This window comes from Methylobacterium sp. 092160098-2 (assembly GCF_028920805.1).
Classification (GTDB): domain Bacteria; phylum Pseudomonadota; class Alphaproteobacteria; order Rhizobiales; family Beijerinckiaceae; genus Methylobacterium; species Methylobacterium fujisawaense.
The window spans coordinates 4,764,638-4,875,797 of the sequence record NZ_JAQPZJ010000001.1; the positions used below are offsets into that span (position 1 = coordinate 4,764,638).

110 protein-coding genes, 2 tRNA genes and 1 pseudogene (1 of these 113 only partly in view) are annotated in these 111,160 nt (G+C 68.0%); 43 read left to right on the plus strand and 70 right to left on the minus strand.

Annotation, left to right across the window (positions count from 1 at the left end):
• The 15 genes from PQI07_RS22500 to PQI07_RS22570 all read left to right on the plus strand — a co-directional run.
• Positions 1–185: the end of a hypothetical protein gene (locus PQI07_RS22500; RefSeq protein ID WP_274927426.1), read on the plus strand. It extends 892 nt beyond the left edge of the window; 185 of the gene's 1,077 nt are visible here — the last part of the coding sequence; the start codon falls outside the window, past its left edge; the stop codon is at positions 183–185.
• Between the two features lie 69 nt (positions 186–254).
• Positions 255–1,232, plus strand: a complete 978-nt coding sequence (locus tag PQI07_RS22505) for a phage major capsid protein (protein WP_274927427.1) — start codon at positions 255–257, stop codon at positions 1,230–1,232.
• A 67-nt stretch (positions 1,233–1,299) separates the two neighbouring features.
• A complete protein-coding gene (locus PQI07_RS22510; RefSeq protein ID WP_274927428.1) occupies positions 1,300–1,647 on the plus strand; it encodes a hypothetical protein in 348 nt (115 codons plus the stop codon).
• On the plus strand, positions 1,644–2,564 hold the full coding sequence (locus PQI07_RS22515) for a hypothetical protein (RefSeq protein WP_274927429.1): 921 nt from the start codon (positions 1,644–1,646) through the stop codon (positions 2,562–2,564). The genes PQI07_RS22510 and PQI07_RS22515 overlap by 4 nt, the downstream gene beginning before the upstream one ends.
• Positions 2,561–3,346, plus strand: coding sequence for a hypothetical protein (locus PQI07_RS22520; protein WP_274927430.1), 786 nt, complete (start codon positions 2,561–2,563; stop codon positions 3,344–3,346). The genes PQI07_RS22515 and PQI07_RS22520 overlap by 4 nt, the downstream gene beginning before the upstream one ends.
• Before the next feature lie 11 nt (positions 3,347–3,357).
• Positions 3,358–4,107: a lysozyme family protein gene (locus PQI07_RS22525; RefSeq protein WP_274927431.1), complete on the plus strand. Its 750-nt coding sequence runs from the start codon at positions 3,358–3,360 to the stop codon at positions 4,105–4,107.
• Between the two features lies 1 nt (position 4,108).
• Entirely contained in the window at positions 4,109–4,648 is a 540-nt protein-coding gene (locus PQI07_RS22530; protein WP_274927432.1) for a 3TM-type holin, read from the plus strand.
• Between the two features lie 27 nt (positions 4,649–4,675).
• The gene (locus PQI07_RS22535; protein ID WP_274927433.1) at positions 4,676–5,173 is read left to right on the plus strand and encodes a hypothetical protein; all 498 of its coding nucleotides are present in this window, start codon (positions 4,676–4,678) and stop codon (positions 5,171–5,173) included.
• 1 nt (position 5,174) lies between these two features.
• Complete coding sequence (locus PQI07_RS22540; protein ID WP_274927434.1) at positions 5,175–5,975, plus strand: hypothetical protein; 801 nt, start codon at positions 5,175–5,177, stop codon at positions 5,973–5,975.
• 38 nt (positions 5,976–6,013) lie between these two features.
• Positions 6,014–7,738 carry a hypothetical protein gene (locus tag PQI07_RS22545; protein WP_274927435.1) on the plus strand — a complete coding sequence of 575 codons (1,725 nt, stop codon included), beginning with the start codon at positions 6,014–6,016 and terminating at the stop codon, positions 7,736–7,738.
• Entirely contained in the window at positions 7,738–8,673 is a 936-nt protein-coding gene (locus tag PQI07_RS22550) for a hypothetical protein (RefSeq protein WP_274927436.1), read from the plus strand. Before PQI07_RS22545 ends, PQI07_RS22550 begins: the two co-directional genes overlap by 1 nt.
• Positions 8,670–9,161 (plus strand): GNAT family protein, encoded by a 492-nt coding sequence (locus PQI07_RS22555; RefSeq protein WP_274927437.1) that lies wholly within the window; start codon positions 8,670–8,672, stop codon positions 9,159–9,161. Before PQI07_RS22550 ends, PQI07_RS22555 begins: the two co-directional genes overlap by 4 nt.
• Entirely contained in the window at positions 9,130–10,272 is a 1,143-nt protein-coding gene (locus PQI07_RS22560; protein ID WP_274927438.1) for a hypothetical protein, read from the plus strand. The genes PQI07_RS22555 and PQI07_RS22560 overlap by 32 nt, the downstream gene beginning before the upstream one ends.
• A gap of 5 nt (positions 10,273–10,277) precedes the next feature.
• Positions 10,278–13,190 carry a hypothetical protein gene (locus tag PQI07_RS22565; protein WP_274927439.1) on the plus strand — a complete coding sequence of 971 codons (2,913 nt, stop codon included), beginning with the start codon at positions 10,278–10,280 and terminating at the stop codon, positions 13,188–13,190.
• Positions 13,191–13,197: 7 nt separating this feature from the next.
• Complete coding sequence (locus PQI07_RS22570; RefSeq protein ID WP_274927440.1) at positions 13,198–16,854, plus strand: hypothetical protein; 3,657 nt, start codon at positions 13,198–13,200, stop codon at positions 16,852–16,854.
• A gap of 41 nt (positions 16,855–16,895) precedes the next feature.
• On the opposite strand, the gene PQI07_RS22575 is transcribed toward PQI07_RS22570, so the two are convergent.
• Complete coding sequence (locus tag PQI07_RS22575; protein WP_274926133.1) at positions 16,896–18,239, minus strand: IS1380 family transposase; 1,344 nt, start codon at positions 18,237–18,239, stop codon at positions 16,896–16,898.
• Positions 18,240–18,478: 239 nt separating this feature from the next.
• Here PQI07_RS22575 and PQI07_RS22580 point away from each other — a divergent pair, with 239 nt between their 5' ends.
• From PQI07_RS22580 to PQI07_RS22590, 3 genes are read left to right on the plus strand one after another with little or no spacing between them, the layout of a single operon-like run.
• Positions 18,479–22,027, plus strand: a complete 3,549-nt coding sequence (locus PQI07_RS22580) for a PLxRFG domain-containing protein (RefSeq protein ID WP_274927441.1) — start codon at positions 18,479–18,481, stop codon at positions 22,025–22,027.
• On the plus strand, positions 22,027–22,278 hold the full coding sequence (locus PQI07_RS22585; protein ID WP_274927442.1) for an Acb2/Tad1 domain-containing protein: 252 nt from the start codon (positions 22,027–22,029) through the stop codon (positions 22,276–22,278). Before PQI07_RS22580 ends, PQI07_RS22585 begins: the two co-directional genes overlap by 1 nt.
• 52 nt (positions 22,279–22,330) lie before the next feature.
• Positions 22,331–22,570: an HNH endonuclease gene (locus PQI07_RS22590; RefSeq protein ID WP_274927443.1), complete on the plus strand. Its 240-nt coding sequence runs from the start codon at positions 22,331–22,333 to the stop codon at positions 22,568–22,570.
• Between the two features lie 79 nt (positions 22,571–22,649).
• Here the strand turns inward: PQI07_RS22590 and PQI07_RS22595 are convergent, their stop codons facing one another.
• From PQI07_RS22595 to PQI07_RS22780, 38 genes are all read right to left on the minus strand, one after another.
• Positions 22,650–22,862, minus strand: coding sequence for a hypothetical protein (locus PQI07_RS22595; RefSeq protein WP_274927444.1), 213 nt, complete (start codon positions 22,860–22,862; stop codon positions 22,650–22,652).
• 158 nt (positions 22,863–23,020) lie between these two features.
• Positions 23,021–23,296 carry a hypothetical protein gene (locus PQI07_RS22600; protein ID WP_274927445.1) on the minus strand — a complete coding sequence of 92 codons (276 nt, stop codon included), beginning with the start codon at positions 23,294–23,296 and terminating at the stop codon, positions 23,021–23,023.
• A 19-nt stretch (positions 23,297–23,315) separates the two neighbouring features.
• Positions 23,316–23,777, minus strand: coding sequence for a dCTP deaminase (locus tag PQI07_RS22605; RefSeq protein ID WP_274927446.1), 462 nt, complete (start codon positions 23,775–23,777; stop codon positions 23,316–23,318).
• Between the two features lies 1 nt (position 23,778).
• Complete coding sequence (locus PQI07_RS22610; protein WP_274927447.1) at positions 23,779–23,955, minus strand: hypothetical protein; 177 nt, start codon at positions 23,953–23,955, stop codon at positions 23,779–23,781.
• Positions 23,952–24,287, minus strand: a complete 336-nt coding sequence (locus tag PQI07_RS22615; protein ID WP_274927448.1) for a DUF6378 domain-containing protein — start codon at positions 24,285–24,287, stop codon at positions 23,952–23,954. Before PQI07_RS22615 ends, PQI07_RS22610 begins: the two co-directional genes overlap by 4 nt.
• Before the next feature lie 4 nt (positions 24,288–24,291).
• Complete coding sequence (locus PQI07_RS22620; protein WP_274927449.1) at positions 24,292–24,792, minus strand: DUF1643 domain-containing protein; 501 nt, start codon at positions 24,790–24,792, stop codon at positions 24,292–24,294.
• A gap of 24 nt (positions 24,793–24,816) precedes the next feature.
• Positions 24,817–27,849: a DUF927 domain-containing protein gene (locus tag PQI07_RS22625; protein WP_274927450.1), complete on the minus strand. Its 3,033-nt coding sequence runs from the start codon at positions 27,847–27,849 to the stop codon at positions 24,817–24,819.
• 59 nt (positions 27,850–27,908) lie between these two features.
• Positions 27,909–29,093, minus strand: coding sequence for a hypothetical protein (locus tag PQI07_RS22630; RefSeq protein WP_274927451.1), 1,185 nt, complete (start codon positions 29,091–29,093; stop codon positions 27,909–27,911).
• A gap of 44 nt (positions 29,094–29,137) precedes the next feature.
• Positions 29,138–29,575, minus strand: a complete 438-nt coding sequence (locus PQI07_RS22635; RefSeq protein WP_274927452.1) for a hypothetical protein — start codon at positions 29,573–29,575, stop codon at positions 29,138–29,140.
• Between the two features lie 23 nt (positions 29,576–29,598).
• Positions 29,599–31,164 (minus strand): SNF2-related protein, encoded by a 1,566-nt coding sequence (locus tag PQI07_RS22640; protein ID WP_274927453.1) that lies wholly within the window; start codon positions 31,162–31,164, stop codon positions 29,599–29,601.
• Positions 31,161–31,634 (minus strand): HNH endonuclease, encoded by a 474-nt coding sequence (locus PQI07_RS22645; RefSeq protein ID WP_274927454.1) that lies wholly within the window; start codon positions 31,632–31,634, stop codon positions 31,161–31,163. Before PQI07_RS22645 ends, PQI07_RS22640 begins: the two co-directional genes overlap by 4 nt.
• Positions 31,631–31,969 (minus strand): hypothetical protein, encoded by a 339-nt coding sequence (locus PQI07_RS22650; protein WP_274927455.1) that lies wholly within the window; start codon positions 31,967–31,969, stop codon positions 31,631–31,633. The genes PQI07_RS22645 and PQI07_RS22650 overlap by 4 nt, the downstream gene beginning before the upstream one ends.
• Positions 31,970–32,080: 111 nt before the next feature.
• Positions 32,081–32,383 carry a hypothetical protein gene (locus tag PQI07_RS22655; protein ID WP_274927456.1) on the minus strand — a complete coding sequence of 101 codons (303 nt, stop codon included), beginning with the start codon at positions 32,381–32,383 and terminating at the stop codon, positions 32,081–32,083.
• Between the two features lie 2 nt (positions 32,384–32,385).
• Positions 32,386–33,135 carry a PD-(D/E)XK nuclease family protein gene (locus PQI07_RS22660; RefSeq protein ID WP_274927457.1) on the minus strand — a complete coding sequence of 250 codons (750 nt, stop codon included), beginning with the start codon at positions 33,133–33,135 and terminating at the stop codon, positions 32,386–32,388.
• Complete coding sequence (locus PQI07_RS22665) at positions 33,135–33,317, minus strand: hypothetical protein (protein WP_274927458.1); 183 nt, start codon at positions 33,315–33,317, stop codon at positions 33,135–33,137. Before PQI07_RS22665 ends, PQI07_RS22660 begins: the two co-directional genes overlap by 1 nt.
• 191 nt (positions 33,318–33,508) lie before the next feature.
• Entirely contained in the window at positions 33,509–33,973 is a 465-nt protein-coding gene (locus PQI07_RS22670; protein WP_274927459.1) for an HNH endonuclease signature motif containing protein, read from the minus strand.
• A complete protein-coding gene (locus PQI07_RS22675) occupies positions 33,973–35,958 on the minus strand; it encodes a DNA polymerase (protein WP_274927460.1) in 1,986 nt (661 codons plus the stop codon). Before PQI07_RS22675 ends, PQI07_RS22670 begins: the two co-directional genes overlap by 1 nt.
• A gap of 89 nt (positions 35,959–36,047) precedes the next feature.
• Positions 36,048–36,275, minus strand: coding sequence for a hypothetical protein (locus PQI07_RS22680; protein ID WP_274927461.1), 228 nt, complete (start codon positions 36,273–36,275; stop codon positions 36,048–36,050).
• Positions 36,276–36,533: 258 nt separating this feature from the next.
• Positions 36,534–37,835: a vWA domain-containing protein gene (locus tag PQI07_RS22685; protein ID WP_274927462.1), complete on the minus strand. Its 1,302-nt coding sequence runs from the start codon at positions 37,833–37,835 to the stop codon at positions 36,534–36,536.
• A gap of 234 nt (positions 37,836–38,069) precedes the next feature.
• Positions 38,070–38,318 carry a hypothetical protein gene (locus PQI07_RS22690; protein WP_274927463.1) on the minus strand — a complete coding sequence of 83 codons (249 nt, stop codon included), beginning with the start codon at positions 38,316–38,318 and terminating at the stop codon, positions 38,070–38,072.
• A 238-nt stretch (positions 38,319–38,556) separates the two neighbouring features.
• The gene (locus PQI07_RS22695) at positions 38,557–39,639 is read right to left on the minus strand and encodes a hypothetical protein (protein WP_274927464.1); all 1,083 of its coding nucleotides are present in this window, start codon (positions 39,637–39,639) and stop codon (positions 38,557–38,559) included.
• A 22-nt stretch (positions 39,640–39,661) separates the two neighbouring features.
• Positions 39,662–39,946, minus strand: a complete 285-nt coding sequence (locus PQI07_RS22700; RefSeq protein ID WP_274927465.1) for a hypothetical protein — start codon at positions 39,944–39,946, stop codon at positions 39,662–39,664.
• Positions 39,943–40,719: a hypothetical protein gene (locus PQI07_RS22705; protein ID WP_274927466.1), complete on the minus strand. Its 777-nt coding sequence runs from the start codon at positions 40,717–40,719 to the stop codon at positions 39,943–39,945. Before PQI07_RS22705 ends, PQI07_RS22700 begins: the two co-directional genes overlap by 4 nt.
• Position 40,720: 1 nt before the next feature.
• Positions 40,721–40,975 carry a hypothetical protein gene (locus tag PQI07_RS22710; RefSeq protein WP_274927467.1) on the minus strand — a complete coding sequence of 85 codons (255 nt, stop codon included), beginning with the start codon at positions 40,973–40,975 and terminating at the stop codon, positions 40,721–40,723.
• 45 nt (positions 40,976–41,020) lie between these two features.
• Complete coding sequence (locus PQI07_RS22715) at positions 41,021–41,401, minus strand: hypothetical protein (protein WP_274927468.1); 381 nt, start codon at positions 41,399–41,401, stop codon at positions 41,021–41,023.
• Positions 41,401–41,937, minus strand: a complete 537-nt coding sequence (locus PQI07_RS22720) for a hypothetical protein (RefSeq protein WP_274927469.1) — start codon at positions 41,935–41,937, stop codon at positions 41,401–41,403. Before PQI07_RS22720 ends, PQI07_RS22715 begins: the two co-directional genes overlap by 1 nt.
• Positions 41,934–42,236: a hypothetical protein gene (locus PQI07_RS22725; protein ID WP_274927470.1), complete on the minus strand. Its 303-nt coding sequence runs from the start codon at positions 42,234–42,236 to the stop codon at positions 41,934–41,936. Before PQI07_RS22725 ends, PQI07_RS22720 begins: the two co-directional genes overlap by 4 nt.
• A gap of 88 nt (positions 42,237–42,324) precedes the next feature.
• Complete coding sequence (locus PQI07_RS22730) at positions 42,325–43,359, minus strand: hypothetical protein (protein ID WP_274927471.1); 1,035 nt, start codon at positions 43,357–43,359, stop codon at positions 42,325–42,327.
• A 95-nt stretch (positions 43,360–43,454) separates the two neighbouring features.
• On the minus strand, positions 43,455–43,634 hold the full coding sequence (locus tag PQI07_RS22735) for a hypothetical protein (protein ID WP_274927472.1): 180 nt from the start codon (positions 43,632–43,634) through the stop codon (positions 43,455–43,457).
• Positions 43,631–43,945 carry a hypothetical protein gene (locus tag PQI07_RS22740; protein WP_274927473.1) on the minus strand — a complete coding sequence of 105 codons (315 nt, stop codon included), beginning with the start codon at positions 43,943–43,945 and terminating at the stop codon, positions 43,631–43,633. The genes PQI07_RS22735 and PQI07_RS22740 overlap by 4 nt, the downstream gene beginning before the upstream one ends.
• A 288-nt stretch (positions 43,946–44,233) precedes the next feature.
• Complete coding sequence (locus tag PQI07_RS22745) at positions 44,234–44,365, minus strand: hypothetical protein (RefSeq protein WP_274927474.1); 132 nt, start codon at positions 44,363–44,365, stop codon at positions 44,234–44,236.
• A gap of 80 nt (positions 44,366–44,445) precedes the next feature.
• Entirely contained in the window at positions 44,446–44,613 is a 168-nt protein-coding gene (locus PQI07_RS22750; RefSeq protein ID WP_274927475.1) for a hypothetical protein, read from the minus strand.
• Positions 44,614–44,623: 10 nt separating this feature from the next.
• The gene (locus PQI07_RS22755; RefSeq protein ID WP_274927476.1) at positions 44,624–44,848 is read right to left on the minus strand and encodes a hypothetical protein; all 225 of its coding nucleotides are present in this window, start codon (positions 44,846–44,848) and stop codon (positions 44,624–44,626) included.
• A 62-nt stretch (positions 44,849–44,910) separates the two neighbouring features.
• Positions 44,911–45,141: a hypothetical protein gene (locus PQI07_RS22760; RefSeq protein WP_274927477.1), complete on the minus strand. Its 231-nt coding sequence runs from the start codon at positions 45,139–45,141 to the stop codon at positions 44,911–44,913.
• Between the two features lie 30 nt (positions 45,142–45,171).
• Entirely contained in the window at positions 45,172–45,468 is a 297-nt protein-coding gene (locus PQI07_RS22765; RefSeq protein WP_274927478.1) for a hypothetical protein, read from the minus strand.
• Between the two features lie 29 nt (positions 45,469–45,497).
• Positions 45,498–45,815 (minus strand): hypothetical protein, encoded by a 318-nt coding sequence (locus PQI07_RS22770; RefSeq protein WP_274927479.1) that lies wholly within the window; start codon positions 45,813–45,815, stop codon positions 45,498–45,500.
• 67 nt (positions 45,816–45,882) lie between these two features.
• Positions 45,883–46,188 (minus strand): hypothetical protein, encoded by a 306-nt coding sequence (locus PQI07_RS22775; RefSeq protein ID WP_274927480.1) that lies wholly within the window; start codon positions 46,186–46,188, stop codon positions 45,883–45,885.
• 3 nt (positions 46,189–46,191) lie between these two features.
• Positions 46,192–46,452 (minus strand): hypothetical protein, encoded by a 261-nt coding sequence (locus PQI07_RS22780; RefSeq protein ID WP_274927481.1) that lies wholly within the window; start codon positions 46,450–46,452, stop codon positions 46,192–46,194.
• A 1,509-nt stretch (positions 46,453–47,961) separates the two neighbouring features.
• Here PQI07_RS22780 and PQI07_RS22785 point away from each other — a divergent pair.
• The 3 genes from PQI07_RS22785 to PQI07_RS22795 all read left to right on the plus strand — a co-directional run bounded on the left by PQI07_RS22785 (position 47,962) and on the right by PQI07_RS22795 (position 49,470).
• Complete coding sequence (locus PQI07_RS22785) at positions 47,962–48,165, plus strand: hypothetical protein (protein WP_274927482.1); 204 nt, start codon at positions 47,962–47,964, stop codon at positions 48,163–48,165.
• 70 nt (positions 48,166–48,235) lie between these two features.
• On the plus strand, positions 48,236–48,436 hold the full coding sequence (locus PQI07_RS22790; protein WP_274927483.1) for a hypothetical protein: 201 nt from the start codon (positions 48,236–48,238) through the stop codon (positions 48,434–48,436).
• A 5-nt stretch (positions 48,437–48,441) separates the two neighbouring features.
• Positions 48,442–49,470 carry a tyrosine-type recombinase/integrase gene (locus PQI07_RS22795; protein ID WP_274927484.1) on the plus strand — a complete coding sequence of 343 codons (1,029 nt, stop codon included), beginning with the start codon at positions 48,442–48,444 and terminating at the stop codon, positions 49,468–49,470.
• Positions 49,471–49,548: 78 nt separating this feature from the next.
• Here the strand turns inward: PQI07_RS22795 and PQI07_RS22800 are convergent.
• Positions 49,549–49,665: pseudogene (locus PQI07_RS22800) on the minus strand (redoxin domain-containing protein); the annotation flags it as partial.
• Positions 49,666–49,848: 183 nt separating this feature from the next.
• Between PQI07_RS22800 and PQI07_RS22805 the strand changes: the two are divergent.
• On the plus strand, positions 49,849–53,298 hold the full coding sequence (locus PQI07_RS22805) for a DUF3971 domain-containing protein (protein ID WP_210274709.1): 3,450 nt from the start codon (positions 49,849–49,851) through the stop codon (positions 53,296–53,298).
• 34 nt (positions 53,299–53,332) lie between these two features.
• Here PQI07_RS22805 and PQI07_RS22810 read toward each other — a convergent pair whose 3' ends face one another.
• The 3 genes from PQI07_RS22810 to PQI07_RS22820 all read right to left on the minus strand — a co-directional run bounded on the left by PQI07_RS22810 (position 53,333) and on the right by PQI07_RS22820 (position 55,328).
• Positions 53,333–54,907: a TROVE domain-containing protein gene (locus PQI07_RS22810; RefSeq protein WP_274927485.1), complete on the minus strand. Its 1,575-nt coding sequence runs from the start codon at positions 54,905–54,907 to the stop codon at positions 53,333–53,335.
• 221 nt (positions 54,908–55,128) lie between these two features.
• A tRNA-OTHER gene (locus tag PQI07_RS22815) sits at positions 55,129–55,260 on the minus strand.
• Positions 55,261–55,328: transfer RNA gene (locus PQI07_RS22820), tRNA-Ser, on the minus strand.
• Positions 55,329–55,974: 646 nt separating this feature from the next.
• Here PQI07_RS22820 and PQI07_RS22825 point away from each other — a divergent pair.
• Positions 55,975–56,268, plus strand: a complete 294-nt coding sequence (locus PQI07_RS22825; RefSeq protein ID WP_043346915.1) for a helix-turn-helix domain-containing protein — start codon at positions 55,975–55,977, stop codon at positions 56,266–56,268.
• Between the two features lie 25 nt (positions 56,269–56,293).
• Here PQI07_RS22825 and PQI07_RS22830 read toward each other — a convergent pair whose 3' ends face one another.
• The 7 genes from PQI07_RS22830 to ileS all read right to left on the minus strand — a co-directional run bounded on the left by PQI07_RS22830 (position 56,294) and on the right by ileS (position 66,132).
• Positions 56,294–57,067, minus strand: a complete 774-nt coding sequence (locus PQI07_RS22830; RefSeq protein ID WP_274927486.1) for a ferredoxin--NADP reductase — start codon at positions 57,065–57,067, stop codon at positions 56,294–56,296.
• A gap of 314 nt (positions 57,068–57,381) precedes the next feature.
• Positions 57,382–58,332 carry a ring-cleaving dioxygenase gene (locus PQI07_RS22835; protein WP_274927487.1) on the minus strand — a complete coding sequence of 317 codons (951 nt, stop codon included), beginning with the start codon at positions 58,330–58,332 and terminating at the stop codon, positions 57,382–57,384.
• Between the two features lie 291 nt (positions 58,333–58,623).
• Entirely contained in the window at positions 58,624–59,919 is a 1,296-nt protein-coding gene (locus PQI07_RS22840; RefSeq protein WP_274927488.1) for a M16 family metallopeptidase, read from the minus strand.
• Between the two features lie 106 nt (positions 59,920–60,025).
• The gene (locus tag PQI07_RS22845; RefSeq protein ID WP_043346924.1) at positions 60,026–61,435 is read right to left on the minus strand and encodes a M16 family metallopeptidase; all 1,410 of its coding nucleotides are present in this window, start codon (positions 61,433–61,435) and stop codon (positions 60,026–60,028) included.
• A 159-nt stretch (positions 61,436–61,594) separates the two neighbouring features.
• A complete protein-coding gene (locus PQI07_RS22850; protein WP_043346925.1) occupies positions 61,595–62,257 on the minus strand; it encodes a hypothetical protein in 663 nt (220 codons plus the stop codon).
• Positions 62,258–62,417: 160 nt separating this feature from the next.
• Positions 62,418–62,933 carry a signal peptidase II gene (gene lspA, locus PQI07_RS22855; RefSeq protein WP_182592216.1) on the minus strand — a complete coding sequence of 172 codons (516 nt, stop codon included), beginning with the start codon at positions 62,931–62,933 and terminating at the stop codon, positions 62,418–62,420.
• 232 nt (positions 62,934–63,165) lie between these two features.
• A complete protein-coding gene (gene ileS, locus PQI07_RS22860) occupies positions 63,166–66,132 on the minus strand; it encodes an isoleucine--tRNA ligase (RefSeq protein WP_274927489.1) in 2,967 nt (988 codons plus the stop codon).
• Between the two features lie 333 nt (positions 66,133–66,465).
• Here ileS and PQI07_RS22865 point away from each other — a divergent pair, with 333 nt between their 5' ends.
• Positions 66,466–66,735 carry a hypothetical protein gene (locus tag PQI07_RS22865; protein WP_043346930.1) on the plus strand — a complete coding sequence of 90 codons (270 nt, stop codon included), beginning with the start codon at positions 66,466–66,468 and terminating at the stop codon, positions 66,733–66,735.
• A 30-nt stretch (positions 66,736–66,765) separates the two neighbouring features.
• On the opposite strand, the gene PQI07_RS22870 is transcribed toward PQI07_RS22865, so the two are convergent.
• The 3 genes from PQI07_RS22870 to PQI07_RS22880 form a co-directional block, all read right to left on the minus strand.
• Entirely contained in the window at positions 66,766–67,719 is a 954-nt protein-coding gene (locus PQI07_RS22870) for a DMT family transporter (RefSeq protein WP_043346933.1), read from the minus strand.
• Positions 67,720–67,832: 113 nt separating this feature from the next.
• The gene (locus PQI07_RS22875) at positions 67,833–68,216 is read right to left on the minus strand and encodes a hypothetical protein (RefSeq protein ID WP_043386864.1); all 384 of its coding nucleotides are present in this window, start codon (positions 68,214–68,216) and stop codon (positions 67,833–67,835) included.
• Between the two features lie 578 nt (positions 68,217–68,794).
• Complete coding sequence (locus tag PQI07_RS22880) at positions 68,795–69,997, minus strand: pyridoxal phosphate-dependent aminotransferase (RefSeq protein WP_043386866.1); 1,203 nt, start codon at positions 69,995–69,997, stop codon at positions 68,795–68,797.
• Between the two features lie 201 nt (positions 69,998–70,198).
• On the opposite strand from PQI07_RS22880, the gene PQI07_RS22885 reads away from it, so the two are divergent.
• Entirely contained in the window at positions 70,199–71,224 is a 1,026-nt protein-coding gene (locus PQI07_RS22885; RefSeq protein WP_043386869.1) for an LLM class flavin-dependent oxidoreductase, read from the plus strand.
• Positions 71,225–71,332: 108 nt separating this feature from the next.
• Positions 71,333–72,370 carry a fumarylacetoacetate hydrolase family protein gene (locus PQI07_RS22890; protein ID WP_274927490.1) on the plus strand — a complete coding sequence of 346 codons (1,038 nt, stop codon included), beginning with the start codon at positions 71,333–71,335 and terminating at the stop codon, positions 72,368–72,370.
• Between the two features lie 239 nt (positions 72,371–72,609).
• On the opposite strand, the gene cysN is transcribed toward PQI07_RS22890, so the two are convergent.
• From cysN to PQI07_RS22905, 3 genes are read right to left on the minus strand one after another with little or no spacing between them, the layout of a single operon-like run.
• Complete coding sequence (gene cysN, locus PQI07_RS22895; RefSeq protein ID WP_043386873.1) at positions 72,610–74,016, minus strand: sulfate adenylyltransferase subunit CysN; 1,407 nt, start codon at positions 74,014–74,016, stop codon at positions 72,610–72,612.
• On the minus strand, positions 74,016–74,978 hold the full coding sequence (gene cysD, locus PQI07_RS22900; RefSeq protein WP_274927491.1) for a sulfate adenylyltransferase subunit CysD: 963 nt from the start codon (positions 74,976–74,978) through the stop codon (positions 74,016–74,018). The genes cysN and cysD overlap by 1 nt, the downstream gene beginning before the upstream one ends.
• The gene (locus PQI07_RS22905; RefSeq protein ID WP_043351853.1) at positions 74,975–75,799 is read right to left on the minus strand and encodes a phosphoadenylyl-sulfate reductase; all 825 of its coding nucleotides are present in this window, start codon (positions 75,797–75,799) and stop codon (positions 74,975–74,977) included. Before PQI07_RS22905 ends, cysD begins: the two co-directional genes overlap by 4 nt.
• 269 nt (positions 75,800–76,068) lie before the next feature.
• Between PQI07_RS22905 and PQI07_RS22910 the strand changes: the two genes are divergently transcribed.
• The 6 genes from PQI07_RS22910 (at position 76,069) to PQI07_RS22935 (ending at position 84,474) form a co-directional block, all read left to right on the plus strand.
• Positions 76,069–76,584, plus strand: a complete 516-nt coding sequence (locus PQI07_RS22910; RefSeq protein ID WP_043351854.1) for an Lrp/AsnC family transcriptional regulator — start codon at positions 76,069–76,071, stop codon at positions 76,582–76,584.
• 111 nt (positions 76,585–76,695) lie between these two features.
• The gene (locus PQI07_RS22915) at positions 76,696–78,465 is read left to right on the plus strand and encodes a diflavin oxidoreductase (RefSeq protein WP_274927492.1); all 1,770 of its coding nucleotides are present in this window, start codon (positions 76,696–76,698) and stop codon (positions 78,463–78,465) included.
• A 262-nt stretch (positions 78,466–78,727) separates the two neighbouring features.
• Complete coding sequence (locus PQI07_RS22920) at positions 78,728–80,560, plus strand: NADPH-dependent assimilatory sulfite reductase hemoprotein subunit (protein ID WP_274927493.1); 1,833 nt, start codon at positions 78,728–78,730, stop codon at positions 80,558–80,560.
• Positions 80,561–80,944: 384 nt separating this feature from the next.
• Complete coding sequence (locus PQI07_RS22925) at positions 80,945–81,244, plus strand: hypothetical protein (RefSeq protein ID WP_043756956.1); 300 nt, start codon at positions 80,945–80,947, stop codon at positions 81,242–81,244.
• On the plus strand, positions 81,241–81,879 hold the full coding sequence (locus PQI07_RS22930; protein WP_274927494.1) for a TetR/AcrR family transcriptional regulator: 639 nt from the start codon (positions 81,241–81,243) through the stop codon (positions 81,877–81,879). The genes PQI07_RS22925 and PQI07_RS22930 overlap by 4 nt, the downstream gene beginning before the upstream one ends.
• 417 nt (positions 81,880–82,296) lie before the next feature.
• Positions 82,297–84,474: a TonB-dependent siderophore receptor gene (locus PQI07_RS22935; RefSeq protein ID WP_274927495.1), complete on the plus strand. Its 2,178-nt coding sequence runs from the start codon at positions 82,297–82,299 to the stop codon at positions 84,472–84,474.
• Positions 84,475–84,657: 183 nt separating this feature from the next.
• On the opposite strand, the gene PQI07_RS22940 is transcribed toward PQI07_RS22935, so the two are convergent.
• The 6 genes from PQI07_RS22940 to PQI07_RS22965 form a co-directional block, all read right to left on the minus strand.
• Positions 84,658–85,866, minus strand: coding sequence for a PepSY-associated TM helix domain-containing protein (locus PQI07_RS22940; RefSeq protein WP_274927496.1), 1,209 nt, complete (start codon positions 85,864–85,866; stop codon positions 84,658–84,660).
• 71 nt (positions 85,867–85,937) lie between these two features.
• Complete coding sequence (garD, locus tag PQI07_RS22945) at positions 85,938–87,506, minus strand: galactarate dehydratase (protein WP_053608278.1); 1,569 nt, start codon at positions 87,504–87,506, stop codon at positions 85,938–85,940.
• A 44-nt stretch (positions 87,507–87,550) separates the two neighbouring features.
• Positions 87,551–88,438, minus strand: coding sequence for a 2-hydroxy-3-oxopropionate reductase (locus PQI07_RS22950; RefSeq protein ID WP_053608277.1), 888 nt, complete (start codon positions 88,436–88,438; stop codon positions 87,551–87,553).
• A gap of 24 nt (positions 88,439–88,462) precedes the next feature.
• The gene (locus tag PQI07_RS22955) at positions 88,463–89,227 is read right to left on the minus strand and encodes an HpcH/HpaI aldolase family protein (RefSeq protein WP_043357688.1); all 765 of its coding nucleotides are present in this window, start codon (positions 89,225–89,227) and stop codon (positions 88,463–88,465) included.
• A gap of 134 nt (positions 89,228–89,361) precedes the next feature.
• Positions 89,362–90,252 (minus strand): LysR family transcriptional regulator, encoded by an 891-nt coding sequence (locus PQI07_RS22960; protein WP_043379508.1) that lies wholly within the window; start codon positions 90,250–90,252, stop codon positions 89,362–89,364.
• 122 nt (positions 90,253–90,374) lie between these two features.
• A complete protein-coding gene (locus PQI07_RS22965; protein WP_075380104.1) occupies positions 90,375–91,508 on the minus strand; it encodes a branched-chain amino acid ABC transporter substrate-binding protein in 1,134 nt (377 codons plus the stop codon).
• Between the two features lie 352 nt (positions 91,509–91,860).
• Here PQI07_RS22965 and PQI07_RS22970 point away from each other — a divergent pair, with 352 nt between their 5' ends.
• On the plus strand, positions 91,861–94,563 hold the full coding sequence (locus PQI07_RS22970) for an MGH1-like glycoside hydrolase domain-containing protein (RefSeq protein ID WP_274927497.1): 2,703 nt from the start codon (positions 91,861–91,863) through the stop codon (positions 94,561–94,563).
• 33 nt (positions 94,564–94,596) lie between these two features.
• Here PQI07_RS22970 and PQI07_RS22975 read toward each other — a convergent pair whose 3' ends face one another.
• Together PQI07_RS22975 and PQI07_RS22980 are read right to left on the minus strand one after the other, a co-directional pair.
• Entirely contained in the window at positions 94,597–94,920 is a 324-nt protein-coding gene (locus tag PQI07_RS22975) for a hypothetical protein (RefSeq protein ID WP_043356119.1), read from the minus strand.
• A 356-nt stretch (positions 94,921–95,276) separates the two neighbouring features.
• Positions 95,277–95,543, minus strand: coding sequence for a hypothetical protein (locus tag PQI07_RS22980; RefSeq protein WP_043356118.1), 267 nt, complete (start codon positions 95,541–95,543; stop codon positions 95,277–95,279).
• A 683-nt stretch (positions 95,544–96,226) separates the two neighbouring features.
• On the opposite strand from PQI07_RS22980, the gene PQI07_RS22985 reads away from it, so the two are divergent.
• Positions 96,227–97,945, plus strand: a complete 1,719-nt coding sequence (locus PQI07_RS22985) for an outer membrane beta-barrel protein (RefSeq protein WP_182592209.1) — start codon at positions 96,227–96,229, stop codon at positions 97,943–97,945.
• A 214-nt stretch (positions 97,946–98,159) separates the two neighbouring features.
• Here PQI07_RS22985 and PQI07_RS22990 read toward each other — a convergent pair whose 3' ends face one another.
• On the minus strand, positions 98,160–98,723 hold the full coding sequence (locus tag PQI07_RS22990; RefSeq protein WP_210281281.1) for a sugar O-acetyltransferase: 564 nt from the start codon (positions 98,721–98,723) through the stop codon (positions 98,160–98,162).
• 97 nt (positions 98,724–98,820) lie between these two features.
• Here PQI07_RS22990 and PQI07_RS22995 point away from each other — a divergent pair, with 97 nt between their 5' ends.
• The 8 genes from PQI07_RS22995 to PQI07_RS23030 all read left to right on the plus strand — a co-directional run bounded on the left by PQI07_RS22995 (position 98,821) and on the right by PQI07_RS23030 (position 105,043).
• A complete protein-coding gene (locus PQI07_RS22995) occupies positions 98,821–99,432 on the plus strand; it encodes a TetR/AcrR family transcriptional regulator (RefSeq protein ID WP_246410693.1) in 612 nt (203 codons plus the stop codon).
• A 206-nt stretch (positions 99,433–99,638) separates the two neighbouring features.
• Complete coding sequence (gene tauA / locus PQI07_RS23000) at positions 99,639–100,673, plus strand: taurine ABC transporter substrate-binding protein (RefSeq protein WP_274927498.1); 1,035 nt, start codon at positions 99,639–99,641, stop codon at positions 100,671–100,673.
• Positions 100,670–101,461, plus strand: coding sequence for a taurine ABC transporter ATP-binding protein (locus tag PQI07_RS23005; RefSeq protein ID WP_274927499.1), 792 nt, complete (start codon positions 100,670–100,672; stop codon positions 101,459–101,461). The genes tauA and PQI07_RS23005 overlap by 4 nt, the downstream gene beginning before the upstream one ends.
• A 93-nt stretch (positions 101,462–101,554) precedes the next feature.
• Complete coding sequence (locus PQI07_RS23010) at positions 101,555–102,310, plus strand: ABC transporter permease subunit (RefSeq protein ID WP_274927500.1); 756 nt, start codon at positions 101,555–101,557, stop codon at positions 102,308–102,310.
• Positions 102,311–102,509: 199 nt separating this feature from the next.
• Positions 102,510–103,109 (plus strand): PAS domain-containing protein, encoded by a 600-nt coding sequence (locus tag PQI07_RS23015; RefSeq protein WP_179698684.1) that lies wholly within the window; start codon positions 102,510–102,512, stop codon positions 103,107–103,109.
• Positions 103,110–103,399: 290 nt separating this feature from the next.
• The gene (locus PQI07_RS23020; RefSeq protein WP_053608271.1) at positions 103,400–103,909 is read left to right on the plus strand and encodes a ferritin-like domain-containing protein; all 510 of its coding nucleotides are present in this window, start codon (positions 103,400–103,402) and stop codon (positions 103,907–103,909) included.
• Positions 103,910–104,096: 187 nt separating this feature from the next.
• Entirely contained in the window at positions 104,097–104,642 is a 546-nt protein-coding gene (locus PQI07_RS23025; protein WP_446720967.1) for a cysteine hydrolase family protein, read from the plus strand.
• A gap of 203 nt (positions 104,643–104,845) precedes the next feature.
• Entirely contained in the window at positions 104,846–105,043 is a 198-nt protein-coding gene (locus PQI07_RS23030) for a hypothetical protein (protein ID WP_012318739.1), read from the plus strand.
• Between the two features lie 105 nt (positions 105,044–105,148).
• On the opposite strand, the gene PQI07_RS23035 is transcribed toward PQI07_RS23030, so the two are convergent.
• A complete protein-coding gene (locus tag PQI07_RS23035; protein WP_043756918.1) occupies positions 105,149–105,919 on the minus strand; it encodes an SDR family NAD(P)-dependent oxidoreductase in 771 nt (256 codons plus the stop codon).
• Between the two features lie 152 nt (positions 105,920–106,071).
• Here PQI07_RS23035 and PQI07_RS23040 point away from each other — a divergent pair, with 152 nt between their 5' ends.
• Entirely contained in the window at positions 106,072–106,701 is a 630-nt protein-coding gene (locus tag PQI07_RS23040) for a TetR/AcrR family transcriptional regulator (RefSeq protein WP_043379529.1), read from the plus strand.
• A gap of 301 nt (positions 106,702–107,002) precedes the next feature.
• Here the strand turns inward: PQI07_RS23040 and PQI07_RS23045 are convergent, their stop codons facing one another.
• From PQI07_RS23045 to PQI07_RS23060, 4 genes are all read right to left on the minus strand, one after another.
• Positions 107,003–107,347 (minus strand): DUF1330 domain-containing protein, encoded by a 345-nt coding sequence (locus PQI07_RS23045; protein ID WP_043346068.1) that lies wholly within the window; start codon positions 107,345–107,347, stop codon positions 107,003–107,005.
• 64 nt (positions 107,348–107,411) lie between these two features.
• A complete protein-coding gene (gene pyrF / locus PQI07_RS23050) occupies positions 107,412–108,104 on the minus strand; it encodes an orotidine-5'-phosphate decarboxylase (protein ID WP_043346079.1) in 693 nt (230 codons plus the stop codon).
• A 70-nt stretch (positions 108,105–108,174) separates the two neighbouring features.
• Complete coding sequence (locus PQI07_RS23055) at positions 108,175–108,792, minus strand: uracil-DNA glycosylase family protein (RefSeq protein ID WP_043756914.1); 618 nt, start codon at positions 108,790–108,792, stop codon at positions 108,175–108,177.
• 137 nt (positions 108,793–108,929) lie between these two features.
• A complete protein-coding gene (locus PQI07_RS23060; RefSeq protein ID WP_274927501.1) occupies positions 108,930–111,125 on the minus strand; it encodes a xanthine dehydrogenase family protein molybdopterin-binding subunit in 2,196 nt (731 codons plus the stop codon).
• Between the last annotated feature and the right edge of the window lie 35 nt (positions 111,126–111,160).

Consider the following 111,160-nt stretch of genomic DNA (forward strand, 5'->3'; position numbering starts at 1 on the left):
CGGTCGCGGACCCAGGTCGCACGAGCGATCAGGGGGACGGGCGTCGTTTCACACTCTCCGACTATACCAGGTTCCACAACGACAAGGCACTCGGCCGTCTTCGTATGACGACAGCCGAGATCAAGCAGCGCGAAGCTGATCTTGATCAAGCCTATCGCGATGGAACCCTCGACCTCAGCAAGTAGTCGCCGGCCCTTAGTTGTTCCGCGGAACAGGAGGTGCCGGTTCAACCCCGGCACCTCTGAGAGGGCATCATGGCGTACCCGGTTTCCAACACCCCCTACGGCCTCAACGCTGTCTCCCCGAACCCGCCCTATTCCGGTACGTTCATCCCGGAGATCTGGTCGGCGAAGCTCCTGGAGAAGTTCTACGCCTCGACCGTGCTCGCTGCGATCAGCAACACGGACTACGAGGGCGAGATCACCGGGGCCGGCGACAAGCTGATCATCCGCACCCGGCCGACCCTGACCATCAAGAACTACTCGGCCGACCAGCCGCTGGAGTTCGAGCGTCCGTCCGCTCCGACCGTCAGCCTGCTCATCGACAAGGGTAAATACTTCGCCGCCATCCTCGATGACGTGATGAAGAAGCAGATGGACATCGATGTCATCGGCATGTGGACGGATGACGCGTCCCAGCAGATGAAGCTTACCATCGACCGTGACATGCTGCTCTACCTGCTTGGTCAGGCGAACGTGAACAACCGCGGTGCCGTGGCTGGCGCGATTTCGCATTCGCTGAACCTCGGAGCGACCGGTGCTCCGGTGAACCTCGCCGCGCGCAACCCCGGCGTTGGCGAAGTGGACGTGATCGAGTACATCTGCCGCCTCGGGCAGGTGCTGGACGAGCAGAACATCCCGGAGGAGGGCCGCTGGATCGTAGCGCCGTCGTGGTTCGGTTCCTACATCAAGCAGTCCGATCTGCGGAACGCCGGTCTGTCGGGCGACAGCGTGTCCACGCTGCGCAACGGCAAGCTCGGGATGATCGACCGGTTCACGATCTACATCTCGAACCTGCTGCCCACGAGCGCCACGGCCGCCGGTCAGCTCGCGGCCGGTGAGTTCCCGGTGTTCGCTGGCCACCGCCACGCCACCACGTTCGCCTCGCAAATCACCGAGATGGAGACCATCCGCTCGGAAAGCACGTTCGGTGACATCATCCGTGGGCTCAACGTCTACGGGTTCAAGGTGCTGGATGGGACGTGCCTCGTGCAGGGCGTCGTCACCCAGTAACTGTTCCGCGGAACAGTTGGGCCACCACCCTTCGGGGTGGTGGCCCTCGTGCGTAGGGGAGGGTGCCATGGCTCTCGATATAACCGCCGACTACATCCGCCTCGCCAGGATCAACCTCAACGACGGGCTCGCGCCTTTTCGATACGACGATGCCACGATGCTGGAGGGGCTTCAGCAGGGCGTCGATGACATGCGCCGCCTGCGGCCGGATCTGTTCATAGACGACCCTGACGGTCTGGATACCGTGATCGGACCGGGCATCGACCTCCAGGTGATCGACCGCCAGTACCGCTCGGCCCTGCTCGACTACCTCGTCGCGTACTGCGAGCTGACCGACGATGAGGCTGCCAACGCCTCCCGCTCGACTGCCTTCCGCAACCTGTTTGCCGCGAAGCTCACCGGGGGTAGCGTATGAGCGCGCTGACCGACAACACTTATCGTCTGCTGCGCGCCCAGGTTACGGGTGCCACCGACCGCATCGTGAAGCTCGCACTGTTCGAGACCGTGAGCGAGGTGTGCCGGCTGTCGCTGAACACGGACCCGCCGACCGACCCACTGTCGGACTTCACGGACTGGCTCACCGACGACCAGTGGCTAAAGAACCATACCCTGGTGATCGCCGGGACACTCGCGCGCCTCTACGCGATGTCGAAGCGTCCCTGGTCCGATCTCGACCTCGCCAGGGTCAACAAGGACCAGTACGATACCCTGTTGGCCTACGCCCGCGCGGACGCCGCAGAGGCGCCCAGCATCGATCCCAGCGCCCGACTGCTCGGATCGATCCGCTCGCGCCTGCCAGGGGCTAAGGACAGTCAGACGCGGCTCGCCCTGTTCGACGTGCTTCAGGATGCGTGTCAGCGCGGTCGCATCTGGACAGAAGTCGTGCCGTTCCGCCTCCAGCCTGGGAAGCAGGTTTTCCCGGTGTCCCAGCCGGGGGCACGGGTCGTGATGATGCTCAATGCCCAGCACGCCGGCATCGAGCGGCAGGCAATCGACTACTCGAATGAGAAGGTCGCGATCAGTGTCGATATCTCGGCGCTCGACCCGGCCGATTTTCTGTACCTGACGATGGCGCTCGCACCGTCGCTTGATGTCGATCTCGAAAATCCTGCACTGTGGATGCCGGGCGACATATTCGCCAGCAAATACACCTTGCTTCTACATGGCGTGCTCGGTGTCATGATGTTGCAAACCGCGAAACCCTATAGTAATACCTCACTTGGTCAGTACCACACACAGATCTACAGCAGAGAACTCAATGCTGCTCCGCTGACGGATCGTGATGGAGGGCTGCCGACCCGGCAACGTTGGCGATTTCCGAGGTTCGCATGAGCGCAGGTATCGGTTATCGCCAGCGGGCGATTGACAGCGCAGCGGCGCTGACCCCCGGCTACATTGTCGAATACTCTCGGTTGGTCGATCTGGGGATGGTGTTCAAGTGGGACGCCTCGGGCCCCAAGACGGGCTTAGGCAACTTCCAGAACGCGCTCCCCGAGTTCACATACCTGGCTCTCGATGAGCAGCCGGTGCGCCTCTACATCAAGCGTACCCGGCCCGGTGTGCAGCCGCCGATCTGGGATCCCGGTCCGGCGATGCCGGACTTCACGTTGCAGCAGCTCCTGGACAGCGAGGGGGCCGCGGCGCAGTCCGCACAGACGGCCATCACGAAGGCCGCTGCCGCCAATGCGTCGGCCCTCTCGGCGACCGGCTCGGCAATTGCGGCGTCAATGTCCCAGACGGCCGCCCGTGGTTCAGCGACCGAAGCCGCCTTGTCTGCTGCCACAGCGGTTGCGCTGGTCGGCGTGCAGCTCCCGCTTCCCATCCCGCTCGCGCTCAAGTCGCTGCTGGCTGCCACCATGGGGATGCTCCCGACCTCGCCGCCGGATGGCGCCGGTCAGCCCTGGCTCGACAATGGCGTGCTTGTGTTCACCCCGAGCACGCCCGCCGACAACGCGGCGGCCATCGCGGCGGCGAATGCCGTGAACCAGAACCAGCTCAACCCGGCCCAGGTCGCCGTCCTGCTCCAAGGCATGGCGGCCTCGCTCCCAACTGACCTGCCCGATGGTGCGGGACAGCCTTGGCTCAACAACGGCGTGCTCGCCTTCACATCATAACGGTGGAACCGATGGACCGCACTATCCCGCCTGCGGCTGCGCTGATGTTGAACGACATCGCCAGTTACGAGGCACCGAAGGGCTACGATACCGTCTACGCCAACAAGATGGCGCAGATGCCCAAACCGCTGACCAGCATGACGCTCGATGCGGTGATAGCGGATGGCCCGCGCCGCACGAAGCTGTTCGGCTCATCTGCATGTGGGCGCTACCAGTTCATGACCGCGACGCTCCAGGATCTTCGCAAGACCCTGGTCCTGATGGGCACCGACCTGTTCACGCCCGACCTTCAGGACCGGCTGGCGTTGCAGCTCCTGAAGCGCCGGGGCTACGACAAGTTCATGGCCGGGAAGATGACGCTGACCGCGTTCGGCCTCGCCATCGCCCAGGAGTGGGCGTCGTTCCCAGTCCTGGCTCCGTGCAAGGGTGCCAGCCGCCAGATCGTCCGCGGGCAGAGCTACTATGCCGGCGACGGCCTCAACAAGGCCCTGGTGAAGCCCGAGGCCGTGGAGGCGATGCTGCGCAACGCATTCGCCACCAACAGCCTCGATGTGGCGCTCGGCAACGTGGCTGTGAACACCCCCAACCCGGCGCCAATCGTGATCGGGCCCAAGCTGGATTTGCCCCCCACGCCGGCTGCCCCGACGCCAAGCCCGCCTACAACATCTCCCGGCGTCGCCGTCGTGGACACTCGCAACATTTTCCAGCGGATCGCAGATCGGCTTCGTACCGCGTTCCCCATCACCCAGAAGGACGCCTGACATGGCCAGCGGAGCCGGTAATTTCATCGGGAGCATCATCGGGGGTGCTGTGACCGGGGGCATCGGCCCGGCCATCAGTGCGGCCATGCCGTCTATCGCCGACACGGCCAAGATCCTCGTGGATCGCCTCGTACCCGATCCGAACGCCAAGGCCGAGGCACAGGCCCAGGTAGAGCAGGCGCTCGCAGCGCGTGAAGTGGCTGTGATCAACGCCACCATGGAAGTCGCCAAGGCACAGACCCAGGTCAACCTCGCGGAGGCCACCGGCAACGACCGGTTCTCGGCGCGCTGGCGGCCCTCGGTCGGCTGGATCTGCGCAGCCGGGTTCGGCTACCAGTTCGTGCTGGCACCGATCCTGACCTGGGCCACCAACCTCGCCGGGGTGATGATCGGCGCTGCGATCCCGCCGGCGCCCGTGCTGAAGGTCGAGGATCTGATGGTGGTGCTCACCGGCATCCTGGGCCTCGGTATCCAGCGTACCGTCGAGCGTGTCCAGGGCGTGCCCGGCGCGCTTCCCGGCGTGGCTCAGCCCGCCAAATAATGTTCCCCGGAACAAGAAAGGCATACCGTGGAGACCGCGCAGGTATGGCTGACCATCGTCACGTCGCTGTTCGGGCTTTCCGGCACGCTGATTGGTGTCGTCTCGTGGATCTACAAGCGCGGTGAGACCGACGCTGCATCAACAAAATCACTTGCCGGCATCAAAGCAGATGTCGGCAAGCTGGAGAAGATGCTCAAGGAGGCCAAGGACGAGCGGCACGATCAGTTCAAGGAACTGGAAAGCAAACTCGAAAAGCGCATCCTCGATGTCGATCAGCGCTTCCGAGAAGTTGATCAGAAGATAGCCGCGCTTCAAGGTGCGATAAACCTGCTCCGTGACCAGCGTGGCGAGGATCGTCAATACCTCCTCGAGAACTATATGAAGGTAGACGACATCGATAAGATCGAAGTTCGTGTCCTTCAGAACCAGAAAACCATCCTTGATGCGGTCTCTAAACTGGAGGGCAAGTTGGACCGCGTGCTCGAAGGTGGTAATACGAAGTTGATACCACACAGGAGTTCTTGACATGAAGTCCATCGACGGTCTGCATGACCACGAACACGCTCACCTCTCCAAGAAGATGCGCGACAAGCTCGCGGCCGAGCGCCATGCCGGCCAGAAGGCTGTCGGCATGGCTGAGGAGCAGCAGGTGTACAATGCCAAGGCCCAGGAGCGGGCCCGTGAGGCTGCCCGCCTGGAAGCCGAGGAGCTGGCTGCTGCTCGCGCCCAGGCCCGCCAGGAGACCGCTGAGAAAGCCCAGGAGCAGCAGGCGATCAATGCAAAGGCGAACTTGGAAAAGGAGATCCAGGACGCCCACGAGGACACCCACGGCCGTCACGCCCCGGCGCACCCGGCCGTCGTCAGCATGGCCGCGGATCTCGTGCGGCAGCGTACCGAGCAGGCCAAGGCCGCCGGCCTTACCCCGGCGAGTGGCATCGCCGGCACCCCCGAAGGTTCCGCGGAACAAGCCGAGGCGGCCCAGGTGAACGCCGAGAAGGAGGTGCGGGATCGCGCCGAGGCCGACAACTATGCGGCGGCCGGCGTCTATCAGGGTCACACCGAGGATGCGGCCGTGGCCACGCACGACGAGTGGGGCAATCCCATCGGCGACGGTGAGGCCAACGAGGGCGGCGAGAATGCCGAGGCGGCCACGGGCGGGGAGTTCGGTGTCGAGCGTCAGGCCGAGAACGGTCAGGCCGCGCATGTGGACGAGCCGACCGCGGCCGACCTGATGGCCGGCGTCGGTGAGCCCGAGCAGCCCAAGCGCCGCCGTGGTCGCCCGCCGGCCGCGCAGCGTGCAGTCGGCGATGGCCCCTCGTCCGAGTAAGTTGTTCCCGGAACAACTCTACTAGAAGGAACACGACGTTGGTCGGCCTCCTTTTGAAAGACTTCACTGGCGGGCTTCCTATTCAGGATGTCCGCCAGTTGCCTGATAACGCTGCTGCGTTGTCGATCAACCAGCGCCTGGGCAGCGGTGCGCTCGAACCGATCCGCCAACCGCGTGTGATCCGCGCGCTCAATGCCGCGACACGCTACGTCTATCGCATCGTTCTGGATGACGCGGATGCTGCCGACATCACCAAGGGGGTCTGGTGGCAGCACTCTGACCCGAACACCGACGTGGTGCGCGGGCCGACCGTCAACGACGCGTTCAAGCGGTACTACGCATGCAGCCCCGCATTCGGGCTTCAGCTCACGACGCGCGACGACATCATCGCCGGAAACGCCCCACTGAAGGTGGGTGTCGGCCGCCCGACCGGTACACCGACGCTTACCGTCGATAGCACGAACGCCGCGCGTGATCCGCAGCAGGACACGAACTATGACGGCGTGATCGATGACAACGACGACAAGGGCGATTTCTCCAGCCCCATCGAGACCCGTGCCTACCTCGTGACGTTCATCAACATCTACGGCGAGGAGAGCGGCCCCAGCCCCACGACCGAGGGCACGGGCCCGACCGACGCCAAGTGGACGCTCTCTAACATCCCACAACCTGACGGCGACCCGTCGCGAGCGACGATCATCAATATCCGGGTCTACCGGACCAGCACCGCGGCCTCCGGCTCGACGGTGTTCAACTTCGTCACGGATCTGCCGGTCGGCACGGGCTCCTATGTGGACACCGTGCCCAACACCATCGTTTCGGGCACCACCATCCTGGCGACCACGAACAGTGATGTGCCGCCCGACGACATGCAGGGCATCGCCCTGATGCCCAACGGCATCATGGTCGGGTTCAAAGACAACAACCTGTATTTCAGCGACAACTTTCAGCCCTGGAGCTGGCCTGCCGACTACACGCTGACGGTGCCGCACGACATCATCGGGCTGGCTGTCATCGGCAATACCTGTGTGGTCTGTACCACGAGCAACCCGTCCGCCCTGACTGGTAGCACTGGGGCCACCATGGCGCTCAGCTCCAGCGACAGCCCCATGCCGTGCTATGCCAAGCAGAGCATCGTCGTGGCGCCGGAGGGCGTCTACTGGGCAACCACGGACGGGCTGGCGATGTACTCGCTCTCTGGTGGCGCAAAGCTCGTCACCAATGAGATCATCGGCCGCTACAAGTGGGCCACAGACTATCCGCCTGCGCGCATCGCGGCGACGTTTGCGTATGGTGGTTATATCGGGATCGTCTACCGGCCGAGCGAGGGCAGAGTGTCGGGCTTCGGCATCGCGAGCGGCTGCGTGATTGGATACGACGACGTGGCCGATGCGCTGAAGGTTGGGGTCGATCACCTCTCGGGTAAGCCGTGGATCATCAAAGGCAGCACCCTATACGAGTGGATGCCCTCGGATACGCAGTACAAGACGCTGACGTGGCGGTCGAAGCAGTTCCAGACGCCTGTGCCGATCAATATGGGCGTCGTGCAGGCGTACTTCGACACGGCCTATGCGGCAAACGTTCATGTCAAGATCATGGGTGAAGACGGGGCGCTGCGGTTCGAGGGCGACCTGACCGACCGCAAGATCAGGCGCATGCCGAGTTCTACGAAAGACGGCATCCACCAAATCGAGATTTCATGTGCAACCATGCTGCACCGCCTGACTGTCGCCCAGACGGTCGATGATCTGAAGCGAAACTGATGGCCGACAAGAAATTCACTTTCCCGACTATCCCGGAGCCGACTGCCGATCCTGCGGCGCTGCTCCAGACACTTCAGGCCATGCGGCAGGTCGTGCAGACCCTGACGGGGCAGCGCAATACGAACACCCCGAGCGTAGTGGATCAGCTCGCCGAAGCGAACACGAAGCTCAACCGGATCCAAGAGCAGTTCACGGTCGATGGGCAATCCACCGCGCGCATCATTGATGAGGTGCAGGCGAAAGCCAACGGCATCACGGCAGGCGGCAAGCTGAAGTTCATCGCGACTGCCGGGCCCGAAGGGTACTATGCCTCCTACAAGCTCGTGCTCACGGCTGGCAATGCCACATCGGGGTTTGAAGTCCTCGCCAAGAGGAATCCAGATGGATCTAGCACGTCGGTTATCAATTTTACCGCGGAGAAGTTTCAGCTCTACGACCCGACGTTGAACAATGGGCAGGCCAAGGGTCCGACCCAGGTGTTCAGCTATTTCCAGGGCGTGTTCCGGTTCAATGTGCCAGTCGAAGTCCTGGGCGATCAGCTAGAGGTCGCAGGCGTCACCAACAGTGTACTGGTCACGAATGATCAGGCGAACGCCCAGCAACTGGAAGCACAGATCACGACACGCAAGTTTGCGCAGATGGATATTTATGCCCAGTTCGATGGGCAACCCGATAAAGGCTATCCGGTTTCGGCAGGCACGAAGTTACTTAGCCTTGAGCGAACGAACCCTGATGGCTCAGTGACGCTGCTTCGTAACACACGTGTGCAGTTCTTTACTGTTCGAACCTCAGATGATGCGCAGATCTACTTCTCCCTAACACACATTATGTATCGTGACACACCCACCCCCGGCCTCAACACATATCGTGTCAAGATGATCAATGGTGAGGCACAAGGGCCTTTGATCCTTAATGTGATCGAGCGCCACCGATGACCCTGGACCGCATTCACATTGGCGATGAGCATGCGCTCAACGCCGGTCGGCGGATCATGGCCCTGGCCGGCGGTGCCGTGTTCAACCCCGAGGGGGAGAGCTGCATCGCACGCTTCGTGGACGGGTCGTTTGTTGGTGGTGTGGTCTACTCGAATGCCACACAGTCGTCGTTGCAGATGCACGTCGCAGGCGTGCGCCGCGGGTGGCTCAACCGCGACCTCCTATGGGTGGCTTTCGACTTCCCGTTCAACCAGCTCGGCTTGCGCAAGGTGTTCACCTCGATCCGAGCATCCAACACTGAAGCCTTGCGCTTCAACGCCAGTCTCGGTTTCAAGGACGAAGCTGTACTGACTGATGTTTATCCTGAAGGTGACATGGTAATACGGTCGATGTATAAGGCCGATTGCCGTTTCCTCAACATTGTCGCCCGAACAATACGAAGCCGCGGAGTTAATCATGGGCAAACAGAAGGCACCTGCGGCTCCTAACTACGCGCCGATCATCGCTGCGCAGTCTCAGGCAGCGATGAACTCGCAGAACATGGCGAACGAGCGGTATGCCTGGGCCCAGAACCAGTATGCTGCCGACCGTGCGAACACCGACAAGGTGGTCAAAGCGGCGCTCGATACGCAGGGCACGCTGAGCAACAACGCGGCGGCCGACCGGGCGCGCTATGACACGACCTATGTCCCGGCAGAGGATCAGTTCCTCCAGACCGCTCAGAGCTACGCCGATCCGGCGAAGGTCAACGACCGGGCGGCAGCGGCTGCCGGCGATGTCAGCCAGCAGTTCGACGTGGCTCGCGCCAACGCCCAGCGGCAGCTTGAAGCCTATGGTATCGACCCGACCCAGACCCGTGCCCAGGCGCTGGATCTGAGCACCCGCACCCAGGAGGCCGCAGCCCGCGCCAGCGCCATGAACACCTCGCGCCGGCAGGACGTGCTCACGGGCCAGCAGATGCTGGGGCAGGCCATCGGGCAGGGGCAGCAGACGGCGGCACGCGGGCTTCAGGAGCAGGGCCTGGCTCTCCAGGCGGGGCAGTCCGCGGTGAGCAACGATCTCGCCACCACGGCCTCCGGTGCCAACACCATGGGCACCGCGCCGCAGTACACGCAGATCGCCAACTCCTCGCTGGCGGGTGCTGCGAGCACGACGAACGCCGCCTACCAGAACAAGCTGGACGAGTACAAAGCCAATCAAGCGTCCAGCTCGGGGCTCGGCTCGCTGCTCGGCACCGTGGCGGGCTATGGCCTGAAGTCCTACGACAGCGGCGGCAGGATTGGCACCGCCATCGCCGGGCTGTTCGAGGACGGCGGTGCAGTGCCGACCGACGACGAGATGCACGCCGGCATTCGCGTGACCCGCGAGATGTCGCCCTCCGGCGGCGCGCAGACCGACGACGTGCCGGCCCGCCTCAACGCGGGCGAGTTCGTCCTGCCGGCCGATACCGTGCGCTGGGTCGGCGAGAAGCATCTCCAGCAGCTCATCGCCAAGTCCGGCGAGGAGCGGCAGAAGGCCGGTGCCAAGCCGCGCGTCCAGGCACTCCCCATTCAGCGCCCGCAGGTCAACACGACCGGCGCTCTTGATGTGATGAGGTAATCGACATGGGCATGGGTCAGGAGCTGAAGGATTTCGTCTCGGGCTTCAGCTCGGGCTACAAGCTTGCGACGCCGAGCGAGTGGGAGGCCAAGGCCGCCGCCGATGAGAAGCTGCGCCAGCAGGCAGCAGCGGAGGGCGACAAGGCAGAGGCTGCCATCGCCGGCCGCGGCAACGTGAAGCCCTACCTCTACAAGGGGGGCGACGAGGCGTCGGATGGTGCCAAGTCGTCGAGAAGCGGCTTCGGCAAGCTCCCGACCTTCGCCACGGACATGGGTGAGATGGCCCCCTATGCCGCTTCTCTTGGCAAGGTGGAGAGCGGCCACAACTACAACGCCAAAGGCCCCGTGATCCAGAAAGGGTCGTACAAGGGCGACCGCGCCTATGGCTTTTATCAGGTCATGGGCAAGAATATCCCGGAGTGGACCGAGAAGTACGTCGGCCGCCGGATGACGCCGGATGAGTTTCTGAAAGATCCGGTTGCACAGGACACGGTGTTCAAGGGCGAGTTCAGCAAACAGATCAAGAAGTACGGCAACCCGGCCGACGCCGCGTCCGTGTGGCACTCAGGCCGTCCGCTGGCGACCGCCACCGCACTCGGGCTCAGCGATGGGCACATGAAGACATCCGACTACGCCAAGGCGGTCGTAGGCGGCGCAGGCGGTCGTGTGGCCTCGGCTCCGGCTGCTCCGGCTGCTCCGCATGCGACCGGGGCCGTGACGGGTCGCATGCGGACAGCATCGAACGACGGAACCGACGATGCGGAGACACCGCAGGCCGCGCTCCCGATGCCGTCCTACAACACAGGCATCGGGAGCATGATGGCCGCCCCGCAGATGACCCAGGCGTTCGCCGATGGCGGTGCCGTGCTGCCGGTCATGCAGATGCCGCCCGACGATGGTCCGGCCGCGTCAGCGATCCCGTCCCGTCAAGCTTCCGACCCGACCCAAGATGTTCCGCGGAACACTTCCGATAGCGAGCCGGACTACCACCGCTTGCCGGGGCTGCACGAAGCCCTGGATGCTGGCATGTCGTCCATCGCCAGGACGTTCGGGCTGGACGGGCAGAGCAGCGCCCTGCCGGACGCCCGCAGCGACCGTGCAGCCCAGGTGCAGCGCTACCACGCCAACGAGGGCGCTGCGACGCCGGAGGACATCCGGCAGATCGACCAGACCATCGATCCCGACAACCGCCTCGCGTCGGACGCCAAGGCCATCGCGCGCCTCAAGGCGGGCTACGATTTCTTCCTGAAGCGTGGCGAGCCCGACAAAGCCAAGAAGTATTCCGAGAGCATCCTGCTCTACACCCGGCAGGCGGTTCAGTACGCGGGTGCCCAGGCCGAACAGAAGCTGCGTGCCGGCGATGTCCAGGGCGCGGTGAAGGACATCACGACTGCGCACAACCAGATCCCGGATGGGTCATCCATGTACGTGGACAAGATCGGGCCGAACGGCACGGTCGATTACCGCATCGTGGATGAGGACGGCGACCTGACGGAGCGTGGGCAGGCTACGACGAACCAACTCCTATACCTCGCCACCGGCATGAAGAACGGCAGCGAGTGGCTTCAGCAGATGCAGAACGCTCGCGCGGGCTCGATGACGGCTGCTCAGAAGCTCGCCGAGAAGCGCAGGGCCCAGGACGAGAAGCAGTACGGCGCGTATCTCGATGCGGGCGGCGGCAACCAGGATGTGGTGTCGAAGCTCTCACCCGAGGCCCAGGACGCCCTCAAGAAGATGTCGCCGGCCGTGCGGGCTCGCGCCATCCAGGAGCTGGTGCAGCGGGACGCGCAGACGCGCGCCCAGACAAGTCAGGAGCGCGCCCAGGCAAAGGACGAGAGCCGGCAGGCGTACTACCAGCGCCGCGAACAGGCGCAGGACAAGAAGGGCCAGGATCAGCAGGAGTACGCCGGTCACGCCGCCGCGGTGGAGAACGCCCGCGACGCCCTGGCCGAGCAGATGCAGGCCGATCCCGACGATACGCCCAAGGTCCAGGCGGCGCAGAAGGCGCTCAATGACGCCATCAGGGCGGGCCGTGACTGGGCGGCGGGCGACACCGGCCGGGCCGCCTACGTGCCGCAGCTTGAACGGATCGCGCGTCCGGCCGGGCGCGGGGCAGGGGGCCGTGCGGGTGGTGGCACCGAGGATGAGCGTAAGGCCGCCGGCCTCGACCAGCAGTTCGTGAAGTTCCAGCGTGCCGTGGATCGCGAGCAAGACCCGGAGAAGAAGGCTCAACTCCAGGCTCAGCTCCCGCATCAGCGGGCGTCCATCGAGTTCCAGAAGCGCGACACGGGGTTCAGCGACGACATCGGCACCAAGGTCGATCAGGTCGTCCCGAGCATCCTGGGCGTGAAGGAAGGGGCGACGCTCAGCGATGCCCAGGAGACGGACGCTGCCGACTACGGCACGGCCGTCACTGGCATCCTCCGGGGCGACAACGCGCTCACTGCGAAGCGTGCGGCCGACATCGCCAAGCTGGCGGTGAAGACCGGCAAGATCGAGGTGCTGGACAACGGTGCCTACAGCATCAACGGGTCCGATCCGGTCTACATGCCGCCACAGGCCATCGCGGCGCTCGCTCGACTGCGCCAGCGCAACAAGCCGCCGGCCCCCGCCACCTCGACGGCACCCAACCCGATGAAGCCGGACGCGGAGAGCGAGTACACGCCGAACGAGCTGGACGATCTCCGCGCGTCGGCCGACCGTCGTCAGGTTCGGCAGAACGCGGCACCGGCTCGGCGGTCGCGGGACAAGGCGGCTGAATATCAGAGGCTGAAAGAAGAGATGGGCGACACTATGTATGCCCGTGTGCAAAAGCAGTACAACAAGACCGACGACACTGTACCTCTTGCCATGATGCGCAAGATAGTGAGAGAACAGGGTCGCGGCGCTGCTTTCGGGCGCGATGTGAATATTCCGTAGGATTGCGATGCCCACCACGATCGATCTCGATACGCTGCCGGTATCCAAGGACTACCGGCAGCCACTCGATGCTGAGCCCGGTACATCGGTCGGGGATTACGGGAGGGCCGCAGCGGCGGGCGCCTACGGGGTGCTCGGTTCCGCTGCGGCGGGCGCGGACTATGTGCTCGACACGGACAATGATAGCGGCCTGAAGCGGACCCGGAAGTTCGCCGACGAGGGCGCCAAGGCCCAGGTGGAGGCCATGACCCCGGCGGCGCGTGACGCGCTCAACGCCGGTTTCCTGCCGGGCGGCGACAAGTCGATCTGGTCGCCGGACGTGTCCATCGCCAACTCGCTCGGCCTGAAGCTGGCCAACGCCTCGCCCTCGCTGCTCGCCAGCATCATCCCCGGCGGGCTCGTGGCCGGTGTCGCCCGTGGCGCGCTCAGCGCCGGAGCGGCAGCGGCTGCCGGCACCGCCACCTCGGGAGCGGTCAACGCCTCCATGATGGCGGGCCAAGTCTATGACGACATCGAGAAGTCGATCATGGACGCCAAGGAGGACTACCTCCGGTCGAACTCCGGCGTGTATCGCCAGCTTCGTGACGACGGCTACAGCGACACCGTGGCTCGCAAGGTGTTGGTGGAAGCCGCTGCCGGCAACAAACCGCTGCTCGCCGGAGCGGTCGGGGCCATCGCCGAGCAGTTCGGAGCCTCTGCGCTCGCCGCACGCCGTGCTGTCGGCGAGGCGGGTGAGGGCATCCTGAAGGGCGCCAAGAAAGGTCTGGTCGAGGAAGGCGTGACCGAGGCCGGTCAGAACGCCATGCAGGAGGGCCTGACCCAGCAGGGCCAGAACGACGCCGGCACCATGCACGGGTTCGACTGGCGCAAGATCCTGGAGCAGACCGTCCAGGGTGGCGTCGTTGGTGGCCTGCTGGGCGGCGCGGTCGGTGGCGTCACCGGCATCGGTGGGCGTGAGGCGACCAGTGCAGCCGGCGAAGATCGGGTGCCGGACGCTGCCCCGGCCGAGCCTGCGCGTGCCCCTGTGATCGACGCGGCTACGGCTGCTGCGGCCGGCGACACGACGGGCAGCCGAGCCCGCGCCGCACTCGACAACGTGGACGCGGCCATTGGCGAGCTGGATAAGCTGCGCCAGCCCACGGTCGATCCGGCCATCGCGGCTGCGGTCAAGTCCGATGATGTTCCGCGGAACACTTCCGACTTCGTGCCCCAGGACGAGTTCGAGGCCGACCCGGATGCCGAGCCCGGCCAGCCGGCATCTGCGCCCGTAGCCGAGCCCACAGCCCCGGAGCCCCAGCAGGCTGCCCAGGCTGCCCCGGAGGCGGCGCCGGAGCCCCAGCCGGCATCTGCGCCCGTAGCCGAGCCCACAGCCCCGGAGCCCCAGCAGGCTGCCCAGGCTGCCCCGGAGGCGGCGCCGGAGCCCCAGCCGGCACCTGCCACCGCCCCGGAACCCGAGGCCGCTGTAGCGCCTCCCCAGGCCACGGAAGCGGCAACCGCGAAACCGCAGGTTGCCTCGACCATCGATCTGGACAATCTGGAGCCCTCGACGCTCCCCCCGGTGCCCGACGAGCCGCGCCCGCCGATCCTCGATCGGATCGAGGCTGGCCCGCGTGTCCTGCGTCCGGTGAACGAGGCGCCCCAGCCGACCACGCCTCGCGAGGACAAGCGGATCTCGCGCACCGAGGTGCAGCGGATTGCGAAGGGGGAGGGCGATGCCGTCGCCCTGTCCACCAATCCGGCTGACTGGACGAAGCAGTCTGACCGTGCCCGCGTCAAGAAGCTCGCCGAGGCCACGATCAAGGCCAAGGGTGACGAGGCCCCGCAGTGGGCCCGTGATGTCGTGGATGCGCTCGGCCAGCGTCGGACGGGACAGGGGCCCGCGGCCAAGGCTGCGCGTGAGAAGTACGCGGCAGCTCGACAGGCGCTGCACGACAGCACCCAGGCCCGCGTGCAGGAAGGTGTGGCCCGGCGCGAGACCGACAACGAGGCGCGTGACCGCCGTGCGCAGGAGAAGCGCATCGCGGACGGCCATACGGCGGCGCAGCTCGTGCGTGACAACCCGATGCCGTCGCTCGCCCTGCGGGGTGCGCCCAAGGCGGTTCGCGCCTACGCGGCCGATCTCGTAGCGAAAGCGAGGGCTGCCGGCGTCGGCACCACCGGAGCCACGGACGACGCGCATCTCGTCCACCTGAAGACGGCTTCCGAGGTAGCCCAGGCGGGCTCCACGCAGGACCAGATCCAGCAGTTCATCACGGACGACTTCTTGTTGCGTCACGGCGCGGGGGAGGAGATCCGCACCAACCGCAAGGTCAACCAGGACGCACTCAAGAGGGGGCCGAGCTACGATGAGACGCCGCGGGCATCGCAGGACGTTCGCGAAGGAGCGGACGCATCTGAAGCCTACGAAGCAGAGGGTGCCGTTGTCGAGCCGGCATCAGAGACGACAGAGCCAGGATCGAATGGAGGCGAGCAGGTTCTTCTTGCAGAACCTGCTCCTGCACCCGCTCGTGAGCCCGCAGCAGAAGTTGTTCCCGGAACAACCGGCGTAATCGGCCAGAACCGCGCCGGTCAGTTCCAGAAGGTCGAGAGCCGAGCCGCCGCGCGTGCCCGTCAGGTCGCCGAGCGGAAGGCCGCTGCCAAGGCTCAGCCGACCCAGGCGCAGAAGGAAGCCGGCAACTATCCGATGGGCCACACCAGGGCCCTGGGCTTCGACGTGTCTGTCGAGAACGCCAAGGGCTCGACCCGCTCGGGCACCGACGCGGACGGGCGCGAGTGGTCGGTCAAGATGCCTGCCGACTATGGCTACCTGCGTGGCACCAAGGGCGTCGATGGCGATCACGTCGATGTCTATCTCGGCCCGAAGGCCGGTGAGGACGGCCCGGTCTACGTCGTGAACCAGAACAACCTCGACGGGTCGTTCGATGAGCACAAGGCCATGGTCGGCTTCCGCTCGCTTGAAGAGGCGCGGCGGACCTACAAGGCCGGCTTCTCGGATGGAAAGGGCGCACAGCGCATCGGCTCCATCGTTGAGATGTCGCCCGAGCAGTTCCGTGACTGGGCCAAGGCCGGGCCGAAGGGTCCGGCGGTTGTTCCGGGAACAACTTCGTCGGCACCCGCCAAGCCGCAATCCAAAGCAGCAGCTACGCGCGCAGCCATCGCGAAGTCCAAGGCTGATCTCGCTGAGTTCTTCAAGCCCGGCGAGGATGTGCCGTCCTATGGCGGTGGCCGCGACCGCGTGATCGCGTTCGACCCGGATCAGCGCACTGTGCGTGTGCAGGCCGTCAACGACCAGGGCGAGCCCATGGGTCGGGAGCGCATCCACTCGACCATGCCCTCCCCGAAGGAGATCGCGCGGACCCTGGCGGCCCGGCAAACTGTCCCGGCCCTCATGCCGCTACGGGCCAAGCGCGCCGAGCTGGACGCCGAGGCAGAGGCCAACGCTCGCAAGATCGCCAGCCTGCTCGGCGATGAGCCCGAGATCCAGGGCACGGGCGAGATGCTGGTGTCGCCTCGCACGGGCGCGCAGACGCCGATCCTGTCGTCCGGCCGCCTAGCCCGTCTTATTCACCGGGGCTTGGCTGACGCCGTGTTTTGGGCTGATGGCGCGCGGGATCGCGCGTCCACTGTGACGCGTATGGATTCGGAACGTTGCGTCGGTGCTTGAGGGATAGGAGCGGGTTCGTCGGGGCGTCTCGGCCCCGCCGTTCAAGCGGGGGCTGGGACGAGCGCGGTCGCAAGGTGGCGTAGCAGGTCGGCTTCCGGACACGCCGCGGCGAAGGCGAGGCGGACGCGGGCAGCGGTCTCGCGGATCCGAGCGCCGAGCTTGAGCAGCCGGAGGCGGATCGTCGCGAACTCGGCCCTGGCGAGGCGATGGGCCGCCGGGATGGCGTCTCGCACGGTGAGCATCAGCCAGTAGGCCGCGGTGTGCAGGACGAGTCGCATCTGGTTGGCGGCCGGGTGCCGGCAGGAGGTGCGGTCGGAAGCGAGCTGGCCCTTGTGCAGCTTGATCAGGTTCTCGGCCTGGCCGCGGGCGCAGTAGAGTTCGGCGTAGAGCCATTCCGGCGTACCGGTGGCGATGTTCGTGACCACGAAGCGGATGTCGAGGCCGAGGCGGGTCGCCTCGATGCGGGCGGCGACGCGGCGCTGCTGCCGCCAGGACTTGGCGGCGTGGGTGGTCTCGGCAAAGCCGCGCACCGCATCCTTGTCGCCGAGGGCCCGCACCACCCGGATGTGGTCGGCGGTCGGCTCGACCTTGGCCGCGAGCGCCTTTGTGCCGGTCAAGCCGAAGACGTAGCTGACGCTGTTGTCCTCGCACCAGTCCATCGCTTCGGGCCGCCCGTAGTGGCCGTCGCCGCGGATGGTAATCGCGGTCGTCGGCCAGTGACGGCGGATCGCCCGGACGAGCCGGCGCAGATGGCCCCGGACCTCGCGACCCGAGGGTGTCTTACCCGACCGCAGGATCATCGCGACGGGACGGCTGGTGGCGGTATCGTAGACGTGGATCGGCAGAAAGCAGCGCGCGTCGTGGTGGGCGTTGAACAGCGACAGCTGCTGCTGGCCGTGCACCACGTCGCAGGTGTCGTCGATGTCCAGGGTGACCGCGGCGGGCGGTACGACGTAGCTGGCGCAGTACACGTCGACCAGCACTCGCCCGAGCCGGATCAGGTCGCGCAGGCCGGGGGTGTTCTCCATCCGCGAGACGGTGGGCTGGCTCATCAGGTCCGCGCCGCTCTCGGGCAGGCGTCCGCAGGCGAGCTTGAAGGCGGGGTCGGCGCGCAGATGGTCGAGGTCGTCGGCATCCTCATACCCGCAGGCAATCGCCAGGATGCGGGCCAGCAGGATCTCGGGCAGCGGGTGCACGACCCGGCTCGGATCGCGTCGATCCGTGATCACGGTCGCGAGCTTCTCGGCAATGCCCAATCGCTGGGCGGCCTGGGCGAGCAACAGGACGCCGCCGTCCGAGGTCAGGCGCCCGCCGTCGAAGGCAGCTGTGAGCTTCTTGCCTCGCACGGATGGAAACGCGAACGGCAGACACGTAGGATCGGACATGGCGGGCGTGGCAGGCTCGGTGCGCGTTGAAGGCTTGGCGTCAGCACCCAATCCCTAAGCTACATCAATGCCTTACGCTACGCTCGCCACCCCAGATCCACCGTCGTGATGAATAAGACGGGCTAGGGGACTACCTGGGGCAGCTCGACAACGCCTCTGCCGGCGGTGTTTCCGGGCAGATCAACCCGTTCATCGCACGCCGTCTGAAGCAAATCATCCCGGATGTGCCGGTCCACGTCGTGTCGAAGGACGGCATGCGGGCTCTGGTGGAGGACATCGCCGGCAAGGGCGGGTTCCCCGATGAGGTGATGGGTTACTACGACCCGGCTACGCACCAGATCGTGTTGCGCGAAGACGACATCAGCGAGGCGGCCCTGTCGCACCTGATGATCCACGAGGGCCTGCACGCCGCCTTCATGCAGACCATCGAGCGCAACCCCGCAGCCAAGCGCATGATCCGCGGGCTGATGGATGAGGTGCGTGACCATCTCGGCCCGTCCGCGTCCGAGCACTACGGCATGACCAACGAGCACGAGTTCGTGTCCGAGGCGATGTCGTCGCGCAGCTTTCAGGATCTCCTGGCTACCGTGCCGTCGAGCCGGGCCTACAGCCAGCTCCCGCTCAACAACGTCTGGGCGCACTTCATCTCCGGTGTGCGCAAATTCCTCGGGCTCAAGCCCGTGCAGCCGACCGCGCTCGACGCCGCTCTGCGGATCGGGGCGGTGCTCACGGATCTGCGCAACGCCAGCAACCAGCCGTCCACCCCGCGGACGGTCAACGCCATGCCGGCGGCGCTGGGTGCCCAGGCCGTCCGTGAGGGCCTGTCCGACAGCCGCGGAGCTGCCCGTGGCTTCGTCACCGCCAAGGTGCTGCGCGTGCGCACCATGGACCAGCTCCGGCAGGCGCACAGCAACCTGTTCCCGGCCGGGGAGGGCAAGAGCCACCTCGACAACCTCGTGAAGAAGGTCCAGCGCTGGCAGAACTACGTCACCGACAAGCGCCGCGCCGCCGACGTGCATGTGCAGGACTACGAGAACCTGCGCCGGTCCAACCCCAAGGTCGCCCAGGAGTTCGCGATCCTGGCTAACGACGTGACCATGGCGAACCTGAACCTGCTCAAGGGCACCCCGACCCTGGAACAGATGCAGGCCGCCAACCGCCACGTCTACGGTCAGGACCCGAAGAAGTCCGACATTGCCGCGGCTTGGCAGAGCAAGGCCCAGCATGCCGACCTCCAGCGCCGGTTCTCCGCGCTCCCGGAGGCGCAGCAGGATCAGTTCCTCCGCGCCGCCCGGTACTATCGGGAGACCCAGAACGAGAAGGCACGCGCCTTCGCGGAGGGCATCCTCGACCAGCTCGCCCCGGAGATCACCGGGCAAGCGCGTGCCGATCTCGTGACCAAGACCCTTGCCGGCCGACTGGGCGACGAGGACAAGGAGCTGCTGAAGAACAACACCCTGTTCGATGCGCTGAAGTCGGCACCCGAGTTCAAGTCGATCAAGGGCATGTACTTCCCCTTGATGCGCCAGGGGGACTACGTGGTGCGCACCCGCGACGTGATCGCCGACACCATGGGCGGCACGGAAGTGGAGCCGGGCGTGGTCGAGTTCTCCGGTACGGAGAAGCAAGCCCGCAAGGCGGCCGACGCATTCGCACGTAAGACCGACTTGAGCGTGACGCGGATCGCCAAGCGGTACTACGATGCCAAGACCGGCGAGCTGATCAAGGCGGCGGATGCCGATACCGACAGCCGCGTGGCCTACCGGGTGAGTGTGCAGACCAAGGGCCTGCATATGTTCGACAGCCGGACCCAGGCCGAGCGGTTCATCCGTGAGGCCCGCAGGGACGGCACGTTCCACGCCGTGGAGGACTGGCAGCACCGCGAGGGCATGGAGCAGCGGGGCGACCTGTCGTACTCGCAGCTCTCCACCCTGGTCCGCAGCGTCGAGGTGCGAGACGATCTCACCCCCGGCCAGCGGCAGATCCTGAAGACGGTTGTCGGGCAGGCGGCTACCCGCATGATGTCCGGCAACCGCATCCAGCACCGCTCGCTGCCACGCAAGCTCGTGCAGGGTGCCGGCGAGAACTTCTCGCGCAACATGCTGGGCTACGCCACCGCGGAGAGCAATTTCCTCGGCAAGCTCAACTACATGCCGGGCATCCGCAGCGATCTCCAGGCCATGGAAGAGCAGGCCAAGGCGTTCGCCAACGACAAGTCGCAGATCCGCAAGATGGTCTACGACGAGATCGAAAACCGGGTGAACGCCAACGACGTGGGTCTGAACCAGCCCTCCGCGTTCGTGCGTGACCTGTTCGCCGTGACCATGCTGGGCAAGCTGGCCTCACCCGCGCACTCGATCATCAACGCGGCGCAGCCGCTGATGACGACGCTCCCGGTCCTGGGCGGCGACCACGGCAACGTCACCGCGGCGGCCGAGCTGACCAGGGCGATGCGCGACATCGGCGCGTGGCGCACCTATGGCGAGGGCGTGTCCAACACCTACACCGCCGCCCGGCGCTGGGGCGACACCGCGCTCGATACCACCGACGTGGTGGGCTCGGTGCGCAGGCGGCTCTCCGGGGCCAAGGACGGCGCCGAGCTGGGCCGGATGCTGGAGGATGTGCAGGAGCGTGGCGCGCTTGGTGATAGCGCTGCATTCGAGCTTGCCTCTGCAATCGCCGGGGGCAGGGGCGTAGCGGGCACGGCCCTGGCGAAGGCCGACCGGGTGTTCCGGCAGGCTCCTGCCGCTGTGGAGGCCGTCAACCGGGCTGGGACGGCCGTCGCGGCGTACCGGCTGGCCCGGCGCAAGGGGAAGACGGAGGAGCAGGCCAGGGACTACGCCTTCGATACGGTGCAGAAGACCCAGTTCGACTACTCGGCCTTCAACGCCCCGCCGTCGTTCTCGAACCCGGTTCTGCGCCCGTTCCTCCAGTTCAAGAAGTACGGTCAGGCGATGACCGACCTCTACGCCTCGATGATCTATCAGACGTTCAAGGGCGAGAGCAAAGCGGATCGCCGCGTGGCGATGAAGCAGTTCGGCAACCTCGTCGCCGTGCATGCGCTGATGGCCGGCTCGTTCGGCATTCCTGGGCTGGAGCTGATCAAGGTCGGCTTCGTGCTCTCGGCCGCGCTCGGGCTGGGCGGCGCCGGCTGGGGCGATCAGGAGCGGCGCATCCGGCGTGCCCTGGAGGAGAGCATCGGCAAGTCGTGGTCCGACCTCGTGACGGACGGCGCGGTTGGCCGTGCGCTCGGCGTGGACCTGTCGGGCCGCCTGTCGGCCGCCGACCTGTGGACCTTCGGCGAGCCGCGCAAATACAAGACCAGCGAGATCTCCCAGTGGGTGGCCGAGCAGTATTTCGGCGCCTCCGGGGGCACCGTGCGTGACTGGCGCGAGGGCGTGCTGGCGGCCCAGGATGCCGATTACCTGAAGGCCGCCCAGAAGATCCTGCCGGTCAAGGTGCTCGGCGACACTGCCAAGGCGCTCAACGGCTATCTGGACGAGAAGATGTCGCTCGGGGAGGCCGGCATCCAGGCACTGGGCTTCAAGCCGACGCGGATTGCCGACCAGCAGCAGGCCAAGGGCGACATCATCGCGGAGCGGGCGAAGGTCAAGGACAAGCGCGACGAGCTGCGCAACAAGTACCTCAACGCCGGGTCTGCCGGGTCGCGGGCCAAGGTGAAGGTCCAGATCATGCAGTACAACCGCACCGCAGATAAGCGGATGCAGCTCAGCATTCCGGGTCTCGACCGGATGCGGGACAACGATGCCAGACAAGGATTGCGCTGATGACAGACAAGAAGCACGACGGATTGCCGGTATCCGGCTATGTGTCCCAGACCGAGGACCGGGTGACGCTGGTCAACCAGAACAAAGCCTTGGAGGAACAGGTATTGCGGCAGCTCGACAAGCTGGCGGCCGACAGCAAGATCGACGGGCGCTGGCTCGCCATCGGCCGCACCGGCATCGAGAACGCCTTCATGGCGATCAACCGTGCCGTGTTCAAACCGACCAGGGTCGAGCTGCCTGGAGACAAGTAACCATCTCGACTATAGTGTTCCGCGGAACACTATAGCCTTTCAGGAGCAGGACATGACCAACCGCACGCCCGCGCAGCAGAAGCAACATTACCGCGAATACCATTCGCAGCCGAAGCAAATGAAAGAGCGGGCTCAGCGTAACGCGGCCCGCAAGGAGATGGTGGCGAAGCACGGCAAGGCAAAGCTCGCCGGCAAGGACGTGGATCACAAGATCGCCATCCGCAACGGCGGCGGGAATGGGAAGAACCTCCGCATCCGCTCGATCAAGGCGAACCGGGGCGACACCCGTTAGTGCTGGTAGATGACGCCCGTGAGGATCAGCATGATGCCAACGATCCAGATTACGGTCTCGATGTCGAGCTTCACGGGCGTCAGTACGGTTTGATCGCCCGCGACAGGCTGTTGAATAGCTGCCTGTCGCTCTCCATCGCCAACCGCTGCGTCTCACACGCCTGCGGGCCGTTGGCGGCGAGGCAGTCCTTGTAGGCTGCCGAGGAAGCCACGTAGGCTTTCTGAGCCTTGATGTCCTCATTGCACCCGGCGAGGGCGACACAGACCCCGAACAACGCGACGACACGGATCATCGGCACCTCCTGATGATCCGTGTCATATAGGGTCGCTACAGACTTGTGGTTGCCGGGGCGCCACAGTGTGGCTCCTGCCCCCTCTGCCGTCGTTTCAGGGCGCCGCAGAGGGCCTGAAAACGGCCCCACCCCACACCTTGCCCCACATTCTGCGCGGCCTAGACGGATGCCGCCGGCCGGGCCTTCGCGCTCTGTCGCCGCTTCGGCAATGTGGGCGGCGATGTGGAGCGCCGTTGCCCCACATTCTGCCCCTCAACCGGCGCCGCCTGCTCCATCAGCGCCACGATTGCGGCTTCGCATTCGTCACGCGATTTCTGATAGGCGGCGCTGCGCTTGTGGGGCGCTGCATCGTTCAAAGCGTCGAGGCGACGGATCAAATCCGGGTCCGTGCCTCGGCTGCGATAATAGATGTTTTCGGCCTCTTCGCGCGTCATGGCTTCTTCCCCCTCTGCCCTACGCCGCTTCGTACCGGGCGGGCTCGGGCTCAGCGGATTGCCCATAGTATTTGCCCCGGTACGGCATCTCGGTCGCCTCCGTCAGCTCCGAGAACTTGAGCTGAGCTATCGGCATGCCGGCCCGCAGCCGCACCGGCCACGGCAAGAACCGGGTCAGTTCGAGCGTGAGCCCTCCACTGAAACCAGGATCGATCAGGGTGTTCTGCACCAAAACAAAGATCCTGGCGTTGCTGCTCTTGTCCTTCACCTCGACCACGATGTCGTTCGGGATGTCGAAGGTCTCGATGGTGGAGGCGAGGCGCCCCCAGAACGGCCAGAGCCAGATGTCCTGCTTCAGCCGCACGTCGTAGGTGCAGGGGCCCAGGCCGTAGCTCCTGCCGAACGCGACGCCGCGCTCGGTGAAGGGCTCGATCATGCCGGCCTGGGCCAGTCGGCGGATGGCCTGTGCGGGGAGGATCATGTCACGCCTCGGTGTTGTTCGGTTGCTGCTCCAGGCACTTCAGCTTCGGCAGCGTAACCGCCGGAGTGTGGGCTTTGCGCTTGTTGATGGCCTTACGCACACCGTCAGGCAGGGCCTTCTTCAGGTCGTGTTTCGGACCGGGTTTCCGGGGGCGGAACGCGCCGCGGAACACCATCATCGGTCGAGCTGCCGGATCATCCGGTCAAGATCTGCGTCAGGTATATCTTTGATGCTGACGTAGGTTGTCGGATCAGGTTTCTTCACCCGGTCTCGCGCCAGCGTGGCGTAACCGGCGATGTCATGCCAATGGTCGGGCTCCTCCGGGTTGCCCGTGACGATCCGGCCGACCTTGTGCAGGATCATATCGAGCGCTTCGCGCTTGGTGGCGTCGAGCTTGTCCCAGCCCGGTCGGGCGCGCACCGCGTTCTTCAGGGTCTGCATGATGTCGGCGTTGTCGGCGAACTCGCCGTGCGTGCCCTGGCGCTGAGCCAGTGTATCCTTGATGTCCATGGGCCTACTCCATGTTCCAGGGCGACAGGGTGCATGCATATCCGAGCATCAGCGGGTGGCGCGGATGGCCACACTGGGCTGTTGCAAGGGCGTGCAAAGGGCAGCCAACTCGGCGAGCGATCTCAACGACAGCACGCCAGCGCTGCCGCAGATCATTCGGCAGCTTGTTGAGTGGGCCCCACGCGACAATGTGTAGGTCGGCATCTCGCATGATCTGCTCAAGATGTCGGTCATTGTCAGGACCGATCGGATCGACTGCGCTGCGTAATGCCCGAATATCCTTCGCACGAAAAGCGAACTTGTTGCCGACGATCAAACGAGACGCACCTGCCATCTGGACGAATGTGATTACCTTTCTGATCGTATGGTCGTTCTCGACTGCATCGGCGGTTGATGGGTTGACCATTATTACCGCTGCGGTCTTGCCGTCTGCGAACGATGTTGAGCGTTCGAGCCTGTACCGATAGAGCGGTACAGGCTTTTCATCTGACAATATGGCCGACATTGCTTCTCCTGTTCCGCGGAACAACTATGGCAGGGCAGTCGCGAGCTTCGCGCTTTCCTCCACTTCACCGGCGGCCTTGCGGAAGGTTGTCCCAGCGTAGTGGAACTCCACCGTCTGGGTCCGCATGCCGCCCGCGAACCATGCGGTGCCGCTCGTCATGTCGCGCAGCACCCCGGTCCTCACAGCCGCCGGGTAGGCGTCCTTGAGGGCCTTCATCAACGTGAACGCCGGCAGCTCCCGGCGCGTCAGCCAGTCGTGGAACACCGGCTGCGAGATCACGTAGATCTTGTCGTCCTTTGCGTGCCGGACGTAGACGGCATCCAGGCGGGTGTGGTCGCCCAGCGCCGTGCAGCTCTTGGGACGGCCCGGCCCCATCGGGATGCTGTCCGTCGTCAGGGTGTGCTTGGCCGCCATCTCGCCCAGGAACTGGGCGAGGATGCCCTCCAGCACCTCCGGCTTCATAATGTTCACGGTGGCCGCTTCGCGTTGGCTGCGAAGCGTCAGCAGCGTGGCGATCAAGAACTTGGTCAGGCCCTGCACGTCGATCTGGGTCAACCCCAGCTCGTTGGCGTACCGGGCGCCTTGGATGCAGCACGCCATGTTGGCGATCCAGAACCGCTCGTCGTTGCGCGCCTTCAGCTTGACGGTCAGGGCGTCCTGCACCTTGGCCATCTCGGCAGCACACCGGGCGTGGTTGGCGCCGAGGAACTTGGCGTAGATCAGCCCGGCATGGCCGTAGTTTTCGTGGGTCCGCGCGATCAGGCGGGAGACCACGCCGTGGTTCTGGAGCGCACCCGCGGGCGGGTCCGGCACCTCGTACTCGAACACCCGCAGGATGCCGGCGTCCGTGGACCGCAGGCGCTTCTGCATCGATCCGAGCAGGCTGTCGTTCGCCAGCACGATGACCATGGTCTGCCATGTGCCGGGATCGCGCTGCGTGCTGTCGGCGTTGAGCCGGGACTTCTCCTTGCCGCCCGAGATCTGGAAGGCCAGCCGCATGAAGGCTTCCTTCTGGTCCTCGCCCTTCAGCTCGTCCCAGATCAGCGGCAGCGACCGGAGCGTGCCGGCCTTGTTGATCACTGAGTTCTGGGTGTCGGAGAGTGAGTTCATCGCCTTCTTCGGATGGCCCCACACGGATTGCGCCACGTCGGCCGTGGTGGACTTCCCGATGCCGGAGCTGATCGAGTAGGCCGACATCACCGAACCGGACTGGCCGGTGAACCGCATCAGCGGAGCGCCAAACGAGCCCGCCAGGATCGCGTCGAGCGCCGGCCGGCGCTGGTCGGTGATGACCTTGGCGGCGTCTTTCCAGGGCTCCACGGAGCCACGGGGGCTGTACTGGTCGGCGATGACTTGGTTCGGGCTGGCGGCGGGCTTGTCGGCACCACCAGTCCACACCCGGCCGTCGTACACGAACCCGTCGATCACGTCGTTCAAGACGGACCAGCCGAACGGCGACGACGAGACTACGGCATCCCGCCTCTGCTGGATGTCGTGAACCCAGGCCATAAGGAACTCCTGAAGCAGCGGGCCGTACTGGCGGGCCACCATCAGCCCCTGTGCAGCTAGGTGCTTTGCGTACTCCCGCGAGTTGAGGTGGGTGGTCTGGATCGAGATGTTCGCCTCGAACCCATGCGCGCCGAGGCGGGCCTTGAAGTGCAGGACCCACGGCGACTGCTGCACCCAGGCGCTGTGCAGCGGGTAGGGGCACACGTCGATCAGCTTGACGGTGTTGTCCTCCTGCACCGTCGCCCGAGCGATCACACCCGAAGGGCGATAAACGTAAGGGCTAGGTAGGGGATGAGGAGCAGCAGGAGCGGCGCTGACCGTCCCCGGCCCAGGGCCAGCCGGAGACGCCGCCGCACCCGACGCCACGACGCTGACAGGCTGGCCGAATGATAGCGGCGACTTATTGAGGTGGTTGAGCGGGCACGTCGCGCACGAAGTGCAGCCGGCGTTTTGTACCGCGGAACAACTTGGCCAACCGATGTTGCGGACATCCCGCTCGGCGACTTTGCGGTCATAGAGGGCATCGGTGGTGCCAAGATCATAGCCAGGGTGCCCCTTCGCCATCTCGTGCGCGGCCCACCGGCCGTCGCCCCGAGCAGATTGCGTGAACGTCGCGAGCAGCGTCGTCAGGTTCCACAGCGGCTGCGCGTAGCCCTGCCCGCCCGTGTCGAGGGCGGTGGCCACGAAGCCGCACAGCGGTTTGATGCTGTCGATGTCGATGGGCGGCGCCTGAGGCGCCTGAATGCCGGCCGACAGCTCGGACTGAGGTAGGGCGGGCTTGCCGGACGGAGCCATGGCGGTCGGCAGCCGCACGACCGTGGCGCCCATGTACGGCAGCAGGATGCGCCGGATGTCGTCCAGTGGCACGTCGTTCGGCTGGATCACCTTGCCCATGGTCACAGGCAGCGGGGGCGTGCCCTTGTAGTTCCATGTCTCCGGCACGCGCAGGAGCCGTGCGCTGTCCACGGTGCAGTTGCTGTCCACCTTCAGGCCGTGGCGGCGGGTGGCCTCGGCGAGCGCGTTGGCGAGCGGCTGCCACTCGGCACGCGGGAGCACCTTGTCGAGCACCCAGTAGATGTGCGCGCCGCCCGTCCCGCTGGACACAGCCAGGGTGGGGCGCGGCAGGCCGACTTCCGCGATGAACCGGCGCAGCTCACCGAAGGCCGCACCCGGCGTCGCGTAGCTGTCTGCCTTCACGTCGAGGTCGATGTAGAGCGCTTTGATGCCAGCGACGTTCTCGGTGCCACGCTTGGCTTCTAAAAAGCTGCGCCCGCCGACCACCTTGGTCTCGGCGAGCTGCTGTGACGACATGCAGGCGTAGATGTCCTGGGCCGTGGCCCGGCCGCTGGTCAGGTACGTTAGCTGGTCAATCGCAGCGGATGGCGAGGTGAACGCCATGCCGTTCAAGTAGAACTTCTTGTTGCCCTTACCCTCGGTCTTGCTCTGGTCGAACTTCCGGTTGGGGACGGTCCAGTGCAGGTTGACGTGTGAGCCCTCGATCCAGGGCACGACGCGCTCCAGATACGTCCTCGCTGCTTCCAGGGCCATCAGGACAGTCCTCAACACGAACTAGAACGCCGGGGCGGAATGTCCCGGCGTCGTACCACTCACATGCCGCCAAGGGCGTCGAGGTAGTCATCGATGGACTGCTCGGGAGCCGGTGCGGCCTGGGCTGCGCCAGGAGCCTCCTGGGCGGCCATGGGCTGCGGCGCGGGTGCAGGCGCCGCAGCGGGCGGGGGAGCCGGCTGGTGGGCCTGCGGAGCAGCCTGCTGGGGATGCTGTGCGAACTGCTGCGTCTCCAGGGGCTGCATCGGAGCCGGGGGCACAGGGGCCTGGGGAGCCGGCGCCTGGGGGACCGGAGCAGGAGGCGCTGCCTGGGGCACGGGAGCTGGGGGAACCGCCTGCGGTGCCGGCTGCGGAGCCACGGGAGCCGCCTGCGGTGCCGGCAACTGCGCAGCGGCTGGGGGAGCACCGAACAGCGGCTCGACAGGCGGCGGGGCAGCGGGGGCCTCGAACGTGGTGTCCGCTGAATTGAGCACGCGGGCTACGCGGTCGTCGTTGCGGTATGCCTCGATCACCGCGAACTCGGCATCGCTCAGCGGGCGTGCCGGCTTGAAGGCGATCTGCGGGTACGCCTCGTCGCCCTCGAAGTAGAGGTAGACCGACACACCGTAGAACGGGTAGCCGTTGCGCTCCATCAGCCCGGCGAACTTCGCGAGGTTGGCAAGCGATGCCGGCGGGATGCGCAGGAGCATCGGGCCACCGTTGCCCTCGTTCTCCAGATCCGGGTACGGCACGACCGCCAACCGCTTGGTGTCCTGGCACGCCTTGCCGCGTCCGGTGCCGTTGGCGTTGACCCGCGAACCGTACTGGTTCCACTTGCAGGTCGCGCACAGATCGTTCTGGCGCTTGGGGCTGGCGAGGTCCGGCTTCACGCCGTCGCTCGATGCGCAGTCCGGTGCGGCGTTCGAGCCCTCGACGTACTGGGTCTCGTACCACGTCTTGGTCAGGTGCGTGGTGGACTTGATGATCACCACCTCAATGTAGGACTGCGCAGTCTCGACACCCGTGTTCGGGTCACGAGTGCGCAGGGCGACTTCCTCGCCGCCGAACTTGATGCGCCAGACCTTGCCCTTGTAGCTGATGACGCCGAAGCCGCCGGTAATGCCACCGCCCAGCTCGCTCGGCTGCGGGCCGCGCTGCTGCATCGCTTGGAGCGCACGCTGCGAGAGCGTGAAGCCGGGGAACAGGGCTGCCGGATTCGCGCCGGCCACAACCATACCGTTTGACATGTGATACCTCGTTGGTGTTCCGCGGAACATTTGGTGCCGGGCAATCAAGCCCGGCGGATGTTGACGTAGGTCTCGACGGCAAACCGGATACCCGGCACCGGCTCGCTGGTCTCGACCATGGCCTCCTGAATGGCGTTGGCGTTGGCACGCCAGTCCACGAGGTGCCACGCCTCGGAGCCAATGACATGGCGACGGAAGGTCGAAGCATCCTCGATCTTGGCGGATGGCTTGGACTGCCGGTAGGCGGTGCCGACGTTCTTCGCCACAGCGTTGTCGCTGTTGGAGCCGTTGAGGTGATCGAGGAAACCTTGCTCGATCACGTAGAGCGCATCGTTGAAGGGCTTCAGCTCCTCTTGATGGCGCTTCTTGATCTCGTCCTTCTTGTCGCGGATCTTGATGTACCGCTCGATATAGGCCGAGATGTCTGTGCCGACCTTCGGCACGACCAGTGCAGGCGGGGGAGGGGGTGTGATGATGTTCATGGTGATCCTGGCGAGGGGGGGCGTTATACCTGATTTTGGGCGAACAATGCAAGCACTCCGTCCTGCATAGTCTGTTTGTTGTTCAACCGCTTGTAGCTGGTCTCCTCGGCTTTACTGCCTTGGTATAGCAACACGAGCTGCTTGAACCTTTGCGACACCCTGCGAATACGGGCATTGGCTTGGTCGAAGGTCTCGTGGCTGTCGATGGGGCCGAACCAGATGATGGTGTCGGCCGCCGTCAAGGTCACGCCGTGGCTCATGCACTTGGGGTGTGCCACGATGGCCTTGAACTTGTCGGTGTTCTGGAACAGACCGAACACCTTGTCCCGCTCGGCGCTCGGCGTGGAGCCGTCAACGCTGGCGTGCTCGATCTTGTTCTTGGTCAAGTGCTCGCTGATCCCGCGCAGGGCGTGGGTGAACGGTGCAAACACAATGACCTTGCGGCTGCTCTCGCCGATGTCCTGTATCAGACGCTCCAGACGTTCTTCGTTGTCGAGGGCGATAACATGCCGTTCGGTGGCGCCTTCTTCCTTGGCGTAGACGTAGCCGATGGAGACCTGAAGCATCTTGTTGAGCACGGCACCGGCATTGGCCGCCGTGATCTCCCCGGTGCCGACCTGGGCGCAGGCTTCCTTGCGCAGGGCCTCGTAGGTCTCCGTCTGCTTCTTGCCCATGCCGATCTTGACCGGCTGCACCACCACGTCCGGCAGCTCGGTAACATCCTCCAGCGTGAACCGCACCGCCGGCTGCATCGCCCGCAGCACCGTGTCCTTGGCGTCGGGCCGGGCGACGTACTTGAACTGAGTGATCTTGGTCATGGTCATGTCGCGGAAATGCGAGAACCGCCGCGGCACCGTGTCGGGGGTGAGCACCATGCACTGCCCGTAGGCGTCCACCGGGCTCTCCGGGGTCGGGCTGCCGGTCATGCCCCAGGCGAACGGCTTGCCGGCCACGAGCTTGCGAGCCGCCTTGTTCAGGGTCGTATTGAACGTGCGGAATGCCGTCAGCTCATCGATCAGCACGCAGTCGATGTCGGTGCGGGCGACCAGCTCGTCCAGCACGACCGTGAGGCCGTGGTGGTTGATGATGTAGATGTCGTGGTCCTGGGCCAGCAGCTTCTGGCGCTTCTTCTTGTCGCCGTGGACGACGACGTGCGAGAGGTGCGGCACCATCTCGAACACACTGCGCCCCCAGGTGAAGTGCAGGGTCGAGAGCGGGGCCACCACCAGGAGCTTCTTGGCGAGCCCGGCCTTCTTCAGGTAGTCGAACGCCCACAGTCCGCAGCGGGTCTTGCCGGTGCCCTTGTCGTTGAGCACGTAGCCGCGCTGGTTCGTAGTCAGCATCGCCACGGTCTTGCGCTGCGCCTCGAACGGCGGCTGCCCAGGCGGGTGCGGCCAGTCGTAGTGGTACAGGACCGGGGCCGGCACCTCGAACCCCATGGCGCGCAGGAGCCGCGTGTCCCTGAATGTGTGCGGGATCAGTGCGGACTGGCCGTGGAAGTCTACGACCTTGGCGGATGGGAATTGCGCCAGGACCGCGGGGATCGCCGGCACTGCCAGCACCCGGTGCTTCTCAGCTACGTGGATCATTGGGCTACCGCGTTGGCCAGCTTGAGAAATTTCTTTCGCACCATGCTGTTCGGCGTGTTGCGCGCATTCATTCGAGGCGTCGCCCACCGAAGATTAGATCGCCGGCAGTCCAGGGTTTTCCCGTTGAGGTGATCCCCGATAGCCCGTTTGTACCGCGGTTGCCCGACAGCACGAACAAGTATCTCCCGGTGTAGCCACCGTGTGGCGCCACCCGCGCAGTTGCGGGCGTAGATGTGATCAGGGCGAGGGGTAACAAAATAGCCAGGAAATATTTCAGAGAATGGCCCAGACCCGTAGGTGTGGCACCACTTGAACTTCCGCGCCCACTCGTAGTCTTGCCGATCCACGATGGCGTGGATGTCCCACCGATCCGACAGGCTGATAAAGCACGCATCATCAGGAAGCTCCACGTCGAAGGTGTTCGGGTCGAACGGGTCAGCGAGCAGTGTCGAGGGCGCGACGTGGATCATGCGTTGTTCCTTGGAACATTTCTGATCGCGGTGCAGCCCACCGAGTTGGCGTCGAGAAACGCCTTGAGCTGTGTGAACCCGTACTGATCATCGCCGGCCACCACAAACACGGCGCCGCCCGCGGCAAGCATTTCGTTCATGCATTTGGTCTGCCGATCAGTCAGCACTTGGCCTGCACGCTTGGTCTCAACGGCGAACGCCTTGCCGTCGATGATGCCCCAGCAGTCGAGGCCGGACTTGCCGTAACCGCCCGGCACCGGCCACTCGCTGTAGACGTGCGGATACTGAGCAATAAGGTCTTTGACTTTCTTCTTAACTTTCCCCTCGGGCGTCATATCAAACTCCAAGTAACAGTTTGACCGTGAAGACCATGGCTATGCCGAATGCGCTACCAAGCATGGTTCCAACTAATATTGCGGAAGCATAGAACATGAAACTGCGCATGCTCACCTCACCAATGCGAACTTGGCCAAGATCAGATCCGTATCGACGTGCGTGTTCCAGATCGACACGTTCACCTCGATAGGATACTTGGGAATATCCTCGTCGCGTTTTCCGGCCTGACGAGACGCGACGCCTTCGCTGACCTTAGAGTACCAGAACACCAGCGCACGGTTGCCCCGGCCAGGGTCTTCGATCAACTCGATACGCACGATGACAACGTTCCCGTCGATGAACTTCTGAAGCACATCGCACAACGCCGAGCAAAACTTACGATCCGCGAAGTTCTTAACAAGTATGCCGGTCATTGCTAGTCCTTCGGATTGTGTTCGCAGGACTTCACGGGGCACCATCCGCAAAGCCCCGAAGGCTTCGGCGGGAAGTTGCTCGTCTGTACGTCCTTGGTGTAGCGGGCGATCTCCGGCAGGATCTTGGTCCAGAACTCCGGCATCTGGTCACGGGTCACGTCGAGCGTGGTCGTCGCGTCGGGCTTCAGCCAGACGTAACAGGTGCGGATCTTCTGCACCTGGGGGTATTTCGCGAAGATCATCGCCGCCGAGATCACGAGCTGGTCGCTCTCGCGGTCGCTGACCTTGCCGGTTTTCCAGTCGTAGAGCAGGGCTGCCGGGCCCAGGATCTTGGTCACGTCGATCTTGGCGCGCAGCCAGACCATCTTCGTGCGATCCATCCACTCGGCCGGCTGGAAGTCATCGGTCATGGCGAGCTGCTGTTCCGGCAGAAGGAGCCCGCCTGTGCGCTTCATCCACGCCTCGGCATTGGCGTCACCCTGAAGGACTTTGCCCGCGGCCGTCTCCAGGTTCATCTGGAGCGTGGATTGGAGGTGTGCCGGGATAGGTGTTCCGTGGAACAACCTGTGCTCCATGGCTTCGTGAACGGCGTTGCCAAACTGGATGTGTTCGTTCTCCCCGCCTTCGGACCACTTCTTGGCCAGATCGACTTCGCCGTGCTTGCGGGGGCAGTCACGCCAGTTCTTGAGCTTGCTGTAGCTCCAGGCGACGTAGCGGGGGCGGTGTCGTGTGGTGGTCGCGGTGAAGGCCATCAGTTGTCCGTATGTATGACAGAGCTAACGTGACTGACGACGATGGCCTCGCCATTCTTGCCGTACAGCTTTCGTGCGGTGTCTATCGCCTCGGCGTGGTTGTATGCAACCACGTAGTTGCCCGGCACGCCGTTTACGTGGACGAGCCACATATTCGATCCGCGTTCCATGAAGGCCATCATTCGCTCACAGCTCATAGAGCGGTGCCCGCAGACAACGCTCTAGTATTACGTAATAGAATTAGTCCAGATCGTCAAGTCTTCCGCGGATTTGCTTCAGTTCCTTGCGAAGCAACCGGATCTCGTTGTGGTTGACCCAGTTGCTGATGATCAGGAACGCGATGCATATGGCAATGGTCGCGATCATTTTCGCCTCACAGATGCGAGTAGCAGCGTCGCTTGAAGATGTCGCAGACCATCTGTTCGGATATGCCGTACTTCGCAGCAACGATCCGCCCGAGCACTTTACGCCCACGCAGTTCACGAATGTCGCGGATTGCCCAGGCATCTAGATGGTCGCCGTTGTTAACGGCATCGACTGCGTTCTGACTGGGTGTGCCCCAGTACAGGTTCGACAGGCGGTTGTTCCGTGCGTTGTCGCTTTTGTGGAGACCTTGCATGCCGTCTGGTCTCGGGCCCACAAATGCTTCCAAGACGAGGATATGGACTTTGGCGTCCTTGTACCCGCCCTGGCCATCGCACATCCGAACAGTCGCGTACTGCTTGCGTTTGCGGCCACACCACATTGGGCGCAACACCTTCTTAAAACGGACATGCCGGACCAAACCGGCGCGGCTGACTTCGTATGGCCAGCCATCAACTTTCCGCCAAGATGCCATCACTTACTCTGCCCATACGACAGACCAACTCCGGCCTCGGCCGCCAAGGGCAGTGTGGGGCCCCAGGATGGCCGCTCGTGCATGATGGCCAGCAGGGTGTCCCTGAAGTCCTTGGCGTAGCCCGTGGGCTCGCCAGCGCTGTTGATGCCGCCCGGCACCACGTAGACCAGCTCGTCATGCGCCTGGAGCGCCAGATCCACGCCCGTGCGCATGCGGACCTTCAGCATGGCGTCGGTGTTACAGCATCTGGCGAGATGTTGTACGATGTTCTCATAGAGTTTTCCTCCGAACAGGCGCTTGTGCATCCGGCCGGATCGGAACTTCCACTCCAGGCCCTTGTCGCCCGGCACTTGCTCCAGCTCGGGGTAGAACAGCGGCAGCCCCGTGGGCCCGATGATCTCCCGGTCGCCGAAGGTCATGGGGCCGAACTGGTAGCCGCTGTTGCCGCCCTGGAGCAGCGGGATGGCCTGCTGGAGGGTGCGCCACGCCTTGGGCACGGCGGGGGCCATGCCGAAGCGGTAGCCGTTGACGATCTGCCGGCTCTCGTCCTCGGTGAGGATGATCTCGATGTTGAGCTGGAGGCGGCTGTCCTTGCGGACCTGCACCATGTAGCGGATGTAGCCCATGCCGAAGCCCAGGCCCAGGATTGCCTGCTTGCCGACGAAGCGCTCTTTCTTGTCGGCCTTGGTAATGGTCCGGTGGTAGATGTGAACGCTGGCGAACAGCGAGTACACGTCGTCACCACGTTCGAACGCCTCGACCAGTGTGGAGGGTTCACCGAGGATGATAGCGGCCAGCCACGCCGCGATGCGCGCCTCGATCTGCGAGGCGTCGCAGGTTACGACGACGTAGCCGGGCTTGACTTGGAGAGCATCACGTAGGCGTCCGCCACGGGGGAGGTTCTGTAGGTTGAGCTTCCATTCACCCGATAGTCGATGTGTATGTGCTCCGCTATATTTAAGCGCAACGGGTAGCCATCCAGCGTTGCCACCATTGGCGGCACGCTGATCTTGCAGTTGCCATCTCTGTCGAGCAATAGACATGAATCGTAAGGTACGCGATTCCTCGATAGTAGATTTGACGCCAACGCGCGCAGCAGCCAGAGTTTGAATCGCAACATCATTGTGCTCCAGTAGTTCGGCGAACCCCTGATCCGCCTTGGCGAAGGCATAGGTCGGCTTGCCGGTGGTGAGGCTGATCTTCATCGGGGGCTCGACCCCCAGCCCGCGCAGCAGATCCGCGAACTTGTCGTTCGACATCAGGGCCGGGGCCTTGCCCCACTCATCGACCTCAACCCCAGCGGTCGCCAGGAGTTGCGCCTTGTCGGCACGCACCTGGGCGAGGTGTTCGTGCAGGATGTCTTCGTTCAAGACGAAGTGCGGTTTGACGGCACACCGCAGCACTGTGTCCTTGACGAGGTATTCTTGCCGGGGAAACTTCGGCGCCAGCCGCTGGTAGGTCTGGTCGCACAGCACCGCGTCGTTCAGCGAATACTGCGCGTAGCGTTGGTAGAGGCCGGCGGCCTTGATGTCGGCCAGCGTCATGCCGTCCACCCGCACCACGGTGTCGCCCTTCTGGCCGATCCCTAAGTGCTCCGAGATCTTGGCGAGCGACACGAAGCCGACCTTGGGCGCCAGCAGCGCCTGGGACATGCCCATGGTGTCCACCATGATGTCCGGCACGAAGCCGAACCGCCACGCCAGCAGCGACATGTCAAACAGGGCGTTGTGCGAGAGCATGACGATCTTCTCGCCTTGCTCTCGCCGCTGGTTGAGGCGGTCGATGTACGCCTGGAAGTCGGCGCCATCGAGCCAGTACGGATCGTGGAAGTTGGAGCCGCGCCCCTTGTCGATCACCGCACAGCCGATCAGCTCGAACCGCTCGTCAAGTAAGTATTCGACAGGCGTCATCTTCTTCAGCGTGTACCCGAGCTTAGTCGAGTAAAAGCTCTCGAAGTCGAGCACAATGTAGTTGGTGAACGTCACTTGACGACCCGCCTCTATTGCATTAACTATTTGCCCGGCCCTGGCGGGGGCCGTTCATGGTGATCCTCGGTGAGGAAGCGCGGCACACTTTAATCGGTGTGCCGCGCTTCTTTTTTGTTCCGCGGAACAATACCACGCAGCACGAAGTCGTGCATGATAGCGGCTGATCCGTCTCGCCGCTCCACCGCCTCTAGGTAGGCGTCGAACACCCGGTTGCAGAACTCCAGGGCGTAATCGATTTGGATTACGCCGTCCCGCAGACCCTGGTCGAACGCCAGGGTGAGGGGGTGAAGCATCGCGTCTGTGACAGGCTTCATAGCGCTGTGCTCACGTAGTGGATGAAGATGCAGGCGAGGAGGTAGGTTCGCATGGTTCCTTGTCGGCGAGCCAGCAGGCTAATTCTAGTTCTGAACTGACAGGTAGATGCTTTCCTGGGATTTTACCTTCTATGAAAACAATGTAATGGTCGTACTCCCAGATGTGCTTTCGCAACTCAAGTCGAACACCGTTTGATACGACCCAGGCTTCATAAAGCTTCGGTTGTATCTGTTTCCAATTCAGATCCGCCAACCGCATCACTCGGCCTGCACAGGTACGTGGACGACTTCGCCGAACGGATACCGAACCTTGCCCTGCGTGGTGCTACCCCAGATGACTTGGTACGGCGGCGGCTCGGACGGGAAACGACCGTAGCCGTCCGTCAGGTAGATCAGCGCCTCGGGCTGCTCACCCAGCTCAGCGAGCCCATCGAACACCGGGCGGAAGTCGGTGCCGCCCCGGCCCTTGGCGCCGGCCTTGTGGACGCGCTCGATGTCGGCATAGCAGGTGATCTCCTCCCAGCCGTGAACCCGCGTGTCGCACCATGCGAACAGGATGCGCTCGGGCTCCATCTCTTCCAGCACGCCGCTGACTTGATTCATGAACGCCGTCACGGTCGGGTCGTTGACCGACCCGGAGCTGTCGCCGATCAGCACGAGCAGGCGGCACTTGAAGCCGCGCCGGCCGGGGGCGAACACCGGGTCGTCGCGTGTGATCATCCGCCGGTCCGGCATCCGCCAGTCGTAGCCGCCCGTGCCCACCGAGCGATCCAGCATGGACCGGATGATCTCGCGGTAGCTCGTCTGCGCAGTCTGAAGAACACCCAGCGCAGTCTTCAGATTCTGCGATAGCTTCCCCTGTGCGTCAGCAGCCTCCAGGGCGGCCTGGATCTCGGACTGCCACCGTTCCTCGTCGCGGGCGTCCATGGCCTGCTGGGGCTGCTCCTGCGTGCCGGAGCCGGGTGGCAGGTGCTGGTCGAAGCCTTGCGGCGGGGGAGGGGACTCGGGCTGCTCCTTCTTGTCTTTCTTGTTCTTCTGCTGATCCTCGTACAGGCCGCGGTAGATGTCGAGCGTAGACATCTTGGTGGTGTACTTCTCGGTGCCCTGGAGAGCTTCGGCGCCGTCCGGCGGGAGCGTGCCGATGTCGCTTTCGACCAGCATTTTATTGATGAAGATGTCCTGCGCGTATTGCATCAGGCCATCGCCGTACGGCAGCTCTTTGCCGTCTTGGTAGCGGATCTTGCCGGCACGGGCCAACTCGGTGGAGAGCCCAGCATGCCGGAACATCGCGTGGCAGATCTCGTGGGCGGCGATGAACACCCGGTCGCCGAGCGGGCGGCTCAAGAACCCCTCGGGGTTCACGATGATGCGGGCGTCGTCGGTGGCCGCGGTCTCGACGTCGCGGGTCCAGACGGCTTGGTCGCCATCCGCGCCGGTCATCATGGAGTACATCAGGTGCGAGAACATCGGCGCCTGATAGAGCAGGGCGGTGCGCGTCTCGGCCCAGGCTTCACGTTGCTTGGGGGTGAGTTGACTGGCGGGGATGATGGTGAGCTTCATCGGCGGGTTCCTTGTCAACGAGCCAGCAGGCCAGCTCCAACGGGGTAAAGTTCTGTCTCCAAGTGTTGCCATTCTTTCTAGTAGTTAATTCAAAATCATATGCAAAATATTGTTTTTTATTATTACTGTAATTTACCCTGTAAACAGTTCCATCTTGGCCACGCACAAGTTTGTATCTCAGTATTGTGGGTGGATAGTCAGCTATCGGGTCACGCACAAGATCATCGAACCGCATCACCCATCCCCCACATCGATGTGCGTGACGCCCCGGCGGGAGCTGACGTGCCGGAGCTTGATATCGTAGCCCTCGGGCAGGAGCATCCCGAGCTGCGTGGTGAGGCCGGTGCAGACCCGCTGCACGATCTCGGCGACGGCACGCCGCTGCTCCGCGGTGAAGGTGCCATTCATCGTGTAGAGTTCCAGCACGAACTGGGATGTGCTGGACGTATCCTCGGCGAGCTTGGTGATGTCGTTCTGGTTCATGAACCCTCGGCTAGTATTCGCTTGGCCTTCCGGCTGTCGTGGCACGTGTACGTGTGCCTGGGCTTCTTCCGCAGCAGCCTCGTGAAGCCCGAGAGCCGCACGCACATCTCGCCTGGAGGTGCCCCGCACTGGGGGCACCCGTACTGTTTTGTCCGCTCAGTCTCGTTCATGACGCCGACCATGCTGTAGTCAGGAGCAGGGACAGGTTTGAAGCCGCCCATTGTTGTTCCCGGAACAACTATCGCTTGGCGCGCAGCTTGGAGATTGTGACCATCAGCGTGCCGTTGCGCTGGCACCACCCGTCCATCGCAGGAGTGTTCAGGATCGCCCGGTCACGGTTGCAGGCGGCATCGGCGAACAGCACCGAGAACTCCTGCGGGAACCTGTCGAGGTAGGCGACCATCGCGCTGATGTTGCCCACATCGACACGAGCCGCCAGCGAGTACGCCACCAGCATCTGCGCGTCGGCACGCTCCGGCACTTTGGTGCCCAGCGGATCGGCCAGGATGTCCTCAAGCGACGGCAGCTCGTACTCAAGGCGGATGAAGCTCATGAGCTGGGCCGCCGCTGCCGAGCCGATGTAGCCCCGCGCATCCTCCTGAGCGGCGTTGTCGTGGGGGAGCTTGCCGCTGCCGTCGCCGAACTGCATCAGGTGCAGGATGCACATCACGAACGAGCGCGGCGTCGGCCACGGCCCCTGCACCTCGGGGGCGTCGGCGGTAACAATGTGCCAGTTCGATTCCGCGAAGGCTAGGGCCAGCGGCGGCATACCGGCAGCCATCGCCCAGGACTTCCAGCTCTCCATGTCGTCATCGATCTTGATCTCGCAGCGGCGGTTGATCAGGTGATCGAGGTCACGGGTGGAGCCGGAGCGGTCGGAGCGCAGGTTGCCCGCCATCCACACCACCCAGCCGTTGGGCAGCGTGTGCGGCCCGCAGCGGCCGGTGAGGCCCATCTCACCGATGATCTTCTTGATGTCGGGATCGGCCTTGTCTTCCTCGTCCACGAAGATGACGCCGCCGTCGTAGTCCTCAAGCGGCAGGCCCTCGGCCGTGTACCACCAGAACGGACGGGTGAAGAACGACGCGGCGTTGCCCTTGGCGTCCTTCGACGGGATCAGGTAGCCGACGAGATCCGCCGGGGTGAGCGTCGGCGCGGATAGGTAGCTGAAACCCATGCGCTTGCCGAGCGCGGCGCCGATGATAGCGGGAGCACGCTCGATGGTGCTGGTCTTGCCGCGGCCGGGCTTTGACCGCAGCGTCATGCAGTTACCCGTGCGATAGTACCCGACCATGCGGTCGGCGAAAGTATTGAGCTTCATGTGATCCTCGGTCTTGGCGGGTTTAGTCTTTACGCGCGGGCAGATGCCAGAAGCAGTTGCCGGCATCGAACCCTTTGCTCGCGTCGTGTCTGCGGAGGCAGTGACCTTCAGGGCACTCGCCCATGTCGGCCACGAACTCCGAGAACTCATCCCAGCGCGGATCGTGCTTGAGCCCGGCACCGCCAACCGTGGCGTAACCCCGGCGGTTGGGGTTGTTCACCACGGCGCGGATGTAGGCCCACGCGCGATACGTCGCCGTGTTGCGCAGGCCGTGCTCCGGGGGCCGTCCACGCTGCACGGTGCTCACTCTTCGTCACCCTCCGTGTCGTCACCGCCCGTGCCGATGTTGAGATACCCACGCAGGGCCTCGACCAGGGTGTGGGCCTTCTCGATCATCTCCAGCCGCACAGATGGCTCCTGGCGCAGCTCCTTGATGTCAGTGGCTGCGAACTCGGCCATGGCGCAGAACCGATCGATGTTGCGATCCTGCTGGACGTTGGCCGCACGAAGCACGCGGGCCTTGTGGGCGACGGAGAGGTTCACGCTCTCGCGGACCAGCATGCGCTCGCCCTTGAGCGGATTGGCGATGTAGTCGTGGTAGGCCGACCAGCGGGCGTGGCACCGGGATGCCGCGCTGTGCAGGGCGAGCAGCATCTCTTCCATGCCGGTCTCGTAGTCGCGCACCGCGCCATCCACGAGCAGGCGGGTGAAGCCCAGGCGAAACCGATCCGGCAGGTTCTCGAACGGCTCGGCCGCGGGCACCGGCTCGTATCGGATGCCAATCGAGAACTCGCTTGCGGCATCGGGAGTGAGGCCGGCGAGCTGCTGCTTCAGGCCAGCGAGCCCCTTGCCGGCGGTCTCCACCAGATCCGGCACCATAAACATCGGCACCGCCCGGCGCTTGCCGAACGCGATGGAGTTGTCGTGGAACGCACCTACAATCTCGCCGTGCAGGTTGACCAGCGACTTGCGCTGTTCCTTCGACAGGCCCTCGCACTTGAGCCGGTTGGTGTCCCGGTGCGTGAGGGTGATCAGGACGAAGCTGCGGCGCAGCTCGTCCAGCAGTTCCATGCGTTCCATGTCAGGCGGCCTCTCTGGTGCTGTGTTCCGCGGAACAACATTCACGAGCAAGGAAGACGGCAAGGCCATCCTCCTGAATCCAGTAGGTCAGGGTGCGAGCGTCGCCGTCTGCACCAATGCAGGGGAACTCACACACCTGGATCAGCGGGCTGTCCAGCCGATCCTGATAGAGGTCGAACACCCGGTCGCCCAGGCCGCAGAGCGTGACCGCTCGGCCCGTACCGGATCGCTTCCAGGGAATGTCGTTGACGTGCATGGCGTGTTCCTCGGAACAACTAGATAGAAGTATTACGTAATACCGTCAAGGCTTGATCGTGACCAGGAGCATTTCTGCAAGTTCTGCATCGGTCCAGGGCAGGAAGTGATCCTTGGGGACGCGGAGATCCACCTCCGCCATTCGTGGTAGCCAGACGTGACAGTCAGTCGGCGCACAGTGTTGGAGCAAACATGAAAGCTCCAAGGCAGTCAGCGGATTGCTATGGCACCACATGCCGCCCAGCCAGTCGGACGCCGGATACTGATACATGTATTGGAACTTGTAGTATGCGCCGGTCTTTTCACCCGAAAGCACATCGTAGTCCGTCTGAAGTGCCCGGCACCAGATACCGTCTGAGCGCTTCAGATATTGTGAGTAGCTGATGTCTTGCGGCGTCTTTCGCCAGACGATCTGCTCCAGCCGCATCACCCCCTCCGCTTGAGCAGCCGGGCCAGCCACCCCTGACGCTTCACAGCGCGGCCCGTGGGCGGCGTCAGGCCCGCCAGAGCCAGGGATGCCGCGGCCTCGGCCTCACGCCGCTCCACGGCCTTCTCTCGCGACAGGAGGGCACGTTCGCGTTCGGCCAGTTCGTCGGCCCACACGCCCAGGTCGGCCCGCGCCTGTGTCAGTCCGGCGTGGACGCGCTCGATGGCCTGCACGAAGGCACTGGGGGAGGGCTCGGCATCGGAGGCCGGCATGCCGAGCGACCGTGCGAGGCGACGGGTCAGCTCCTGCGTAGCGTCGGCGAGGTTGATGATAGCGGCCTGGGGCTTGTCCTGCTGCTCGGGCGCCGGGGTGTTGACCACCGGGGCCAGCACCACCTGGGGCGCGGCAGCGGGGGCCTTGGTGCCCTTGCGCTTGGCGGGCTGCGTCGTCTCGGGGATGCCGGCGAAGGGCTCGCCGCTCATGTCGAGCAGGGCGTCCAGGCTGGCGTGGCCGTTGGTAAGGGTAGCAGTGTTCATTTGTCGTTCTCCAGCTTCCAACACTTGGCCTCAAGAGGCGTCATCTTCCGGGTGAACAACTCGGCAAGCCGATCCTCCGGGGTCATGGTGTCCCACACCGGGTCGGAGCCATTGGCATACAGGGTGTAGACCCACTGCTGGCCTTGGGAGACCATGCACTTCTGTTCGAGCGGCGAGAACTTGCTGAGGTCAACCGGGTTCCTCATCAGCAGGAACATCTCGCCATAGGCGTCGTACAAAATCTGTGACCGGAACGCCGTCTTGTTCTGCGGGCTCCACCTTACCTCGCTCAGACGCACGGCTCACCTCATGAAAAAGGGGACAGGTTCAACCTGTCCCCTATACCGCTCCAGCATGGTCACGCCACAGGATGTCCCGTCGTGAGGCTTATTCGGCCTCGGGCGGAGCGATCTTCTTGTCGAGGCTGAGCTTGACCCGGTTGATCAGCTCGTAGGCCCGATCCACGTCGGTGTTGTCGAAGCCGGGCCGCTCGTCGTTGCCGTCGCGCAGCTTGACGATCTTCTTCATGATGCCGGCCAGCTCGTCGCGAGCATACTCGTCGTGGCTGCGCTCGTCCTCGCCGGCATCGGGCTTGACCAGCAGCGACTTGATCTGCTCGTTGGTGAGCGGCTTGGACTTCTCGTCCTGCTTGATGGCCTTGAGCTGGGCGCGGGCGAAGATCTTCAGCGACGAGTAGGCCGACTTGCCGGTCTCGGCACGCGGCAGCTTCTCGTTGATGAACGTCCGCGCCTTGGCGAGGATGACCGGGGCGTTGCCCTTCCAGTCCGCGGCGCCGAGCTTGGCGAACACCCGCAGCGTGGCGACCTGGGTCTTGTCGTCCTTCTCGGCTTCCTTGTCGCCGGTGGCATCGACCTGGGCCTCGACCTTCGCCTTGCGGAAGGCCGCGTAGATCATTGCCACGTCCTCGCTGGATGTGGCGGCCGAGATGGTGCCGTTCTTGGCGGCCGTGCAGACCGTCAGGGCCAACTCACCCAGCGAGTTGGCGCCCTGGCCGGCGGCCTGACCCAGCTCAGCGACGGTGGCCATCAGGCCTTGCATGGCCTCGTCCTGGGCGGCACTGTTCGAGCCGGGGGCCTGGCTGGCGACCGGCGCCCCGGTCGGGTTGTCCTTGGTCACGGTGCCGACCGGCGGCATGTGCGGCTCCTTGGTGGTCTTGGCGGCCTTGGCCTCACCCTTGGGAGCCTTCGGAGCCTTGTCAACGGCGGGCGCCGTGGTGGTGTCGGAGGCCGGCGGCGCGGCCGGAGCGGTCACGGGCGGCGTCGGGGTCGGGACGGGGGCGGGCTTGGGCGTCTCGCCCTGGTTGAGCTGCGCCGGGGCCGGCGAGGCGTTGGGCACGCTGGGCGCCGCGGGCGCCGGAGCGTTCGGGGCGGCGGGGGCAGAGGCGAAAGCATCGGTGCGCATGTTGTTCCTCGGAACAAGTGAGAGGGCTTGTTATAGGCACACGCAAAGAATGCGCAAGGTGTTGCGCACGGTTTTGCTTGCGTGTGTTGCGGAAGTCAGATTTCGGCGGGCGCCAGGGTGCCGACCCGGCAGGCACCTTGCCAGATCGAGAAGCAGAACGCCCCGTCAGCCGCGACATGGCGGATGTAACGGGCGCGGGGAAACGTGGCACGGGCCGTGCGGGCGTCGCGGATGGCCTGCATCAACCCGGCGCGACTGCGCAGGTAGAGCATCAACCAGCTTTCTTTTTGGCAATTCTGTCGGTGAGGACATCGGCGGTGATGGCCTTGCCTTCGATCAGTCTAACTAGCGTCGGGTATTCCATCTCGGCAATTGCCGGCGGATACATCGCCGTGGTCCATCGTTTCTTGCGGACGATCTCGCGATAGAGACTGACTTCTTCGTCAACGAGATCGTTGATGCGCCGCACGATGCTGTCTTTCAGCTCGGCAGCCTCTTTATTCAGCGCAGCCTTGCGCGCCTGGATGTCGGACGCTCGGGCGGCGTCAGCCGGGTCCAGTCCCGGTATCTTGGTGGCCCAGTTCATTTCCCATTCCCTGGCGGGGGATTGTTCCGGGCATAGATGGAAATTATTAACAGGTACGCAAGCGAACAGAACGGGAACCCTTTCAACAATAGGTTTTAGTGCCTTAGCTCGGCCGTTTGGCCAGAACATAAAGCCAAGCTTTGGCAATGAGTTGCAGCGGTTGCGTATAAACTAACACACTTGGGAGTTATTTTACGCACGACCTCGTGAGCAGGGCGGAACAACGCGGCCGATGATAGCGGATTGCTCCGCGTTGCCTGTTGTTCCGGTAGTTGTTCCGCGGAACACTCAGGGCCAGAAGTATTCCGCGATCCCGGCGTAGGCCAGGGCGATCAGCCCCATGCCGACCATGATCCCGAACACGGCACCGTGCGCGTCGGGGGTGTCCTCGTGCTCCGGCATCTCGGGGAACTTCGGCATGGCGGGCCTCCGTCGAACGTTAGTGTTCTGCGGAACAACTATAGGGAGTTGCGTCGGCATGTCGAGTACCCCTTTCGGTTTCACGCGAAGCACGCCCGCAGCTCCCGCACGTCGTAGCAGGAGAGCGCGGCGAACGTCACGATGGCGTGGTGCAGGCTATCGGCCTGCATGGTGCAGAGGAAGGCCAGCGGGCGGTTGCGCCCGGCGCGGCGGTAGATGCAGACGGGACGCGGTTTGGTGGGGCGCATGGGTCAGCTCCTAGTGTCCGGTATCGGCCATCATGGTGGTGAGCAGTTCCCGCAACTGGCGGATGGCTCGCGGCGAATAGATCGGGATGGCTGCCGGCATTCCTGTTGCTTCTGCGACTTCGCTGGACAGAACAGCACGCGGGGCATCCGGGTTTCGATCCATCGTGAACAATACATTCCCGTGTGCATCGAAGTAGTCACTGTTCTTCACAGGACCTTTACCGACTAACGCCATCGTTCGTTTCTCCTGGCATCCAGAGGGCCACCCGGATCGCACCCAGGTGGCAGTGCTGGAGGTCAGGCGCCCAGTTCACCGATGGGGCCATCATAGATCGTGCGGTGAACGCCGCGCCCACGATGAGGCACCAGCTCGACGCGCACGCAATCGATGCCGTCGTTGTTGACGTAGGCGAAAGACCGGCACCCGCCCTTCCATGAGGCGACGTAGCCCCGCATGCCGGAGCGCTGCCCGCCCAGGCGGCTGGCCTCGCCGCGGGCGCCCTGAACCGTGCCGATGAAGTGTGCCATGGTATGAACCCCTATGTTCCGTGGAACAACTTACTCGTCAGCGAAGGTCACGAACATGACCACGCACATGCGGTACGGGCGAAATTCAATGTAGTGCCCTTGGTGGAAGGTACGGCCCTTCACGCCAGTGTAGCCAACCGCGGCCTTGGCACGGCGCATCAGCTCTCGATTGGCGACGCGGTTGGCCTTGGCGTAGCTGCCGTCCGTCGATCCGCTGTAGCCGTAGTGTGTCAGCTCCGGCACGGTCACACGCTCGCGCCGCACCCATGAGTAGTTGGGCTCACCGCCCATCGTGTCGGTCAGCTCGACATTGTAAGGATTGCTCATGATGTGTCTCCTATGTTCCTCGGAACAACTCAAGCGGCGACGGCGGGGGCGTACACGTAGGGCAGGGCGTACAGCGTGTTGAGGTAGCGGCCACGGCAGTCGCGCAGCGTCAGGCTGCACGGTTTGGTGTTGTCGTCCTTATCGTACCAGAACGCCGCGCCGGAGCGGTCGAACGCCATGCGGTACTGTGCAGGCAAGGCCCGGCGTACCTCATCGTAGTGCGGGACCACGATCTCGCCGTCAGGGTCCAGGTGCCCGGTTATGGCCGGCGCCGGATAGGTGCGCACGCTGGGCTTGCCGAACCCACGCACCGGCTTGGACAGGTGCAGGCTGTAGAGCATGGTCATCGCTTGTCCTCAGTTGTTCCATGGAACAAGTCTAGGAATACATCCCTAGACCGTCTCTTACGTAATACTAGGCCAGCCCCGGCACGCCGGCAACCGAATACTGCCGCACTTCCATGAAGCAGCGCGCCACGATGGTCCTAGCGTCGGAGCCGTAGCCCAGGCTGTAGAGCGTGCGGGCCGCGTTGAGGTGCGCCAGGGCGCGTTTGATCCGGGGGAGGGTGGTGGCGTCGGCACGCTTACAGGCGGACATCAGCTTGCCGATGCTGCGGTTGAGGTGCGCGGCGAACTCGTCGTTCTGGATGACGGTCGGCGCGGCGTAGTGGGTCGGTCGCGTGGCGGTGCGGCCGAAGATGCGGCGGATCATGGTGCACATGGGTCAATCCTGTGGGAAATGCTCGATGGTCAGCGTGTACCGGCCATCTGCGGAGGTCTCAGTGATCGTGTCCGGGTGGTATCGGCTCAGCTTCTTCCGGCGGATCGAGAACATCAGCCGGTGGAACTCGAACCCGGCGTTGCCGGACAGTTTGGTGGCCAGGGCTTCCAGAACTTGCGGCCGGGCATAGGAAGTTGCGCGGATCGGTTCGGGAAACTCTGGAGCGGAAAACGTCGCTCTAAATTCTTGGTGATTGGCTGGCATAGTTCGGCACCTTCTTGGGCCGGGCGAACTACCCTGGATCTCAAGGTAGTTGGGCCGACACACTTGGTCGCCGTTTTTAGTGAATTGATAGGGCGCGGTTGCCGGTGCGAATTGATGGTGCGTTTCCAGGATTTAATTTTTGGAGCAAACTAGGGACTCGGTTTGGCTAATCGAATAATTGATCGGGTCAATCCAGATAGGACGCACCCAGACAATTAGGCGGTGGGCCCGCGGCGGTCCGATGGCGCAAGATCGGCGCTCCGGGTTTTCTTCGTCGCTACAGACAGTTTCTATTATCAATTATTATATTATATATATATCATATTAAGTTAGTAACTAAGGGCTAACCCCTTGGGAGAACAGCAAAAACTTGCCGTCTACCAGCCCCAGTGTTCTATTTTTGTCACAACATTTGGCGCGGCCGAACCGCCTTTCTGGAGTTAATTGAAAACGGCAGTAAGTTTGCCGTCCATGCCCGTCATAGTTTGCCCCAAAAACAATTTCCCAGGAACGCAGGGCATACTTGCCCCCAAAAACTAAATCCTGGAAACACAGGGGCAACCTCGCAAAACTGGGGTGAGCTTGTTGGGGCAACTTAACCCCCTCAAAACTCACCCCAGTTTTTGAGCACATAAGTTTGGCATAGCCGGGAGGGGAGTGAGGCCCTCACACTCGATTGCCCATTCGGGCTTATCAGATCCGCCGGCGCGGAGCCCGCTCTGTTTTTAACGTCCCGAACAGCGGCCCTCGGACGTGGGCGGAAACACCTCGAACATGTATGAACCTTGCGGTTGGCCCATGCTCTATTGCGATACCCATTTAGAGATATAAATTTAAGTTTATGTCTTGGATCGGGTAGAGTGTAGTTTTTGCGCACCAAACCGCGTCGCCACCTCAATCGTGGTTCGTAGCGGTTTGGCAGCTACTTGCTACCCACATCCGTCCTTAAAGCGCGGCAACTGTGTGTAAGAGGATCGCACCCTCAAACCTTGCAGTTGCGCTTCGCCACTACCCTGCCAAGTCCCGGCCCAGCTCGCGCTGAGTTGATCGGGTTGATGCCTAGGGGGTGCGGGCACGCCGTCCAGATCGCCCGGCCTTTCGCCGGTCACGTCTGAGACGAACCCCTATTGTGTCATCCGGGGGTTAGCGGTTCGGGAGGTTGTTGAGGCCGCCCTACATCCTTGGCGGCCGGGGGCAGCGAATTGATAGGGCAGGGGGAGGGGGGTGGTAGGCGGCCCAACGGGGGAGGGGGAGGGGGGTCTGCTTTTGTGGGTCCCTGAAAAATACGCAGGACCAAAAACCAAGCGCCAAACTTCAAGTCGCAAACCGCCAACCTAGTTTAAACGTGACAATCCCCAACCCATCAAATGATGCCCAGCCCACGTCAAACCGCGTAGGCGTTCAACCAGTCGGTTGCATCAAAAATCCAAATTGCAACCCGCGACCTTGACGCATTCTAATGTCACCTTCATATGTATTAAACCCGCCGCCACTGGGACGCTTATAGACATGGAACAAGCTTACGAAGTCGGTCGCGCATCCTACGAGATGTATTGCGACTGTATTGGGTCGGAGCACACCTGGGCGGATCTCAAGGCTGGTGCCAAGGAGATCTGGCGGAAGGTTGAGATTGCCGGGTTGAAGGCATCTGCCCGTGCGCTCGCATGTACCGCGGAACAACCGATCTCCGCAGGCGTACAGCTCGCCGACTGACCATGCGAGCCCCCAGGAACGATCATCCCCGTATGACCGTTCCATCCTCCGAATTGTTCCGCGGAACAACATGAGCACCCGCCCCGCCACAGCGACGCAAGCCGAGATCGCCCGTGCCATCCGCGCGCTGGTGGCGGCCGGGTTCACACACCCGCGTGTCGTCTACACGCGTGAGGGCGTGGTGATCGAGCCGGGCCCGCCCCCGAGCCATCGTATTGACATGCCGGTTGGAGACACCGAGGACGAGCCCGAGAAAGTCCTCATCTTCTAAGCACCATGCCCCGCAAGAAGCCGCTGCACCTACGATCCGAGCGCACGCGGCATGGGAAGCTCGTCTGGTACGTCCGCGTCGGCCATGAGCCCCGGATACGCATCCGCGAGGAGTACAACACCGACGCGTTCTGGGCAGCCTATCGGCATGCCGTAGAGGGTGCGCCGAAACCCCAGCCTGCCGGTCCCGCGCCGAACACCATGGCGTGGCTGATCGACAAATACGTCAACAGCGGCGAATGGCGGCTGCTCAAGGCGGCGACCCGGCGCAACCGACACTCGGTATATCGACAGGTCGAACAGGCTGTCGGGGGCCAGCCATTGAAGGCGTTCACCCGCAAGAGCATCATGGCCTCTCGGGAAAAGCGCGCCGACCGACCCTATGCGGCCAACGAGTTCGTCAACGCGCTACGTGCCCTGTTCAAATGGGGCGTCGCGCATGGGCATGCGCCCATCGATCCGACAGACGGGATCAAACCGCTCACCGGCAAAAACGCCCAGACCGGGTTCCACACCTGGACCGAGGCAGAGGTCGCCCAGTTCCAGGCCAAGCACCCGCTGGGCACCCGTGAGCGCGTGGCGTTCGACGTGTTGCTCTATACGGGCCTGCGCCGGGGCGACGCCGTGCAGCTCGGCCGCCAGCACCTCATCACGCATGGCAACGGTCAGGACTTCTCGATCCGCACAGAGAAGACCGGGATGACGGTCACGGCGCCGATCTTGCCGATCCTGGCGCACACCCTGGCCAGGGGGCCCGTGGGCGACCTGACGTTCATCACGAAATTGGATGGTACGCCCTACGACAAACAGAGCTTCGCGTTCTGGTTCGGGAAGGCGTGCAAGGCTGCCGGCGTGCCGGGTCGGGCCCATGGGTTGCGCAAGGCCGGTGCCGCCAGGGCCGCGGAGGAGGGGGCTACCGAATCTCAGCTCAACGCTCTATTCGGTTGGGCGGATGGATCACGAGAAAGTGCGGTCTACACCCGCACGGCCAACCGCGCGAAGATGGCCCGCGAGGCCCGTCGCAACAGCGCGTGAACTCCCGCACCGGATCGCCGGGTGCGGGACTGAGCCCATATTACGTAATGATTTCAATACCTTATTTTTGATGCTATACTCCGGGTAGAAGTAGAGCACGACTTTGTGACCTTTGAGCGCGGACAATCCGACGCGCCCTCCGCCCGAGGCGGGAAGGTCGAAATCGGGGGCGAGATCCCCCTCTGACAGCGGCATCGTGCCTTCCTTTCGGCCGATTGATGATGTGCAACCGATCTCGTGCGCGGCCTCAAGCGATTGCGCCGCGCACGTCCGAGCCAAGCCCGGAGTCGCCGCCGCTGTAAAGCGCGGGCGTGCTTCGATCCACCGGCCGCGGTGCCCGAGGGTGCCGCGCGCAGAGCCCCCGGAACAAGGGTCCCGATGGCGGACGAGACAACGTCGGCAGGCAGGCCTCGGGGGCGGGCGCGGCGCGTGGGTGGCTTCTGCCTCGTGAGCGCCCTCGCGCTGGTGCTGCTCCTCGGCGCCGGTGTCGGCCTCGTGGCCCTGCGCCTGTCGAACGGGCCGCTGCAGATCGACGGCCTGTCGCGCCGCGTCGCCGCCGCCGTGGCCGAGCGGATCGGGCCCGGCTGGAGCATCGGGCTGCGCGGCAGCAGCCTGGAGCTCGACCGCGAGAACGCCCTGAGCCTGCGCTTCTCCGGCCTCGACATCCGCAACCCGCAGGGCGACCTCGTGGTCCGTGCGCCCCTGGCGCTCGTCAGCCTCGACCTCTGGGGACTCCTGCGGCTCAACGTGCAGCCGCGCTCGATCGAGTTCCGCGAGACGCAGACCACCGCGCTGCTGCACCGGGACGGCTCCATCGCCTTCGCGGCCTCGGAGGCCAACCACCCGGTCGATATCGCGCCGCACACGCCGCCGAGCGTGGACGGGGTGCGCGGCACCGTCTCGCCGCTCTCGGCCGCGATCGCGTCGATCTTCGGTGTCGTCCTCGATTCGGGCGGCGTGGTCGGCGCCCTCGACCGCGCCCGCGTCACCGACGCGCGCCTGCGGCTGATCGACGAGGACGGCCACGAGCGCGCGGTCTTCGCGCGGGTCAACGGCCTGTTCGGGCGCGATCCGGTCAACGGGACCCGGAACTTCGAATTGCGGCTCGACGGGCCGCACGGCGAGTGGCGCTTCGGCGGCACGCTGCGCGACGGCGCGGACGGGCAGGAACGCTCGGGCGTCATCACCCTCGACGACCTGCCGGTCACGGATCTCCTGCTGCTCTCGGGCCAGTCCGGCATGCCTCTGACCACGGACCTGAAGGTCTCGGCTCGCGCCGACGTGAGCCTGACGGCCGGCCGCATCCGGACCATGAACGCCAAGCTCCATACCGGCGACGGCACGTTCCTGATCGAGGAGAAGGACTTCAACCCCGTCACCGTCGAGAGCCTCGACGCGTCCCTGGACTGGGACGAGGCCAATCGGGTCATGTCGCTCACCGGCCTGGATTATCGCGGGGCCGGCAACGCCGTGCACCTCACGGGGACGTGGAAGGGCAACCCTGCCGACGCGAGCACGGCCTGGACCGCGACCCTCGCGAGCCGCGACGCGACCTTACGCGGGGCGACCCCGCAGGACGCGCCGGTGAAGATCGACGCCCTGGACGCGCAGCTCTCCGGCCGCGACGGCGGGATCGCCATCGACGCGCTCACCCTGTCGGGCCCCGGCGTGAAGGGCTCGATCACCGGCACGATCGGCACCACCGCCGACGACGGCGGCCTGACGCTCCACCTCGCCGGGCACGACGGCGAGGTCCGCACTGGGCTGCGGCTCTGGCCGGAGCACATCGCGCCGCCGGCCCGCACCTACCTGGTGGACCAGCTCCGCCGGGGCCGGGTCGATTCCGTCGACATCAAGGTGAAGATGTCGGGCTCGGTCCTGGCCGCCGCGACCCGGGGCGACCCGGCCCCGGACGACGCGGTCCATATCGACTTCCACGTCTCGGACGCGGCCATCGACGTCACCGCCGACGCTCCGCCTGTGACCAAGGGCAACGTCACCGGCGTCATCACCGGACGCTCGACCACGGTGCGCAACGTGACCGCCGAGGTCCACGGGCCGGACGGGCGCGGGCTCGCCATCACGGACGGCAGCTTCGTCATCCCGCAGATCACGCCGGACCGGGTCGTGGCGCAGATCGGGATGCGGCTCTCCGGCGGAGCCGACGGCATGGCCTCCGTGCTCCAGGCCAAGCTGTTCAAGAGCGTGATGAGCGTCGACCTCGACCCCGCCACGATCAAGGGCAGCGCCGACCTGCGCGTCGACTTCCCCCTCGATCTCAAGCACATCCCCGATCTGCCGGACCTGCCGGTGACGCTGATCGGCACGCTCGCCGACCTCTCGGTCGACAAGGTGATGGGCCGGGACAGGCTCGAGTCCGGCAAGTTCAACCTCGCCTACGACCGGGGCGCCTTCACGCTGAAGGGCGACGGCCGGGTCGCGGGCGCCCCCATGTCGGTCGACCTGCGCCAGCCGAAGGTCGGGCAGCCCGGCGAGGCGGTGGTCAACGTCTCGCTCGACGAGGCGGTCCGCGGCCGCAAGGGCCTGCCGACCGCGCCGCAGCTCACCGGCACGATCCCGGTCCGCGCGGTGGTGCCGATCGGCCGGCCGGGATCCGGCAAGCCACCGATCCGGGTCGAGGCGGATCTGGCCAAGGCCGGGATCGACGGGCTGATCCCGGGGCTCACGAAGCCCGCGGGCAAGCCGGGGCGGCTCAGCTTCACCCTCGTCGACAGCGGCCAGAGCTTCGACCTGCGCGACTTCGCCCTCGACGCGGCCCCCGCGAGCGCGCGCGGCACCGTCTCGATCACGCCCGAAGGCGGCCTGGAGCGGGCGGATCTCACCAACGTCAAGCTCTCCCCCGGCGACGACCTGCGCGTGAGCCTCGACCGGACCGGCGGCGGCTACAAGGTCGTGGTCCGGGGCGCGGTGGTCGATGCAAGGCCGTTCCTGAAATCCCTGGGCGCCCCCGATCCCAAGGGCGGCCGGGATGCGAAGGACGCGAACCCGAAGGATGTCGATGCCGACATCCAGGTGCCCATCGTCACCGGCTTCAACGAGGAGGCCCTGACCGGCGCCAACCTGAAGCTCGCCCTGCACGGGAAGACCCTGCGCGCCGCCACCATCACCGGGCGGTTCCGCGCCGCGCCCTTCGCCGCCACGGTCACCCGCGGCGAGCGCGGCGTGCCGACGCTCGCGGTGGACTCGGCCGATGCCGGCGCGACGCTGCGGTTCGTCGACGTGTACCGGCGCATGTATGGCGGCCGGCTCAATGCCGGGATCGGCCTCAACGACGGTCCGCAATCCGGCGTCGTGCAGATCCGCGACTTCATCCTGCGCAACGAGCCGGCGCTGTCGAGCATCATGGCGCAGGGCCCGGAGCCGACCGACACGGAGACGGCTCGCGGCCGCCGGGTCGCCCCGGGCCGGGGGGCGGGCGACGTCAGCTTCGATCGCATGCGCGCAAACTTCGTGCGCACCGGCACCCGCGTCGATTTCAGCGACGCGGCGATCTCGAACGCCGCCATGGGCTTCACCCTGTCGGGCTGGCTCGATACCGGCCGCGAGCGCACCGACATGACCGGCACCTTCGTGCCGCTCTACGGCCTGAACAACGTGGCCTCGCAGCTGCCCCTGCTCGGGCCGCTTCTCGGGGGCGGGCACAACGAGGGCCTGTTCGCGGTCAATTTCCGCGTCTCCGGCAAGCTCGCCTCGCCGGACGTGAGCGTGAACCCGCTCTCGGCGATCGCCCCGGGCTTCCTGCGCAAGCTGTTCAGCGCCGGCGGCGGCCCCTTCGCGGACGGGATGCAGGGGGTCCCGCAGCAATAGGGCGGGCAGCCCGGAAGAGCCGCCCGCCCCAGTCTCACGCGCGGATGAAATCCGCGATCACGGCCGGCGCCGCCGCGTCGAAGCCGACCACGTCGAGCATGCCGGGATCCGCCGGGTCGGCGATGCTGAAGCCGTTGGAGACCAGCCCCACGACCACCAGCTTCGCCGGGATCCCGGTCTTCTCCCGGTACGCCCGCAGGGCCTGGACCGGGTGGACCGACCCCGCCCAGGTCTCCGAGTCCGTGTAGACCACGAACGCGTCGGCCTTCACGCCCCGCTCCAGCGCCCAGCGCATCGGCAGGGCGCAGTCGGTGGCGCCGAACGGCAGGTCGGCGGTCGCCCGCACCGCCTGATCGAGCCGCATCGACGGGCCGATCGCCAGGGGCGTCAGACCGTCGGTGAAGCCGAGCACCTGCCAGTGCTCCTCCGTCGCCGCGGTGACGAGCACCATCGCGGCGGCCGCCTCCCGGGCCGTGAGCGTCGAGCCCGCGACCGTGCTGGCGCCCATCGAACCCGAGACGTCCAGCGCCAGCACGAGGCGCCGGCCCGTGGGCTCCACCGCGCTGAACGCCGTGTAGAACGCGGCGTTCAGCGCCTCGACGATCGCGGCCACCGGCTCCCAGGCGAGCGTGCCCCGCTGACCGCGCCCGGAGGCGTAGGTCTTGAGGGCGAGCAGCAGCGCCATCGGGTGGAGGCGCGCCCGGAGGATGCGCTCCCGGTCCGACAGGACCGACCGGACATGCTCGGTGCCCTCCGAGAAGGGCGCGAGCACCCCCGCGGCCGTGAGGCGGCCGAGCTGGCGCACGAGGGCTCCGACCGGCATCCGCTCGATCAGGGCCTCGTTCACCGCGCGGCTGCCCATCAGCCCGGTCGGCAGCGCCTCCCAGGGCAGGCCGTGCGAGCGCACCAGGGCGGCGGCCACCGCCCCGTCGATGCCCTCCACCTGCACCTGCGCGAAGGCGTGGACGATCCCGGGGGCGGCCTCGGTCACGGTGCCGCGGCAGATCCAGTCGAACAGCGCCTTCCGGGCGGGCTCCTCCGTCTCCGGATGGGCCAGCCGCAGCAGGTCGCGGTGCGACCAGCCCTGACGGGCCCGGTACTTCACCGCCTGGAAGGCCAGGGCCTCCACGGGCTTGGCGCAGTACCAGCCGCCGACGGCCCGGCGCAGGCCCCGGCCCCAGCCGCGCATCGCCTCGACGGACGCGGCGAACTGGAACAGGTGCGTGCCGGTGCGGCAGACCCGGGGCAGGGCCGCGAGCGCCGCGCGCCGGGTCGCCAGATCCGCCGAAGCGGCCGCCAGCGCCAGGGCGAAGATCGCCGGATCCTGCTTCGGAGCCCGGCCGCCCTCGCTCACCGCCACGATGGCGGCGACCGCGCGGGCGCCGTCCTGCGCGATGCACCGCTGCACGGAAGCCGCGTTCTCGGCGGTCAGGGCGCGCGGGCTCGCGTAGTACGAGCCGCCCTCGGAGCCGAGCACCAGGAAGCGGTCGAACCGCGCCCAGTCGCCGACCGCGAAGGCGTGGCCCCCGGCTGCGTTCGGCACCGTGCCGGGGATCGGCTCCGCCTGCGGGGTGGCTCGGAGCCGGAACATCTGTGCAAGCTTCGTCATGGCGGGCTCCTCTCTGTCTCTCCTCTCTCCATCGCGGCCGATCGCCGGCCGGTGGCGCGTTTCGGCGCGCGCGGACGGGCGGGGGACGCGGCCGCAGCGCGTCGTCCTCCGCCGCTGCCGGGCGGCCGGTCTCTCGTGTCGTCGGGGGCGGGTTTCCGTCCGGCTGCGGGCGTGGCGGCGACGAAGGGCTTGTCCGATGCTCTGCTTGAGCGACGGGCCTGACGGCCCGGCGGGACTTGCACCCGCACCCCTCGGATCCCGAGAACCTTCGTCTTCCGGCCCGCGTCCGGGCGATGCGGTCGTGGCGTGAGGAACGGTGTCTGGGCGCTCTATCCGGGCTGAGCTACGGGCCTCGCGGCCCGGCGGGATTCGAACCCGCGACCTCCTCCTGCGTCAGGATAACCGTTCCTCTCCGGCCCGCATCGTCGGTCGGGATCCGCGCACGGTCGGCTCCACGGTCGTCTCGCGGGGCCCTGCGGTCGTGGTGTCGGGGACGGGCATGAGCTCCGGCGACCTCGCGGCCCCCGGCGGGGATCGAACCCGCAACCTCCGCGGGACAAGCCCGCGGCGCTCTACCGATGATAACCGTCCCCTGCCGGCCCGCAGGGTCCTCGAGACGCGCGTGGGAACCGCGTCGGCGGCGCCGGGCTCCGCCCGGACGCGCTCAGCCTCTCGGGCCGAGAGCCCCGCGATACGACCGTAACGGTCGCATCAGCCCGGGACGGGCGAACGCCGCGACGCCGATTCCGTCGTGCTGTTTCATGCCAGGCTCCGTCCGAACGGGGCTGCGGGTGACGCGGGCGTGTCGATGAGGCTCGGGGGGATCCGTGACAGGGATAACCGAGCGTCTCCGGCCCGCGCCGATGAATATCAGAGGTCTGCCGGTCATGTCCGATCGAGGCGGACTGGGCGTTTCACCCCCGCGGCTCGCCGGCCGCGGACGTCCCAAGGGTGCGATAACCTCGGATCACCGGCCCGGCAGGCCGATGGCGGGGTGGATACGGCCGCGCTCGACCTGCGTCAACCGGAAACTTGAAAATTCTTTCAGTTCGGGCGATGCCGGAGCCATGATCACTGCCGCCCAGATCCGCGCCGGCCGCGGACTTCTCAAATGGACGCAAGGGGTTCTCGCGAGCCGCGCCGCGGTCTCCGTCGTCACCCTGAACATGATCGAGAGCGAACAGGTCCAGCCCCGCAACCGGACCCTCGCGGCGATCCGCACGGTCCTCGAAGGGGCGGGCATCCGCTTCGTCGGCGACGATCAGGAGGGATACGGGGCGATCCTGCGCCCCGCCCCCGCGACCGGATCCGGGGACGGGCCGGCACAGAAAAGCCCGGCGCGGCGGACCGCACCGGGCTGAACCCGAAACCGACCTGCGCGGCGGGCTACTTCTCCACGAAGGCCTTCTCGATCACGTAGTGACCGGCCTCGCCGTGGTTGCCCTCCTCGTAGCCGCGGCCCGAGAGCAGCTCGCGCGTGTCGCGGATCATGTCGGGGCTGCCGCACAGCATGAACCGGTCGTTCTCGATCGACATGTCCGGCAGGCTGATATCCTCGAACAGCTTGCCCGAGACCATGAGGTCGGTGATCCGGCCGCGGTTGCGGAACGGCTCGCGGGTCACGGTCGGGTAGTAGATCAGCTGGTTCGAGATCATCTCCCCCAGGAATTCATGCTTGGGCAGCGTCTCGGTGATGGTCTCGCCGTAGGCGAGTTCCTGCACCTGCCGGCAGCCATGGACCAGCACGACCTTCTCGAAGCGCTCGTAAGCCTCCGGATCCTTGATGATCGACAGGAACGGCGCGAGCCCCGTGCCGGTGCCGAGCAGATAGAGGTTCTTGCCCGGCAGGAGGTTGTCGAGCACGAGGGTGCCGGTGGGCTTCTTGCCGACGATGATCGGGTCGCCGACCTTGAGGTGCTGGAGCTTCGAGGTCAGCGGGCCGTCCTGGACCTTGATCGAGAAGAACTCCAGTTCCTCCTCGTAATTGGCCGAGACCACGGAATAGGCGCGCAGCAGCGGCCGGCCCTCGACCTCCAGGCCGATCATGGTGAACTCGCCGTTGCGGAACCGGAACGCCGGGTCGCGGGTCGTGCGGAACGAGAACAGATTGTCGGTCCAGTGGTGGACCGACAGGACGCGCTCCTCGTAGAACTTGCTCATCGACGGATCAGCCCTCGAATCCTCTGATGCTCGGCGCACGGTCCCGACGATTCGGGGGCCGTGGTTCGGCGGATCCCCGCCGCCCCGCTCGGGCGGGGGTGGATCCTCGACGAGAGAGCCCGCCCGGATCCGGATGACACACGCGCGCTGCTTCTTTCGCAGTTGCAGCACGCCCGTCAAGGCGCGCCGGGATCACACTCGCGAAAGAAGTGAACGGCCTGGAATCGTTCGAATATTTAGCGTCTTCGCGGAAGGTCTGCAGCACCGCTCCGGACATGGGAGGGTTGCCGCCCGCCGGGCCTCGCGCGGCGCGATCAGCCGGCGGTTCCGGGGTGGAGCGGCTTCAATCCCGCCTCGATCTCGGCCCGGCGCGGCTCAAGGAAGGGCGGCAGGGCGAGGCGGTCGCCCAGGGTCTCCAGCGGCTCGTCCGCGGTGAAGCCGGGCCCGTCCGTGGCGATCTCGAACAGGATGCCGTTGGGCTCGCGGAAGTAGAGGCTGCGGAAGTAGTAGCGGTCCACCGGCCCGCTGGTCGGAACCCGGGCGGCCTTGAGCCGGTCGGCCCAGCCGCCGTAATCCGCATCCGGGATGCGGAAGGCGACGTGGTGAACCGCGCCCGCGCCCTGGCGGGCCGGCGCGGACCGATCGGCCAGGAGCTGGACCTCCGCGGCCGGGCCGCCGGGCCCCATGGCGTAGACCGCCACCGGCCCGTCGCCCGTCTCGAAGACGCGGTCCCGACGCATGCCGAGCACCTCGGTCAGCACCGCGGCGGTGCGGGCCGGGTCCGGCACCGAGAGCCGGATCGGGCCGAGGCCGCGGATCTGGTAGGCCGCCGGCACCGGCGAGCCGTCCCAGGGATGCTCCGGCCCGGTCCCGCCGTCATCGACCAGGGCGAGGCGCTGACCCTCCGGATCCTCGAAGTCGAGGGTGAGGCGCCCGTCGCGCAGGGCGGGCTCGGCCTCGACGATCCCGCCCTCGCGCAGCCGGGCGTGCCACCAGGCCACTGCGCCCTCGCCGGGCACACGCAGATGCGTGCGGGTGATGCTGTTGGAGCCCCGCCGCTCCGGGGGCGCCGGCCAGTCGAAGAAGGTGATGTCCGTGCCGGGGCTCGCCAGCCCGTCCGCGTAGAACAGGTGGTAGGCCGAGACGTCATCCTGATTCACCGTCTTCTTGACGAGGCGCAGGCCCAGCGTCCCGGTGTAGAAGGCGACGTTCTCGGCCGCGCGGGCGGTCACCGCCGTGAGGTGATGGAGGCCGGTGAGGTGCATGTCGATCCGGGGGTTGACGCCGATGCGTCTCAGGTAGGGATCCCCGCCGGCACTGCGAGCACCGAGGCTTCCGGGCCGATCGACATCGCGTCGGAAGGCGCCTCGTCCGGGCGCAATCCGGTCCGGAGATGCCGACGCCGTGCGCGGGGGCTGGGACAGGTCTTCCAGCCAGCCGTGCGGGCCCTGGACAGCACCTGGAGGCTGAACGATCGACGATCGTTCAGCCTCCAGGATGAAGGGTTGGAGCGGACGGCCTCGCGGTCGACCGCCGCGATGGTCCGCTCCGAAAGCTCAGAGCCCGACCGGACGGCCGGCGGCGACCACCAGCATCTTGCCGTCCGCGAAGGTGCGGGCGGCGGCCCGGCGGATATCCGCCTGGGTCACGGCCGAGACCATGGCGTTGCGGCGGGCGATGTAGTCCATGCCGAGCTCCTCGAAGGCGATCTGCACCAGCTGGTGGGCGATCTTGGTCGAGGTGTCGAAGCCCAGGGCGTAGGAGCCGGTGAGGTAGTCCTTGGCCTTCTGCAATTCGTCGTCGTCCGGCCCGTCGGTGATGAGCCGGCCGATCTCGTCGCCGATCACCGACAGCACCTCGCCGACGCGCTCGTTCTTGGTGGCGGTGTAGCCCCAGGTCATCGCGGCGGACCGGTGGCTGACCAGGGAGGTCCCCACCGAGTAGGCCAGCCCGCGCTTCTCGCGCACCTCCTGGAACAGGCGGGACGTGAAGGCGCCGCCCCCGAGGATGTGGTTCAGCACGTAGGCCGGGATGAAATCCGGGTCCCGCCAGGGCACGCCGGCCATGCCGAACCGGATCACCGACTGGGGCACGTCGAGGTCGACGACGATGCGGCGGCCGAGATCCTGGACCTCGGTCCGCGGCACCGCCTTCAGCGCCCCGGCCTCGGGAAGCGCCCCGAAGGCGCGGTTCAGACCCTCGGCGAGCTGCTCCGCCCCGATGGCGCCGACGGCCGCGACCTTGACCCGGCCGCGCCCGATGATGCGGGCATGCATCTCCAGCAGGTCCTCGCGGGTGATCGCCGCGACGCTCTCCACGGTGCCGGAGGAGGGTCGGGCGTAGGGGTGGCCGGCGAAGGCCTCCTTGAAGAAGCGCCGCGAGGCCAGGACGCCCGGATCGTTCTGCTGGTAGCGCAGGCCGGCGATGATCTGGGCCCGAACCCGCTCGATCGCGTCCGGATCGAAGCGGGGCTTGGCCAGCGCCAGGGCGAGGAGGGCGATGCCCTCGTCGGCATGCTTGACCAGCATCTTCAGCGAGCCGCCGACCGCGTCGGCGCCGGCATGGAAGGACAGTTCGATGGCCCGGGCGGCCAGCCGCTCCTGGAACAGATCGGAGGTGAGGTCGCCCGCCCCTTCATCGAGGAGCCGCGCCAGCATCTGGGCGCAGCCGGCCTTGCCCGCCGGGTCCTGCGCGGCGCCGCCCTCGAAGGTGAAGGCGAGGGCGATCATCGGCACCACCGGCGATTCGACGTGCCACGCCTCGATGCCGGGGGCGGTCGTCACCGGCAGCGCCGTCGTGGGCGACGTGGCGGCGGGGGCGGCGGTCTCGACCAGAGTCTCGGCCAAGCTCATGGGAACCTCTTGTCTCTTTCTCGGGCGACGGCGGAGCGGGCCAAGGCTCCCGTTCGGCACACGCCCCGTGCCGGCCCTCCGAGGGCCGGGCGGGACGCGCCCGGGGCTACTCGGCGGCCATCGCGACCGGGGCGTCCGGATCCTGCGCCTTGGTCAGGTAGCCGGTCACCGAGCGGGCCGGCGTCAGCCAGCGCTCGGCGGCGGTCTTGAGGCGGTCCTGCGTCACCCCCTCGATATCGGTCGGCCAGCGGCGGACCTCCTCGATGGTCTCGCCGATCGCGAGCGCAGACCCGTAGATGCGCGCCAGCGACGACTGGCTGTCGGAGGAGTACACGGTCTCGGCCACGAGGCGGGTCTTGGCCCGCTCGATCGCCTCGGCGTCCAGGGCCTCGGCGGGCGCGCGGCGCAGCACCTTGTCGACGGCCTCCTCCAGCTTCTCCAGCGGCACGCCCTCGGCGGGCACCGCGTAGACGGAGAAGCGGGTGTCGTCGATCGCCGAGCCCATGTACCAGGCGCCGGCATTCACCGCGAGGCCGCTCTCCATGACCAGCTTGCGGTAGAGGTAGGAGGTCGAGCCGCCGCCCAGCACCTCGGCGAGGAGTTCCAGGTCGTGGCAGCCGCCGTCGCGGGCGGTGATGCAGGAGGGCGTGAGGTAGAGCCGCTGCAGGGTCGGCTGCTCCACCTTCGGGTCGGCCACGGCAACGCGGCGCAGCGCCTTCGGCTCCGGCTCCCGCGCCCGCAGGCGCTCGGGCCGGGCGCCCTGGGGCGTCACGCGGCCGTAGGTGTCCTCGGCGAGGCGACGCACCTCGTCCGGGGTGACGTCGCCCGCGACCACCAGGATGGCGTTCTCGGGGGTGTAGAAGCGCTTGTAGTAGGCGAGCGCATGCTCGCGGTTCAGGCCCTCGATCTCGTGCATCCAGCCGATGATCGGGATGCCGTAGGGATGGTGCACGAACAGGCCGGCGGCCATCGCCTCGGAGAGCTGCGCGGAGGGGTCGGTCTCGACCCGCATGCGGCGCTCCTCCAGCACCACGTCGCGCTCGGGCGCCACGACGGCATCGTCGAGGACGAGGCCGCTCATCCGGTCCGCCTCGAACGCCATCATGGTGCCGAGATGATCCCGGGCGACCCGCTGGAAATAGGCCGTGTAGTCGTAGCTGGTGAAGGCGTTCTCCTGGCCGCCCAGGCCCGACACCGCCTTGGAGAAGGCCCCGACGGGGTGCTTCTCGGTGCCCTTGAACATCAGGTGCTCGAGGAAGTGGGCGATGCCCGACTGGCCGAGGGGATCATCGGCCGAGCCGTTGCGGTACCAGATCATGTGGGTGGCGACGGGGGCCCGGTGGTCGGGGACGACCACCACGTCGAGGCCGTTGTCGAGGGTGAAGGCCGTCACTTCCGGTCCGCCCGCCTCGGAACGCCCGAACGGCGCGGCCTCGCCCCGGCCGGCGCTGCCGCCGAAGGACGAACCCGGACGCAGCGGGAAGAGGTGGGGCGTCGCCTTCCTGAACAGGTGCATTCCGCTTTCCTTCTGCCGGCCCCGGATCGAAGCGTTCCACGACAGGACGCGTTCGTGGTTCGGGGCCGTCCTGGTCTCCGGTGGGCAAGAGCCGTACCGGGACGATCATCTCATGTTGCCATGCCGCGTCGTCGTTGCAACGGCGACACGGCGCCCCCGTCACTGCTGCGCGCGCTTCCGGAGATACGCGCCGGGATCCGCCTCTTCGCGTTCGCGGCTGGCGTTGTTGATCGGGTCGCTCGACGGCGGGCGGGCCAGCTTCTTGGGCGACTGGCGGTATCCGGTCGGCGGATCCGTGAGCGTGTCGCGGCTCGGCTCGATGTCGGACGGCTCGGCATTGGCGCTCTTGCCCTTCAGGAGCTCGAAGGGGCTGAGCAGGCTGTCGTCGCGGTTGTTGTCGCCGGGCTTCCGCTCGGCCGTGGTCGTGAGGCCCGCCCCGGCGCGGCGGCCGCCGCGCATCTCATCCACGGAGAGCGTCGCGTTGTTGTCGTCGTAGCGGCCCTGGGCCTGGGCGCCCCTGGGATTACGCCGCTCCACGGCGGCGCGCTCGCGCTCGACGATCTCGGGATCCTTCGGCCACGCGGTGCTGGTGGAGCGCGCCCGGGGCTGGGGCAGGGCCTTGCCGTCGATCTTGGGCGGCATCACCAGCGGCGGGCGCTCGTGATAGTCGATCGGATCCTGGCGCTTCTCCAAGAGGCCGATGCCCGACAGCGCGTCGCGCATGAATTCGCCGCGCTCCTGCGCCTGCGCGGTGCCGGCGCAGAGCGGGGCCAGGACGACCGCGGCGGAGAGGAGGGGACGAAGCCTGCTATGCCCGGTCATGCTGCCTCACGGGTTCCGGACGGAGCGTCCGGCTCTGGGATGACCGCGGCGCGGCCTGATCCGACGGGTTCCGGCCTGAGACCGGTTTCCGGCGATCGTATGGCGCCTTGGCCACGTTGCGCCAGGGCAGGCATGCAGGTGGACCTGTGTGTTGCGCGGATCACAGGCGCGGCGCGGGGTCGCCCTGCGACGGAAGCGGCCGCTCCTTGCGGCTGTCCGGGGACAGGCTGTCGAGGATCAGGCCGATCACGCCGGCCACGATCGCCGCATCGGCGACGTTGAACACGTACCAGGACCAGCCGCCGGCATGCAGGTGGACGAAGTCGAACACCGCCCCGTAGGCGGCCCGGTCGATGGCGTTGCCGAGCGCCCCGCCGACGATGAGCCCCAGGGCGACGCCGAGGAGCCGCGAGCCGGCCCGGCGCATCCAGATCCCGAGGCCGATCGCGGCGGCGAGCGACAGGACCACGAGGAGCCAGCGCCCGACCCCGCCCTCCTGCTGGAACAGGCCGTAGGAGACGCCCCGGTTCCAGACCACGACGAAGTCGACGAACGGCGCCAGCCGCCAGGGCTGGGTCAGCACGAGGTCGGTGCCGAAATAGAGGCCGAGCTTGGAGGCCTGGTCGAGGACCAGGGTGAGGAGGAGGGCCAGAAGGCCGGCGCGGAAGGGGGTCACGGGCGCCGACCCCGCGACCCGTGCCGTGCGGGCGCATCGCCCTCTCCCCTCTGCGGGGGAGGGTACCCTGCGCAGCAGCGGGAGAGGGGGGAGCGACGGCGCAGAGAAAGGCTGTGGGCTTCAAGACGGTCGCGCAGCGACCGGAAGCCGGGCTCCCCTCTGCCGACCCTCGCGGACGCGAGGGCCACTCTCCCCCGCAGGGAGGAGTGGGAGAGCACCGTCGCGCGCCTCTTCACGCCGCGCTCGCCTCCGGATGCGCCGCGTCCCACTCGCGCAGGGCCCGGGCGTCGCGGGGGGTCACGTCCGGATAGTCCGGATCGCTGCCAACGCTGGGGCTCACCCGCCAGGAACGGGCGCATTTGCGCCCCTCGGCCGGGCTCGGCACCACGGCGACGCCGCGGATCTCGTCGAGGCGGAAGGCGTCGGCCGGCCCCTCGCCCGCCGTCACCGTGATGTCGGAGGTGATGCAGGTGTCGGCGAAGTCGCAGCCCTCGAGCGCGGCGAGCAACTCGGGATCCGCGACGTAGACAAGCGGGGCCGCCTCCAGGCTCGCGCCGATGCGCTTCGCCGCGCGCTCGATCTCCAGGGCGCCGGTCACGACCCGCCGCACCCGCCGGATCTTGTGCCAGCGCTCCGCGAGGGCGGCGTCGAGCCACGCGGCCGGGGTCTCCGGCAGGGTCTGGAGATGCACCGATCCGTCCTCGGACGGGTAGCGATCGAGCCACGCCTCCTCGGCCGTGAAGGCGAGCACCGGGGCGAGCCAGATCGCCACCCGCCGGAAGGCCTCGTCGATCACCTGCAGCGCCGCCCGGCGGCGGACCGAGGAGATCGGGTCGCAGTACAGGGCATCCTTGCGGACATCGAAGTAGAAGGACGACAGGTCGCCGGTCATGAAGCCGTTGAGCAGCGCCACCACCCGCTTGGTGTCGAAGGCCGCGTAGGCCTCGCGGATCTCGCCGTCGAGCTCGGCGAGCCGGTGCAGGATCAGCCGCTCCAGCTCCGGCATGTCCGCGTAGGCCACGTCGTCGCCCTGAACCCGGTGGGCCAGCGAGCCCAGCATCCACCGCAGGGAGTTGCGCAGCTTCCGGTAGGTCTCCGCGAAGGTCTTGATGATCTCCGGTCCGATGCGCAGGTCGTCGGTGTAGTCGGAGGCGGCGACCCACAGGCGCAGGATGTCGGCCCCCGAATCCTTGATGACGCTCTGCGGCGCGACGACGTTGCCCTTGGACTTCGACATCTTCAGGCCCCTGCCGTCGAGCACGAAGCCGTGGGTCAGGACGATGTCGTAGGGCGCCCGCCCGCGGGTGCCGGCGGATTCGAGCAGCGAGGACTGGAACCAGCCGCGGTGCTGGTCGGAGCCCTCCAGGTACATGACCCGGTCCCGCCCGCCGTCGCGGACGCGCTGGACCCCGGCGAGGCCCGGGAAGGCCTCCGGATCGTCCAGCACGAAGGCGTGGGTCGAGCCCGAATCGAACCAGACGTCGAGGACGTCGGTGACCTTGTCGTAGGCGGCCGGGTCGTGGTCCGGCGCCAGGAAGCGCTGGGCGGCGTCGTCCTGGAACCACGCGTCGGCGCCCTCGGCCGCGAAGGCGTCGCGGATGCGGGCGTTGACGCGCTCGTCCTTCAGGATCTCGGCCGTCTCCCGGTGGACGAACACGGTGATCGGCACGCCCCAGGCGCGCTGGCGCGAGACCACCCAGTCCGGCCGGTTGGCGACCATGCCGGTGATGCGGTTCTTCCCCTGGGCCGGCACCCACTGGGTGTCGTCGATGCCCTGAAGGGCCACCTCGCGGAGCGTCCGGTCGCCGAGGGAATCCACCGGCCGGTCCATGGCGATGAACCATTGCGGCGTGTTGCGGAAGATCACCGGCTTCTTGGAGCGCCAGGAATGCGGGTATTGGTGGCGCAGCACCCCGCGGGCGATCAGCGCCCCGGCCTCGGTCAGCGCGGCGATGACCGCCTTGTTGGCGTCGCCCTTCTCGCCCTTGGCGGTGAGCACGCGGGTGCCGGTGAAGCCCGGGGCCGCCTCGGTGAGCACGCCGTCCGCATCCACCGTGTAGGGGATGGTCGTGTCGATGCCGCGCTCGCGCAGCGACCGGCCGCTCGCCATCCAGAGCTCGAAATCCTCGCGGCCGTGGCTCGGCGCCGTGTGGACGAAGCCCGTGCCGGACTCGTCCGTGACATGGTCGCCGTCGAGCATCGGCACCGCGAAGCCGTAGCCGCGCTGGGCCAGGGGATGGTCCAGGGTGAGGGCGGCGAGCATCGCCGGGCTCACGTCGCCGACGCGCGCGAACGCCTCGACGCGGGCGGCCTTGAACACGGTCGCGGCCAGGCTGTCGGCGAGGACATAGGTCTGGCCGGGGGTCGCCCAGTTGTCGGCCGGCGCCTCGGTGACCCGGTACAGGCCGTAGGCGATCTTCTTGGAATACGCGACCGCGCGGTTGCCCGGGATCGTCCAGGGGGTGGTCGTCCAGATCACCACCCGGGCCTGCGCGAGATCACCCTCGGCGCCGGACCGGATCGGAAAAGCACAAAAAATCGTGTCGCTGACATGCTCCTCGTACTCGACCTCCGCCTCGGCCAGCGCGGTCTTCTCCACCACCGACCACATCACGGGCTTCGAGCCACGATAGAGCTGGCCGCTCATCGAGAACTTCATCAGCTCGTCGGCGATCACCGCCTCGGCCGGGTACGCCATGGTCGCGTAGGGATGGTCCCAGTCGCCGGTGACGCCGAGCCGCTTGAACTCCTCGCGCTGCACGTCGAGCCAGTGGGCCGCGAAAGTCCGGCATTCCTGCCGGAACTCGATCACCGGCACGTCGTCCTTGTTGCGGCCCTTGGCGCGGTACTGCTCCTCGATCTTCCACTCGATCGGCAGGCCGTGGCAGTCCCAGCCCGGGACGTAATTGGCGTCGAAGCCGAGGGCGGTCTGCGAACGGACCACCACGTCCTTGAGGATCTTGTTGAGCGCCGTGCCGATGTGGATGTTGCCGTTGGCGTAGGGCGGGCCGTCGTGGAGCACGAATTTCGGTCGGCCCTGGCCGCCGGCGCGCAGCTTCCCGTAGAGGTCCATCCGCTTCCAGCGCTCGATGAACAGCGGCTCGCGCACCGGCAGGCCGGCGCGCATCGGGAACTCGGTCTGCGGCAGGAACAGGGTCTTGGAATAGTCGCGGGCGGGCGCGGTCTCGGGGGTCGTCATCGGATCTCGCATCGGCGGTCGGGCCGGCGAAAGGCCGGCGGAATCGGGTCAGGCGGCAGGAGGATCCCGGACCTCCGCGCGGCCGCGCCGAAGCGGGCCCTCAGGCGGAGGCCGGGCCGGTAATTCGGATCGGGCGGCCGAAGCCGCGCAGGGCGCGCGAAGCGTGCATGACCCGTTCTCTATCAGCCGCTCCGGCCCGAGGCCAGCGGCAGCGCGGATCACGCGCCCGTGACCGCGAATGGGACCAATCGGCGCCTGAACCGTTGAACAGGCACATCCTCCGCGCCCCGAGGCGGCGCGGAGACTCCCAGACCGTATGACCGGAGCAGACCCATGAAGAAGCTACTGATCACGACCCTCGCCCTCGCGCCCCTCGCCTTTGCCGGCGCCGCGCAGGCCCAGGGCACGGCCCGCGGCGCCCAGCGGGGTGCCGAGGATGGCGCGGCTGCGGCCGGTCCTGTGGGCGGGGTCGTCGGTGGCGCGGTGGGCGCAGCCACCGGCACGGTCGGCGGCGTGCTCGGCACCGATCCGGATCCGGCCCGGCGTGCGCGCGAGAACCGCCGCGAGGAGCGGATGGAGCGCCAGGAGCGCATGGGCCGCTGACCCGATCCGTCACCGGACCGTCCGGCCGCCTCAGGCGGCCGGACGCGTGTCCCGGCGGATCGTCTCCTGCGCCAGAAGATACAGGCCCGAGCCGACGACGATCATGGCGCCTGCCACGGTCCAGCGGCTCGGGACGTCGCCGAACAGCAGGAAGCCCAGCGTCACCGACCACAGCAGCTGCGTGTAGATGAACGGTGCCAGCACGTTGGCCGGGGCCCGGGCATGGGCCATCACCAGCAGCCAGTGGCCCAGCGTCCCGAACAGCGCGACCCCGAACAGCAGGGCCCAGTGGGTCAGGCTCGCCGGGCTCGTCCAGATCCAGGGCAGGAGCGGGGCCATCAGCGCGAGGCCCGCGAGCCCCGTGTAGAACATGGTCGTGGCGGTCGAATCGTAGGCCGCGAGCTTGCGCGTGATGATCGCGTAGAAGGCGTAGACCACGACGTTGGCGACGCACAGCAGCGCGGCCGGATGCATCCCGCCCACGCCCGGGCGCACGATCACCAGCACCCCCAGGAAGCCGACGCCGATCGCCATGAGCCGCGCCCGCGACGACCACTCGCCGAGCAGCGGCCCGGCGAGCAGCGCCACGGTGAGCGGCGCGGCGAACTGGATCGAGATCGTCTCGGCGAGTTGCAGGTAGCGCAGGGCCAGGAAGTTCAGGGCCGTGGAGGCGAAGAGCAGCAGCGAGCGGACGATCTGCAACGGCAGCCGCCGGCTCTTCACCACGCCCGGCGTGCGCACCGGGTTGATGAACAGGGAGATCATGGCGACGCTGGCCGCGTAGCGCATGAAGGTGGTGACCAGCGGGTCGACGCCGGCCCGCGCCAGGGTCTTGCCGCAGGCATCGAGGCTGGCGAAGAAGGCGACGGCCCCGCACATCAGCGCGATCCCGACGATCCGTCGGCGGCCGGCGAGGTCGACCTCCGGAGCGGCGCGCGGCGCGCCGATGTCATCGGGGACGGAGGTCGCGACCTGCGTGCTCATGCCTGACCCATCTCGGTAGAGGCCGGTTCACTGCCACGCCCGGCGCTTCGCCGGTATCCGCCGCCGCGCAGGGGAACCATGCAGCCCGCACGATCGCCCGGGCCGGGCGGAGCTCAGCGCTTCACCGCGGCCTTCTCGGCGGAGGCCGTCTTCTCGGCGGAGGCCGTCTTGGTCGCGGTCTTGGCGAGCTTCGGCTTGGGCGGCGTGGCGCCGGCGATCAGGGCGGCCAGATGCGACTGGTCGAGCCCCGGAGCGGCGCGCGCGGCCGCCACCGGAACCGCCGCCGCAGGGGCCGGCACCGAGGCGGGGACCAGCGCGGCGGCCCGCTCGACCCGGCGCGGCTCGATGGAGCCGGTCACGGTCGGTTCGGCCGGGCGCGCCGTTGCGGTGGCGGGCGCGGCGGACTCGCGCTGCACGCGCAAGGTCCAGTGGGCGGCGGTGGAGAGCGCGGCGATGCCGAGGATCGCCTTGATGCCGCTGGTGAGCAGGGCTCGCATGGTCGTCAGGCCCGAGAGAACGCGGTTACGCGGAACCGGATCCCCGGCCCGGACGCATCATCGCGCGGGAGCGTGAACGAAGCCGCAACCGTCGCGTTCGGCCCTGTCCCGGAACGGGTCAGATCGCGGCGTCGGGACGGCTCCGGCGCTCGGTCGACGGGGAATCTTGTGGGCCTTGCGCCGAACCCGCGGTTCCTGTTCCCCGCGCTCCCGACACTCCTGCAGCGACTCGGCCCACTGAGCCTCACAGGAACGGTCCAGAGAACTGGTCCGGACCGCCCCGTCACTGCCGACCCCGCTGCCATGCAGGCCCGAGCGGGCTCGCGAAACCTTCAGGCGCATCGGCCGCTGGGGACAGCCCGTGTAGAGGGTGACAGCCGAGCCGGCAACAGAGGCGGGACCGTTTCGGTGGCCCGCGCGGCGATCCGCGCGCCGCCGCGGCCGCGGCGAAGCGTATCAGCGGGCCCCGCGGCCGACCGGAGGGCGCCCCCGAGAGCGCGGGCAAGAGCGCGGGCGCGAGCCCCGTCACGCCGAGCGCGGACCGGGGTCCGCGCTCGGTCAGGATCGCCCGGAGGGCCCTACCGCAGCGAGCCGCAGAAGCGCTGGATACGCCGGCAGGCCTCCTCCAGCACCGCGTTCGACGTCGCGTAGGAGATGCGCAGGTTCGGGCCGAGCCCGAAGGCCGAGCCATGCACCGCGGCCACGCCCTCGGCCTGGAGCAGCTCCATGACGAAGTCCTCGTCGGTCTCGATGGTCTTGCCGGCCTCCGTCTTCTTGCCGATCAGCGCCGCGCAGGACGGGTAGACGTAGAACGCGCCCTCGGGCGTCGGGCAGGTCAGGCCGTTGGTCTGGTTGAGCATCGACACGACGAGGTCGCGCCGGCCCTGGAAGGCTGCCCGGAACGTGGCGAGGTGATCCTGAGGGCCGTCGAGGGCAGCGACCGCGGCCCATTGCGCGATCGTGCTGGCGCCGGAGGTCTGCTGGCCCTGGACGAAATCCATCGCCTTGATGAGCGTCTCCGGCCCGGCCGCGTAGCCGATGCGCCAGCCGGTCATGGCGTAGCCCTTCGAGACGCCGTTCATGGTCAGCGTCCGCTCGACGAGCTGCGGCTCGACCTGGGCCGGGGTGACGAATTCGAAATCGCCGTAGGTCAGGTGCTCGTAGATGTCGTCGGTGAGGATGTGCACGTCCGGATAGCGGAGCAGCACGTCGGTCAGCGCCTTCATCTCGGCGCGGGAATAGGCGGCCCCAGACGGGTTCGAGGGCGAGTTGAGGACGATCCACTTGGTCTTCGGCGTCAGGACCCGGTCGAGCTCCTCGGGCTGGAGCTTGAAGCCGTTGGCCATGTCGGTGTCGGCGAAGACCGGCGTGCCGCCGCACAGGCCGACCATCTCCGGGTAGGACACCCAGTAGGGGCGGGGGATCACCACCTCGTCGCCGGGGTTCAGGGTGGCGAGGAAGGCGTTGTACAGCACCTGCTTGCCGCCCGTGCCCACGATGGTCTGCGAGACCTTGTAGTCGAGCCCGTTCTCGCGCTTGAACTTGCGCACGATCGCCTCGCGCAGGGGCACGATGCCGGAGACCGGCGGGTAGCGGGTCTCGTTCCGGTGGATCGCCGCGATGGCGGCCTGCTTGATGTGCTCGGGCGTGTCGAAGTCGGGCTCGCCCACCGACAGGCTGATGACGTCGACGCCGGAGGCCTTCAGGTCCCGGGCCTTCTGGGTCATCACGATGGTCGCGGACGGCTTCACCCGCGAGAGGACGTCGGCGAGGAGAGCCATGGCGTGCGGTGCTCCGGATTGCGTGGGCGAGGAATGCCCGTTCGCCGCCCCTTTTTGCGGCGCGGCGGACCCTAGGCCCGGGACGCTGAGCCGGCAAGGCGGTGCGCGGCACGAAGCCGGATCTCGCGCCGGGCGCGCGGCGCAGGTCTCGCCTGCGCGGCCGCTCTCGCTTTGCGGGATCGTCGTTACCAGATCCTGTCCATGACTCCGCTCTCCGTCCTCGACCTCTCCTTCGTCGGCGCCGATTCGACCCCGGCGCAGGCCCTGCACGACACCCTGGCGCTCGCCCGCCACGTCGACGGCCTCGGCTACCGGCGCTACTGGCTCGCCGAGCACCACGCCCTGCCCAACGTGGCGAGCCCCGCCCCCGAGATCATGATCGGCCAGATCGCCGCCGAGACCCGCAACCTCCGGGTCGGCTCGGGCGGGATCATGCTTCCGAACCACGCGCCGCTGATGGTGGCCGAGCGCTTCCGGGTGCTGGAGGCGCTGTTCCCGGGCCGGATCGATCTGGGTCTCGGGCGCGCGCCCGGCACCGACGGCCTCACCGCCCGGGCGCTGCGCCGCCGGGAGGCGCCGGGGGAGGGCGGCGGGGACGATTTCCTCGACCGCCTGCAGGAGCTCCTGTTCTGGGACGGCGGCTTCCCGGAGGGGCATCCGTTCGCGCGGATCGAGGCGAGCCCCGCGGGGGTGCCGCTGCCGCCGATCTTCCTGCTCGGCTCCTCCGATTACAGCGCTCGCCTCGCCGCCGAGATCGGCTGCGGCTTCGGCTTCGCGCAGCACTTCTCCGGGATGCCCGCGGAGCCGCCGATGCTGGATTACCGGAACCGGTTCCAGCCGACGCGGCTCGGCGCGAAGCCCCACGCGATCCTGGCGGTGGCGGCGATCTGCGCCCCCACGGATGCGGAGGCCGAGCGGCTGGCCTCCAGCGCGCGGCTGGCGACGCTGCGGCGGGAGCGGGGCGAGTACCGGCCGCTGCCGAGCCTCGCCGAGGCGCTGGCCTACCCGTATTCCGACGCCGAGCGGATGCAGATCGCGCGCGGCCGAGACCGCCTGCACGTGGGCGGCCCCGAGACCCTGCGGGCCCGGCTCGCCGACATGGTCCAGCGCACGCAGGCCGACGAGCTGATGGTCGTCACGGCGATCCCCGACCAAGCCGCCCGGCACGAATCCTACGCGCTGCTGGCGCAGGCCTGGGGGCTCGGCGCCGCCTCACAGGCGGCCTGAGCCGTCACCGGCCCCCGCCGCGGGGTCCTGGCGGCGCCGCCGCCGGCCGTGCAGGCTCCCGCCCGGATCACGCCCGCGACCAGACGGGCCGACCGGAGGAGAGGCAGCATGGGCAACCGACGCGAATTCCTGACCGCCACGGCCGCGGGCCTCGCCGCCGCGGCGCCGGCCCGGGCCGCCGAGGAGCGCACGGCGGCTCCGAAGACCGCGCCCAACACCGCGCCGGCGGCGCCGCCGCCCGTCGGCATGCCCCGGGACATGATCCTGCTCAACATGCGCCGCGGCGACGGCTACGCCCTGGGCGTGAAGACCAGGGACGGCGTGCTCGACGTCGAAGCCGCCGGCCGGGCGCTCGGGATGCCGGTTCCCACCGACATGGACGACCTTCTCCAGAACGGGCGCGGCCCGGCGCTGCGGGCGCTGATCGACGCGGTCGAGGCCGCCCCCGACGGGCGCTTCATGCTGGCGGAATCCGGCATCGCCTACGCGCCGGTGGTCACGCGGCCCGAGAAGATCATCATGATGGGCTTCAACTACCGCCACCACGCGGAGGAGACCGGCACGCCGATCCCCAAGGACCCGCCGCTGTTCAACAAGTACAACAACGCCCTGAACCACCACGGCGGCACGATCACGCTGCCGACCCAGGCGGCGCGGGAATTCGACTACGAGACCGAGCTGGTGATGGTGTTCGGCCGCGAGTGCCGGAACGTGTCCGAGGCGGACGCCCTCGACTATCTCGCCGGCTACTGCACGGGCAACGATTTCAGCGCCCGGGATCTCCAGACGCTGACCTCGCAATTCATGATCGGCAAGACCTCGGACGGGTTCGCGCCGCTCGGCCCCTACTTGGTGACCGCCGACCGGGTGAAGGACCCGAACAACCTAAAGCTCAAGACGCTGGTCAACGGCCAGGTGCGCCAGGACTGGAGCACCAACGACATGATCTTCAACTGCCGCCAGCTGATCAGCTTCGCGTCCAAGGTGATGACGATCAAGCCGGGAGACATCTTCTACACGGGCACGCCGCAGGGGGTGATCTTCGGCGAGAAGACTCCGCGCAAGGACCGGGCGTGGCTGAAGCCCGGCGACGAGGTGGTCTCGGAGCTGGAAGGGCTCGGGGCGCTGCGGTTCAAGCTGGTCTGATCGCGTTGCGCGACGGCCCGGTCCGCTGCGCCTACACGGGCGCGGCAAGCGACCGGCCCCCTTTCCCGTGCGGGAGAGGGTTGGGGTGAGGGACGAGACGCCACAGGATCGAGCCCGTCCTTGCCGCGCAGTCAGGTCGAGCCCTCTCCGGACAGACCTGATCCCTCACCCTGTCCCTCTCCCGCACGGGAGAGGGGACCCGCGCCCGATCCTGAAACCAGTCGCGCGCCCGGCCGTCCTCAGCGCCCGAACAGGCGACCGAGACGGGCGAGGAAGCCGCCGCCTTCCGCAGGTTTCGCATCGGGCGTCGCCGGCTTGGCCGCTTCCGTCTTCGGCGCCAGGACCAGCCCGAGCGCCGCCGTGTCGGTGGTCTCGCGGTCGATCAGGATCAGGCTGCCGGTCTCGCGGTTCTCCGCGTAGGCGTCGACCGCCACCGCCCGGTCGAGGCGCAGGGCCACGTCGGCGATGTCGTTGGCCGACAGGCGCTCGGCCGGGCCGGGCCTGCCGGTCTCTGGATCGATGCGCGAGATGATCCGCTCCACGGTCGCGGTGACCGTGGCGGTGCCGATCTTGGCGAACAGGCTGGCACCCGGGCTGAGATCGGTCTCGGCCGCCCAGAACAGGCGGGCGTCGAGGGTCTCGGTGACCCGCATCGGTGCGTCGGTGGCCACGATCACCTGACCGCGGGAGGCGTCGATCTGGTCGGCCAGCACCAGGGTGACCGACTCGTCCTCGCCGGCCTCGGGCAGGTCGCCGTCGGCGGTGTAGATCCGCGCCACGGTCGAGGTCCGGCCGGAGGGCTGGACCGTCACGGAATCGCCCGGGCGCACCCGGCCGCTGGCGATCCGGCCGCTGTAGCCGCGGAACTCGGAATTGGGCCGGTTGACCCACTGCACCGCCATGCGGAACGGCGCGTTCAGCGCCTCGGCGCGGACCGGCACGGTCTCCAGGTAGGCGAGCAGGGGGCCGCCCGTGTACCAGGGCGCCGCGATGCCCGGCTCCACGACGTTGTCGCCGTTCTTGGCCGAGAGCGGGATCGCCTTGACCTCGGCGAAGTTCAGATCCCGGGCGAAGTCGGAGAAGCCCGCGACGATGCCGTCGAAGGTGCCCTGCGCCCAGCCGGCGAGATCCATCTTGTTCACCGCCAGCACGACCCGGCGGATCCCGAGATTCGAGACCAGCAGCGCGTGGCGCCGGGTCTGGCGGGTCAGGCCCTGGCGGGCATCGACCAGGATCACCGCCACGTCCGCCGTCGAGGCGCCGGTGGCCATGTTGCGGGTGTACTGCTCGTGGCCTGGCGTGTCGGCCACGATGAACGAGCGCTTGTCGGTGGAGAAGAACCGGTAGGCGACGTCGATCGTGATGCCCTGCTCGCGCTCGGCCTGGAGGCCGTCCACCAGCAGCGCGAGATCCACCTCCTGCCCCTGCGTCCCGTGCTTGCGCGAATCGCGCTGGAGGGCCGAGATCTGGTCGTCGAAGATCTGCTTGGTGTCGTGCAGGAGCCGCCCGATCAGGGTCGACTTGCCGTCATCCACCGAGCCGCAGGCGATGAAGCGCAGCACCGCCTTGCTGCGGTGGGCCGTGAGGAAAGCCGCGTAGCCGGAGGCGCGATCGGCGAAGGCCGTGGGAGCCTGGTGCACCGTCATCAGAAATAGCCCTCCTGCTTCTTGCGCTCCATGGCGCCGGCCCCGTCCTTGTCGATCACCCGGCCCTGGCGCTCCGAGGTGCGGGCGGCGAGCGTCTCGCCGATGATCTCGGGGAGCGTCGCGGCGTCGCTCTCCACCGCGCCGGTGAGCGGGTAGCAGCCGAGCGTGCGGAAGCGGACGAGCCGCTGCTGCGGGGTCTCGCCGGGCGCCAGCGGCAGCCGGTCGTCGTCGACCATGATCAGCTGCCCGTCGCGCTCCACCACGGGCCGCTCCTTGGCGAAGTAGAGCGGCACGATCGGAATGTTTTCCTGCTCGATGTAGAGCCAGATGTCGAGCTCGGTCCAGTTCGACAGCGGGAAGACCCGCAGGGATTCGCCCCGCTTCTTCTTGAGATTGTAGAGGTGCCAAGGCTCGGCGCGCTGGCGCTTCGGGTCCCAGCGGTGCTGCGCGGTGCGCAGGGAGATGATCCGCTCCTTGGCGCGGCTCGCCTCCTCGTCGCGGCGGGCGCCGCCGAAGGCCGCATCGAACTTGTGCTTGTCGAGGGCCTGCCGCAGGGCCTGCGTCTTCATCACGTCGGTGTGGACCTCGGAGCCGTGGCTCACCGGTCCGACGCCGCGGGCGAGCCCGTCCGGGTTGGTGTGGATCAGGAGGTCGAGGCCGAGTTCCTTGGCGCGGGCGTCGCGGAAGGCGATCATCTCGCGGAACTTCCACGTGGTGTCGACGTGGAGCAGCGGGAACGGCAGCCGCCCGGGCGCGAAGGCCTTGAGGGCGAGGTGCAGCAGCACCGAGGAATCCTTGCCGATCGAGTAGAGCATCACCGGGTTCTCGGTCTCGGCGACCGTCTCCCGGAAGATGTGGATGGCCTCGGCCTCCAGCCGCTTGAGGTGGCTGAGGCGGTCGGCAGAGGTCTGTGCGGACGCAGGGGCGCTCGGCGGCACGGTGGCGGCGAGGGCGGCGCTCATCGGGCGAACTCCGGCTGGCGGGCTGAATGATCTTGGTTAGTCTTTAAAGAAGTCTCGAAAACGGCGGCCTCCTGGCCGGGCTGCACCGACGCCCCGGGGCGTCCGACATGCAGGCCGCATTCCTTCTTCTCCTCCTGCTCCCACCACCAGCGGCCGGCGCGCTCGGGCTCGCCGAGCTTCACGGCCCGGGTGCAGGGGGCGCAGCCGATCGACGGGAAGCCCCGGTCGTGCAGGACGTTGTAGGGAACGAAGTTCTCGCGCACGAAGCTGTCGACCTGCGCCCGGGACCAATCGGCCAGGGGGTTCAGCTTGATCAGGCCGCGGGCGGGGTCGAACTCGGCCAGCGGCGTCTCGGCGCGGTTGGCGGACTGGCCGGCCCGCAGGCCCGTGAGCCAGCCGCTCGCGCCTTCGAGCGCCCGGCCCAGCGGCTCGACCTTGCGGAAGCCGCAGCAGGCCTGCCGGGCGGCCACCGAGCGCCGGAAGCCGTTGATGCCTTCGTTCCGAACGAACGCCTCCGCGGCCGCGCGCTCGGGCGCATAGGCGGCGATCCGGATGCCGTAGGCCGCTTCGGTCTCGGTCCAGGTGTCGTAGGTCTCGGCGAAGAGGCGGCCGGTATCGAGGGTGACGATCTCGACGCGCCCCTTCGCCAGGCCCGCCATGGCCAGGGCGTGGGTGAGCGCCTGATCCTCGACGCCCAGGCTCGTCGTGAAGACGAGGCGGCCGGGGATCTCGGCGGCGATCAGGTGGAGGCGGCCTGGAAGGTCGAGCCCGGACAGCCGCTCCGCGAGGGCTTCGGCCGTCTGTCGGTCCGGACGGGTCATCGCGCCATGTCCCGGGGTTCGCGTGGTGGGTGGAAAGGCCACGGCCTGCGCCATGCCTGTTGTCGAAGGGCGGAAATGTTCGCTATACCGAACGAAGTCAAGGCGCCCCGGCGCGCTTGACGGTGTCGGGCCGGCGGTTCGGCGTGCGGTTGCGCACAGCAATCGGCGCGGGCAACCTGGTCCCGAGGTAAAAGATTCTTCTCACCGAGACCGGTAGCCTCCTATATGCGCCCGCGCCCCGCGCGCGGCGGAAGCCCACGGAGACAGCTTTGGACGCGATCGATCTGAAGATTCTCGCCCTGCTGCAGACCGACGCGACGCTCTCCATCGCGGCGATCGGGGAGCGCGTGGGCCTGTCGCAGACCCCGTGCTGGAAGCGGATCCAGAAGCTGGAGGCCGACGGGGTCATCGACCGGCGGGTGGCGGTGCTCGATCCGGTGAAGCTCGGCCTCGGGCTGACCGTGTTCGTCTCCATCGAGACCGCCGACCATTCCCAGGACTGGCTGCAGCGCTTCGCCGCAACCGTCTCGGCCATGCCGGAGGTGCTGGAGTTCTACCGGATGGCGGGCGACGTGGACTACATGCTGCGGGTCGTCGTCGCCGACATGCAGGCCTATGACAGCTTCTACAAGCACCTCATCGCGGTACTGCCGCTCAAGAACGTCACCTCCCGTTTCGCCATGGAAAAGGTGAAATCCACGACGGCGCTGCCGCTGCCGGCGCCGCCGAAGAACGGGCGCCATCTGCCCGGGACCTCCCCGGTCCTTTCCGTGGTGGGAGAATGATATTCTCTTTTTTCGCAGTGCAGCGAATGTGATGTTCTCGTCTCCGCCCGTTCTGCAAAAAGAACGTTTCTTGATTGACACGGGCCGCGCAGGCCCCGACATGGTCTCGTAATGTCCCGCCAGAACCTCCTTCCGCGCACCGCCCCGTTCGGGGACGGCGAGCGCGCCAGCCTCGATGCGGTGCTCGGCGCCGCGAGCCCCACGCAGCGCGCATGGCTGGCCGGCTTCCTTGCGGGCCTCGACGCCGCCGGTGGCCAGCCCGCCGCTTTGCCGGCCGCGCCGCCCAAGGCCGCCGCGCCGCTGACGGTGATCTACGCGAGCGAATCGGGGAATTCCGAAGCGCTCGCCGGCACCGTCGCGAAGCTCGCGCGGAAGCAGGGCTTCAAGCCGAAGGTGGTGGATTTCGCCGACCTCGACATCGCGACCCTGTCCAAGGCCGGCAAGCTCGTCGCCATCGCGGCCACCTGGGGCGAGGGCGAGCCGCCGGCCCGGGCCGTGCGGGCCTATGGCGAGCTGATGGGGGAGGGCGCCCCGCGCCTCGACGGTGTCGAGTTCGCGGTGCTGGCGCTCGGCGACACCTCCTACGCGGAGTTCTGCGCCATCGGGAAGGCCCTCGACGAACGCTTCGAGGCGCTGGGAGGCAAGCGCGCCGCGGAGCGGGCCGACCTCGACCTCGACTTCGAGAAGCCGGCGGCCGACTGGATCAAGGGCGCGCTCAAAGCGCTCGCCCCGGCGGAGCAGCCCGACAACGTAGTGGCAGTGGACTTCGCCCGCGCCGGCACCGGCGAGGAGGACGACGCCGAGCCGAGCCGCGAGCCCGTGGTGGTCGAGGTCGTCGAGCACGTGAACCTCAATTCCTCGCGCTCCGACAAGGAGACGATCCACCTCGCCCTCGCCTTCGAGGAGGGCGCCCCGGCCTACGAGCCGGGCGATTCGCTGGAAATCTTCCCCGAGAACGACCCGCAGCTCGTGGACGAGATCCTCAACGCTGCCGGGCTCTCGGGTGACGAGGCCCTGCGCAAGGCGCTGCTGGCCGAGCGGGACATCACCACGCTGTCGGCCGCCACGGTCGAGCGTTTCGTTAAGGCCACCGGCCACACGCAGGCGCAGACGCTCATCGACAGCGGCGAGGCCAAGGCCTGGATCGAGGGGCGGCACCTGATCGACCTGCTGGAGACCTATCCGGCCAAGCTCACGGCCGAGCATCTCGGCACCATCACCCGGCCGCTGCCGCCGCGGGCCTACTCGATCGCCTCCTCGCGCAAGGAGGTGGGCGACGAGGTCCACCTCGCCATCGCGGCGGTGCGCTACGAGACCCACGGCCGCGCCCGCTCGGGCGTCGCCTCGGTCCACGTGGCCGACCGGATCCGCGACGGCGCCAAGCTGCGGGTGCGGCTGAAGCCGAACCGCCACTTCCGCCTGCCGCAGGACCCGGCCACCGACATCATCATGGTCGGCCCCGGCACCGGCGTCGCGCCGTTCCGCGCCTTCGTGCAGGAGCGCCGGGCGATCGAGGCCCCCGGGCGGTCGTGGCTGTTCTTCGGCGACCGGCACTTCACCCACGACTTCCTGTACCAGCTCGAGTGGCAGGACGCCCTGGAGGACGGGTCGCTCACGAAGATCGACGTGGCCTTCTCGCGGGACCAGCCGGAAAAGGTCTACGTGCAGGACCGGATCACCCAGCACGCGCAGGAGTTGGTCTCCTGGCTGGATGGGGGCGCCCATCTCTACGTCTGCGGCGATGCCAAGAACATGGCCAAGGACGTGCGGGCCGCGGTGGTGGGCGCGTACCAGACCGTGAAGAACCTGAGCGCCGCCGACGCGGAGACCCAGGTCGCGGCTTTGGAGCGCGGTCACCGCTACCAGCAGGACGTGTACTAACGGACCGGCCTTCCGAGGCCGCAGGATCGAGATTGGAGCGGAGCAGGACGGGGCGCGGGTCCCCTCTCCCGTGCGGGAGAGGGACAGGGTGAGGGATCCAGGTCTTTCCGGAGAGGGCGCATCCCTCTCCCCGACCCTCTCCCGCACGGGAGAGGGGGACCGTCGCGGCTCCCGCCCCTCCCGTGAACCGGCACGCGTTCCGCTCGGCACCCACCCCTGACGCGTGGGGTGGGAGACGCGTTCAGACAGACGGATTCACCCCATGGACGACCACAGCCCCCGCGACGCCGCCGAGACCCCGACCCCGGCCAAGCGCGTCTACGAGACCCCGCCGACCGACCGGCCGATCACCGATGCCGAGGCCGCCCGCGCGGCCCAGCTCGCGGCGAACGAGCACATCAAGATCGCCAGCGGCTACCTCCGCGGCACGCTCGCGGACGGCCTCCTGAAGCACGCCACGGGGGCGATCTCGGAGGATGACGGGCAGCTCGTGAAGTTCCACGGGATGTACCTGCAGGACGACCGCGACCTGCGCCCCGAGCGGACCAAGAAGAAGCTCGACAAGGCCTACAGCTTCATGATCCGCCTGCGCATCGCGGGCGGCGTCATCACCCCGAAGCAGTGGCTGATCCTCGACGACATCGCCCGGACCTACGCGGGCGGGGCGCTGCGGGCGACCACGCGCCAGACCTTCCAGTACCACGGCGTGATCAAGTCGAACCTGAAACGCACGATGGCGGCCATCGACGGCGCGCTCCTCGACACGATCGCGGCCTGCGGCGACGTCAACCGCAACGTCATGGCGGCGACGAACCCGGCCCAGACCGGCGCCCACAAGGCCGCCTACCAGCTCGCCAAGGACATCTCCGACTCGCTGCTGCCCAAGACCAGCGCGTGGCGGGAGATCTGGCTCGACGGCGAGCGCGTGGTCGGCGGCGAGGACGCGACCGAGGTCGAGCCGGTCTACGGCCGGACCTACCTGCCGCGGAAGTTCAAGACGGTCGTGGCGGTGCCGCCCTCCAACGAGGTCGACATCTTCGCCCACGACCTCGGCTTCATCGCGATCCTGGACAAGAAGAACCAGGTGACGGGCTGGAACGTGACGGTGGGCGGCGGCATGGGCATGACCCACGGCGAGCCCGACACCTTCCCGCGCACCGCCGACGTGATGGGCTTCGTGAAGCCGGAGGACGCCCTCAAGGTCGCCGAGGCCGTGATGACGGTCCAGCGCGACTGGGGCAACCGCAAGAACCGCAAGAACGCCCGCCTCAAGTACACGATCGAGCGCTACGGGCTCGACGCCTTCCGGGCCGAGGTAGAGAAGCGGATCGGCCAGAAGCTCGGCGCGCCCAAACCCTTCACCTTCACCAACAATGGCGACCGCTACGGCTGGGTCGAGGGCGACGACGGCCGCTATCACCTCACCCTCTACGTGCCCTCGGGCCGGATCAAGGACATCGAGGGCGGGCCGCAATTCCTCTCGGGCCTGCGGCGCATCGCCGAGGTGCACGAGGGCGATTTCCGCCTCACCGGCAACCAGAACGTGATCATCGCCAACGTGCCGGCGGAGAAGCGCGCGGAGATCGACGCGCTCGTCGACGAGTACGGCCTGACCCGGGGCGCGGGCGCGCTGCGGCGCAACTCGCTCGCCTGCGTGGCCCTGCCGACCTGCGGCCTCGCGCTGGCCGAGAGCGAGCGCTACCTGCCGGACCTGATGACGGAGCTGGAGGAGAGCCTAGCGTCCCATGGGCTGGCCGAGGAGGAGATCACGATCCGCTCCACCGGCTGCCCGAACGGCTGTGCCCGGCCGTTCATCTCCGAGATCGGCCTCGTGGGCCGCGGCCCCGAGCGCTACCACCTCTATCTCGGCGCCGCCCATGACGGCTCGCGCCTGAGCAAGCTCTACAAGGAGGACGTCGCGGCCTCCGAGATCCGCAGCACCCTCGATCCGCTGTTTGCCGACTACGCGAAGGGTCGGCAGCCGGGCGAGCATTTCGGCGACTACCTGATCCGCGCCGGCCACGTGGCCCGGACCACCAACGGCCCGGACTTCCACGAGCGGACCGGCGCCCTCAAGCCGGCCGTGCTCGGCTGACGGCAGGCCTCGCGCGTCCGGGACGGGGCTCCCGGACGCGCCGAGATCGCGACACGGCCGCGGATCGCGGGTTCCGGCCCGGCTCCGCCATGACCGGATCCACCATGACCGGATCTGCGCGTCCCGATCCCGAGCCGCCGGAGCGCGGCGGGAGGGATCGGGGACCCGGAGCGGCGTCCCGCCCGCGCACCGGTCCGAACCGCCGCTCCGGCATACCCTGCACCGGCGTCGAAGACCCGGCGGCGATCGCGCCCTCCCTCCCGACGAACCGCAGGCATCGGCGGCAGGCCGTCCTTCGTCCGCTGCGCGACCTCGACGAGAATGAACGTTCATTGACATGAGAATGAACGTTCATTATACAGGTGAGGCCAACAGGAGCGCACGATGGCTCTCACCCTCGAAGGCCGCTGGTCCGATCTCGATGCCGAGCGTTTCGGCGCCCGCGGCCCGGGCGCTCTCGCCCAGCTCCGCGCCGTCTGCACCCCCGCCAACCTGACCTTCGGCGCCGTCCTGGCCCTCGCCTGGCTGGCGCTGATCGGCTGGACCGGGGCCGGCCCGGACGGCTGGCAGGCCCGGATCTGCGCGGACCTGCATCAGGGACCGCAATCCTGCACCGTCGCCAGCCTGGGCAAGGATCAGAGCCGCATCACGCCGGTGGCCGTCGCCGCGCAGCCGGGGCAGTGACCGCCGCAGCGGACGGACTTGCGGAGGCCCGCGTCGGGCCCTCCGCCCGGCGCGAGCACATTCTCGACGCCGCCGAAGCCTGCTTCACGCGCAACGGCTTCCATCGCACCACCATGCAGGACCTCGCCCGCGAGGCCGCGATGAGCCCGGGCAACTTCTACCGCTACTTCGAATCCAAGGAGGCCCTGGTCCTCGGGCTGGTCGAGCGTGAGCGCGAGCGCGGCACGCTCCTGGTCGCCGAGATGGAGGGCAGCAGTGACCCGCGCGGGACGTTGCTGGGCCTCATCGCCCGCTACTTCATGTCGATCACCCGCGAAGCCGCAGCCCTGCGGGTGGAAATCTGGTCGGAATCGACGCGCAATCCGGCCATCGCCGCCATGACGGCGCAGACCGAAGTCGAGAGCCGGGACTGGTTCGTGGCGACCTTGTCGGCGCTCGCCACCGCGCCAGCTTGTGATCCGGCGGCGCTTTACGCCCTCCTCGCGCCTCTGATGAAGGGGATCGTCGTGAGCCGCGCCGCGCTGCCCGATTACGACGTCGCCGGGGCGGTCACCCAGATCCACCAGCTCCTCCATGCCGGGCTCGACGGCCGCCTGCCGTGCCCGGCGGATGCGCGTTCGCTTGCGGGCCGCTGATCCGCGCCCGGCGCGATCGCTGCGTCCGCGCCGGACGACGTGACGGCGCACGGGAGGCCGTCGCTGCCCACGGGGCCGAGGACAGTCTCTTCCGATCGCGCGCCGAAATCGGCGCGCGGTACGCCGGCCGGCTCGCAATCCCCCCTCTTGCGGGCCGGCCGGTCGTGTTCGCTGCTGCCGGCGCCCTCAACCCGCACGCGATTCGGGTTCAACACCGCAACTGTATACACGCACAAGTAGGCACACTGGAGGAGTTTTAATATATCGCCCCGCGATTCGTGCCATTTCAGCCACATTCCCACGACGGATGCGTGTCCCGGCGCTCCAGATGCGCATCGCTGTTGAGATGATCGGGCCGATTCATTCTAGGAGTGCTGCATCGCGCTGGCGCTTCACTCCTGAGAACGATTGCAAACTATGCTTTCTGGGCGGATCGACGAGGTCGATGGCACGCGCCGTCTCCGCGAGTACTTGAGTTTCGCCCATACGGGACTTGCGACGGTCATTCTGGTCCTGTCTTCGACGGCTGTTCACGCGCAGGCGGAGACCGACGAGGTCGCCCTCTCCGAACTCAGCGTGACCGGCACCGGGCCAGCGGCGGAGCGGGCCGGTGGACCGGTCGTCGGCTACCGGGCCACGCGCTCGGCCACCGCCACCCGGACCGACACGCCCCTGCGCGACACGCCGCAATCGGTGCAGGTGGTGCCGCGCGACGTGCTGGTCGACCAGCAGGACATCCGGTTGAGCGACGCGCTGCAGAACGTCAGCAGCGTGCAGCCCGGGGGCACGATCCAGGGCCGGAGCGACACCTTCATCATCCGCGGCTTCAGGACCCAGACCTACGCCATCGATGGCGTCCTCCTGAATCAGGCCGGCAACTTCTCATCGGTGACCCGGGATCTCGCCGACGTGGAGCGGATCGAGGTGCTCAAGGGCCCGGCCTCGGTCCTGTACGGGCGCGGCGATCCGGGCGGCCTGATCAACATCGTCACCCGGCAGCCGACGCTGACGCCGTCCGGCGACATCAACCTGCAGGGCGGCAGCTTCGGCTTCCGGCGGGTGCAGGGCTCGGTCTCGAGCGCGATCGAGGGCGTGGAGGGCTTGTCCGGGCGGCTCAGCTTCGCCGCCCAGTCGGACCCGACCTTCCGCAACTTCTACGGCCGGGACAATGCGCGGACCTTCGTGGCCCCGGCCTTCGCGTGGACTCCGACACCGGACACGCGCGTCACGTTCCTCGGCGAGTTCACCCGGGTCGACAACCAGTACGACGAGGGCCTCGTCGCCCGGAACGGCCGCGTGCCCCTGGACAATGTCGCGCGCTACTACGGCGAGCCGTTCTCCCGCTACAACGGCAGCGCCAATTTCGGCCTGCTCAAGGTCGAGCACGACCTCAATGCCAACATCACCCTGCGCGAGGTGCTCAACGCGCAGTGGGGCGGCTTCGATTTATTGGCCACCCGAGCCATCGGTCTTACCAACCGCAACACCCAGGTGACCCGGCGGGAGACTGCGGTCTACTCGACCTACGCGGCCGTCGACAGCCAGACCGAGATGGTGGCGAAGTTCGACCTCCTCGGCTTCCGGCACACGGTGCTCACCGGGGTCGAGTACACGAACGGCTACCGGCGCGCTTACCAGACGCAGAGCACGAACTTCCCGTCGGTCAGCTTCCTCAACCCGGTCCCGGGATCCCCGATCGTCGGCCTCCAGTTCCAGTCCGATCTGAAGCAGAAGAACGCGCTGACCGGCCTCTACGTGCAGGACCAGATCGATCTCGGTCTCGGCCTGCAGATGCTGGTCGGTGTCCGCTACGATACGGGCACCCAGTACTATTTCAGCCGCGTCCCGACCTCGCGCACCATCCCGCCCGAGCAGCAATTGTCCGGCACCTCGCCGCGGGTCGGCCTGATCTACCGGCCGGTGGAGCCGCTGACGCTCTATGCGAGCTACGCGACCTCGTTCAAGCCGCAGACGGACAACGTCTACAACGCCGTCAATCCGCGTCCCGAGACCGGCGAGCTCTACGAGGTCGGAAGCCGGCTCGATCTCAACCCGGACCTGACCCTGTCGACGGCAGCCTTCCGCATCATCCGCAACAACGTCTCGGCCGCCGACCCGGTCAACACGGGCTTCTCGGTGATCACCGGGCAGCAGCGCTCCCAAGGCGTGGAGGCCGACCTCGCCGGACAGGTCTTGCCCGGCTGGAAGGTCATCGGCGGCATCAGCGTCCTCGACGCGCGGATCACGAAGGACACCACCTTCGCGGTGGGCAACCGGCTGGTCGGGGCGCCGGCCTTCAGCGGCAGCATCTGGTCCACCTACCAGTTCCAGGAAGGCTTCCTGCTCGGCTGGAACGTCGGGGCCGGGATCACCTATGTCGGGCGCCGCGCCGGCGACCTGAACAACAGCTACTCGGTGGGCGGCTACGCCCGGCTCGACGCGGCCGTGTTCTACGACCTCAGCGAGCACGCCCGGTTCTCGATCAATGCCCGGAACCTGACCGACCGCCGCTACATCGAGCAGCCGTTCAACCAGTTCAACAACCTCCCCGGCGCGCCGCTCTCCGTGCTGGCGACGATCACCGCCCGGCTCTGAGCCGGGCCGCCGCCTCGCGAAGGCGGCGGCCTCGTCGCGTCAGCGGTGGCTCGCGTCGCCGTCATGCACGCGCGGAGCGCGGCAATCCGGGACAGCGCCCCGCCGATCGGCCGCGCGCTGCCCTGATCCCTCCTCGCCGCACGCAGAACGCCGGGGGCGGCCGAAGGCCATGCCGGCACCGTCTCAGGGGCTCACCGCACGGACGGCCACCGCGGGCGCCTCGGGCTCGGCGGCCCTGCGCCGGGCACCGGCGCGGCGGCGCAGGACGTAGAGGGTCAGGCCGGTGGCCGCGAAACCCGGCATGGCCAGCGCCGCGAGGCAGAACAGCAGAGCGACGAGATCGCCGAAGAAGCGGCCGCGATGCACCTCCAGGATGTTGTCCAGGAGACGCCGGCCCAGCGGCGCATCGGTGGCGCGCTCGGCGGCCAGCAGGGCGCCCGTGAGGGGATCGTAGCGCTCCTCGTTGCGGGCGCTCGGCGCATCGACGCCCTTGGGCAGCCAGCGGATCCGGATCGCCTTCGTGTCGGCCCCCGGCAGGGTCAGGACCGCTGTCCCGGCGGCGTCACCGGTCCGCGCGCGGAAATCCGCCCAGGCGCGGTCGACGGCCGCGCCGCCATCGGCCCCGGCATCGACTGGGCGTCCGGCAGCCTTGCTCCCGGCCGGTCGCGCAGGCTTCGCCGCGTCCGGAGCGCCCGCGAGCAGCCGCGTGGCGCCGTCCTTGAACGACGGGTAGGACCATGTCAGGCCGCTGAGCGCGATGACCAGGTAGACGGGCAGCAGCCACGTCCCGACCACGGCGTGCAGCGACCACCAGCGCGGCCGACCGGGGCGCGACAGGGCCGGCTTCAGCCAGATCCGCCAGCGATGGATCCTGGGCCAGCGCAGGTAGAGACCCGTCCCGAGGAAAGCCAGCAGCGCCAGGGTGCAGGCGCCCGTGATCGTGCGGCCCCAGCCCTTGGACCCGCCGGGGAGCAGCAGCCAGCGGTGCAGGTCCCGCACCGTGGTGAAGGCCCCCTCCAGCCGCACCGGGCCCAGCAGGGTGCCGTCGTAGGGATCGGCATAGGCGGCGGGCGGCCGCGCGCGGGTCTCGGGATCGCGGGCGAAGCGGACATGGACGCTGGCGCGCGGATCGTCCGACAGGGTCAGCACGTTGGCGATACGCCCCCCCGCCTGCGCGTCGATCCGCGCCGCGAGGGTCGCGGGAGACAGCGCCGTCCGCGCGCCGGGCGTGACCTCCAGCCGGTCGCGGTTGGCGAAGGCGGTCAGCGCCTCCTCGTAGCTCATCAGCGCCCCGGTCAGGCCCATCAGGGCGAGGACGAGGCCGGCGGTGAGGCCAAGCGCCCAGTGCAGGCGGAAGAGCAGGGTCCGGAGGGAGGGAATCGGCAGCGTCATGGCAATGCCGGCTGCCTAGCAGAACGCGGCCACGCTGACGACGCCGCAGGGCGCATGCCCCCCGGCCGCCCTCAGGTGATCGGCGCCGGGTTGAACAGGGTCAGATCATTGAACAGCCCCCACCGGTCGGACCAGGGGCGCTTGCGCCCGCTCGCCACGTCGAGGATCAGGTGGAACAGCTCCCAGCCGACCTCCTCGATCGTGGCCGCGCCGGTGGCGATGCGGCCGGCATCCAGGTCGATCAGATCGGACCAGCGCTCGGCGAGTTCCGTCCGGGTCGCGACCTTGATCACCGGGGCCTGGCTGAGCCCGTAGGGCGTGCCGCGCCCGGTGGAGAAGACCTGGACGGTCATCCCCGAGGCGAGCTGCAGCGTGCCGCAGACGAAGTCGCTCGCCGGGGTCGCGGCGAAGATCAGGCCCTTCTCGCGGACGCGCTCCCCCGGCGCCAGGACCCCGGAGATCGCGCTCGTGCCGGATTTGGCGACCGAGCCCAAAGCCTTCTCGACGATGTTGTTGAGGCCGCCCTTCTTGTTGCCCGGCGACGGGTTGGCCCGCCGGTCGGCCTCGCCCTTGGCGAGGTAGGCGTCGTACCACGCCATCTCGCGGATCAGCGCCTCGGCGACCTCCGGCGTCTTGGCGCGCGGGGTCAGAAGGTGGATCGCGTCGCGCACCTCGGTCACCTCCGAGAACATCACGGTGGCGCCGCAGCGCACCAGCAGGTCGGCGGCGAAGCCGAGCGCCGGGTTGGCGGTCACCCCCGAGAAGGCGTCGCTGCCGCCGCATTGCAGGCCGACCACGAGGTCCGAGGCCGGGCAGGTCTCGCGGGTCCGGCGGTTCAGCTCCGCGAGGCGCGCCTCGGCCATCGCCAGGATGCTGTCGATCATGGCCGAGAAGCCGTGATGGCGCTCGTCCTGAAGCCGCACCACCCCGTCGCCGGCGGCGCCGTTGTCGGGCAGGAGGCGCTCCGAGACGAGCTTCTCGCAGCCGAGGCCGACGACCATGACCGCGCCGCCGAAATTCGGGTTCTGCGCGAGGCTCTGGAGCGTCCGGATCGGCACCACCGCCTCGGGGGCGTTGATGGCGACGCCGCAGCCATAGGCGTGGGTCAGGCCGACCACGTCGTCGACGTTGGGGTAGCGCGGCAGCAGCTCCTGCTTGATCCGCCGGATCGCCACATCGAGGGTGCCGGCGACGCATTGCACGCTGATCGAGATCGCCAGGATGTTCTTGGTGCCCACCGACCCGTCCGGGTTGCGGTAGCCCTCGAAGGTGTAGCCTTCCAGCGGGGGCAGGGGGGCCGGCACGCGGGTGGCCATCTCCAGGGCGTCGAGGGCGGGGGCGACCGGCGTCGCGACGCGGGATTCCTCGACCCAGGCGCCCCGCGGGATCGCCTGCGTGGCGAGACCCACCACCTCGCCGTAGCGGCGGACCGCCCCGCCCTCCGGGATGTCGGTGAGGGCGACCTTGTGGCCCTGCGGCACGAACTCGACGAGTTCCAGCCCGTCCGGGAAGACCGTGCCGGCCGGCAGCCCGAAGGCGTTGACCACGATGGCGACGTTGTCGTCGGGGCTCAGGCGGATCGTGCGCGGCACGTCGCCGGCGGCGGGCGGGCGGGTCGGGGCTTCGATCTCGGCCTGCATCGGAGGCTCCTTCCGTGACGCGCCCGTCCGGGCTTCTGGCGTGATCAGGCGGCGTCGCCGACGGCGTGGTTCGCCAGGGACTCGAGCGCCCTCACCATCGCCGAATGGTCCCAGGCCGCGCCGCCCTGCGCCACGCAGGCCGAGAACAGCTGCTGGGCCAAAGCCGTGGCGGGCAGGCTGAGGCCCAGCGTCCGGGCCCCATCAAGGGCGAGGTTGAGGTCCTTCTGGTGCAGGCCGATGCGGAAGCCGGGATCGAAGGTCCGCTCGATCATCCGCGCGCCGTGCAGCTCCAGGATGCGCGAGGTGGCCAGCCCGCCGGTGATCGCCTGCCGCACCTTGGCAGGGTCGGCGCCGGCCTTCGAGGCGAAGAGCAACCCCTCGGCCACCGCCTCGATCGTCAGGGCGACGATGATCTGGTTGGCCACCTTGGCGACCTGGCCTGCGCCGACCGGGCCGACATGGGTGACCGTCTTGCCCATCGCGGCGAACAGGGGCTCGGCGCGCGCGAAGGTCTCCGGCTCGCCGCCGACCATGATCGAGAGCGCGGCGTTCTTGGCCCCGACCTCGCCGCCGGAGACCGGCGCGTCGAGATAGGCGCCGCCCCGCTCGGCGATCCGGGCGGCGAAATCCTTGGTGGCCAGCGGCGCGATCGAGCTCATGTCGATCACGGTCTTGCCGGGGGACACGCCTTCGGCGACGCCGTCGGTGCCGAACAGGACCTGCTCCACGTCCGGGGTGTCGGGCAGCATCAGGATGATCGTGTCGGCGCGCTCGGCCACCGCGGCCGCCGTGGCGCAGGCGGTGCCGCCCGCGGCAAGCAGCGCTTCGGGCACGCTGCGCCGGGTCTTGAGGAACAGGCTGTGGCCCGCCGCGATCAGGTGTCCGGCCATGGGCGCGCCCATGATGCCGAGGCCGATGAATCCGATGTTCATGCGTGTCGATCCCGGTTGCGGTGTTCAGGCGCGGAAGCGGGCGGCCAGCGCCTCGGAGCCGCGGGCGAGCAGCCCCATGTCGGAGCCCACCGCGGTAAAGCGGGTGCCGGCGGCGATGTAGCGGCGGGCCAGCTCCTCGCTCGGCGTGAGGATGCCGGCATGCTTGCCGGCCCGGACGATCCGCGCGACCGCCGCCTCGATGGTGGCGACCACCTCCGGGTGGCCCTGCTGGCCGACATGGCCGAGGCTGGTGGAGAGGTCGCCGGGCCCGATGAACACGCCGTCCACGCCCTCGACGGCGGCGATCGCGTCCAGATTGTCGAGGGCGCGACGGGACTCGACCTGCACCGCCACGAAGATCTCGGCCTCGCAGCGGGTGTGGTAGTCCTTGATCCGGCCGAACCGGGCGGCGCGGGGCGCCTGCGAGAAGCCGCGGATGCCGCGGGGCGCGTAGCGCGTCGCCGCGACCACCCGGGCGGCCTGCTCGGCATCGTCGATGTTGGGGATCATCAGCGACTGCGCGCCGGCATCGAGGATGCGCTTGATGGTGATCGGGTCGTCGCTCGGCACCCGCACCATCGGGTGCGTGTCGCCCTCCATCATGGCCTGGAGCTGGGCGTAGATGTCCCGGAGGTCGTTGGCCGAGTGCTCCATGTCGAGGAGCAGCCAGTCGAACCCGGCCCCGGCGACCACCTCGGTGGAGATCGGGCTCGCGAGGCTGCACCACAGGCCGATCTGCTGGCGCCCCTCGGCGAGGGCCGCCTTGAAGCGGTTGGTGAGGCTGTCCATCACGATCCTCCCTGGGCGCGCACGCGTCGCGGCGTCTGCGCGCCGTCCGCCCCATCACGCGCAGCCTTCCGGTGCCAGGTCAAAGCCAAACACTGGATCGATCGATGCCGAACATGCATCAATCGGAGGCCCCGTCAGGGTGGGGGCATCTCGGCCAGGATCGAGACCAGCCGGGCGATGAGCGGGGCGTCCGCATCGCGCCGCCACGCGAGGAGGAGTTCCACCGGGCGCGGGGCGGGCAGGGCGAGCGGCCGGAACACCACGCCCTCGAAGCGCAGGCGCTCGGCGGCGGCCGGCACCAGGGCGATGCCGAGCGCCGCCCGGACGAGGGCCAGGATCGAGTGGATCTGCGTCAGCTGCTGGACCATCGGGGGCTGGATCTCGGCCTCGGCGAGCAGGCCGAGGACGAGGTCGTGGAAGTAGCGCGCCTCGTTGGGCGCGTAGCCGATGAGCGGCTCGCGCCCGAGATCGGCGGGGGTGAGCCCGTCGCGCAGGGCCAGGGGGTTCCCGGCCGGCAGGGCCACCACGAGGGGCTCGGCCAGCGCCCGGACGGCGATCAGGTCCGGATGCGTCACCGGCGGCCGCACCAGCGCGGCGTCGATCCGGCCGGCGAGGAGTTCCTCGATCTGATCCTTGCTGACCATCTCGCGCAACGCGAGCGTCACGTCCGGCAGCGCCCGCCGCAACGCGGTGACGAGGCGCGGCAGGAAGTCGTAGGCCGAGGCCGCCGTGAAGCCGAACTTGAGGACGCCCGCGCGCCCCGCCGCCACCTGCCGGGTGACGTGGGTCGCGGTCTCGGCCAGCCGCAGGATGCGCTGCGCCTCGGGCAGGAAGCTGCGGCCGGCGGCGGTCAGCCGGACGGTGCGGCTGGTGCGCTCCAGGAGCTGCACGTCGAGGACGCGCTCCAGAACCTGGATCTGCCGCGACAGCGGCGGCTGCGTCATGTTCAGCCGGGCGGCCGCGCGCCCGAAATGCAGCTCCTCCGCCACGGCGGCGAAGCACCGGAGCTGGCTGAAATCGAACATGAAGGCTCCCTCTTCCGGACCGCGGCGCAGTCGGGCGGGAGCATAAGGCCGTCGCGGCGGCTGCGTTGAGAGGGCCGCCCTCATCCAATTAGCTGAGGCGGCGGCCTCCGGCCCCGACCGGCCTACGGGGTCACCTCGTGCCCGGCATAGTCGATCCGGCCGTCCGGCCCCTTGGTCCACGCGTAGATGACGTAGTCGGGCCGGGTGAGGTCGCCCTTCCTGTCGTAGGCGATCGGCCCGACCACCGTGTCCACCGGCTTGCCCTGGTGCAGCCAGTCGGCGAGCGCCTTCCCGTCGCTGGAGCCCGTCTCGGCCATCGCCTTGGCCAGGACCTGCACGGCCGCGTAGGCGTAGAGCGTATAGGCCTCGGGATCGATGCCCCGGGCGTTGAAGGCCGCCACCACGCCCTTGGCGTTCGGGTTCTTGCGGGCATCCGGCGCGAAGGTCATCAGGGTCCCGGCCGCGCCCGGACCGGCGATCTGGACGAATTCCTTGTCGGGGATGGCGTCGCCGCTCATCATGCGGGCGGCGAGGCCCTGATCGCGCATCTGCCGGATGATCAGCCCGGCCTCGGTGTGCACGCCGCCGAAATAGACGACGTCGACATTGGCCGACTTCATCTTGGAGACGAGGGCCGCGTAGTCCTTCTCGCCCGGGTTGATGCCCTCGTACAGCACCTCCTTGCCGCCCTTGGCCCTGAACGCCTTCAGCGTCTCGTCGGCCAGCCCCTTGCCGTAGGGCGTCTTGTCGTGGACGAAGGCGATCTTCTGGCCCGGGAAGTGCGCGGCCAGATAGCTGCCCGCCACCGCGCCCTGCTGGTCGTCGCGGCTGCAGGTGCGGAACGTGTTCCACATCCCGCGCTCGGTGAACTTCACGCTCGTGGAGGCCGGCGTGATCTGGATGATGCCGGCGTCGAGGTAGACGTCCGAGGCCGGGATCGTGACGCCGGAATTGTAGTCGCCGACGACCATCTTCACGCCGTCGCTGGCGAACTTGTTGGCCACCGAGACGCCCTGCTTCGGGTCGGAGGCGTCGTCGCCGACCGTGACCGTCAGCGTCCTCCCCTTCAGCGTGCCCGCCTTGTTGAGGTCTTCGACCGCCTGGCTCACGCCGTTCCGGATCTGGGCGCCGAAGGCCGCGTTCGGCCCGGTCATGGGCGCGGCGACGCCGATCTTCACCGGCGCGCCGCCCTCCTGCCCCTGCGCCGCGGTCATGAACAGCAGCCCGGCCAGGCCGGCCCTCAGTAATTGCGTCATCGTTCCCCCAGATGCGGCCGGTCAGATCGCCGACGAACGCTGAGTTCGGACAGATCAACGTGCATCGCCGCGCGTCGAGTCGCAGATCATCCAGACCGATCCTGTCGCTCACCTTGCGCAGGGTCAAGTTTTCCGGGGCGGGCCCGGATGGTCCCGGGCCGGGCCCGCCGCGGGGCCGGCGGACGGGCCCTCACGGAGCCGTGCGGTGGCCGTGCGGGCGGCCGGGTCGGGATGGCGTCAATGATGCATCGGGCCGGCGCATCCGCAGCAAACCGTCGTGACCGATGGCCGCCTCCCATCCCCGCCGCGCCCCCGTCCCCCGCCGTCCGAGACCGCGTCCGGGACGCGGCTGATGGGGCCGCGCGTGGACGAGGATCGTGCCGAGGATCGTGACGACTCCCGGGACGCGTCGGTGGGCTGGGCCGAGCGCCGCCGGATCGCCGAGCAGGGCCGGGGCGACCGGGCGTGGTCGCTCTGGGGGCCTTATCTCAGCGAGCGGCAATGGGGGACCGTGCGGGAGGATTACAGCCCCTGCGGCAACGCCTGGGCCGCCCTGACGCACGAGGACGCCCGCTCGCGCGCCTATCGCTGGGGCGAGGACGGGCTGGCGGGGATCTGCGACGAGCGCGGCAGCCTCTGCCTGGCCCTTGCCCTCTGGAACGGGCGCGACCGCATCCTCAAGGAGCGGCTGTTCGGCCTGACCAACCAGGAGGGCAACCACGGCGAGGACGTGAAGGAGGTCTACCACTACCTCGACGCGGTCCCGAGCCACGCCTACCTGAAGATGCTCTACCGCTATCCGCAGGCGGCCTTCCCGTACGAGGACATCGTCGGCGAGAACATGCGGCGCGGGCGGGAGCAGCCCGAATACGAGATCGAGGAGACGGGCCTCTTCGACGGGAACCGGTTCTTCGACGTCACGGTGGAATACGCCAAGGCCGACGCCGACGACATCCACGCGGTGATCACCGCGCTGAACCGGGGGCCCGAGGCCGCCGACCTCCACCTCGTCCCGCAGCTCTGGTTCCGCAACACGTGGTCCTGGCAGGCCGGGCAGGCGCGCCCGCGGATCGCCTGCGCCCCCGACGGGGGCGTGATCTGCACGCATGACCGGCTCGGGCCGTACCGGCTCGCCTTCGACGGGATGCCGGACCTCCTGTTCTGCGAGAACGACACCAACCTGCGGCGGCACGGCGGGCAGCCGGACGCCGCCGGGCCGTTCAAGGACGGGCTCCACGCGGCGATCGTCGGCGGCGATCCCGCTTCGGTGCGCCGGGACGCGGGCACCAAGCTCGGCCTCCACTACGCGCTGCGGCTGGCGCCCGGGGAAACCGCCCGGATCCGCCTGCGGCTGTCGGCGGGCACGCGCCCCCGGGTGGTCGATGACGGGTCGCTGGTCCGCCGCCGGGTGGCCGAGGCGGACGCGTTCTATGAGGAATTGCAGGACGGCATCGCGAGCCCGGATTCCCGCGCCATCTTCCGCCAGGCCGCCGCCGGCCTGATCTGGTCGAAGCAGCTCTACAGCTACGACGTGCGGCGCTGGCTGGAGGGCGACCCGCTCCAGCCGCCGCCGCCGCGGGGGCGCGCGGGCGGCCGCAACGGCCAGTGGCGCCACTTCGCGGCGGCCGACGTGCTGTCGATGCCCGACACCTGGGAATATCCCTGGTTCGCCGCCTGGGACCTCGCCTTCCACTGCCTGCCGCTCGCCCTGCTGGACCCGGACTTCGCCAAGAAGCAGCTCCTGCTGCTCACCCGCGAATGGTACATGCACCCGAACGGCCAGCTCCCGGCCTACGAGTGGGAGTTCGGCGACGCCAACCCGCCGGTCCATGCCTGGGCCACCTACCGGGTGTTCGAGATCGACCGGGACCGGCGGGGCGGGCGCGGCGACCTCGCCTTCCTGGAAGGCGTGTTCCACAAGCTCCTGATCAACTTCTCCTGGTGGGTGAACCGCAAGGACGCGCAGGGCCGCAACGTGTTCCAGGGGGGCTTCCTGGGGCTCGACAATGTCGGCGTGTTCGACCGCTCGCGCCCGCCCCCGGGCTTCGGGGTGGTGCACCAAGCCGACGGCACCGCCTGGATGGCGATGTACGCGCTCAACATGATGCGCATCGCCCTGGAGCTTGCCCTCCACAACGACGTCTACGAGAGCACCGCGTCCAAGTTTTTCGAGCACTTCCTGCTCATCGCCGAGGCCATGACCGACATGGGCGGCGAAGGCGGCGGCGACGGCTTCGGCCTGTGGGACGAGGCCGACGAATTCTACTACGACGAGGTCGACATCCCCGGCGGCGGGATGCTGCCGCTGCGGGTCCGCTCCATGGTCGGGCTGGTCCCGCTCTTCGCCGTGGAGGTGATCGAGCCCTCCGTGCTCCACCGGCTGCCGGACTTCGCCCGGCGCCTGAACTGGGTTCTGGAGAACCGGCCCCATCTCGCCCAGCTGGTCTCCCGCTGGACCGAGGGCGGCGTGAAGGACCGCAAGCTGCTGTCGCTGCTGCGCGGGCACCGGATGAAGGCCCTGCTGCGCCGCATGCTCGACGAGGCCGAGTTTCTCTCGCCCTACGGCATACGCTCGCTGTCGAAGGTCCACCGCGACGCGCCCTACGTGCTCAACGAGCTGGGCGCCTCCTTCACGGTCCGGTACGACCCAGCCGATTCCACCTCGAACATGTTCGGCGGCAATTCGAACTGGCGCGGGCCTGTCTGGATGCCGATGAACTTCCTGATCGTCGAGGCGCTACGGCGCTTCCATACCTATTACGGCGACGACTTCCGGGTGGAGTATCCGACGGGCTCGGGCGCGATGCTGACGCTCAGCGCCATCGCGGACGCCCTCGAGGACCGGCTGATCGCCCTGTTCGCCAGGGACGAGACCGGCCGGCGGCCCGCCCTCGGGCCCCGCGAGCCGATCGCCCCGGCGCCCAGCGCCGAGGAGCCGCTGCTGTTTCACGAATTCTTCGATGGCGACACCGGCAGGGGGCTCGGCGCCGCGCATCAGACCGGCTGGACGGCGCTGATCATCAACCTGCTGCACGACCGGGCTCGCGCCCGATAGGCGCGCCCGGTCGAGCGGGGTCCGGCGATCCGGTCAGCAGCTCAGACGGCGGCCCTCGCGACGCCCGAACACCCGGTAATGGGCGGCGCCCGATTCCATCTGGCCGTTGGCCACGGCGCGGCGGACGTCCGGATTGCAGCGCAGGTATTCCCGTTCATCGAACCCGTAATTGGCGCGTCCCCGATAATCGTCCCGATCGCGGTAGCCGCGGTCGCGGTCGCGGTAATCGTAGTCGCCGCGATCACGGTAACCGCGACCGCCGTAATCGTCGTAATCGGGGCGCGGCTGTGCCGAGACCGGGCCGACGACGCCCAAGATTCCGAGGCTCACCGCGGCCGCTGCCAGAAACGCCTTCATTGTACCAATCTCCCTTTCGGTGCCTTGAAACGCACAGCGCCACGGATGGTTCGATCGTCCCGGACGTAGCGGCGCGCGGCGCTGTCCGGGAGGACCGCCGGGCCTGCGGATCGGGCGAGGATCCGGATCCTGCCGGGCGCGGCATCGCGGGCCGGCTCCGGATCCCGGACTATCGACGTCGGCGGGGGCAGGGGCTCCGCGGACCGGTCCGCCGCGGACATGCTCGGCGTCCCGCACGGGTGACGTCCGGGGTCGGGCGCCGGTCCACGCCCCCCTCTGTCGGGAGCCTGCCGCGGCAAGCTCCCGAAGCCTGCGCGTCGAGCCCGGCCTTCCGCCGGACCCGACGCGGATCGCCGTTACATGCGGTGCATCATCTCGCGACGCATCATGCGGTGACGCATCTCGCGGCGCATCATGTGCCGCTCCATCCGGTGCCGCATCATCCGGCGCTCCATGTCACGCCGCATCATGCGCCGCTCCATCCGATCCATCTGGACGGTCGAAACGATATCGGCGGGCGCCGAAACGCCGGTGCCGGGGCCGATCGGCGCGGCGGAGGCCGGGATCGCGACGACGCCGCCGAGGGCCGCCAGCAGGGCGGCGGTGATGATCGCTGAACGCAAAGAAAATATCCTCTCTCGCCGCCGGGGGAGGGGGCGGGCATGTCCCAAAGGGTCGCGGCCGGCACAGGTCCGCCCGAAATCCCGCCCAGGAAGGCACCGACCGCCGGGATGGTTCCCGGAATCGAATCCGCCGCGTGCGTCCAGCCCGAGACGGGGCTCGGCCTCGTCCAGCGGATGCGGGAACGGGCGAACCTATCGCGCTCTCCGGAATGGCGGACTGCGCGTAACGCGCCTGACGGGCTTCGTGGCGGGACGGCGCGATCCCCGCCGGGCGTCAGCGGCGATCGGCGCGGCGACACGGAACAAGGGCACCGGCGCCCGGACAGGCCGCAGGTGATGCAAGGACGCATCACCGGAATCGAAAGTACTGCCGCCCGGCCTCATGCAGAGGCAAACAAGATCACACTCATTCGAATAAAGCACGAATATTACACTTGAATTATTTCGTATATTGCTTTTATGACAGCAATTATTTATACATTCATAGATTATTTTACAGTAAACATATCAATTTTTTTTGATCTCTTACCTTACGAATCGGTTTATTCTGACATAAACATATCTTCACAGCATGCTTGGACGCACGAGGCCGGCCTGCGTCAGCTCTATAATACACATCAGATCTGACGGAGTGGATAAAGTCGGCGCTTCGGCCTTCGATCATGCGTGGCTGGGGGCTATACATGCAACGAACATTGGGATCAGGACTTCTTCTCGTTCTCCTGTCGCAGACCGTGCCGGCGGCGGATCTCCCACGGGCTTCCCGCCCGGAGCCGCCCATCCTGCCTGTCTTCAGCTGGACCGGAGCCTATGCCGGGCTGTTCGGCGGGTACGGCGCGCTGGATCGCGCCACGCAGTTCCTCTGCACGGGTCCGGGCGGGCAGCCCGGCGCACGCTATTGCCCCGTCCTCCCGGCGAAGCAGGGCTCCGACAGCGGGTTTATCGGGGGCGGTGAGATCGGCTACGATTGGCAACTGGGTTCCGGGCTCGTCGTCGGCGGCGCCGTCGATCACCAGTTCACCCGGCTCTGGGGTTACGATCGCTGGAGGGGCACCTTCCCAACCGAAGCCGGCGGCTATTTCCGCCGCAGCGTCGCACATTCCGGGCTGCGGCTGGACGACCTGACCACGATCCGCGGCAAGGTCGGCTTCGCCTTCGACCGGACCCTCGTCTACGCCACCGGCGGCCTCGCCTTCGGGAACGTCCGGACCGACAACAACGTGACGCTGGCAGGCTTTCCCCTCTTCGATGGCCGGCACGGCGAGACGCGCCTGGGCTACGTGGCCGGCGGCGGCATCGAGCACGCCTTCAGCGCGCATCTCTCGGCCAAGGTCGAGGGTCTGTATTATAACCTCGGCAGCCGTGCCGTCCTCCCGGCCCCGAGCTATCCCGTGCTGACCGGCTACCATGCCGGCACCCGCATCGCGACGGACGGCTTCCTGACCCGGGTCGGTCTGAACTACCGGTTCGGAGCCGCCGGCCTGCCCGACTGGCCGCCGCCGTCATCGACCGGCCCGGCCACCTGGGGCCTCGAGGCCGGCCTGCGCTACTTCTTCAGCTCCGGCAGCCCGCGCGAGAGGCTCGGCGACCCCTACGCGCCCGGCCAGCTCAATTCGCGCCTGACCTACGCGAAGACCGATGCCCATGCCGGCGAGACCTTCGTCCGGCTCGATCACAACCCCACGGGCCTGTTCGCCAAGGGTTTCCTCGGCGCGGGCGGCGTCACGGGCGGGCGCCTCGCCGACGAGGATTTCCCGCCCGTCGAAGTCCCCTATTCGAAGACGCATTCGCCGATCAAGGACGGCGATATCGGCTACGGCGTGATCGAATTCGGCTACGACGTGTTGCGCCGGGACGGGTTCAAGCTCGGGGGGTTCCTCGGCTACCAGTACTTCTCCGAGCTGTATAACGGTTACGGCTGCCGGCAGGTGGCGCGCGGCGACATCTGCGCGAGCCATCCGCAGCCGGCCAGCATCAAGACCCTCGGCGAGATCATGCAGTGGAACGCCCTGCGCGTCGGCATCATCGGCGAGGCGCGGTTCGACCGGGTCCGGCTGAGCCTGGAGGGCGCCTACCTGCCGGTCGTGTCGCTGAGCGGCGTCGACCGGCACTGGAACCGGCCGAACATCAACCCGGGGGCGGAATCCGGCCGGGGCGGCGGTTATTTCCTGGAGGGCATCGCCTCCTACGACCTGACACCGGCCGTCAGCGTCGGCGTCGGCGGCCGCTACTGGCGGATGCAGACCGACAAGGCCAGCACGACGGCCTTCGCGTTCTCCCTGCCCAGCCCGATGAAGTTCCAGACCGAGCGCTACGGCGGGTTCGTGCAGCTCTCCTACAAGCTGGCCGATTTTGGGTTCGGCGACGCGGCCGATCCGGTGGCCGTGATCCGCAAGGACTGAGCCCGCATCCGCGGACGCCATCCGGCCGAAACCGACCGAACCGGGACGCGAAGAACCGGAAAGCGCCGGACCATCGACCGGAGCCATGATGCCGGCGCCCGGCCCGCGACGAGGCCCGTCGCGGGCCGGGCCGAGACTGGAGAACCGGCCGTCCCGGCGCCGGGACGGCGGCTCGGCGATCGCCCTGGAGTCCGGTTCGGCGCGCCCGGCCCCCTCACGGTCGCAGCCGGGCCGGGTTGCCCAAGGCGGTAGCGCCGGGCGGCACGTCGCGCGTCACCACGCTGCCCGCCCCGATGATCGCATCGTCGCCGATCGTCACCCCGGGGAGGATGATGGCGCCGCTGCCGATCCAGACGTTGGCGCCGATCACCACGGGACGGCCGAATTCCAGCATCTGCCGACGCTGCGCCGGGTCGCGCGGGTGATCGGGCGTCAGGATCTGCACGGCCGTGCCGATCTGGGTCATGTCGCCGATGGTGACCGACACCACGTCGAGGATGCAGCAGCCGAAATTCAGGAACACGCCGCGGCCCAGGCTGATATTGTAGCCGTAGTCGCAGTGGAAAGGCGGACGGATGTTGCAGCCCGGGCCGACGCGGGCGAAGGCCTCCTCCAGGAGCGCCTGCCGTTCGGGCTGGCTGCGCGTCTGCGTGGCGTTGTAGCGGTCCATCCAGTCCGAGATGCGCCGGTTGTCGGCGGCCAGCTCCGGATCGTCGGCGCAGTACAGCGCGCCGGCCAGCATCCGCTGCTTCTGGGTCTTCATGATCTCGGTGTCCATGGTGAGGGCTCCCCTCCGGCCGCGTCGGCCTGTTCCGGCACGGCGATGCCGCGCAGGCCGTCAGCACCGGCACCGCGCGATCTCGCCATGCGTACATATGTACGTATCCAGGCCGCGCGCGCTACAGTGGGGCGGACGTGATCCCGGATCCGCGGAGATTGCCCTGCCCACCGCCCAGCGCCGTTTCGACCCGGATCGCCGGGCACGCATCGTCCAGGCGACCCTCGACGTCGTCGCCGAACACGGCGTCGCCGGCACGACCCACCGCCGGGTCGCGGCGGCGGCCGACGTGCCGCTCGGCTCCATGACCTACCATTTCGACAGCCTGGACGCGCTGCTGACGGAAGCGTTCACCCGGCTCGCCGACACGGTCTCGGCGCGGTTCGCCGACCGGCTCGCAGCGGCCACGACCTTCGACGAGGCCTGCGAGGCCGTGGTCGACCTGATCGTGCGCGACGTCTGGGCGAGCCCGCGCACGATGCTGCTGAGCTACGAACTCTATGCCTTCGCGGCCCGGAACCCGCCGCTGCGCCGGGTCATGCAGGACTGGATGGCCAAGAGCCGCGCCGCCCTGGAGCGGCACTTCGCGCCGGAGACCGCCAAGGCCCTCGACGCGATGATCGAGGGCCTGACGATCCATCGCTCGGTCGACCCGCACCCCGCCGACCGTGCGCAGGTGCGGGCGATCGTCGAGCGGCTGGTTCGCTAGGTGCTCCGGCCGGGGGCCGGTCGGCGTGACCCCGCAGGGCAGCCGGCCCGCGCGATCAGACCGCCTTCGACCGTGGCCGCACGAGACACCGCGGTTCCGGCCGCTCCGGCCCAAACCCCCTTGCCTCCGAAGCCAAGCGTGGCCGACCCTGCCATCGTCCGGCCGACGCGCTTGTGAGTCGGCCGGCTGGAGGGGGACTTCACGTCATGACATCCGTCGGTACGCACCGCCCCGTCGCGCTCGCGACCCTGGCAACGCTGGTTCTCGGCCTTCTGGCACCCGGCCTCGCCCGGGCCGCCGACAAGGAGGTCACCTTCGCCCACCAGGACATGGTGGTGCCGTTCCGGGCGCTGATGGCCTCGGGCGCCCTCGAAAAGGCGACCGGCTACACCGTCCACTGGCGCAAGTTCGGCGGCGGCGACGTGATCCGCGCCATGGCCTCGGGCAGCGTCCAGATCGGCGAGGCGGGATCGAGCCCGATCGCGGCCGCCGCGTCGCAGGGTCTCGATATCCAGCTGTTCTGGATCCTCGACGAGATCGCCGACGCCGAGCAGCTCGTGGCCCGCGCCGGCAGCGGCGTGACGCGCGTGGCCGACCTGCGCGGCAAGACGATCGCCGTGCCGTTCGTGTCGACGGCGCATTACCAGCTGATCGCCGCCCTGGCGGAGGCCGGGCTCGGCCAAGCGGATGTCAGGATCCTCAACATGCGCCCGCCCGAGATCGCCGCCGCCTGGGAGCGGGGCGACATCGACGCGACCTTCATCTGGGATCCGGTGCTCGCCCGGGTGAAGCCATCCGGCACGGTGGTGGTCTCGGCCGGCGACCTCGCCCGCCGGGGCAAGGCGACCTTCGACGGCCTCGTGGTCGACCGCGCCTGGGCGGCCGCGAATCGGGATTTCCTGGTGACGCTCGTCAAGCTGATCGCCGCCCAGGACGCGGCTTATGCCGCCAAGCCCTGGAATGCCGACGCGCCCGAGGTGGCGGCGGTGGCCCGGATCACCGGCTCGGCGCCGGCGCAGGTGCCGGCGAGTCTCGCGGCCTACCGGTTCCCGACCCTCGAGGCGCAGGCCTCCCCGGCCTGGCTCGGCGGTGCCGCCGCCAAGGCCCTGACCGAGACCGCCGCGTTCCTGAAGGCGCAGGGGCGCGTCCAGGCGCTGGCGCCGGATTACGGCCGGTTCGTCACGACGGACGTCGTGGACGCGGCCCGGAAAGGGCCTGTCCCCGGACCGGAGGGCCGATGATCGAGATCCGCAACCTGAGCGTCCGCTACGGACAGGGTGCCGGCGCGGTCGCCGCCCTGTCGCGGATCGACCTGACCATCGGCCCCGGGGAGTTCGTGGTGGCGCTCGGCGCCTCGGGCTGCGGCAAGACCACCCTGCTCTCGGCGATCGCGGGCTTCCTCCCGCCCACCGAGGGTCAGATCCTCCTCGACGGGGCCCCGATCCGGGGCCCGGGGGCCGAGCGGGGCGTGGTGTTCCAGCGCCACGCGCTGATGCCCTGGCTGGACGTGGCCGAGAACGTGGCCTTCGGCCCCAAGATGCGGGGCGTGCCCCGGGCGGAGCGGCGGCGGATCGCCCGCGCGATGCTCGACCTCGTGGGCCTGCCCGACTGCGCCGATCGGAAGGTCTACGAGCTCTCGGGCGGCATGCAGCAGCGGGTCGGCCTCGCCCGGGCGCTGGCCGGAGACCCGCGTGTCCTGCTGATGGACGAGCCGCTGGGCGCGCTGGACGCCCTCACCCGCGAGCAGATCCAGGAGCTGATCCTCCGGATCTGGCACCGGACCGGCAAGATGGCCTTCTTCATCACCCACGACGTCGAGGAGGCGGTGTTCCTCGCGACCCGGCTGGTGATCATGAGCCCGAGGCCCGGCCGCATCGTCGAGACGCTGGACCTGCCCTTCTCCTGGGCGGCGGTCGGCGGCCGCGATACGCGGGCCGTGAAGTCGGATCCCGCCTTCATCGCCGTGCGGGAGCGCGTCCTCGAGCGCATCCGCCACGGTGCCGACGCCCGGCCCGAGGCCGTCCGATGAGCGGGGCCGCCCCGCACGGCGCGGGACGCGGCCTCGGGCTCCGCGGCGGATCCGCCGGCGCGCCCCGGACCCCGTCGCCGCGGCGGGATCCCGGTGCCGGCGGTCAGCGTCGCAACCGTGCTCGCGGCCCTCGGCCTCTGGGTGGTCGCCACGGGCGCCGGCTGGGTGAAGCCGCTGTTCCTGCCGCCGCCGGAGGCGGTCCTGTCGGCCTTCGGGCAGGCCTGGCGCGGGGCGATCGACGGCGCCCCGCTCGGGATCCACATCCGCGACAGCCTCCTGCGCGTCCTCGGCGCCTTCGGGCTCGCCACCCTGGTCGGGATCCCCGTCGGGCTCGCCATGGGCACGAGCCGGATCGCCCGGGGCATCCTCGACCCGCCGATCGAGTTCTACCGGCCGCTGCCGCCGCTCGCCTACCTGCCGCTGATGATCATCTGGTTCGGGATCGGCGAGCTGTCGAAGGTGCTGCTGATCTTCCTCGCCTGCCTCGCCCCGGTGGCGCTCGCCGCGCGCGCGGGGGTGCGCTCCGCCTCGGTCGACCAGATCAACGCGGCGCGCGCCCTGGGGGCGAGCCCCTGGCAGGTCCTGCGCCACGTGGTCTTCCCGGCAGCCCTGCCGGAGATCCTGATCGGCCTGCGGATCGGCATGGGCGTCGGCTGGACCACCCTGGTGGCCGCCGAGATGGTGGCGGCCCAGGCCGGCCTCGGCCAGCTCGTCCTCAACGCGTCCAACTTCCTGCGCACCGACGTGGTGCTGATGGGCATCCTGGTGATCGGCCTGTTCGCGGGACTGTTCGAGTTCGGGATGCGGTGCCTGGAGCGCGTGCTGGTCCCCTGGAAGGGCAGGGCTTGAGGGGCGACCGACCCGAGTCCACGCTCCCGGACGAGACGCCGATGCGGCGGCGGGGAGGGAATGCCGCAGGTCAATATTGCGCCCTCAACATGCGCACTTAATTGTGTCGCTTGCAGATCCCAACGGGATACGGAGTGTGTACGATCGGAGGGCGCGCGCGGCAGCGGCCGTTTTGGCGATGCGCTCGGGGATGCCACGGATGGCCCAAACGGACGAGGATGTGTCCGAGGCGGCTCTGGTAGCGGCTCTCGAAGCCTCGGGCGGCGTCGGCTTCTGGATGTGGGACATTCTCCGGGACGAGGCGCGGGCCGATCCGGTGAGCGCCCTGCTGTTCAACATCAGCCCGGCCCGGTCGCGGGCCGGCGTCAGCCTCGCCGAGCTCCTGGAGGCCGTCCATCCGGACGACCAGCCGCATATCTCGCAGGTCATCCTGGATTGCGTCCGCACGGGCGGCTCCTACACGGCCGAGTACCGCGTCTGCTCCCCGGAAGGCCGGCTGCGGTGGCTGTTCACCCGCGGGCATTTCTACCTCGATCAGGACGGCCGACCGTCCACCGGCCGGGGGGTGATCGTCGAGATCTCGGACAGCAAGTCCGCCGGCACAGCCTTCGCGAAGCGCGACGGGGCCACGATCGACGACGCCCTCAGCCGGACCGCCGACCTGTGTCTCTCGCTGCACGACACGGTCTCGCAGCTCGGCGACACCGCCCTGGTGGCGCTGACCGAGACGCTGCTGATCGAGATCGGCCGGCGCCTCGCGGACCGCCAGCGCACCGAGCGCGGCGACGCCCTGCACTGATTGGGGCCCCGTTCCCGTCGAGGCGGCGGCCAGGGCGACGACCGTGGCGCCGGAGCCGCGTCTCCCCATCGACGCCGCCGGCCGGTTGACCCGCGCCGTCAGTCCGGGGCGTCGAGGGCGCGCCGGAGGCGTTCGATCCGGAACCGCGCCGGTCCGGATCCCGAAACGGCGCAGGACAGGCTCGATCGGCGCCTCCTCCTGCGACCTTCCGACCGGAACTTGGCCGCGCGGCGCCTGTGTTTGCTGGTTGAACGAGCCATCAGGCTCGCAACTGCTACGAGGCAAACGCCATGACCATGGACGTCCGCGAGATCTACGTCACGGCCCTGAAGAATACCCATGCGGTGGAGATGCAGGCGCTGCAGATCATGGAGCGGCAGGTCGAGCGTCTGGAGCGCTACCCCGAGATGGAACAGGCCCTGCGCCGCCACATCGAGGAGACGCACGGGCAGCGCCAGCGCCTGGAGGAGGCGCTCCAGAGCCTGGGCGACAGCCCCTCGGCCCTCAAGGAGGGCTTCCTGGGCTTCGTCGGGAACATGATGGCGCTCGGTCACACCCCGGCCCAGGACGAGATCCTGAAGAACACCTACGCCAACCACGCCTTCGAGAATTTCGAGATCGCCGCCTACGAGTCGCTGCTCACGATCAGCGACGCCGCCGGACAGCAGGGCCACCGGAGCGCCTTCGAGCAGTCGCTCAAGGAGGAGCAGGCCATGGCGGATGCGGTGCGCAAGCTGATCCGTCCGATCACGGAGCGCTACCTCTCCCTGACGGTGGCCGGCGCCAAGGCCGATCGCTGACGTCGCGCCGTCCCCGCCCGAAGCGGGGCGGGGACGGCCGCGTCCGACGACCCTCACACCAACGCCGACCCGGCCTGATTGCGCGCACATGGACACTGGAAGCGGTCGATCGACGAACGCTCCCCGGCCGGAGGGGAAAGCCTCCGGAGGGGCCCTGGGGAGGGGCTGCGTCCATCTCTGCATCGACATGCAGCGCATGTTCGCCGAGCCCACCGACTGGCAGACCCCGTGGATGAACCGCGTCCTGCCGCAGGTGTGCCGCCTCGCGGCGGCGCATCCGGAGCGGACCATCTTCACCCGCTTCATCCCGGCCGCCCGGCCGGGCGAGGGCCGCGGCACCTGGGCGACCTACTCGCAGCGTTGGGCCGCCATGACCCGGGAGCGCCTCGACGCCGGCATGATCGACCTCGTCCCGGATCTCGCCCGGATGGTCCCGCCCGCGGAGGTCGTCGACAAGACCGTCTATTCGCCCTGGCTCGAGACCGGCCTCGACGCGCGCCTGCGGGCGCGCGCTGTCGATACGCTGATCGTCACCGGCGCCGAGACGGATGTCTGCGTGCTGGCCGCCGTGCTCGGCGGCGTCGATCTCGGCTACCGGATCGTGCTGGCCGCCGACGCCCTGTGCAGCTCCTGCGACGCGGCGCACGACGCCCTCCTGCTGATGTACCGGATGCGTTACGGCCACCAGGTCGAGACCATGACGACCGCCGAGATCCTCGATCTCTGGCACTGACCCGGCCCGCCGCCCTCCGGACAGGGCCGAACATTCGCACCGTAATAGCCAAGCTCAGGCGAGATCTGCGCGAGCCGTCCGCGACCATCCCGGATCTCGAACACTCGATCCGTGCGCCGCCGCACGCGAAAAACAGTCGCGCCGCGCGAACCAGCGGCCTGCGCGACCGTTATGATCCTGAACACGGTCCCGGAGGAAAGGTTATGGCCAAGCACGAGATCCTCGGCTACTTCGAGCACCGCCGCGACGGGGCCTGGGTCTGCGTCCGTCCCTTCACCCTGACCACCCGGGATGCCAGCGTCGACATCCGCCAGGGGATGCGCTTCGACTACGGCAAGCGTGTCGGGGGCGTCGACCTGGCCGAGTACCTCGAGCGGCTGGGCTCGCAATTCGGGTCCTGAGGGCCTGCCCGAGGGCTTGGTGGCATCACCGGCAGCCCCGGCGCCGGTCGAAGACTATCTCGAAGTGCGGCGCCGGATCTTGAGCCCGGCGCCGCGCTTCGTCGTTCAGGCGCCACCCCACTGCATCGTCAGGCCGCCATCGACCACCAGAGTGTGGCCGGTGACGTAGGCCGCGGCATCCGAGGCCAGATACAGGATCGCCTGAGCGATCTCCTCCGGCTGGCCGGCCCGATGCCACGGGATCCGCTCCAGGGACTGGTCCAGAACCTCCGACCGCTCGAACCGGTCCGCGGTCATCGGCGTCTCGATCAGGCCCGGGGCGACATTGTTGACGTTGATCCGGTCCTCGGCGAGTTCCCGCGACAGGGAGCGGCAGAGGGAGCCGAGCCCCGCCTTCGACATCCCGTAGGGCGCGCTCTCAGGGGTGGGCAGGTGCTGGGCCACGGAGGAGACGAACACGATCTTGCCGTTCCCGCCCTGCGCTCGGCGCATCTTGATGAAGGGGCGCGCACAGAACAGCGGTCCCATGAGGTTCACCCGCAGGATCCGCTCCAGGACCGCGTCGTCCATCTCGGCGACCGGTATCCCGCTCATGGCCTGTCCGGCATTGGCCACGAGGATGTCGAGGGTGCCGAGCTCGCTGCCGATACGGTCGAAGGCCGCCGTGACGGCCGCCGGATCGCCGACATCGAGCTGGAGCACCAGGGCCCGGCGGCCCGCGGCCTCGACCCGCGCGGCGGTCTCGCGGATGCCGTCCGCGTCGCTGTGATAGGTGATCGCAACGTCGGCGCCTGCCCGGGCGAGCAGTTCCGCCGTCGCCTGCCCGATGCCGGAATCGGCCCCGGTGACCAGGGCACGGGTGTCGGTGAAGCTCATCGGGACTCTCTCGCTGGCACCGCCATGGCGGCCGGATGCGGGGGCAATGGGTGTCGCCGGGGCGGGTTCCGGGCGCGCGCACCGGCCGCAGGGGAACCCGATCCGGGTTCGCGTCTTTGACGCCCCACGGCCGCATGGCCTAGTGAGGACGCATGTCCCTGGACGAAACGCCCCACGCGATCGCAGAGGAGTGCGCGCCCGACACGCGGAGCCGCATCCTGGCGACGGCGGGCACGTATTTCCGCGAGATCGGCTATCAGAAGACGACCGTGGCCGACATCGCCCGGACGCTCAAGATGAGTCCGGCCAACGTCTACCGGTTCTTCGAGTCGAAGAAGGCGATCAACGAGGCGGTGCTGGAGCGGCTGATCGGCGAGAGCGAGGCGGTGATCTCGGAGATCGCCGACCGGCCGGGCCTCGACGCCACCGCGCGCCTCGTGGCGGCGATCGAGACCCTGCATCGCGACTGCACCCGCCGCTGCGAGACGTTTCCCCGCCTGCACGAGATGATCGAGGCGGCGATGGTGGAGAGCTGGGACGTCTGCCGTCATCACGTGGCCCGGATCACCGCCGGGTTCGAGCGGATCATCCGCGAGGGGGTGGCCCGGGGCGAATTCGAGGCCGCCGATCCGGTCGAGGCGGCCGCCTGCATCCACGCCGCCATCGCCCGCTACACCCATCCGCTGCTGGTGGGCAGCTCCAGTCTTCAGCCGGTGCCGCCCGTGGCCGCGATGACGGCCTTCCTGCTGCGAAGCCTCGCGCCGCGGAGGCCGCTGTCGTAGCGCGACCGGACGAGATCCGGGATCGTCGCCGGCGGCATCGCGGCCGCCCCGGAGGACCCGCCTCCATGGTCCCGCTCTGACGGCCGGTCCAACGTCGGCATTCCGCCCCCCGCCCCACAGGGGCGAAGCGGCGCGCCGGGACAGTGGCGATCGCCAGCGCGGACACCGCGCCGCCGGATGCGATGGCGGCCGGGGACGACACCTCCGTCATTCCCCGACTGCGCGCAGGCCCCGAAATCCAGAGCCCCGTCCGGTGCCCGGCTCGGCCGCGCGAGACTCCGCGTGGCCCCTTCGCTGCGATCTACTCGGAAGCCGGACCGGCCTCCGGCGCCGGCTCGGAGGCGCTCGGCTGCGGGCCGTCATAGCCCTCGATCACCAGGATCTCGGCCTCGACGCCGCCGCGCTGCTTGGCCTTGGCCGCCTGGTAGAGGTCGGAGTTCCAGCAGGCGAGGGCGTCGGCATAGCTCGGGAACTCGATCACCACGTTGCGGGATCGGGCCGGCCCCATCACCGCCTCGTGGGCGCCGCCGCGCACGAGGAAGCGACCGCCGAACTTGGCGAAGGCGGCACCGTTGGCCGCCACGTACGCCTTGTAGGCCTCCGCGTCGCGGACATCGACCCGCGCGATCCAGTAGCCCTTCGTCATGCTGCGTCTCCTGCCTTGCGGAGCGAAGTGGATCCGATCGGCGCGAAGGCAATCCCGGTCCGGTTCAGGCGAGTTCCGCCACGATCGCCTGCGCCACCGCGCGGGGGTCGGCGGCGCCGGTGATCGGGCGCCCGACCACCACATGGTCGATCCCGACCTTTCGGGCATCGCCGGGGGTCATCACCCGCTTCTGGTCGCCGGCCTCGGTGCCCGCCGGGCGGATGCCCGGAGTGACGATCAGCCGGTCCGGGCCGACGATGCGCCGGACCGAGCCCGCCTCGGCAGCCGAGCAGACGAGGCCGTCGATGCCGATCTCGGCGGCCTGGGCGGCGCGCTTGGCGACGAGCTCCGCCACCGGCAGGCCGTAGCCGGCCTCCGCGGCGTCGGCATCGTCGTAGGAGGTGAGCACCGTCACGGCGAGGATCTTGAGCCCCGCGCCCCGGCCGCGGACCGCCGCCCGCATGGTCTGCGGGTAGGCGTGGACGGTGAGGAAGGTGGCGCCGGAGCCCGAGGCCGAGCGCACGCCCTCCTCGACGGTGTTGCCGATGTCGTGGAGCTTCAGGTCGAGGAAGACCTTGAGGCCGCGGGCCGCCAGCCGCTCGGCCAGGGCGAGGCCGCCCGCGTAACCCAGCTGGTAGCCGATCTTGTAGAAGGTCGCGGCGTCGCCGATCCGGTCGATCAGCGCCTCGGCCGCCTGCACGCTCGGCAGGTCGAGGGCCACGATCAGGCGGTCGCGGGGGTCGGCAATCTCGGTCATCGGGGCGTCCTTCGGGGTCGCGGCAGCGATTCCGCGGAACGCCCGCGAGGTCAATGCCGGCATCGCCGCCTCACCCCGCCATCACCCGCACCACCTCGGCCCGCAGCACCGGCAGCAATTCCGCCTCGAACCAGGGCTCGCGCTTCAGCCAGCCGTTGTTGCGCCAGGACGGGTGGGGCAGGGGGAGCACCCGGGGGCGCCGGGGCTCGGCGAGGATCTCCCGCCAGCGGCGCACCGTGCCGGTGAGCCCGCCCTCCATCCGTCCGAGATGCCAGCCTTGCGCGTACTGGCCGATCACCAGGATCAGTTCGAGGTCGGGCAGGCCGGAGAACAGCTCCGCCCGCCAGCGCTCGGCGCATTCCCGGCGCGGCGGCCGGTCGCCGCCCTTGGCGTCTAGGCCGGGGAAGCACGATCCCATCGGCACGATGGCGACCCGGGCCGCGTCGTAGAACTGCGCTTCGTCGAGGCCGAGCCAGGACCGCAGCCGCACGCCCGACGGGTCGGTGAACGGCTGGCCCGTGCGGTGGGCGCGCGTGCCGGGCGCCTGGCTGGCGATGCACAGGCGGGCCGTGGCCGAGCCCTGCACGATCGGCCGGGGCTCCTGGGGCAGGGGCGGACCGTAGAGCGGGCTGTCCCGGCAGAGGCGGCAGGCGCGCAGGCGCGCGGCGGTGTCGTCGAAGGCGGGCATGCCCCGGAGATGGCGCATCGGCGCAGAAAAAAGAAACGGCGCGGTGTCGCGCCGCGCCGTCTTCAGTCGGGTCTCTTGCCTTGGGGGGAAGGCCTCTCCTCCCTACGCCGAACCGGGCCGGTGGAACGTGCGATTCCTCACGCGCCCTTCACGCCCGAGAGGTCGAGAGGCAGGGAGCGCAGGCGCCGGCCGGTGGCGGCGAAGACCGCGTTGGCGATCGACGGCCCGAGCACAGGCACGCCCGGCTCGCCGATCCCGGTGGGCGCCACCTGGCTCGGCACGATGTGAACCTCGACCGTCGGCATCTCGCTCATCCGGGTCGGCGCGTAGGCGTCGAAATTGTGCTCCTGCACCTGCCCGTCCTTGAGGGTGATGCGGTTGCGCAGCACCGACGACAGGGCGAAGCCCACCGCACCCTCGACCTGCGCGCGGATCACGTCCGGGTTGACCGGAACGCCGACATCCACCGCCGCCACGATCCGGTTCACCCGGACCGCGTTCTCCTGAGCGGTGACGTCGGCGACCATGGCGACGTACGAGCCGAAGGATTCGTGGACCGCGACCCCGAGGCCGCGGCCCGGATCCTGCGGCTTGGCGCTCCATCCGGCCTTCTCGGCGGCGAGCTTCAGCACGCCGGACAGCCGCGGCGCCTGGGTCAGGAGGGAGAGCCGGTAGGCCACCGGATCGACGTTGGCGGCATGGGCCAGCTCGTCGATCATCACCTCCATCACGTGGGCCGTGTGGGTGTGGCCGACCGAGCGCCACCAGAGCACCGGCACGCCCTCGCGGCCGTTATGGACGCCGAACCGGTAGGCCGGCAGCGCGTAGGGCGTGTCGGAGGCGCCCTCCACGGTGGTGGAATCGATCCCGTTCTTGACGATCATCGCCTCGAAGGGCGAGCCGATCATGATCGACTTGCCGACCATGACGTGGTCCCAGCCGACCACCGCGCCCTTGGCGTCGATGCCGGCCCGGACCTTGTGCAGCACGGTCGGGCGGTAATAGCCGCCGGCCATGTCGTCCTCGCGGGTCCAGACGAGGTGCACGGGGGCCTTCTCGCCCGACGCCTTCAGAACCGTCGCGGCTTCGGCGAGGTAGTCGGCGGTGGGGGTCGCCCGGCGGCCGAAGGAGCCGCCGGCCCAGTTGCTGTGGAGGCGGACCCGGTCGGACGTCACCCCGAGGATCGCCGCCATCGTCGCCTGCTCGACGGTCTGGAACTGGAAGCCCGCGTAGACGTCGTAGCCGCCGTCGGCCGCCCGCTCGATCGTGGCGTTCAAGGGCTCCATCGCCGCATGGGCGAGGTAGGGGAAGGTGAACTCGGCCTCGACGACCTTGGCGGCCCCTCTCAGCGCCGCCTGCGGGTCGCCGCGCTCGGAGGCCGTGAGGCCGGGGCCCTTGGCCCGCTCACGGTACTCCGCGAGGATCGCGTCGGACGAGCGGGTCTCGGCGGTGCTGTCGTCCCAGGCGACGGTAAGCGCCTCGCGGCCCTTCATGGCCGACCACGTGTCGCGGGCGATCACCGCCACGCCGGTGGGCACCTGCACCACGTCGAGGACGCCGGCGACCTTGCGGGCGGCGGCGGCATCGAAGCTCTTCACGGTGGCGCCGAAACGCGGTGCCCGGGCCACGACCGCGGTGACCTGGTTGGGGCGGCGGATGTCCAGCGAGTAGATCGCCGTGCCGTTGGTCTTGGCCACGGAATCGAGGCGCGGGATCGTCTGGCCGATCAGCCGCCACTCGCTCGGATCCTTGAGCCGCGGCTCGGAGGGGACCGGCAGGGAGGCGGCCGAGGCGGCGAGTTCCCCGAACCGGGCCTGCCGGCCGGAGGGCGCGTGGCGCACGATGTTGTCGGCGACCGTGATCTCCGAAACCGGCACCTTCCAGCGGAAGGCGGCTTCGGCCATCAGCATCTCGCGGGCGGCCGCACCCGCCTTGCGCAGCTGGAACCAGGAATTGGCCACCGCGGTGGAGCCGCCGGTGCCCTGGATCGGGCCCATCAGGCTGTTGTTGTAGAGCGTCGCATCCGCGGGGGCGAATTCGGTGCGGACCTTGGACCAGTCGGCGCCGAGCTCGTCGGCCAGGATGGTGGCGAGGCCGGTCGTGTTCCCCTGGCCCATGTCGAGGTGCTTGATCACCACCGTGACGGTGTCGTCGGCGCCGATCCGCACGAAGGCGTTGGGCTGCGCCTTGACGTCGGCGAGGTTCGGGCCGGATGCCGCGCGGGCGGATTTCGGGTCGAGCCGGAACGCGACCACGAGGGCGCCGGCGCCGGCGAGCAGGCCGCGGCGGCTGGGACGGGCGGGCAGGGGATTCGGTCGACGGGCGTTCAGCATGGCGGCGAGGCTCCGGTCGGGACCGCGGGGAAGGT

What these genes read in the sequence shown, in the direction of transcription:
- PQI07_RS22560 (WP_274927438.1), top strand. Translation starts at nt 9,130, where the DNA reads ATGGGCAAACAGAAGGCACCTGCGGCTCCTAACTACGCGCCGATCATC.
- PQI07_RS22880 (WP_043386866.1), bottom strand. Translation starts at nt 69,997, where the DNA reads ATGGCTCTCCTCGCCGACGTCCTCTCGCGGGTGAAGCCGTCCGCGACC.
- PQI07_RS22765 (WP_274927478.1), bottom strand. Translation starts at nt 45,468, where the DNA reads ATGAGCAATCCTTACAATGTCGAGCTGACCGACACGATGGGCGGTGAG.
- PQI07_RS22995 (WP_246410693.1), top strand. Translation starts at nt 98,821, where the DNA reads ATGTACGTATCCAGGCCGCGCGCGCTACAGTGGGGCGGACGTGATCCC.
- tauA (WP_274927498.1), top strand. Translation starts at nt 99,639, where the DNA reads ATGACATCCGTCGGTACGCACCGCCCCGTCGCGCTCGCGACCCTGGCA.
- PQI07_RS22845 (WP_043346924.1), bottom strand. Translation starts at nt 61,435, where the DNA reads ATGCACCTGTTCAGGAAGGCGACGCCCCACCTCTTCCCGCTGCGTCCG.
- PQI07_RS23055 (WP_043756914.1), bottom strand. Translation starts at nt 108,792, where the DNA reads ATGCCCGCCTTCGACGACACCGCCGCGCGCCTGCGCGCCTGCCGCCTC.
- ileS (WP_274927489.1), bottom strand. Translation starts at nt 66,132, where the DNA reads ATGACGACCCCCGAGACCGCGCCCGCCCGCGACTATTCCAAGACCCTG.
- PQI07_RS22635 (WP_274927452.1), bottom strand. Translation starts at nt 29,575, where the DNA reads ATGAACATCATCACACCCCCTCCCCCGCCTGCACTGGTCGTGCCGAAG.
- PQI07_RS23020 (WP_053608271.1), top strand. Translation starts at nt 103,400, where the DNA reads ATGACCATGGACGTCCGCGAGATCTACGTCACGGCCCTGAAGAATACC.
- PQI07_RS22575 (WP_274926133.1), bottom strand. Translation starts at nt 18,239, where the DNA reads ATGTCCGATCCTACGTGTCTGCCGTTCGCGTTTCCATCCGTGCGAGGC.
- PQI07_RS22520 (WP_274927430.1), top strand. Translation starts at nt 2,561, where the DNA reads ATGAGCGCAGGTATCGGTTATCGCCAGCGGGCGATTGACAGCGCAGCG.
- PQI07_RS22605 (WP_274927446.1), bottom strand. Translation starts at nt 23,777, where the DNA reads ATGATCCTCCCCGCACAGGCCATCCGCCGACTGGCCCAGGCCGGCATG.
- PQI07_RS23025 (WP_446720967.1), top strand. Translation starts at nt 104,097, where the DNA reads ATGCAGCGCATGTTCGCCGAGCCCACCGACTGGCAGACCCCGTGGATG.
- PQI07_RS22865 (WP_043346930.1), top strand. Translation starts at nt 66,466, where the DNA reads ATGAAGAAGCTACTGATCACGACCCTCGCCCTCGCGCCCCTCGCCTTT.
- PQI07_RS22755 (WP_274927476.1), bottom strand. Translation starts at nt 44,848, where the DNA reads ATGGCGTTAGTCGGTAAAGGTCCTGTGAAGAACAGTGACTACTTCGAT.
- PQI07_RS22985 (WP_182592209.1), top strand. Translation starts at nt 96,227, where the DNA reads ATGCAACGAACATTGGGATCAGGACTTCTTCTCGTTCTCCTGTCGCAG.
- PQI07_RS22555 (WP_274927437.1), top strand. Translation starts at nt 8,670, where the DNA reads ATGACCCTGGACCGCATTCACATTGGCGATGAGCATGCGCTCAACGCC.
- PQI07_RS22940 (WP_274927496.1), bottom strand. Translation starts at nt 85,866, where the DNA reads ATGACGCTGCCGATTCCCTCCCTCCGGACCCTGCTCTTCCGCCTGCAC.
- PQI07_RS22505 (WP_274927427.1), top strand. Translation starts at nt 255, where the DNA reads ATGGCGTACCCGGTTTCCAACACCCCCTACGGCCTCAACGCTGTCTCC.
- PQI07_RS22655 (WP_274927456.1), bottom strand. Translation starts at nt 32,383, where the DNA reads ATGACCGGCATACTTGTTAAGAACTTCGCGGATCGTAAGTTTTGCTCG.
- PQI07_RS22790 (WP_274927483.1), top strand. Translation starts at nt 48,236, where the DNA reads ATGAGCACCCGCCCCGCCACAGCGACGCAAGCCGAGATCGCCCGTGCC.
- PQI07_RS22705 (WP_274927466.1), bottom strand. Translation starts at nt 40,719, where the DNA reads ATGGAACGCATGGAACTGCTGGACGAGCTGCGCCGCAGCTTCGTCCTG.
- PQI07_RS22775 (WP_274927480.1), bottom strand. Translation starts at nt 46,188, where the DNA reads ATGTGCACCATGATCCGCCGCATCTTCGGCCGCACCGCCACGCGACCG.
- PQI07_RS22530 (WP_274927432.1), top strand. Translation starts at nt 4,109, where the DNA reads ATGGCCAGCGGAGCCGGTAATTTCATCGGGAGCATCATCGGGGGTGCT.
- PQI07_RS22870 (WP_043346933.1), bottom strand. Translation starts at nt 67,719, where the DNA reads ATGAGCACGCAGGTCGCGACCTCCGTCCCCGATGACATCGGCGCGCCG.
- PQI07_RS22905 (WP_043351853.1), bottom strand. Translation starts at nt 75,799, where the DNA reads ATGACCCGTCCGGACCGACAGACGGCCGAAGCCCTCGCGGAGCGGCTG.
- PQI07_RS22970 (WP_274927497.1), top strand. Translation starts at nt 91,861, where the DNA reads ATGGGGCCGCGCGTGGACGAGGATCGTGCCGAGGATCGTGACGACTCC.
- PQI07_RS22745 (WP_274927474.1), bottom strand. Translation starts at nt 44,365, where the DNA reads ATGCCGAAGTTCCCCGAGATGCCGGAGCACGAGGACACCCCCGACGCG.
- PQI07_RS22885 (WP_043386869.1), top strand. Translation starts at nt 70,199, where the DNA reads ATGACTCCGCTCTCCGTCCTCGACCTCTCCTTCGTCGGCGCCGATTCG.
- PQI07_RS22805 (WP_210274709.1), top strand. Translation starts at nt 49,849, where the DNA reads ATGGCGGACGAGACAACGTCGGCAGGCAGGCCTCGGGGGCGGGCGCGG.
- PQI07_RS22875 (WP_043386864.1), bottom strand. Translation starts at nt 68,216, where the DNA reads ATGCGAGCCCTGCTCACCAGCGGCATCAAGGCGATCCTCGGCATCGCC.
- PQI07_RS22620 (WP_274927449.1), bottom strand. Translation starts at nt 24,792, where the DNA reads ATGTCGGCCATATTGTCAGATGAAAAGCCTGTACCGCTCTATCGGTAC.
- cysD (WP_274927491.1), bottom strand. Translation starts at nt 74,978, where the DNA reads ATGAGCGCCGCCCTCGCCGCCACCGTGCCGCCGAGCGCCCCTGCGTCC.
- PQI07_RS22600 (WP_274927445.1), bottom strand. Translation starts at nt 23,296, where the DNA reads ATGACGCGCGAAGAGGCCGAAAACATCTATTATCGCAGCCGAGGCACG.
- PQI07_RS22570 (WP_274927440.1), top strand. Translation starts at nt 13,198, where the DNA reads ATGCCCACCACGATCGATCTCGATACGCTGCCGGTATCCAAGGACTAC.
- PQI07_RS22830 (WP_274927486.1), bottom strand. Translation starts at nt 57,067, where the DNA reads ATGAGCAAGTTCTACGAGGAGCGCGTCCTGTCGGTCCACCACTGGACC.
- PQI07_RS22730 (WP_274927471.1), bottom strand. Translation starts at nt 43,359, where the DNA reads ATGCGCACCGATGCTTTCGCCTCTGCCCCCGCCGCCCCGAACGCTCCG.
- PQI07_RS22850 (WP_043346925.1), bottom strand. Translation starts at nt 62,257, where the DNA reads ATGACCGGGCATAGCAGGCTTCGTCCCCTCCTCTCCGCCGCGGTCGTC.
- PQI07_RS22715 (WP_274927468.1), bottom strand. Translation starts at nt 41,401, where the DNA reads ATGCGGCTGGAGCAGATCGTCTGGCGAAAGACGCCGCAAGACATCAGC.
- PQI07_RS22665 (WP_274927458.1), bottom strand. Translation starts at nt 33,317, where the DNA reads ATGATGGCCTTCATGGAACGCGGATCGAATATGTGGCTCGTCCACGTA.
- PQI07_RS22685 (WP_274927462.1), bottom strand. Translation starts at nt 37,835, where the DNA reads ATGAAGCTCACCATCATCCCCGCCAGTCAACTCACCCCCAAGCAACGT.
- pyrF (WP_043346079.1), bottom strand. Translation starts at nt 108,104, where the DNA reads ATGACCGAGATTGCCGACCCCCGCGACCGCCTGATCGTGGCCCTCGAC.
- PQI07_RS22770 (WP_274927479.1), bottom strand. Translation starts at nt 45,815, where the DNA reads ATGACCATGCTCTACAGCCTGCACCTGTCCAAGCCGGTGCGTGGGTTC.
- PQI07_RS22515 (WP_274927429.1), top strand. Translation starts at nt 1,644, where the DNA reads ATGAGCGCGCTGACCGACAACACTTATCGTCTGCTGCGCGCCCAGGTT.
- PQI07_RS23030 (WP_012318739.1), top strand. Translation starts at nt 104,846, where the DNA reads ATGGCCAAGCACGAGATCCTCGGCTACTTCGAGCACCGCCGCGACGGG.
- PQI07_RS22740 (WP_274927473.1), bottom strand. Translation starts at nt 43,945, where the DNA reads ATGAACTGGGCCACCAAGATACCGGGACTGGACCCGGCTGACGCCGCC.
- PQI07_RS22550 (WP_274927436.1), top strand. Translation starts at nt 7,738, where the DNA reads ATGGCCGACAAGAAATTCACTTTCCCGACTATCCCGGAGCCGACTGCC.
- PQI07_RS22510 (WP_274927428.1), top strand. Translation starts at nt 1,300, where the DNA reads ATGGCTCTCGATATAACCGCCGACTACATCCGCCTCGCCAGGATCAAC.
- PQI07_RS22695 (WP_274927464.1), bottom strand. Translation starts at nt 39,639, where the DNA reads ATGAAGCTCAATACTTTCGCCGACCGCATGGTCGGGTACTATCGCACG.
- PQI07_RS23045 (WP_043346068.1), bottom strand. Translation starts at nt 107,347, where the DNA reads ATGACGAAGGGCTACTGGATCGCGCGGGTCGATGTCCGCGACGCGGAG.
- PQI07_RS22610 (WP_274927447.1), bottom strand. Translation starts at nt 23,955, where the DNA reads ATGATGGTGTTCCGCGGCGCGTTCCGCCCCCGGAAACCCGGTCCGAAA.
- PQI07_RS22795 (WP_274927484.1), top strand. Translation starts at nt 48,442, where the DNA reads ATGCCCCGCAAGAAGCCGCTGCACCTACGATCCGAGCGCACGCGGCAT.
- PQI07_RS22595 (WP_274927444.1), bottom strand. Translation starts at nt 22,862, where the DNA reads ATGATCCGTGTCGTCGCGTTGTTCGGGGTCTGTGTCGCCCTCGCCGGG.
- PQI07_RS22660 (WP_274927457.1), bottom strand. Translation starts at nt 33,135, where the DNA reads ATGGCCTTCACCGCGACCACCACACGACACCGCCCCCGCTACGTCGCC.
- PQI07_RS22640 (WP_274927453.1), bottom strand. Translation starts at nt 31,164, where the DNA reads ATGATCCACGTAGCTGAGAAGCACCGGGTGCTGGCAGTGCCGGCGATC.
- PQI07_RS22810 (WP_274927485.1), bottom strand. Translation starts at nt 54,907, where the DNA reads ATGACGAAGCTTGCACAGATGTTCCGGCTCCGAGCCACCCCGCAGGCG.
- PQI07_RS22825 (WP_043346915.1), top strand. Translation starts at nt 55,975, where the DNA reads ATGATCACTGCCGCCCAGATCCGCGCCGGCCGCGGACTTCTCAAATGG.
- PQI07_RS22925 (WP_043756956.1), top strand. Translation starts at nt 80,945, where the DNA reads ATGGCTCTCACCCTCGAAGGCCGCTGGTCCGATCTCGATGCCGAGCGT.
- PQI07_RS22935 (WP_274927495.1), top strand. Translation starts at nt 82,297, where the DNA reads ATGCTTTCTGGGCGGATCGACGAGGTCGATGGCACGCGCCGTCTCCGC.
- PQI07_RS22625 (WP_274927450.1), bottom strand. Translation starts at nt 27,849, where the DNA reads ATGGCCCTGGAAGCAGCGAGGACGTATCTGGAGCGCGTCGTGCCCTGG.
- PQI07_RS23040 (WP_043379529.1), top strand. Translation starts at nt 106,072, where the DNA reads ATGTCCCTGGACGAAACGCCCCACGCGATCGCAGAGGAGTGCGCGCCC.
- PQI07_RS22840 (WP_274927488.1), bottom strand. Translation starts at nt 59,919, where the DNA reads ATGAGCTTGGCCGAGACTCTGGTCGAGACCGCCGCCCCCGCCGCCACG.
- PQI07_RS22890 (WP_274927490.1), top strand. Translation starts at nt 71,333, where the DNA reads ATGGGCAACCGACGCGAATTCCTGACCGCCACGGCCGCGGGCCTCGCC.
- PQI07_RS23005 (WP_274927499.1), top strand. Translation starts at nt 100,670, where the DNA reads ATGATCGAGATCCGCAACCTGAGCGTCCGCTACGGACAGGGTGCCGGC.
- PQI07_RS22975 (WP_043356119.1), bottom strand. Translation starts at nt 94,920, where the DNA reads ATGAAGGCGTTTCTGGCAGCGGCCGCGGTGAGCCTCGGAATCTTGGGC.
- PQI07_RS22915 (WP_274927492.1), top strand. Translation starts at nt 76,696, where the DNA reads ATGTCCCGCCAGAACCTCCTTCCGCGCACCGCCCCGTTCGGGGACGGC.
- PQI07_RS22590 (WP_274927443.1), top strand. Translation starts at nt 22,331, where the DNA reads ATGACCAACCGCACGCCCGCGCAGCAGAAGCAACATTACCGCGAATAC.
- PQI07_RS22585 (WP_274927442.1), top strand. Translation starts at nt 22,027, where the DNA reads ATGACAGACAAGAAGCACGACGGATTGCCGGTATCCGGCTATGTGTCC.
- PQI07_RS22630 (WP_274927451.1), bottom strand. Translation starts at nt 29,093, where the DNA reads ATGTCAAACGGTATGGTTGTGGCCGGCGCGAATCCGGCAGCCCTGTTC.
- PQI07_RS22960 (WP_043379508.1), bottom strand. Translation starts at nt 90,252, where the DNA reads ATGTTCGATTTCAGCCAGCTCCGGTGCTTCGCCGCCGTGGCGGAGGAG.
- PQI07_RS22710 (WP_274927467.1), bottom strand. Translation starts at nt 40,975, where the DNA reads ATGCACGTCAACGACATTCCCTGGAAGCGATCCGGTACGGGCCGAGCG.
- PQI07_RS22950 (WP_053608277.1), bottom strand. Translation starts at nt 88,438, where the DNA reads ATGAACATCGGATTCATCGGCCTCGGCATCATGGGCGCGCCCATGGCC.
- PQI07_RS22540 (WP_274927434.1), top strand. Translation starts at nt 5,175, where the DNA reads ATGAAGTCCATCGACGGTCTGCATGACCACGAACACGCTCACCTCTCC.
- PQI07_RS22680 (WP_274927461.1), bottom strand. Translation starts at nt 36,275, where the DNA reads ATGAAGCCTGTCACAGACGCGATGCTTCACCCCCTCACCCTGGCGTTC.
- PQI07_RS22920 (WP_274927493.1), top strand. Translation starts at nt 78,728, where the DNA reads ATGGACGACCACAGCCCCCGCGACGCCGCCGAGACCCCGACCCCGGCC.
- PQI07_RS22565 (WP_274927439.1), top strand. Translation starts at nt 10,278, where the DNA reads ATGGGCATGGGTCAGGAGCTGAAGGATTTCGTCTCGGGCTTCAGCTCG.
- cysN (WP_043386873.1), bottom strand. Translation starts at nt 74,016, where the DNA reads ATGACGGTGCACCAGGCTCCCACGGCCTTCGCCGATCGCGCCTCCGGC.
- PQI07_RS22965 (WP_075380104.1), bottom strand. Translation starts at nt 91,508, where the DNA reads ATGACGCAATTACTGAGGGCCGGCCTGGCCGGGCTGCTGTTCATGACC.
- PQI07_RS22525 (WP_274927431.1), top strand. Translation starts at nt 3,358, where the DNA reads ATGGACCGCACTATCCCGCCTGCGGCTGCGCTGATGTTGAACGACATC.
- garD (WP_053608278.1), bottom strand. Translation starts at nt 87,506, where the DNA reads ATGCAGGCCGAGATCGAAGCCCCGACCCGCCCGCCCGCCGCCGGCGAC.
- PQI07_RS22670 (WP_274927459.1), bottom strand. Translation starts at nt 33,973, where the DNA reads ATGGCATCTTGGCGGAAAGTTGATGGCTGGCCATACGAAGTCAGCCGC.
- PQI07_RS22615 (WP_274927448.1), bottom strand. Translation starts at nt 24,287, where the DNA reads ATGGACATCAAGGATACACTGGCTCAGCGCCAGGGCACGCACGGCGAG.
- PQI07_RS23035 (WP_043756918.1), bottom strand. Translation starts at nt 105,919, where the DNA reads ATGAGCTTCACCGACACCCGTGCCCTGGTCACCGGGGCCGATTCCGGC.
- PQI07_RS22645 (WP_274927454.1), bottom strand. Translation starts at nt 31,634, where the DNA reads ATGATCCACGTCGCGCCCTCGACACTGCTCGCTGACCCGTTCGACCCG.
- PQI07_RS22720 (WP_274927469.1), bottom strand. Translation starts at nt 41,937, where the DNA reads ATGAACACTGCTACCCTTACCAACGGCCACGCCAGCCTGGACGCCCTG.
- PQI07_RS22785 (WP_274927482.1), top strand. Translation starts at nt 47,962, where the DNA reads ATGGAACAAGCTTACGAAGTCGGTCGCGCATCCTACGAGATGTATTGC.
- PQI07_RS23015 (WP_179698684.1), top strand. Translation starts at nt 102,510, where the DNA reads ATGGCCCAAACGGACGAGGATGTGTCCGAGGCGGCTCTGGTAGCGGCT.
- PQI07_RS22650 (WP_274927455.1), bottom strand. Translation starts at nt 31,969, where the DNA reads ATGACGCCCGAGGGGAAAGTTAAGAAGAAAGTCAAAGACCTTATTGCT.
- PQI07_RS22780 (WP_274927481.1), bottom strand. Translation starts at nt 46,452, where the DNA reads ATGCCAGCCAATCACCAAGAATTTAGAGCGACGTTTTCCGCTCCAGAG.
- PQI07_RS22955 (WP_043357688.1), bottom strand. Translation starts at nt 89,227, where the DNA reads ATGGACAGCCTCACCAACCGCTTCAAGGCGGCCCTCGCCGAGGGGCGC.
- PQI07_RS23060 (WP_274927501.1), bottom strand. Translation starts at nt 111,125, where the DNA reads ATGCTGAACGCCCGTCGACCGAATCCCCTGCCCGCCCGTCCCAGCCGC.
- PQI07_RS22990 (WP_210281281.1), bottom strand. Translation starts at nt 98,723, where the DNA reads ATGGACACCGAGATCATGAAGACCCAGAAGCAGCGGATGCTGGCCGGC.
- PQI07_RS22760 (WP_274927477.1), bottom strand. Translation starts at nt 45,141, where the DNA reads ATGGCACACTTCATCGGCACGGTTCAGGGCGCCCGCGGCGAGGCCAGC.
- PQI07_RS22690 (WP_274927463.1), bottom strand. Translation starts at nt 38,318, where the DNA reads ATGAACCAGAACGACATCACCAAGCTCGCCGAGGATACGTCCAGCACA.
- PQI07_RS22835 (WP_274927487.1), bottom strand. Translation starts at nt 58,332, where the DNA reads ATGCACCTCACCGGCCTCCATCACCTCACGGCGGTGACCGCCCGCGCG.
- PQI07_RS22750 (WP_274927475.1), bottom strand. Translation starts at nt 44,613, where the DNA reads ATGCGCCCCACCAAACCGCGTCCCGTCTGCATCTACCGCCGCGCCGGG.